Below are 113,520 nucleotides of genomic sequence, written 5' to 3' on the forward strand. Positions count from 1 at the left end.
GCGCCACCGACCTGTTGAAGGGCGGTGAGGGTGCCGGAGGCCGAGCCGGTCTCGTGCGGGTCGACGCCGGCGAGCACGATGTCGAAGTAGGGCCCCATGATCAGTCCGGCCCCCATGCCGGTGACGAGCAGGGCGGGGGCGAGCTGCCAGAAGCCTGCCTCCGAGCCCAGCAGCGGCAGGAGGATCAGAACGCCGGCCGTCATGGTCACGGCTCCGGCGTGCAGGACCTTGCGGCCGTGACGCATGACCGCCTGGACCACGCCCATGCCGACGATCATTCCGATGGACAGCGGGATGCCCGCCACCGCGGCCCGCAACGGGGAGAAGCCGAGGCCGAGCTGGAGGTAGAGGTTGAAGACCAGGCCGAACCCGGAGAAGGCGGCGAAATAGATCGTTCCGGTGGCCATGCCGCCGAGGAAGGCCCGCTTGCGGAACAGGCTCGCCAGGATCAGCGGGTCGCCGCCCGCGCGGCTCCTGTGCACCTCGTACCTGCCGAACAGGACGAACACCGCGGCGGAGCCGGCCATCATCGCGAACGTCCAGGCGGGCCAGCCGTACTCACGGCCTTGAACCAGCGGGAAGACGAGCAGCAGCGAACCGGTGGAGGCGAGGACCGCGCCGGGCAGGTCAAGCCGGACCCCCCGGGTCGGGCGGGTGGCGGGCAGGAACTTGATCGCGGCGAGTATGGCGATCAGGCCGATCGGCAGGTTGATCAGAAAGATCATGCGCCAGCCGGTGCCGAAGAAATCGGCGTCGACCAGCCACCCCGCCAGGGTCGGGCCTCCCACCGCCGACAGCCCCATGATCGGGCCCATCGCGCCGAAGGCCGCCTGCAGCTCTCTGGGCGGGAACATCTCCTTCATCATGCCGAAGCCCTGGGGGATCATGGCCGCACCGAACAAACCCTGCAGTACGCGGGCGGCGATCACCGTCTCCGGGCCGCCTGCGACGGCGCACAGCAGGGAACCGGCCACGAAACCACTCGCGCCGATGAGGAACATGCGCTTGCGGCCGACGATGTCGCCCAGCCTGCCGCCGACGAGCAGGCCGGCGGTCATGGCCAGGGTGTAGGCCACGCCCAGCCATTGGATGAGGGAGGTGCCGCCGCCGAGGTCGGCTCGGATGGTCGGGCCGGCGATGCTGGTGACGGTGGCGTCCAGCAGTTCCATCACCGAGCCGGTGAGAATCACCATCAGGGCGGGCCAGCGCCACCTGTAGGGGGCGGCAGGGGCGGGCGGCGTCGCGAGGGATGTCAGGTTGTCGGTCATCAGGTCTCCACGTTGCGGGACGAATCGACCGGACCGGGCCGTTGAGGCAGCGGCCGGCGCGGGGCAGGGAAGCGGGTGTCTCGTTCGGGGCGGAACGGGACACCCGTGTGAGAGGCGGCGGTCAGCGGAAGTCCGCGAGGTGGTCGCGGGCCCATTCGGCGTAGTCGCGCGGGGCGCGCCCGGTGACCTGTTCCACGTCCGGCCAGACGCGCATCAGCGCGGACCAGTCCTGGTCGGCGTAGCCGTCGGCGCCGGACGCCGCGCCGCCGTCGTACTCGACGAAGCCGAGCATGAGGTCGGCGGTCTCCGCGGAGAATCCGCCCTGGGCCTTCATCAGCTCCCGGGCGCGCTCGCGGGTGACCTCCTCGTAGCGGACCTGTTCTCCGAGCGCTTGGCCGATGGCCCGGACCTGCTCGCGGACGGTGACCAGTGCGGGCCCGGTCAGGGTGTAGGCCTTGCCGTGGTGGCCGTCGTGCAACAGGGCGGCCACGGCGACGGCGGCGATGTCGGCCTCGTGGATCAGATTCATCGGCTCGTCCGCGAACGGGTAGCGCACCACGCGCTCGGCCCGGATGGACGGCGCCCAGATCTGCGACATGTTCGCCATGAATCCGCAGGGCCGTACGTGGGTCCATTCCAGCCCGGATTCCTCGACCGCTCGCTCCACCGGGTTGGTGTGCAGGCCGGCGGTCACCGAGGCCGCCGACAGCACCACGACGCGCCGTACTCCGGCTTGCGCGGCCAGCGTGACGATCTCCCGAGCGGTCTGCTCCACCGAGAACAGGTACATCCGCTCCACGCCCCTCAGCGCGTCCGCCACGCTCTGCGGCGCGGTGAGATCGCCCTCGACGACCTCTACCTGCGGCGGCAGCCCGGCCGCCACCGGGTTCCTGGTCAGCGCCCGCACACTTACGCCTGCCCCCACGAGCCGGTCCACCACGTGACGGCCGACGACCCCCGTCGCCCCGGTCACCAAGATCTTCATGTGCGTTCCCTCCGTCGTGTCGTTCACGGAGGCAAAGCTAGGATTTATTCAGGTCACTATCTGGCCGGAGTGCCGAGGATTCTGGATTCATGGCGAACACGAGCGCGCGCATGCTGCGTCTGCTGTCCCTGCTGCAGAGTCACCGCTACTGGCCCGGAGTGGAGCTCGCCGAGCGGCTGGAGGTGAGCGAGCGCACCCTGCGCCGCGACATCGAGCGCCTGCGCGAGCTGGGATACCCGGTCGACGCCAGCCGCGGCGTCGCCGGCGGCTACCAACTCCAATCCGGTACGGCCATGCCCCCTCTGCTGCTCGACGACGACGAGGCCGTCGCCATCGCGGTCGGCCTGCGCACCGGCGCCGGCGGCACCGTCGAGGGCATCGAGGAGACCTCGCTGCGCGCCCTGGCCAAGGTCGTCCAGGTGATGCCGCCACGCCTGCGCCGCCGCGTCGACGCCGTGTCGGCCTACACCGTCGCCCCCGCGGCGCCCGGCCCCCGGGTCGGCGCGACCACCCTCACCGTGATCGCCCAGGCCTGCCGCGACGACGAACGGCTCACCTTCACCTATGCCACCCCCTCAGGGGAGCCGGCCACCCGGCTGGTGGAACCGCACCGGCTGGTCTCGCTCAAGCGTCGCTGGTACCTGGCCGCCTGGGACCTCGATCGCGCCGACTGGCGCGTCTTCCGCCTCGACCGCCTCACCGGCCCGGCCACCGTCGGAGCTCGTTTCCGCCGGCGGGAGTTGCCCGCGGCCGACGCCGCCGCGTTCGTCCAGGACCGGTTCGACGTCCGTCCCACCCGCTACGACATCGTGGTCCACCTCCACGCCCCGCCCGGTGACGTCGAGCAGGTCGTCGCCGTCACCGGAGGAAGGGCCGAGCCCGTCGACGAGCACTCCTGCCGACTGCACATGAGCGTCGACGCCTTCGACTGGCCGATCATGATCCTCGCGGCGGTGGGCGCCGAGTTCGACGTCGTCCAGCCCGCCGAGTTCCGCGACCACATCCACGCCATGGGCGAGCTCTTTCTGCGGGCCGGCGGATCACGTCAGGCCGCGCCTCAGCGGCGCCGGTGACGGTCGTACGGCGGGCCGCGTCGTCCTCACAGCCCGAGGACGCCGTCTACTCAGGCCAGATTCTGACCTGTAGTCCCGTTAGCGTCGATCACGTTCCCACCCAACGCCAGGAGGCAGCCAGATGACCGTCAAAGCAGTTCCCGACGGCTATGCGACCGTGACGCCGTGGCTCATCTCCACCGACACCGCCAAGCTCATGGAGTATGTGAAGGAGGCATTCGACGCCGAGGAGATCGTCCGCCTCGTCGGTGACGACGGCGGCATCGGTCACGCGGAGGTCCGCATCGGCGACTCGATGGTCATGATGTTCGACGCGAAGCCGGACTGGCCGCCGACCCCCGGCTTCCTGCGTCTTTACGTCCAGGACGCCGACACCGTTCATCGGCGGGCGGTCGCGGCCGGCGGCACCTCGGTCACCGAAGTCACCCACCTGCTCTTCGGTGACCGCGTCGGGCGCGTGCGTGACCCGCTGGGCAACCTCTGGTGGATCCAAACCCGCATCGAGGATGTGACCCCGGAGCAGATGCAGCAACGCTTCGGCGACCCGACCTTCGTCAAGGCGATGGAGTACGTCACGGGAGCCGAGTTCTTCCCCAACGCCGGCACCTGAGCACGGCCGATAGATCGGTGGCGCTCGACGCAACGCCACCGATCACAGGCATGGACCCTCACGTGGTGCGGTCGTGGCCGACGTGCGGGAGAAGGATGCGATCACATTTGGCTTGCCTACCCGAGGTGGGCGGAAATGCAGGTGCGGCGTATCAATCCGACATGTAGGGTTACACCCAGTTCATCGGGCCTGGAGTTGATGCGGGTCGAAGGGCTTCGGTTATCTTGCGATGATTCGCCGGTTTCCGCTCCCATATCCGTGCCTTCTCCAGGCCCCGGTGAACTGGTCAGGTCTGGTGTTGGCGAGGGTCGAAGCTTGTCGGTTATGCCTCTTGAGCCGGGTGCCGCTGGTTCGAGTCCAGCCACGAACTTCGGTTCGTGTAGCTCAGTTGGCAGAGCACCGTTAAGCCGGTGGGCGTCCCCATATCCGTGTCAACTCCTGGCCTGATCGTTCGTCAGTCCTGTCGGTGGTACGGGTCGAATCTCGATCGGTTATCGACTACCGATTCTGGTGCGAGTAGGCCGGGTTCGAATCCCGGCGGGCCGCTCACACATATGGCCCGTGGTGTAGTTGGCAGCACGCTAAAAAGGCCGGTCGGAACCCCCACATCCGTACCACCGACAGGGCTGACGAACAGGGGAGCGGGTCGAAGAACATCGGTTGTCGGAACAATTTGTCGCGGGTTCACGTCCCGCCACCGCAGCCTCGGCCACGGTGTGGCTCAGCGCGGTAGAGCGATTGTCAAAACCCCGGCGTCCATCAACGCATCCGCTCCCCTTTCGCATATCCGCCCACGGGCGGGTCGAACAAGGGATAGACCTCATGGCACGTGATCCCCTCGCGGCGATCTCCACGATCGCGACCCCGCAGCACCAGCGCATCCCCGGCCGCACAGACCAGGTCCTCAACAACGCCGGCGGCTACGTGTTCGCCAAGGACACGTGGACGAAGCTGGAGGACTTCCTCATACTCGGCACCACGGGCGGCACCTACTACGTGGGCGAGGACAAGCTCACTGAGCAGAACGCCGCTGTCCTGTTCGCCGCGATCAGCGAGGACGGGCCCCGGGTCGTCAACCTGATCGTTGCCGTCTCCACGGCTCGGCCGCCGCGCGCTCCGAAGCCTCGCCCGGCCGTATTCGCTCTCGCCGCCGCGTTCGCCCGCGGTGACCTGGCGACCCGGCAGGCGGTAAAGGGTGCGCTTCCGCTGGTCGTGCGGACCACGGACCACCTGGCGATGTTCGTCGGCTACCTGAAGAACCTCGGCGGCAAGGCGTCCCACAGCGGGTCCAGCCTGGTCGTCGGCCGATCGCTGCGGGCGGCTCTCGCCTCCTGGTTCCTGCGGGACGAGCCCGACAACGTGGCGTTTCGGGCGTGTAAGGCGATGCAGCGAAAGACTCCGAACGGGGAGGCGTTCTCCCTTCGGGACGCGCTGCGCATCGCCCACCCGAAGGCCGACACCGCCCAGCGCCGGATCCTGTTCGGGTGGATCGCAGGGAACGTCTCCGACGACGTCGCCCGGGACGAACTGCCTGCGGTCGACCGGTTCCTCACCGCCAAGGCCGTCACCACGCCGGCCGAAGCCGTGCGGGTCATCACCGAGGCGAAGGTGCCGTGGGAGTTCCTGCCTGACGCGATGCTGCGCGAGCCCGCTGTGTGGGAGGCGCTGGTCGACACGGTTGGCATGACCGCGCTCATCCGCAACCTGGCCCGCATGACGAGGATCGGCGCGCTCAAGCCCATGGGTGACGCCACCGCCCGAGCCGTCGCCCGCCTCACCAACGGCGACGCACTGCTCAGGGCGCGCATCCACCCGATGGACGCCTGGCTGGCCATGCGCGTCTACGCGTCCGGTCGCACCCAGCGGGACCCGCGCGCCGCCGTCCAGGAGTGGAAGCCCGTACCGGCCATCCTGGACGCGCTGGAGGAGACGTACGAGCTGTCCTTCGGCGCGGTCGAACCGTCCGGCAAGCGGCTCCTGGTCGCGGTGGACTCTTCGGGATCGATGGACGGCGGCTGGTACGGAGGTCAGGTCACCGCGGGCGGGTCGACGCTCGGTTCCCCGTACGAGGTGGGCTGCGCCATGGCCGTCATGCTCGCCCGCATCGAGAAGGGCAACGTCCACGTCGTCGACGTCGACACGTCCATCCGCGCATCCAAGGTGACCCCGCGCACGAACCTGCGGGAGATCGCCTCCTGGGAGCCCTCGGGAGGCGGCACGAACCTGGCGCTGCCGTTCGACTGGGCACGGCAGGAACAGCTCAACGTCGACGGCATCGTGGTCTTCACCGACAACGAGACCTGGGCCGGCCGCTCCCACCCCGCCCAGTCGCTCACCGCCTACCGCAAAGCGGTCAACCCCGGCGCTCGCGTCGTCGTCGCGACGATGACCGCGGCCGGCCACTCGATCGGTGACCCGAACGACCCCGGCGTGCTGAACCTGGTGGGCGTGGACGCGTCGCTGCCGATGGTCGTCAACGGCTTCATCCGAAGCTGATCCAAAGAATTCAGGTCCCGCATGCAGGTCAGATTGGAGAAGCCGCTGACCTGCATGCAATCCTAGATCGCACCGACAGGTACGCCCTCTGGAGAGAAGTCTCCGAGGGCCCTTTTTTGTGCGCCCGGGGGTGACCATGCCTCCCGAGATTCACCCGGATATCGACCCGTCCGAAATGGTTACCCCGTCGCAGGCTGCGGAGCGCTTGGGCGTCCCTGCGGGCACGATGCGGTCGTGGATCCCTCGTAGCGGCGTCAAGCCGTCAGGGAAGATCGGCCGGTACGACGTGTACGACCACCGGGATCCGGCTCGGCTTGAGTGCCGGATGCGGTACCGGCCCGATGAGGCCGAAGCAGCGTATACGCCCTTGGATTCCCGTAGACGTGCCCCCTTGAGTGGGTGCCGCTCCGCCGGCCTCTCCCCGTGGCAGGCGTTGAGCCCGTGAGGTGGGACCATCCCCGCTTGCGCCTGCGGGGATGGTCCCGCGACCGCCGGGTCCGTGACGTTGGACGTCGAGTCGGCCCCGCGCCTGCGGGATGGTCCCCGGTGATCGCGTAGGTGGAAACGAGAGCCGAGTGCCGAGCGGATTGAGGGCCGGTTGGTGATCGACGGATCGGAGACATCAACGAATTCGGGAGCCGGTTCGGTCGTCATAGGGGTCTGGAAGGTCACTGCGGGTGGGCAGACCTCAAGATCAGCGACTGTAGCTTTTGAGCTCACCTTGGAACCTCCGAAGACCATACTCTTGATGACATCAAGAGTTGGCGATATAAAGAGATGGTGCATGAAGAGACATCCGAGGACACGTTCTTCCGCGAGCTCGGCGGCGTATGCGCCGATCTGCGGCAGGCGTTCGCCCGGCACGTGGGCATGAGCCCGCACCGTGTACAGGTGCTCATCCGGCTGCGGCGTAACGGCGAGACCAGCCACAGCGATCTGCGCCAGGCGCTGGGCATCGACGGTGCGAGCGTCACCCGACTGGTCAAGGAGTTCGAGGCCGAAGGACTTGTCAGGCGTCGTCTCGACCCGACCGACAACCGCTACACCCTGGCCGCGTTGACCCCCGCCGGCGAGCGGGTGGCGGCAGACCTGGAGCGATCGCACCAGGCGTACCAGGAGCGGTTGCTCGCCGGCGCCACCGCGCAACAGCAGGAGATCGTGCTGGACGTCCTACGGCGCGTCCGCGCGAACGTGACCGAACAGGAGAGCCGATGACAGACGAAGTACGGGCCGTCGCGCGGCGCATGTACGCGGCGTTCAACGCCCACGAGTACACCGCCACGGAGGAGATCTTCACGACGGACTTCTTCAGCCATCCCCTGAGCGCCACCGGACCCGAAAACGTCACCCGGGCATGGCAGCGGTTCCACGAGGCCTTTCCTGACGCGCAGGTCATCGTCGAGGACATGGTCGTCGAGGGGAACACCGCCGCCGTCCGCACGAGCGTGCGAGGCGTTCCCGGCCGGCAGCCACCGACCATGCTGGAGATCTTCCGGGTGCGCGACGGGCGTATCGCCGAACTGTGGGCACTGTCCTCCCTGCGCCGCGACTCCTGACGTCGGCCCCGAACCACGACCGTGATCTGTCGCGGAGCTGCTCGGGCGGCTGGGACACGTTCGCCTGGCCACGGCCGTCATGCGGCTGTCGTGCCGGTTCATCGTCATGCGGTCCCGGCCGGTGCGCGCCGCCGACCCCGGCGAGGCCGACGACGGGATCCGGGCGAGATCGCCGCGCCGATCCGGACCGGAAAGCCGGCGGTCGGCGCTCACCTCCCGAGCATTCGGCAACTCGCCCGTACTGTGAAGGGGTGACCATCGTGCCTGCTCATCAGAGGTCCGCGGCTCTGGCGCCGTTCGTGGCGACACTGAGCCCCTACGAGCTCGGCCCGGGCTCGGCCGGCGTTCATCGCGGGCTGCCCTCGTCCACGATGTCGATCACGATCCCGGAGACGGACTCGTTGGAGATCGCGTGGCTCGGGCGGCCCGGCTCGCGGAAACGGTTCCGGGCCGTCGTCGCCGGGCTTCACCTGGACGCGGCCGAGTTGAGGCAGGAGGGCGGCACGCGCGGCGTGTGGCTGACACTCAGCCCGCTGGGTGCCGGCGCGCTGCTGGGGATCCCGGCGTCGGCGCTGTCCGGCCACGTCGCCGATCTCGCCGACGTGGCCCCGGCGATGGCGTACCTGCCGGAGCAGCTGGCGGCCTGCCGGTCCTGGCCGCAACGTCGAGCCCTCGTCGAAGGCGCCCTGATCGCCGGACGGGCCCGGCACGAGGAGAACACCGGCGGCCAAGAACTGCGGGCCACGCTGGCGGCACTGTCCGGGAGCACCCGGGTGCAGGAGGCGGCTCGGCTTCTCGGGTGCTCCCGGCGTCACCTGAGCGGTACGGTTCGCACCGTGTTGGGGGTGACGCCGAAGGAGTACCAGCGGCTCCTTCGGTTCGAGGCCGCACGCGGCGGGCTCGTGGCCGCCGCCCGCGCGGGGACGGCCAGCCTGGCGGCGGTGGCCGCGGCGTCGGGATTCGCCGACCAGGCGCACCTCACCCGGGAATGGCGGGCCATGGCCGGGTGCACGCCGACCGAGTGGCTACGCGCCGAAGGCCTGGCCGCGCGGGGTCCATCAGGCCGTGGGGGCGCGTCCAGATGACGGCGGACGCACGGGGCGTTCCCAAATCTTCAAGACCCCTGCCTCCGCCCGGCCCGACGATGGGTTCATGACACTTGATATTCGTCTTTCTCCCCGTCTCATCGTGCCCGACCCGGACCGTGCGTCGGCGTTCTACCAGATCGCCCTTGGCGCTGAGCAGGTGTTCAGCGCCAAGGGCGACGACGGCCGGCCCAGCGTCATTGATCACCGCTTCGGTGGGTCGTCCTTCCGGGTCTCGCCGGCCGCCTCATCGTGGGGATGGCTGTCACCCGATGATCTCGGCGGATCCGCGGTCCTCCTCGAGGTCGAGGTCGACGATCCGGACGCGGTCGGCGAACGCATGATCGCCCACGGCGCTGAGGTGGTCGTGCCGATCGAGAACCGGCCCTACGGCAAGCGCTCGGGCCGCATCCGTGACCCGTTCGGCCACCTGTGGATCATCACGGGCGAGCTGCGCTGAGCCGACTGATCAGCCGTTGACCAAGGCCGGCTCCGGCGTGGCCCAGGCTGAAATCACGGCCGGATGAGGTCGAGCCGGACGGTTGCGCCAAGGTCAGCGATGGTGGTCTTGCCGGGTCCAACAACGGACGAGCCCGGTCGACCGTGGTGGCTCGACCGGGCTCGTCGGGTGGAAACGGATCAGGCGAGGTCGAACCGGTCGAGTTCCATGACCTTGGTCCAGGCTGCGACGAAGTCGGTCACGAACCTGTCGGAGGCGTCCTGGCTGGCGTAGACCTCCGCGAGGGCTCGGAGCTGGGAGTTGGAGCCGAAGACGAGGTCGACCGCGGTGGCGGTCCACTTCACCTCATCGGTGTTCACGTCACGGATTTCGTACACGTGCTCCTCGGACTCCGATGCCTTCCACCGGGTGCCCGGGGAGAGCAGGTTGACGAAGAAGTCGTTGGTGAGCACGCCGGGCCGGTCGGTGAGGACGCCGTGCCGGGTACCGCCGACGTTGGCTCCGAGAGAGCGCAGGCCGCCGACAAGGACGGTCATCTGGGGCGGGGCCAGGTTGAGCATGTAGGCACGGTCGACGAGCAGTACCTCCGGCGGGGTCTTCTCACCGGAGGACAGGTAGTTGCGGAACCCGTCGGCGCGGGGCTCGAGGACCCGGAAGGACTCGACGTCGGTCTGCTCCTGAGTGGCGTCGGTGCGGCCCGGGCGGAACGGTACCGTCACCGTCACGCCGGCCTCGCGTGCCGCCTTCTCGACGGCGGCCGAACCGGCCAGCACGATCAGGTCGGCAAGCGAGATCTTCGCGCCGCCGGCCTCGTTGAACTCACGCTGGATGCCCTCAAGGGTGTCCAGGACCGTCGCGAGCTGCTCGGGCTGGTTGACCTTCCAGCTCCGCTGCGGCTCCAGGCGGAGCCTGGCGCCGTTGGCGCCGCCGCGCTTGTCGGTGGACCGGAAACTCGCGGCGGAGGCCCAGGCGGTGGAGACCAGCTGGGCGGTCGTGAGGCCGGACTCCAGGACCTTGGCCTTCAGGGAGGCGACGTCGTCGTCACCCACCAGTTCGTGCTCGACGGCCGGCACCGGATCCTGCCACAGCTGGGGTTCGGCGACCCACGGTCCGAGGAAGCGGCTGACCGGACCCATGTCGCGGTGCAGCAGCTTGTACCAGGCCTTGGCGAAGGCCAGCGCGAACTCGTCGGGGTGCTCCAGGAAGCGGCGGGAGATCTTCTCGTACGCCGGGTCGACGCGCAGCGACAGGTCGGTCGTGAGCATCGTCGGCTTGTGCTTCCTCGACGGGTCGTGGGCGTCGGGGATGATCGCCTCGGCGTCCTTCGCGACCCACTGCTTCGCGCCGCCGGGGCTCGTGGTGAGCTCCCACTCGTAGCCGAAGAGGATCTCGAAGAAACGGTTGCTCCACTGTGTCGGCACGTCGGTCCACGTCACCTCGAGACCGCTGGTGATCGTGTCTCCGGCCTTGCCGGTGCCGTAGCTGCTCAGCCAGCCCAGCCCCTGCGACTCCAGCGGCGCGCCCTCGGGCTCCGGGCCCACGTGGTCGTCCGCGATCCCGGCGCCGTGGGTCTTGCCGAACGTGTGGCCGCCGGCGATGAGAGCGACGGTCTCCTCGTCGTTCATCGCCATCCGTCCGAAGGTCTCGCGGATGAAATGCGCCGCCGCGACCGGGTCCGCGCTGCCGCGGGGACCCTCCGGGTTGACGTAGATGAGACCCATCTCGGTCGCGCCGACGTCCGGCGTCATCGAATTGTCGGTGACATAGCGCGCGTCGCCGAGCCATGCGTCCTCCGGGCCCCAGAAGATCTCCTCTGGCTCCCAGATGTCCTCGCGGCCGAAGCCGAAGCCGAAGGTCTTGAACCCCATGGACTCCAGGGCGACATTGCCGGCGAGCACGAGCAGGTCGGCCCAGGAGATCTTCTGGCCGTACTTCTGCTTGACCGGCCACAGCAGCCGGCGGGCCTTGTCGAGGTTGGCGTTGTCAGGCCAGCTGTTGAGCGGGGCGAAACGCTGGGAGCCGTCGCCGGCCCCGCCACGACCGTCGTGGATGCGGTAGGTGCCCGCGGCGTGCCAGCTCATCCGGATCATCAGGCCGCCGTAGTGGCCGAAGTCGGCCGGCCACCAGTCCTGCGAGGTGGTGAGCACCTCGATGATGTCCTGCTTGAGGACATCGACGTCGAGTTGCTCGAGGTTCTTGGCGTAGCTGAAGTCCTCTGCCAGCGGGTTGCCCTTGGAGGAGTGCGCGCGCAATATCGAGAGGTCGAGCTGGTTGGGCCACCAGTCCCGGTTCGTGTGCGGACGACCGCCGGTCTTCGGAGTAGGCGCGTCGATGGCCGGGTTCTCGCTCTCGCTGCCATGCGCGGTCACGGAGTCGTGCGCGATCGGACAGCCGCCTGCTTCACTCCCGCTCTTCGTGTCGGTGACGATCGCGTCGTGGTTCTCGGTCATGGAAATCCTTCCGGATTAGCTGGCGGTGGAACAGTTAAGGCATACGCCCCAGTAAATGACCTCGGCCTCGTCGATCACGAAGCCGTGATCGTTGGACGCGGTCAGGCAGGGCGCCTCACCGATCGCACAGTCGACGTCGGCGACGACGCCGCACGATCGGCACACGATGTGGTGGTGATTGTCGCCGACCCGCCCCTCGAACAGGGCCGGACTGCCCGGCGGTTCTATACGGCGGACGAGCCCCGCGGTGGTGAGCGCGTGGAGGCCTTCGTACACGGCTTGGAGGGAGACCTGGCCGATACGGTCACGCACGCCCGAGGTGAGCGCCTCGACACCGAGATGGTCACCGTTTCGGACGGTTTCGAGCAGCGCGACACGGGCCGCCGTCACCCGTAGGCCGGCACCTCGCAGCTCCTCGGCGATGGTCGGGGGCTGGGATGCGGTCATTACTCCAATATACCGCCATAAACATGAATAGTTAAATATAGTGACTTATTCAAGCCTTAGTAGATCCCCCTTTGGCGTCCGAGAACACATGCGTGTACGTGTTCATGATCAGCCCGATCCGGCGGTGACCCGGCGTCTTCATCGCGGCCCGAGGCGCCGGCAGGTGAGCGGGAACGAGGCACAGGCATGGCGCGGGTTGTGAAGCCTCGGCGAGTCGAGCCCCGCTCCATTCCGGGGAGCACCGATTCCGGGTGATCGGCCGGGTGACAACAACCTCGGACGGGACGGGGGACGTTCGTGGACCGTAAGGCCAGATCAGAGCCGGTATGCGCCGACCGCCTGGATCGCCTTACGGGCAGGTACCGGTCTCTTGCCGAAGCTAGTCGGCCTGGATTGCCGTACGAGACGATCTGCGCGTCGATGCCGTGCTCGTCCATGTCCCGTAGCCGGCCGTCGCCGAGGTCACTGCCGAGCCGTACGGCCTCGCCCATCTCGACCACGCTCGGCACTTCGCCGACCGGCTACGCCAGACCTCGGCCGCCCCCGTCGTCTACGCCGAGCTGCGTGGCGGCAATCACGCCTTCGACCTGTACCACTCGGTCCGCTTCGAGGCGGTCGTCGACGCCGTCGAGGCATTCACCGCCCGAGTGAGATCACAGAAGAGGACACCCCAGCCCTAGCGATCCCAACCTGCCCGCAGGCCACCGGCACAGACCGGTCCTGCCGGCGCGAGTCCAGGGCGCTGGGCGCGAGCCCGGGTGTGGTCACGGCGGCCAGGTAATCAAAGCCACAAACCGTGACCCTACGGACACGCCAAGCCGCCACCGATCAGTACGACCAAACCGAGATCAACGATCACTAGAGGACTCTGCTGACCTGCGATTCGGTTCTCAGCGTTGCTACCCGTCGGTAGAGCCCCCGGCCCCCGACCAGCCCCGGCCGGGTGGGCCTCACCGTCGGAACCGGTCTGCGCCGAACCCCTCAAGCAACGCAACCTCGCCCGGTACCTGTTTCCGCACCCCGCCGGTCGCGTCCAGCGTGACCAGCCGCGCCCACGTCGTCTGCTGCGCCGTCCGATCGCGAGTGCGCCCGGCTGTGGGGGAGGGCTTTACGGTGCTGATTTCTGCGGGCGCCGGAGGAGCATGCCAGGCCCGTCCACCGTGCTTGTCCTTTGGCGGGTATGGCTGATGACCGGGGCAGGAGAGCGGAAGGTGATCTGGCGATGGGGGAGTCGTCGGCGAGGGTGCGCGTGGCTGGGTTGGCGTCATCTGCGATCCGCAGGCTCTTGTTGTGGAGCGGAGGTACGCCAGCGGGTTTCCTGTGGGTGTGGTTGAACGAAGTCCACTTATTAATCTACATTGTAAAGGCGTCCGGACACATCGGCTGAATCGTTCAAGAAAATTCTGGTGATCTCCCGCGTCAGTGTCGGGCGTTCTGATCACCACCGTTACGGTTCGTACCGTTCGCCTGGTACGTCGTGGAGGTGGTCGGTGTCGACGCGGTTGTTCTCCGAGGATCAGCTGGAGCAGCTGCGGTCGTTCCCCGACATCGGCCGGGATGATCTGATCCGGTTCTTCACGCTGACACCGGCTGATGTCGCGTTTGTCGACCCGGGGGCATGGGCGGGGCGCAACGGACCGCTTGGGGCTTGCTGTTCAGCTGTGTACGTTGCCGTGGCTTGGGCTCGTCCCGGATGAGGTGAGCTCGGCGCCGCCGGTGGCGGTGGCCCGGCTGGCCGAGCGGCTGGGGTCGCGGGCCAAGATCCAAGACCGATGAGGCGCTGGTCGAGCGGGCGAAGAAGGGTGAGACCCGCCGGCTGCTGATGGACGTGATCCTTCCGGTGCTGGCCGACCCGTCGATTCCCGACGAACAGGTCGGTGGCCTGCTGCGGGAGAGGCGGCTGGCGCCCCTTGCTCCCGGCCGAACGCCGAGCCTGCGCCCATGACGGGTTCTTGGGGGCTGGATAAGGTTCCGGGTCCGGCCGAACGCCGAGCCGCCATGTGCGTGGGCTTGGAGGAGCGAGGCGGGGAGAGGAGTGGGCCCGCATTCAACTGCCGAGGGCGCGCTTTTGCGGGTGGATCGCCTCGCCGCGGGCGAGCATGTCAACGAACTGGGTGATACGGCGGGCTCGGGTCTCGGCGCGTTTGGCGTTCGCGATCCGATAGAGAACGGCGTAGCGGTTTTGGGAGGTGAGGATGTCGAACATCGCTTGTGCCTGGGGTTTCGCGGCCAATGCGGCGGCCAGGTCGGCTGGTACCTCGATGCCGGCTTGTCCCGCGTAGGCCGTGTCCCAGCGGCCGTCGGCCTTGGCGCGTTCGACCTCGGTCATTCCGGCCGGATGCATCCGGCCCTCGCTGATCAGACGGGTGACGATGGAAACGTTCCGCGCTGACCAGGGACTTTGCCTTCCGCGAGGGGTGAAGCGCCGGCAGAGGGTGATGTCATCCCGCCGTCGTAGCCGACCATCGATCCAGCCGTGGCACAGGGCTTCGTCGAGCGCCTGGTCATAGGTCAGACTGGTGGGCCGGGTCGTGTTCTGCTTGGCGAGGACCAGCCACACCCCTGCCGAGCTGTCGTGGTGCCTGCTGAGCCACTCCCGCCAGGCTCGGGCATCGGTAACGGTCAGTTCCAGTGGTTCGTCGCTCATCGTCATGTGCCCCTGATGATCATCGAAGGGATGGTTGGCGGCGGTCACCCGAAGGTGGGATCCCAGGACGGGGCCTGCCGGACGTGGCGCTGGATCGGTCAGCGGTGGAGCCGGCCGATCCAGCGCCACGTCGCCACCGCGGCCTCTGGACGGATGACGCCCGCCCGCCTTCACCAGGTCTTGCCGGCCTGCTCCCGGATCGTGTGGTTGATCCGGTTGAAGAAGTTGGTGATTGCGATGTTCAGGATGATCGCGTGCGCCCATCCGGCCCGTCATCTACCGCACCTTGGCGGAGGTCATCGTCGTCGGAATGGACTTTTCGGATGGGTGCGCCTGCCCGTACGAGGGTGAAGTCGAGATCCGGTGGGTAGTGCTCAAGCCCAGCCGAGTACGCCGTGCCGAGTCCGGAACGCGAGGACTACCTGCGGACGCAGATCGCGCACCGATTAGGTTTCCGCGCCGTGCCCGTCTGTACGTGTGAGATCGACTCACGAGAGGCTGACACGATGCGGAAACTGATCTTCGGCATGAACCTGAGCCTGGACGGCTACATCGCCGCGCCCGGCGACGACCTCGGCTGGAGCGTACCGAGCGACGAGCTGTTCCAGTGGTGGTCCGACCGGGTGGGGGCGACCGGCCTGACGCTGTACGGGCGCAAACTGTGGGAGGCGATGAGCTCCCACTGGCCGACCGCCGACCAGCAGCCCGGCGCCACACCGGCGGAGATCGAGTACGCCCGCCGCTGGCGGGACATGCCGAAGGTGGTGTTCTCCTCGACGACCAGCACGGTCGACTGGAACACCCGCCTGGTCACCGGCGACGCGGTCGCCGAGATCACCCGGCTCAAGGCCGAAGACGGCGGCCCCATGGACATCGTCGGCGCCACACTTGCCGCAGCGGCCATGCGGGCCGGGCTGATCGACGAGTACGTGCTGGTCGCCCACCCGGTCCTGGTGGGCGGCGGCACGCCGTTCTTCACGGCCCTGGACAGCTGGGTGAACCTGAACCTGGTGGAGACGCGGACGTTTCCCAACGGCGTGGTGCTGACCCGATACGAGACGAAGTGATGAGCACGGGCCAGATGCTCGGCTCGTGAGGCCAGGTCCTGGGCTCGTGAGGCCGGGTCGAAATCCTTCCTGGCGTGCTCACCGTGACCCTCGGCTATGAGGGAACCTTCCCCGGGCCCTTCCTCGCGTTCCGAGTGAGCTGTTGACCGACGTGCTGGAGATGAGGGCGACGGCGTCGTTGATCGTGACGATGTTCTTCGGGCATGAAGACGCCCCGCCGGCAACGCCGGCGGGGCGGTGGTGTTCGCGTTGCCGCGTTGGTGTTCAGCTGGTCGGGGTGCTCATTCCGCGGTGACTTCGGTGACGGCGGCCCGTGCGCTGGACTCGTCGACGATGGGGCCTTTGTCTGATGACAGTGTCGGGGGCAGGCCCAGCCATGGTTTGTCGGTGGCGTCGAATCCGGTGAGCTCGGCGATCTTCCCGTCGACGATGTGCAGGACCGCGATGTTGAATAGCCGGTACTCCGGGTCGTCGGGGGTGCGGAGGTACAGCACGGCGGCAGGCATGCGGTTGACCGTCGTGGTGATACAGCGCCAGTCGTCGTGGCCGCGCTGGAAGAGCCCACCGGAGACCCAGCCGTCCACCGCGTCCTTGGCCGTGATGACCGAGGTGCCCGGCTCGGGCAGCATCGCGAAGCGCAGGTCGTCGCGCAGCAGGGACATCAGCCCGTCCAGGTCGTTGCGCTCATGGGCGTCGATATACGACTTCACCACGCCGCGCTCGTCATTCGACAGCTCGTGGGTGGCGGGGCTCCGCCAGTCGAGGCGGCGGTCGGGCAGCTGCTCGCGCATCGTCACACGGGCTCGCTGCAGTGCGCTGGTCACCGATGCGACGGTCAGCTCGAGGGCGTCGGCGGCCTTCGACGCCGGCCAGCCGAGGACGTCGCGCAGGATGAACACCGCCCGCTGCCGCGGCGGCAGGTGCTGGACGGCGACGATGAACGCCAGCTCGATCGTCTCCCGTGCCACCACCGATTCCTGCGGGTCCTCGGGGAGCATCCGGTCGGGGTAGGGCTGCAGGTACAGCACCTCGGAGCCGGGGTCCGGCAGCTCGGACGGTACGGGTGTGCGGTCGTTGCGCTTCTCCAGGAAGTCGAGGCAGGCGTTCGTCGCGATTCGGTACAGCCAGGTCCGCAGGGCCGCGTGGCCCTTGAACGACTCCCGCTTGTTCCACGCTCGCAGGAACGTCTCCTGCGTCATGTCCTGGGCATCCTCGTAGTTCGCGAGCATCCGGTAGCAGTGCACCTGCAGCTCACGCCGGTGGCGCTCCGTGATGAGTGCGAACCGCGCCGTGTCGCCTGAGCGGGCCGCCGCGAGGAACGTGGCCTCGTCGGCGCCCGGCGGTCTGGTGTCGGTCATGGTCATCAATCCTTCCACCGGTGCGAGGGCTAACAGAACTGACGATGTGGCGGAGGATTTCTGATCGGTGAAGCCGCTGACACCGGGCCGTTCGCCAGGCCGGATGGGTCGGGGTCGATCCAGGGGACGTGCTCAGGGTCGGGCACACCCTCGATGTCGAGGTGGGGCCGGCACGGCTAAGCGTTGTTTCTCGGCGCCTGCTACTTAGGGGCCGCATCGGCGCGCCTCCGACCGCGATGCCAAACCAGACGCCGCCTTGGCGAGGTCAGTCACCCGCGCGGCCTCGCCGAGGTCGGACAGGACGCCTAACCGACGGTTCAGACCGGCGGTGGCGCGCCGCGTTTCGGCGGCTAGTCGAGGGCCAAGCATCTGGCGGGCGGCGCCAAGGAGCTGTGCCTCGACGACATCGACTCGGTCAGGCGCGACGTCGAGGCCCCCGACGACCTACGCGCGGCTGTCCTTCTTGGCGTCGGCGTCCACACGGCCGTCGTCGTCCGTGATTTTGAGCTTTCGTATGGCGGGAGCCAGCACGTAGGGTAGGTGGGCCGCCGCGGTGCCGAGGCAGGCGATCCACAGGAGCTGGTGAACGGTGATGGCCTCGCCCAGCAGCCCGCCGACGAGACCGCCGAGCGGCAGCGAACCCCACATGAGGAAGCGGAGGCTGGCGTTCATCCTGCCGCGCAGGGCTTCTGGGCAGATCGCCTGGCGGTAACTGCCCTGGGCGATGTCGTTCATGACCGCGACCAGGAAGACGAGCGCCAGGCCGATCGGGTACAGGGCGAGCCGCCAGCCGGGTCCGGTGAAGGCGACGAGCCCGTAGAGCGGCAGCATGAGGACGGCTGTGCCGAACATCGTGGGGCCGTGACCGAAGCGGGCGATCACGCGTGACGCGAGGAGCGCGCCGAGCAGGCCGCCCGCCCCCGCGCCCGAGATCATCAGGCCGTAGACCGCCGCGCTCACGCCCAGCTCGTTGATCAGGTACAACGGCTGGACGATGCCCCAGATGCCGGTGACGAACATGTTCATGGCGCCGACGAGGCCGATCAGGCGCAGGATGGGGTGGCCGAGCACGTAGCGCAGGCCCTCCATCAGGCTCACGCGCCCCCCGGAGGGGGTCTCCTTGGCCTTGACGGTCGCCAGCAGGGCGGCGGAGACCATGTAGCTGACCGCGTCGACCACGATGGCGATGGGCGCCGTGAGCACCTGCACGAGCCAGCCGCCGAGCCCGGGGCCGAAGAGCATGGAGAGGCTGCGCACGGACTCCAGGGTTCCCATGCTCTTGGGCAGCTGCTCCTTGGTCACGATGGAGGGCAGAAAGCTCATGTGGGCGACGTCGAAGAAGGCCGTGCCGATGCTGACGATCACGGCGACCGCGTAGAGCTGCGCCAGCGTGAGCGCGTCGAACAGCGCGGCGATCGGGATGGAGGCCAGGGACACCGCGCGCAGCACGTCGGCCGTCACCAGGATGGGCTTCCTGCGCAACCGGTCCACCCACACGCCGGCGGGCAACCCGAAGAGGAGGAAGCCGATCATCTGGGCCGCGCCGAGCAGGCCGATCTCTAACGGGCCCGCGCCGAGCACCAGCAGCGCGACCAGCGGGAGGGCCACGCGCGTGACCTGGGTGCCGGACTGGCTGAAGCCGTCGGCGATGACGTAACGAAGGAAAACGGGGGGCATTCGATCTACCCTAGGGGTGGGTTGGCGCTCTGCGATATTTCAGCGAGCGGCATCAGCGGGGTGGGGGCTCTGACGCTTTCTCTGTGGAGCAATCACTCGCTGTTGCGCAGGCTCCTTGTGGCTTGACGTACGTGATCTCGTAGCTATCCGCACATGAGTGCGGTCGTCCCGTAATGATCCGTTCTGCCATGAACTGATCATGCGAAACGACCGCGAGGCCCATCATGCGCCACACGTGCGCCTGCGGGGACGCGTGCTGCCTGCCGCTCCTCTTCCCCTCCCTGACCAACCTCGAGATCGTGCACGTCGCCGTGACGGAGAAATGCGTGCTGATCAGCGCACGCGACGCCGTGTCCCAGCCGTGCTGCCGTTCATGTGGAACTGAGGGGACTCGTCGCCATGGCAGCTACCTACGGCGCGTTCACCACGGCGCGGCCGAGGACCGCTCGGTGGTCATCGAGATCGAGGTCACCCGGTACCAGTGCGACAATCCCGGCTGTCAGCTGGCCACCTTCACCCACGACATCCCCGCGCTGGCGCCGCGACGAGCGCGGCGGACCCCCGCGATGCGCACCACACCGGAACTGCTGGCCCGCGCCGCAGGTGGCCGGACAGCCGCACGGTTGCGCGGCAAGCTCACCGCCCGTCAGCAAGCCGAGCTGGTGCGGATGCACGCCACCGGCGACTGCACCATCGCCGATCTCATGGAGGTCTTCTCCGTCGGTCGCGTCACCGTCTACCGCGTCCTCGACCGCACCAAGACGACGGGTACGACGGATGCGGAGGTTCCGCGTTAGCGCAGGTCATGGCTATATGTGTTGGATTCTTCGACAGGACTGCCGGGGTCCCGGGAGGTGTCGGTCTTATTAATCTACAACGTAAAGGCCATCCTTCGAAAGATCAAGATCATTTACAATGGACTGAAGACCTCCACCAAAAACACGGGCCGGTCGTCGGTCTCGTCAGGGGGTGCGGGGGCGCAGGGCGCCGGCAGAGGCCGCCATGAACGCCGCGAGGAGGGCGGGGATGCCGAGGGCCGTCGGAAGGCTGGTGAGTTCGGCGGCGCCGCCGATGATGGCGGGGCCGGCGACGAGTCCGGCGTAGCCGATGGTGGCGACCTGGGCGATGGCTTCTCCGGCGCGGGCGGGGTCGTGGTTTCCGGCGGCGGAGAAGACCTGGGGGACGATGGTGGCCAGGCCGAGGCCGAACAGGGCGAAGCCGATGATGGCGACGGGGACGGTGCCGATGAGCAGTGCGGTGCTGAGGCCGAGGGCGGCGAGGATGCCGGAGTAGCGGACCAGGCGTACGGGGCCCAGGCGTAGGGCGAGGTGGTCGCCGGCGAAGCGGCCGATGGTCATGGCGGTGGAGAAGACGGCGAAGCCGAGGGCGGCGAGGCCTTGGGAGGCGTCGAGGTCTTCGAAGAGGTAGACGGCGGTCCAGTCGTTGGCGGCGCCTTCGCCGACGAGTCCGGCGAAGGCGACGATGCCCATGAGGGCGATCCAGCCGGTCCAGCGGGCTCGGGTGGGGGTGGTGGTGCCGGTGGCGGGTGGGGTGTGGGGGAGGAGGTGGCGTCGGGCGTAGAGGGAGGCGAGGGCGAGGGGGATGCCGACGGCGGCGAGGGTGGTGCCGGCGCTGAGGCCGAGCCAGGCGAATGCTCCGCCGATGCCTGCGCCGAGGAGGCCTCCGATGCTGAACATGCCGTGGAAGGAGGACATGATCGGGCGGCCGTGGGCGCGTTCGACTTCGACGCCGTGGGCGTTCATGGAGACGTCGAGGGAGGCGTTGACGAGGCCGTAGAGGAAGAGGGTGGTGATGAGGGCGGGCAGGTTGGGGGCGTAGCCGGGGGGGATGGCGGTGAGGGCGGTGAGGATGGCGGCGGGGGTGATGAGGCGGGCGCTGCCGAGGCGGTCGGTGAGGCGTCCGGCGAAGCGCATGCCGATGACGAGTCCGGCGGCGACGGCGAAGAGGCCGTAGCTGAGTTGTCCGGCGCTGAGGTCGAGGTTGTGTTTGACCGCTGGGATGCGTGCGGCCCAGGTGCCGGAGACGGCGCCGAGGAGGAGGAAGAAGTAGGACACGGCTCGGCGGGCGTTGGTGGCTTGCCGGGTCGTGGGGTTGCTCATGGGCGTCCCCTGGGGTTTGTGGTTCGGGGGCGATATTCAATCATGTCCGGTGCCGGTGGACGGGTGCCGTTTGACGGGTGTCAGTGGGGGCCTGCCGGGATACGAGCGAAAGGGGCAATGGGCTCCCGAATCTGCTGGTCGGGGGAAGATGTACTCCGAGGTTGTCGGCCAGCAGGGTGGTCAGCTCGGTGTAGCAAAACCCGCGCGGCATCGGACTGCGCGTGCTGGATAGGCTGCGCTGCGTTACATCGGTTTTCTGCTCGGGGTCTGGGTTGTGACGGCGATCGATCGCACCGCGTATCCGCGGTTCAAGAGGGTGGTTCCCGCGCGGGAGCTGGTTGAGGCGTTCACGCCGACGGTTGCCGAGGTCGCGTGGGCGCGGGAGAAGACGCAGAGCGATCAGCATGTGCTGGCCTTGGTGGTGTGGCTGAAGTCGTATCAGCGGCTGGGGTATTTCCTGAAGCTGGACGAGGTTCCCGCGGTGGTGGTCGAGCACGTGCGCGATCTGCTGGATCTGTCCGGCGAGGTGACGGCCGAGCATGACGCGGACCGGACCGCGAAGTGGCATCGCGGGCTGGTCCGGGCGTTGATGGGCGTGAAGTACGACGCGGGCAAGGCCCATGCGATCGCCGAGGAGGCGATCCGCAGGGCGGTTACGACGAAGGACAATCCGGCCGATCTGATCAACGTGGCGCTGGAGGAGTTGGTGCGGGCGCGGTGCGAGCTGCCCGGGTTCTCCACGCTGGACCGGTTGGTCGCGGCGATCCGGGCGGAGACGAACACCGCGCTGTACGCGATGGTCGCGGCACGGATCGACCTGGCCGCCAAGGCCCGGCTGACGCGGCTGTTGTGGCTGGACCCGACATCGGGGCGCAGCGAGTTCGACCGGCTGAAGACACCGGCGAAGGCGGCAACGCTGGGCAAGTTCAAGCTGCGCCTGGCCCACCTGCAGGCGCTCGACGAGCTCGGCGCGACCGAGCAGTGGCTCGACGGCATCCCAGCCACGAAGATCGCGCATTTCGCCGGGGAGGCCCGGGTGACCGACGTGGGCGACATGCGGGACATCGGTGACGCGAAGCGGTGGACGCTGCTGGCGAGCCTGATCCACGAGTGCCGGACCGCGGCTCGGGACGAGGTCGCGACGATGTTCTGCAAGCGGATGGCCGTGATCCACAAGAAGGGCAAGGAGCGGCTGCAAGAGCTGCACGAGCAGCATCGCGCCGAGTCCGAGCGACTGCTGGACGTGTTCGGCGACATCCTCGCCGGCGCCCGGGAAGCCACCGCACCGGCCGACGACGGCGCGGCCGCGGTCGCCGAGCGGACCGGTCGGTTGCTGCTCAAGACGCTGGCCGACGCGGGCGGGGTGGAGCAGTTGTCGGCGGCGCACGAGGTGGTGTCGGCGCACCACGGCAACAACTACCTGCCGCTGCTGGAGAAGTTCTACAAGAGCCACCGCTCGGCGCTGTTCACCCTGCTCGACACGCTGGAGCTGGAGTCGACCAGCGCGGATCACAGTGTGCTGGACGCGGTGGAGTTCCTGCGCGCGATCCGGGGCCGCACCGGCGAGTACGTCTCGCAGAAGGCCACCGTCGGGCACGGGGCCGACGCGGTGACCGTGGCGATCGACGTCGACCGACGTCGACTTCGTCACCGAGGCGTGGCGCAAGATCCTGCTGGTGAAGGACCGGCCGGGCAAGTTGGTGCGCCGTCACTTGGAGGTGTGCGTGTTCTCCTACCTCGCCTCCGAGCTGCGCTCCGGGGACATCGCGGTGGTCGGCGCCGACTCCTACGCCAGCCTGCACGCCCAGCTGATGTCGTGGGACGAGTGCGTGCCGCTGGCTGAGCAGTTCTGCGGCCAGGCCGGGATCCCGTCGGACCCGACGGCGCTCACGGCGCACTACCGGGCGGTGCTGGGCGATATCGCCGCGGTGGTGGACGCCGGGTTCCCGCACAACACCGAGTTGTCCTTCGAGGACGGGCGCCCGGTCCTGCGCCGCCGCAAGGGCGCCGACCGGCGCCCGTCGGCGCTGGCGCTGGAGGAGGCGATCCACCAGCGGCTGAACGAGTTCGCGAAGCTCGACGTCGCCGGGATGTGGGGCGACGGGCGGGTGGTCTCGGTGGACGGGACGCAGGTGGACACGTGGGAGAACAACATCCTGGCCGAGTCCCATATCCGCTACGGCGGGTACGGCGGGATCGCCTACCGGCATCTCTCCGACACCTACATCGCGCTCTTCAGCCACTTCATCCCGTGCGGGGTGTGGGAGGTGGTCTACATCATCGAAGGGTTGCTGCGCAACGACTCCGACATCCAGCCCGACACCATCCACGTCGACACCCAAGGCCAATCCCTGCCGGTATTCGGGCTGGCCGCGCTGCTCGGGTTCGACCTGCTCCCGCGCATCCGCAACTGGGCCGACCTGAACTTCTACCGGCCCAACGCGGACACCGGCTTCGAGCACATCGACTCGCTGTTCGGCGACAACGTGATCGACTGGGGCCTGATCGAGACGCACTGGACGGATCTGCTGCGCATCGCGATCTCGATCGGCGAGGGCCGCCTGTCGTCGGTGACGCTGCTGCGCCGGCTGGGCAACAACTCCCGCAAGAACCGGCTCTATTGGGTGCTCGATCTGTCCCCGCCGGACGCGGTGCCGGTCACCACGCTGGACCTGGTGACGGGGGCGCTGTTTCCCGGCGACATCACCGCGGACGCGGCGCCGGCCGCCCCCGCGCCGCGCCGGACGAGGCAGCGTGTTACCTCGAAGAAGGGTTCCTGATGGCCACCACCCGCTGGGTCCGTTACGTGGTCCCGGTCGTGGTCGAGATCGACTGCGACAACGACGCGATCGACCACGGCCAGTTCTGCATCTACGACGAGAAGTTCGTCCGCCGTCACGCCGACGGGCAGATGGAGACGCACGCGCTGTGGGTGGCTAACCCGCCGAACGGGCGGATCCCGCCCGGCCCGCCGGGGTCCCAGTAGTACTGGCGCCAAAATCAACGGATATGCGCTCTGGCGTCTGTGACGTCCCGGAATGAGCCTTCGGCGGACGGAGCCCGAGACGGGCCGTCCGGGACCGGTGACCTGGGGAACGCCGTCCAGATAGGCCGTCCGGTGACTTGGCCGGTGGCAGAGAGCTATCCATAGAGTCTTCGTTCAACGCTTCGCGTTTGCCCAGGTCAGCCAAATCCGTTGGAAATTTCCCCCGTACTACCGGGACCCCGTAAGAGACCAACCCTGTTCGGCAAGCACACACCCGATATCGGACCGCTCCCAGCCCTTCAGGTCGATCGCCGAGAACCGGCGGATCAGGTCACGTAGTTGATCATCGGTCAGACGGGAGGCAACGATCATGGCGCAAACCCTACCTTTGCCCTGACCCTCGCCGTTCCGGAACTCTGAACCACCGGATTCGGCCAGATGGGCTTGGTACACAAGTAGCAAGCGATGCGGAAACTCGGACGCGGCACGCAGGGTCTCCCAACGATCCGTCCCCCGTCACACTCATGCTGCCAGCGGCTGACCGAACCAGGGCCGGACTTCGCCAGCTCTTCAAAGGCCGTCAGCGGCGGAGAGGTCCAGGCGGGCCCTCGCGCCAAGCTGCCCACCGGCTGACCGCAACGATCCCTACCTTGCCCTTCGCTGGAACTTCGGAAGTTCCGGGCCGTCGCCGACGCGCTCGACCGCTTCCGCTAACACGGCGCCGATCTCCGGACGAGGTCTGACGCCGCTGTTCTGGACCCATGTCGCGCCTTACGGCGAAGTCCGCTTAAATCACAATCTTAGCCTGGCAACGAACTGACGCTTTGAAGTGTTCTACGAACGAGGGCCGACGGGGGCGCGGTAGCTGGTGAGCATCTCGGTGGTCCAGGTCGGCTGGTGGCAACGCCTCGGGGCCCGAACTCGCTGAACCACGGTTTGATGTCGATCACCGGGGTTCCGTTGACGGCGTCGAGGTCTTCCACATGAAGGTCGAGGCCGTCGACCTTGAGAAGGCGGCAGCGGGGCGCGGTGGCAGCACCCGGCTGAGCGCCAGCTGGCTGCGAGGTGTTGTTCGAGGCGACCGAGTTCGGCGAGAACATCACCGTCGAGCAGTTGTGGGAATCGATCGAGGCGGTGGCCGCGGTCGGAGCTCCACGCCGCGGTGGACAAGATCTCCGATGTCGCGCCGCCGCCGGGCGCGGATCCGGACGGGGAGGTGCTGTAGGTGTCTGCGGGCAGCCGCGGGGCTCGGCGGTCACGGACGCTGTGACCGCGTCCTGAACGACCGGGCGGACAGCTCGCCGGCTCCGAGCACGAGCGCGGACGTCAGGACGACCACGAGGGGCAGGCCACCGAGGGCGATCGCCGGGATCGCGCGGTCCCCGTTGCTCAGCGCGTACACCAGCCCGGAGGCGCCGGGAACCGCTGCCGCTATGCCGACGACGCACGCCGTCACCGCGACGAACGCCGCCTCCCACCGGCCCACCCGTTGTCGCTGCGCCGGCGTCGCTCCCACCGCGTGCAGAAGCGTCAGCTCGGCCCGTCGGGCGAGGTTGCCGACCACGAGCGAGCTCACCACCGCGATCGCGATGTAGCCCCACAGGATCACCAGCAGGACCACCTGGAACGACGCCGGGTCGCCCACCGACGCCTCGGGATCGGACACGACCGGCGACCGCACGATCTCCACGCCCGGGTGGTCCCGAAGCCGCTCGGCGACGCGACTCGCGCCCTGCTGCTCCGTCGTGTCGCGCGACAGGGTCATCACCATGGCGGTCGCCTGCCCGGACGCCGTGGCGCTCCGGACATCCGCGAGTGGGAGCACCACCTCGCCGAAGCCCAGCCCGCGCCGATAGATAGTCGCGACCCGACGGTCGATCGTGCGGCCGTCGCCCAGCACCACGGTGACCTGATCACCGATCTCGGCATAGAGCATGTCCGCGCCTTGCACGCCCAGGGCGATCTCGTCAGGCGCGAGGACCAGCGGGCCACCTCCCCGAGGGTCGAGGTCGGCATATCGCGCGAGGCCGTCGCCGTCGGCCCCGAGGACCGGCAGCACCTGCCACGCGCTGTCGTCAGCCGGTCCGCGCACGACGACGGTGCCGGCCGCGACCTGGTCGACCGAGCGGATCCCGGGAGTCTCGGCGACCTTCTCCGCCGTCGAGCGGTCGATCCCGCTGGGACCGGCCATCACAACGAGATCTGCTCGTCGGCCGGCATCGACCTGGTCGCTCGCGACGGCTCCCGCCGACGCGTTGGCGAAGAGCTGGGTGCAGCTGAGCGTGACGCCGAGGACTGCCGGAGCCAGCACACCGCCCACCCGCGCCGCTCGCAGCCGGACGTTGCTCAACGCGAGGTACTGCGTCGCGCCACGCGTCGCCGGTCCCTGCACGATCCGCGCCGCCGAACGTACGACCCACGGGCTCAGCGGCCCGATCGACAAGGCGATCACCAGGCTCGACAGACCACTGAGCCCTGTGGCCCCGTCACCCGAGAACGCCCAGGGTGCGGCTGCCATCGCGATCCCGAGCGCCAGGACCGCCAGCCCGGCGGCGAGCCGGGTCCGGCTGCTGGACGGACCCGATGCCTCGTCGCCACCCCGCAGGCCCGACAGCGGGCTGCCGCGCCCGACCACCCGGCGGGCCGCGATCCGCACCGACGCCTCGGCGGCCAGCACGGCCACCACGACCGGGATGACGACGGGCAGCAAGCCCACGACCGGATCGAGGCCTGCGGGCAGCGTCCCGCTCCAGCGACCGACACCGACCATGCACGCCCCCAGGAGGGGGCCACCCACACTGCCGATGATCCCCGCCACGAGCGCGACGCGCCGGATCTCGCCGACCAGCAGCTGGCGGACCTGCCTGGACGTGGCACCGATCACGCGCAGCATCGCGAGCTCGCGGGAACGCTCCCGCACCTGGAGCGACGTCAGGGCCATCACGGTGAAGAGCGTCACGATGACTGTGAGTCCACCGAACGCGCCGGCGGCAGAGGTGAGCGTCGCCTTGGCCTGGCCCTGGCGCACGACCTCGAGTTCTCCTCGCCGCCCCTCGTCCCAGACCACGGCGCCGTGACGATCGACCAGCTCCCGCAATCCGCGAGTGCCCTCACTGCCGGGCCACACCCCGATCGCCGCGACCTGGTCGTCGCGCGCGCTGTTGCGGCCGATGTCGGCGCCGGTGAGGTAGATGTCGGCGGCGTCGACGCCGGTGTCGTCGGCGGAGGTCAGGCCCACGACCGTGAACCGGCGGGCCTCACCCCCGAAGGCGATGTCGACCGCGTCGCCAAGGTCGACGGACCGGTCGGCGGCCAGGCCACGGGGGAGCACGACCTCACCGGCCGACTGGGGCGTCGTCCCCGCCACGACGGTCCTGTCGCCGAGGGCCAGGGCTTCGCCAGGATGAGCCGTGACCGGGAGGGGGTCCCGACCGGCCAGCACCGCCGGCAGGACCTGGTCGACGACGACTCGCGCATCCGGCACCGTCCGGGTGACCTCGTCGACCAGCGACTCCGGGAGCAGCGCGCGGCCGGGCACGGCGATGTCGACATCCTCCTTCACAGGCACCGACTGCGGAGCCCCGATCAGGACCGGCGCCTTGGCGTACTCTCCCGTGCTGACCTGCCCCCGCAGTCCGGTCTCGAACAGCAGGCCGAGCGCGCCCAGCAGGATCGCCGAGAACAGGACGGTCGTGAAGACGGCGGCGACCTGTCCTCGCCGGCCCCGCCGGGTCAGCCGTGCGATGTCTTTCATGCCCGGCGCCCCAGCCGCGCCAGATGAGCCGCGATGTCAGCCGCGGACCCCCCGGACACCTCGTCGTGCCAGCGGCCGTCGGCCAGGAAGATGACCCGATCCGCCACCGCGGCAGCGGACGGGTCGTGGGTGACCAGCAGCACCTGCTGGCCGAGCTCGTCCACGATCGACCGCAACAACGTCAGGACCGCCTCGGCCGACGCGGTGTCCAGCGAGCCGGTCGGCTCGTCGGCCACGACCAGCTCGGGGCGGGTGATGAGGGCTCGGGCGATGGCCACGCGCTGTTGCTGACCGCCCGAGAGCGCTGCCGGGCGGCGCGCCAGAGTGTCGCCGACGCCGACCGCCGTGGCGAGCTCCTGCACGACCCGGGGATCGATCGGCTCTCCCGCGAGCCGCAGTGGCAGCGAGATGTTGTCGGCGGCCGACAACGCCGGGATCAGGTTGAAGGCCTGGAACACGACGCCGATGCGCGAGCGACGCAGCACGGCCAGTTCGGTCTCGCTCAGGCGGCTGATCTCCTGCCCGCCGAGGTGGATCGTGCCGGAGTCGGGCCGCTCCAGCCCGAGCAGGCAGTTCAGCAGCGTCGTCTTGCCTGAGCCGGACGGTCCCATGATCGCCGTGAACGTCCCCGGCTCCACGGTCAGGTCGATCGCGCTGAGCGCCGAGACCTTCGCCCGGCCACTGCCGTACGTCTTGCTCACGCCTCGGACGACGACGGGGCGAGGCGGCGCGTCCGCGGGCGCCGTGGACCGTGGTGTTCTCTGCTTCATTATGACAACTCTGGGCTCGCCGCGTGGCCCGCACCATCCCGTGGACGCTCCGTTGGGAGGTAGCGCTGCCGCTACCCCGGCGAGGCGTTGCGGGCCCACGGCGACGGGTGCCCGAGACTGTACGATGGTCGGCGTGAGCAGGGGCCATGGCAGCCGCGACAACCGGCCCGTCAACGCGATGAGCCGGCAGGTGCGCGCCGTCCGGCACCTGGCCGGGGATGCCGTCAGCAGCCTCACCGCCCTTGTGACGCTGGTGGTCGTCGTGGCGACCGCCCTGCTGTCGGTCGTCGGGATCGGGCTGGTCCTCGCCGGGCCCGCGTCCTCGGCCGTACGCCGCTGGGCCGATCACGAACGCTCGCGCGCCGGACACCTGCTCCGTAGGCCGGTCGCCTCCCCGTACCCACCGGCCGGCACCCCCGGACGCTCGGCCGTCCGGGCCCATGCCGACGGGGGCGCGCTGCTGCGCGACCTGCTCGCGGCGGCGCTGCGGGTGGTCTCAGGGGTCCCGCTCGCCCTGTTCGCCGTGGTCCTGCCCCTGATCTCGATCAACTCGGCACTGATCGCCCTCTTCTGGTGGGCGTTCCCCGCCGGCAAGCCGGCCGAATCCTTCTTCGCCGTGACGTCGTGGTGGGGCGCGCTGGCCTCGCTCGCCATCGCCCTGGTCGGCCTGGGGGTGTGGCTGATGGCGCCCGTCGTGGCCCGCATCGACGCCGTCTCGACGGCTCGCCTCCTGTCCCCGACCCGGCAGCAGGAGCTGGTGCTGCGCGCGCAGCTGGAGCAGGTCCGTCGTCGGTCAGCTGTCTCGGCCCACACCGCAGAGCTGCGACGCATCGAGCGCGATCTGCACGATGCGGCCCAGAACCGCCTCGTGGCCGTGACGATGTACGTCGGCATGGCCCAGCGCCAGCTCGAGACCGGCCGCGATGACCCCGGCCCGTCCTTGGCGAAGGCCCAGTCGGCCGCGTCGGACGCCCTCACCGAGATGCGCAGAGTCATCCGCGGCATCTACCCGCCGGTGCTCGCTGAGGAGGGGCTTGTCCCGGCCATCGGTGCGCTGGCGGACCTGTCCCCCGTCCCCACCCGCCTGCACGTCGACCGCCCGGCCCCGACGGCTGCCGCCGTCGATGCCGCGCTCTACTTCTCGATCGCCGAGGCCCTGACCAACGTCGTCAAGCACAGCGGGGCGACGGAGGCCGACGTGCAGCTCCGCTGGGAGGACGGCGATCGTGGTCCTGAGGTGCTGGTCGTCGTGACCGACAACGGTCGTGGCGGGGCAGCACCGTCCGGCGGGAGCGGGTTGTCGGGCATGGCGGCCCGGCTCCAGGCGCTGGGTGGTTGGCTGGACCTGTCGAGCCCGAGTGGCGGACCGACGACGATACGGATGGGACTGCCGTGCGAGCCGTGATCGCCGAGGACGACACGCTCCTGCGCGAGGGGCTGGTGTCCCTGCTCGGCCCTGAGGGGATCGAGGTCGTCGCGGCGAGCGCCGACGTCGTGGGCTTCTCCGCCACAGTGCTCGATCAGCGGGCGGACCTGGCGATCGTGGACGTGCGCATGCCGCCGACCTGGACGAACGAAGGCATCCAGGCCGCGGTCGACCTCCGGCGACGCCGGCCCGGGTTTCCGGTGGTCGTGCTCTCGGCGCACGTGGAGACCCGCTTCGTCGGCGATCTGCTCGCCGACGACGCCGGTGGCATCGGCTATCTGCTCAAGGAGCGAGTCGGCGCAGTGGCGGACTTCGTCGAGAGCCTGCGGCGGGTGGCGGCGGGGGGGACCGTGCTCGACCCGGAGGTCGTGACGGCGCTGATTCGGCGACGCAAGAGCCCTCTGGAGGCGCTGACGGAGCGCGAGCGGGAAGTGCTCGAGCTGATCGCCCGCGGAGACGGCAACCGTGAGATCGCCGCCGCCCTGCACGTGACCGAGGCGGCAGTGCTCAAACACGTGCGGAACATCTTCCTCAAGCTGGGCCTCCTCGCGGACGACACCCGGCACCGTCGGGTCGTCGCCGCGCTGACATACCTCAACCAGCAATGACCGCTGCTGCAGCACGCGTTCGCGTTCCAGGTCCACGACGCCGGGCACCCGCACCACCTCAACCGGCACGGCCGCGCGGACATCGGATGGGAGGCGACGACCAATGGCTGAATCCAGTACTCCATAGACCGCGTTCGACTACGCCATGGTCGACGTCGAGGGCAACGGCCAGCAACCACCCGATCTGGTGGAGATCTCGATCGTCGCGATCGAGAGCGGCACGATCGGCCGCCCGAGGAACTGGCTGATCAGGCCACCGCGGCCGATCACCGCGATGGCGCGGCGCTTCCATAAGATCACCGACGACCAGGTCGCCGGCGCTCCCAGGGGTCCCGGTAGTGCTGGCGCCAAAATCAACGGATATGCGCTCTGGCGTCTGTGACGTCCAGGGATGAGCCTTCGGCGGACGGAGCCCGAGACGGGCCGTCCGGGACCGATGACCTGCCGAGGACCGCACGGTTCCGCCGACCCTCGAGGAGTTCAAGCAGCGGCTGCGGGACGTGGAGCTGAAGCGGGGTCGCCTCTACGAGCTGATGCACGGCGGCCGCGGACTGCTGCTCGACCAGACCGGCCGGCTTTCGGTGGGGGCTGGGAAGAGCGGGTCGACCACGTCGTCGACGTCAGCGAGGAACTGGACGTGCCCGCGGCGCTGCTGCGGCCTGACGGCCACGTGGCGTGGGTCGGTGAAGACCAGCAGGATCTGATCAGCCAGCTGCCCAAGTGGTTCGGCGCTGCCGTCAGCTGAGCGCGCAGTTGTGGCTCGAAAGGGCAAGACCTATCTCCGGCCGAGTTCGGCGCGATCCGGTGCCGTACCCCGCCAGCTCGAAGCCCCCCCCCGCGAAGTACGCCGACCCCAGCAAGATCAACCTCATCGGGATTCCCGATCCGTAGGTAAGGACGTTCCGAGGTAGCGGGTGCTTCCCGGGATGTTCGAGTACCGGATCGTGACATCTGGTCCTGGTGCTTGGGGTGGTGGCGGCCGCGTGGGCGCCGGGCGGATTCCTTGATACTTCTGGGGACATCGATCTCTCGGTACAGGGCGGCGGCGCTCGGCGTCTTCGTGGCCCGCCACCACCTGTCGCTCACATCACCGGGCGACCTCCGGCCACGGCTGTCACGTTCCGCGATTCTCACAAATAAGCAGTTGTGACAGTTCTGCGAACAGCCCGATCCGAGTCGAAGATCCGCAGGCGCGATTCGCACAACACCTCTCACAACTACCCTTGGTTTTGACAGAGTTCTGCGAGATTGTCGGCATACAACTCGGACCCGACGACGCCGCGGCCGCGGTCGAACGCCACCCCTGCCCGCAATGCGACCTCCCCGCCGGCAGCGCCTGCCGCACCCGCGCTGGGAAGACCGCCGCGAAGTACCACACCGCACGGTTCATCCTCGTGCCCTCGCTACGGGACGAACATCACCGTGGCCGTCCCGGCCGACCGGGGACCGGGCAAGAAATGGACACAAGGCCCCGAGGTCGCCGCGGCGAAGCCGGAGACGAACGGGACGCCGATCCGGATCGGCTACGTCCGCTGCACCACCGCCACCCAGGAACTGCAAAGCCAGCTCGATGCCCTGGCGGCCGCGCACTGCACGCGGGTGTTCTCCGAAAAGATCAGCACCCGCATCAAGATCCGACCCGAACTGGAAAAGGCACTCACCCTCGCCCACGAGATCAAGACCGCCGCGCCGGACCAGCCGGTGATCCTCACCGTGCACGAGATGAAACGCCTCGCCCGCAACGCCGCCGAGCTGATGACCCTCTCCGCCCAACTGCAAGGCGGTGGGGTACAGCTGGAGCTGCTGACCGGGCCACTGACCGGGATCTACGACCCGCACGGCATGGGCTCCATGCTCTTCGCTGTCCTCGCCGTCGCCGCCCAGCTCGACCGCGACTACATCCGCGGGAAGACCCTCGAAGGCCAGCAGGCCGCCGCCGCACGCGGCAACCACGGCGGCCGACCTAAGGTGCTCGATGAGGACGACGTGCTCTTCGCCCGCGCGCTCCGCGACAGGGGAACCCCGATGCCCGACATCGTGAAGAAGCTGACCATCAAGACCGGCAAGAACACCGGCCAGCACCCCTCAGTCGCCTCGCTCTACCGCGCCCTCGCCGACAACGACGCCTGGCCAGGGCCTACAGCAACTCGTGGCACCGAGCCGGACCTCCCGCAGCGCTGACCAGCAGCGTTACGGACCCATTGCCCCTTTCGCTCGTATCCCGGCGGCCCCCCTCAGTGGACGGAGAGTCCTCCGTCCACGCAGATGGTCTGGCCGGTGAGGTAGGCGCCGGCGTGGCTTGCGAGGAGGACGGCGATGCCGGCGAAGTCGGTGGGGGTGCCGTTGCGGCCGGTCATGGTGCGGGCGGCGAGGGCTTCGGTGCGGCCGGGGATGGCTTGTGCGGGTTGGGTGAGGGGGGTGAGGACGAAGCCGGGGACGATGGTGTTGGCGCAGACGCCGTGGGGTGACCAGGCTTCGGCTTGGGAGCGGGTGAGGCCGGTGATGGCGGCTTTGGAGATGCCGTAGGCGCCGCTGTTTCCGAAGGCGCTGATGGATTGCTGGGAGCCGATGTTGATGATGCGGCCCCAGCCGCGCCTGGCCATGCGGGGGCCGAAGTGTTGTCCGAGGAGGTAGGGGGCGGTGATGTTGACGGCCATGGTCTGTTCGTAGTCGTCGGGGGTGAGGTCGTTCATGGGGTGGCGGATGTTGTTGGCGGCGTTGTTGACGAGGATGTCGATGTCGCCGAAGGGGGTGGTGGCTTGGTGGCAGAGGCGGGTGATGTCGTCGCGGTTGGCGAGGTCGGCGCTGATGGGTGCGGCTTGGATGCCGAGGTTGTGGAGGTTTTGGGTGGCTTCGTGAAGTTCTTTGGGGCGGCGGGCGGCGAGGATGACGGAGGCGCCGGCGCGGCCGAGGGCTTGGGCGATGGCGTGTCCGATGCCGGAGCTCGCGCCGGTGACGAGGGCGACGCGGCCGGTGAGGGAGAAGAGGTCGTCGAGGTACCCAGACATGCCAATGGAACCTATCATCCCACCTTTGGGCGGTGCTGGTTCATGGGGAGGTGGCGTGGTCCTGGATCGTTTCCATCTGCAGGGCGATGGCGGTGTCCTGGAGTTTGTCCATGACGGTGAAGAGGTCGTGCAGGGTGGCGGTGTCGAGGCGCTGGAGGAGGCGCCGGAAGTCGGCGAGGCCGGTGTCGGCGATCTGCTCGGTGAGGGTGCGCCCGGCGGGGGTGAGTTCGACGCGGCGGACGCGGCGGTCGTGGGCGTCCTCGCGGCGGGCGACGAGGCCGTGGCCGACGAGGCGGTCGACGATGCCGGTGACGGTGCCGAGTCCGACGCCGAGGTGATGGGCGAGATCCTGTCCGGAGGCGGAGTCGCGGTGGGAGAGGATCATGACGACTTTGAGCTGGCGCATGGTCAGGTTGGAGTCGAAGAGGGGCGAGGAGGAGCGGTTCTGGGCGATGAGTCGTCCCAGGTCGCGTTGCATTTCACCGATCTGGTCGATCAGCCGGTCCCGTTCGTCGTCCACACTCACCTCTCGCTTCCTGAGAAGGTTATCAGGATCACACGGCAACGTTAAATATTCGTATAAAGCGAAGTGTTAGTCTGGGGCGAATCTTATGATGACGTCCCCCTAGGAGCCCGCCCCCATGACCGCCCTGGCCAGGTTGAGCCTTGCCAACCGCAGCCTCGTCATAATGATCGCGCTGGTGTTGAGCGCGTTCGGCGCCTTCGCGATCCCCTCGCTGAAACAACAGCTGCTGCCATCGCTTTCGTTCCCGGGGGCGTTCGTGGTCGCCCCCTATCAGGGGGCCTCACCCGAGATCGTCGAGGAGCAGGTCACCAAGCCGATCGAGAGCAGCTTCCAGGGCATCGGCGGGGTCACCGAGCTGACCTCGACCTCCAGGGAGGGCATGGCGCAGGTTCAGGTGGCGTTCGAGTACGGCACCGACATCGACGCGGCGGTCGCCGAGATGCAGCAGGCGGTGTCGCGGATCGAGGCCCAGCTGCCGGCGGGGGTGGAGCCGCAGGTCGTGACCGGCGGCACGGACGACATCCCGGTTCTGGTGCTGGCGGTGAGCGACGGCGGTGACCAGCGGGAGAGGGCCGACACCCTTGAGCGGGTCCTGGTGCCGGAGCTGCAGGGCATCGACGGTGTCAGCGAGGCGACGGTGACCGGCACCCGGGACGAGAACGTGGTGATCGTCCCGGACGCCAAGGAGCTCGCCGCGCGCCGGTTGGCGCCGACCGCGGTGGCCGACGCGCTGCGCGCCAACGGCCAGTCGGTCGCGGCGGGCAACCTGACCGAGGACAAGACGTCGCTGACGGTTCAGGTCGGCAGCCGGATCACCTCGTTGCAGGAGCTGAAGGACCTCTATCTCCTGCCGGCCGCCGCGCCGCAGGCCGGTCAGCAGGCGCCGCCGCAGGGCCGTACGGCGGCCGGGGGGCAGCTCGGGCAGGTGCAGCGTCCCGCGGCGGCGCCCAAGCCGGTGAAGCTGAGCGATGTGGCCGAGGTGAGGTGGGAGCAGGCCGCGAGCACCTCTTTGACGCGGACCAAGGGTGAGCCGAGCCTGGGTGTGTCGGTGACGATGGCGCCGGACGGCAACGCGGTGGCGATCTCCCACGCGGTGCGTGAGAGGCTGGCCGATCCGGCGATCACGCAGGCGATCGGCGGTGCCTCGGCGGTGACGGTGGTCTTCGACCAGGCGCCGTATGTGGAACGTTCGATCGAGGACCTGGCGACCGAGGGCCTGCTGGGTTTGATCTTCGCGGTGCTGGTCATTCTGGTCTTCCTGCTGTCGGTGCGTTCCACGCTGGTGACGGCGGCGTCGATCCCGCTGTCGGTGGTCATCGCGCTGATCGCGTTGTGGCTGGGTGACTACTCCCTCAACCTGCTCACCCTGGGTGCGATGACCATCGCGGTCGGGCGGGTGGTCGACGACTCGATCGTGGTCTTGGAGAACATCAAACGGCACCTGGGGTACGGCGAGGCCAAACGCAAGGCGGTGCTGGACGGGGTGCGTGAGGTCAGCGGCGCGGTGACGGCCTCGACGCTGACCACGGTGGCGGTGTTCCTGCCGATCGCGGTGGTCGGCGGCATGGTCGGGCAGCTGTTCGCGCCGTTCGCGATCACGGTGACGGTGGCGCTGCTGGCCTCGCTGCTGGTGTCGCTGACGGTGATCCCGGTGCTGGCCTACTGGTTCTTGAAGGCGCCGGTGCTGACGGCCGAGGAGGCGCGGGCGGTTCGCGAGGCGGCCGAGGCCAAGGAGCTGCGCAGCCCGCTGCAGCGCGCCTATCTGCCGGTGCTGCGGTTCGCGACGAAGAGGCGGCTGGTCACCCTGCTGGTCGGTGTGGTGATCTTCGCGGGGACGATGGGCCTGGCCGGACGGCTGGAGACCAACTTCATCGACTCCACGGGGCAGGACACCGTCTCCCTCAGCCAGAAGATGCCGCCCGGCACCGATCTGGCCACGACGGACGCGGCGGCCAAGAAGGTCGAGCAGGTGCTGGCCTCCCTGAAGGACGTGAAGGCCTATCAGGTCAACGTGGGCGGCGGCGGCGGATTCCTGGGCGGGTCCGGTGGGGGCGGCGATCGTGCCTCCTACTCGGTGACGGTCGCCGAGGGCGCCGACTCCTCGGCGCTGGAGGAGACGCTGCGTGAGCGGCTGAAGGCCGTGACCGACGCCGGTGAGATCACCGTGGGCGGTGGCGGCGGTCCGGGCGGGTCGACCAACCAGCTCCAGGTGATCGTGCAGGCGCCGGACACCGAGACGCTGAACAGCGCGGCCGAGACGGTGCGCGCGGCGATGGCGGGTGTGGGCGGGCTGCGGGACGTGGCCTCGAACCTGGCGGCCAGCGCGCAGCGCATCGAGGTTCAGGTCGACCGGGAGAAGGCGGCGGCCCGGGGGCTGAGCGAGACGCAGATCGGGCAGTTGGTGGCGCAGCAGTTCCGCGGCGCGCCGCTGGGCCAGGTCACCCTGGACGGGCGGACCGGTGATCTGATCATGCGTGGCGGGGACGCGCCGGAGAGCCTGAAGGCGGTCGCCGCGCTGAAGCTGCCGACCGCGACCGGCGTGGTGAAGCTGTCGGATGTGGCGAAGGTGGCGAAGGTCGACGGGCCGACGCAGGTGACCCGGATCGACGGCGAGCGCAGTGCGACGGTGTCGGGTACGGCCACCGGCAGTGACCTGGGCGCGGCGACGACGGCGCTGACCACCAAGTTGGACGCCCTGTCGCTTCCGGCGGGGGCGACGTACACCATCGGCGGGGTGAGCGCGCAGCAGGACGAGGCGTTCGGGCAGCTGGGCGTGGCGATGCTGGCGGCCATCGCGATCGTCTTCATGATCATGGTGGCGACGTTCCGGAGCTTCGTGCAGCCGCTGATCCTGCTGGTGTCGGTGCCGTTCGCGGCGACCGGCGCGATCGGCATGCTGCTGGCGACCGGCACGCCGCTGGGGATCCCGGCGTTGATCGGCATGCTGATGCTGATCGGCATCGTGGTGACCAACGCGATCGTGTTGATCGACCTGATCAACCAGTACCGCGAGCAGGGGCTGGGCGTCGTGGAGGCGGTCATCGAGGGTGGCCGGCGCCGCCTGCGGCCGATCCTGATGACCGCGGTCGCGACGATCTTCGCGTTGATCCCGATGGCGCTGGGCCTGACCGGGTCGGGCGGGTTCATCTCCCAGCCGCTGGCGATCGTGGTGATCGGCGGCCTGCTGTCGTCGACGCTGCTGACGCTGGTGCTGGTGCCGACCCTGTATGTGATGCTGGAGCGGACGAAGGATCGTCTGCGCCGCACGCCGAAGGCCGGCCGGCACGAGGCCGAGGTGAAGGTCTACGACGCCGACGAGCTGGCGCCGGCCCGTTAGGACCTGTCCTCACCGTTTCACCGTTTGACCGATCGCCGTGCGGCTCGCGCCGTGCGGCGATCGGCCGTTTCGGCGGTGGCGGCCCCGGCGTGGGTTCGCCTTCGCGGGGCGCAATACAATGAGGGAACGTGACTGCCAAGCCGCGTATCCCCAATGTCCTGGCCGCCCGCTATGCCTCGGCGGAGCTGGCCCGTCTGTGGTCTCCCGAGTACAAGGTGGTGGCCGAGCGCCGCCTGTGGCTGGCCGTGCTGGCCGCGCAGGCGCAGCTGGGGGTGGAGGTTCCCGAGGCGGCGGTGGCCGACTACGAGAAGGTCGTCGACCAGGTCGACCTGGCCTCGATCGCCGAGCGCGAACGCCTCACCCGCCATGATGTGAAGGCCCGCATCGAGGAGTTCAACGCCCTGGCCGGGCACGAGCACGTGCACAAGGGCATGACCTCGCGGGATTTGACCGAGAACGTCGAGCAGCTGCAGATCCGCGACAGCCTGATCGTGGTGCGCGGGCGGTGTGTGGCGCTGCTGGCGCGGCTGGGGGCCCTGGCGGCCGAGCATTCGGGCACGGTGATGGCCGGCCGGTCGCACAACGTGGCCGCGCAGTCGACGACGCTGGGCAAGCGGTTCGCCTCGGCGGCCGATGAGCTGCTGGTGGCGTTCGCCCGGCTGGAGGAGCTGATCGCCCGTTATCCGCTGCGCGGCGTCAAGGGGCCGGTCGGCACCGCCCAGGACATGCTGGACCTGCTGGGCGGGGACCGGGCGAAACTGGCGGAGCTGGAGGACCGGGTGGCGGCGCACCTGGGGTTCGCGCACCGTCTCACCAGCGTCGGGCAGGTCTACCCGCGCTCGCTGGACTACGAGGCGGTGACGGCGCTGGTCCAGCTGGCCGCCGCCCCGTCCTCGCTGGCCAAGACGATCCGGCTGATGGCCGGGCACGAGCTGGTCACCGAGGGGTTCCAGAAGGGTCAGGTGGGCTCCTCGGCGATGCCGCACAAGATGAACACCCGCTCGTGCGAGCGGGTCAACGGACTGACGGTGATCTTGCGAGGGTATGCCTCCATGGTCGGGGAGCTGGCCGGAGACCAGTGGAACGAGGGCGACGTGTCGTGCTCGGTGGTGCGGCGGGTGGCGCTGCCGGACGCGTTCTTCGCCTTCGACGGGCTGGTGGAGACCATGCTGACCGTGCTGGCGGAGTTCGGCGCGTTCCCGGCGGTCATCGCCGCCGAACTTGACCGTTACCTGCCGTTCCTGGCGACGACGAAGATGCTGATGGCCGCGGTGCGGGCCGGGGTGGGCCGTGAGGCCGCCCACGAGCTGATCAAGGAGCACGCGGTCGCCGCGGCGCTGGCGATGCGTGAGCGGGGCGCGGGCAACGAGCTGGTGGAGCGGCTGGCGGCCGACGAGCGTTTCCCGCTGGACGCCGCGGCGCTGGAGCGGCTGCTGGGTGAGCGCATCGCGTTCACCGGCGCGGCGTCGGAGCAGGTCGAGGCGGTCGTGGCGCGAATCGGTGAGGTCACCGCCCGTTATCGGGACGCCGCGGGCTACGTTCCCGCCGCGATTTTGTGAGAAAGACGGTTGGTGAGAAAGGCAGTTCGTCGTTGAAAGACCGTGCAGTGGAACTGACCTCGGCCGGCGACGTGGTCGCCGCCTGCGGTGACGACACGCTGACCGTGTGGGCCGCGCAGGGGATGGGCCCCGGGGTGCGGGCGTGGTCGATGGGGGAGGCGGTGGTGGTGGCCAGCCCGGATCTCAACCGCCGCGACCGGCTGGCGGTGCACGGCCCCGCACCGCAGGTGGCCCGGCTGGTGGAGCTGGTATGGCCCAAGCTCGGCCCCTCCTACCGGTTGCTGGGCGATCGGGACCTGCTGGGTGAGCTCGTCGGGTTGGTGCCGGGAATGCGGCCCCTGGCGTCGTTCGAGTGGATGGACGCCGCCGGCCCGCCGCCGCCCGGTCGCGCTCAGCCGGGGACGGGCGGGTGGCTGCGGGACGCGGACGCGGAGGTGAGCGCCTTGCTGGCCGAGGCCTCCCCCTCGGCGTGGGCGACCCCCGGGGTGACGGGCATCCGCCGATGGGCGGGGATACGCGCCGACGACGGGACGCTGGTGGCCACGGCCGCCGACGCCTGGTCCTGCCCGCAGGTCGGGTTCGTCGCCGGGGTGGCCACCGCGCCCTCCCACCGGGGCAGAGGCCACGGCGAGAGGCTGTGCCGGTTCGTCTTCGAGGCGCTGGCCGCCGCCCACGGCCGGGTCGCGCTGATGGTCGACAGTGACAACCGCACCGCGATCGGCCTGTATGAGCGGCTGGGCCTGCGGATCCGCCCGGTCGCCGCCGTGGCCCTGGAGGGCGTCTGAGAGGGCGTCCTCAGGCGGTGGCGCGGGCGCCGGGGGAGCGGGAGAAAAACCGGGTGCGAGGCGCGGTCGCTCCAGGCAGAGTGGATGAAATGATGTCCAGTTTCATACCTGGTCTGGAGCTTTCGCGCACCTTCTACGCACAGGTCGTGCGGCCGCTCCTGACCGGTGTTCCCCATAGTGCCGCACTGATCGGCGCCGGGTCGGAGGTCCTGGCGTTCGACACCGAACGCTCCACCGACCACGACTGGGGACCGCGCGTGGTGCTGTTCACCGCCCCCCATCTGACCGGGCAGGTCCGGCAGGCCGTCATCGACGGCCTGCCGGAGGTCTTCTGCGGCTACCGCACCGTCGTCGGCGCCACCGGTGGCGTGCAGGTGAGCGACGCGGCCACCTGGTTCACCGACCGGCTCGGGTTCGACCCGCTGCGGGGCGTGAGCACCCTGGACTGGTTGTCGACCCCCTGGCAGCGACTGGCGGAGGTCACCTCCGGGGAGGTCTTCCACGACGGCCTGAACGTGTTGGAGCCTGCCCGTAGCGCGCTGCGCTGGTACCCGCCCGACCTGGAACGCTACGTACTGGCCGCGCAGTGGAGACGCCTGGCCCAGATGGAGGCCTTCCCCGGCCGGTGCGGGGAGGTGGGCGACGACCTCGGCTCGGCGCTGCTCACCGCCGGCCTGGCCCGTGACCTGATGCGGCTGGTGCTGCTGATGCGCCGCCGCTACCCGCCGTACGCGAAGTGGCTCGGCAGCGGGTTCGCCCGCCTGTCGGGTACGGCCGAGCTGGGCGAGGAGTTGTCGGCGGCGGTGGCCGACGACGACTGGCGGGCGCGCCAGGAGCACCTGGGCCGCGCCTACCGGCGGGTGGCCGCCTTACACAACCGGCTGGTTCCCCAGCCGGCGCTCGACACCTCGATGCGGAACTTCCACGACCGGCCGTTCCAGGTCATCGGCGCCCAGCGGTTCGCCGACGCCCTGAGCGCCGCCATCGGCGATCCGGTGATCCGGGCGCTGCCCCCGGCCGGGTCGATCGACCAGTTCGGCGACTCCACCGACCTGCTCACCCATCCGCGGCGGTGCCGCGCGGCGACACAGGCCGTACTGGACCTCCCGCCGGATCTCTAGGCCGCGACCGGCTGACGGTGGCGGGCCAGCATGCGCCGCTCGAACCACAGCGAGGTGAAGGGAGGCACCGAGCACGCCAGTCCCAGCACGATCACCTTCGGGCTCCAGCGCTCCACCCGGGCCGCGGCGAACACCCCGGCCACGTACAGCACGAACATCGCACCGTGGATCGGGCCGAAGATCTTCACTCCGAGGTCGCCGGTGTCGGCGATGTATTTGAAGAACATGCCGATGAGCAGTCCCGCCCATGAGCATGCCTCAGCGATCGCCACGTAACGGAACAGACGGAGTGCGGTCGGCACAGCGAGGCACCTTTCCTTCAAGGTCATCGGGGAACGGTTCCCCAGCCTAGAGGGGGGTGGGGGCGGTCCCGGTTCCGGGCCTTCGGCGAGGAGTGCCGGCCGGCCCGTCTGTCGCGAACGCCTCAGCGCCACGTCCCGCAGCGGTCCTGGGTCGCATCAGTCGAGGGCGTGGCCGCGCCCGGTCTTCAGGATCTCGTCGGAGAGCCCGGGTTCGACGTGGCGTACGGCGCGGGCGAGCATCAGCGCGCCGACCATTTCGCACGGTGCGCGGGGGACAGGTACCCCGCCACGACCCGCTCCAGCGGAGAGCCGTCCTGGCCCGGACCGTCCTCGATCATCTCGGCCAGGACGGCGAGCGAGGCGGCGAAGGAGGCGCCGCACACCTCCACGGCATCTACACCGACACGCAGACCGCCGGCTGGGCGAAGGTCACCGAAGCCGTCCACGAGGCGGGCGGGCGGATCGTCTCCCAGCTCGGCCACGTCGGCGCGGCCTCCCACCCCGACCACCACGGGGGCCGCCTGCCCGCCGGACCCTCGGCCGTCAACCCCGGCGAGGGTGTCCTTCACCGCCTCCGGCCCGAAGGACACCCTCACCCCTCGCGCCTACACCGCCGCTGAGATCGCCGACACCGTCGCCGACTACCGCCATGCGGCCGAGAACGCCCGCCGCGCCGGCTTCGACGGCGTGGAAATCCACGCCCAGGGACCCTACTTGATCCCGCAGTTCCTCAACCCCCGCCTCAACCGGCGCACCGACGCCTACGGAGGCAGCGGCGAGAAGCGGGCCCGGTTCCTCCTCGACGTCCTCGACGCCGTCGGTGACGTGTGGGGCAGCGACCGCATCAGCGTGAAGATGTCCCCGAGCTGGACCAGCGGAACCGCGTTCACCGCGGACGAGGAGACACTCGCCGACTACGACCGGCTGCTCGAGAAGCTCAACGACGGCAACCTGGCCTACCTGCACCTTCGGGGCGCCCCCGGCACCGTTGAGGAGCGCCTCGCCCTCTTCTCCCGCTACCGCGCCCACTACCGGGGCAACATCGTCGCCAACCTCGGCTTCACCCAGGCCCTCGGCAACGAGATCCTCGACCGGCGAAAAGCCGACGTCCAGCGGCCCTCAGCCAAGAAGCTGGAACAACAGATCAGGTCCCGGATGCCGGAGCGGTCCCTGCTGGGGATTTTGGCCCGGACCGCGTACTGGATCGAGTGGTGGCGCCGCTTCGGCCCGGCGTCGGGCAACGACCCGAAGCTGAAGGATCCCTTCGGCCGGTACGTCATCACCACGTTTGTCAATGGCACCAACATGGGTTCCTACGAGGCGGCCCGTCACATCGCCGGGGTGAGCGGTCACGAGCTGTCGATGGCGGCCAACCGGCACTTTTCTCTCGCCAAGCTGAACGAGGCCATCACTGACATCGTCAACGCGCACGCCAAGCTCGATCTGTCGCGGGCGTGGGGTGATGGGACGACTGTGGCGGCCGACGGCACCCACATGGACACCTATCTGAACAACCTCCTCGCTGAGACCTCCGTGCGGTACGGCAAGCCCGGCGGCATCGCCTACCACCACATCGCCGACACCTACATCGCGCTGTTCACGCACTTCATCCCGTGCGGGGTGTGGGAGGCGGTCTACATCATCGAAGGGTTGTTGAAGAACGCCTCCGAGGTGCAGCCCACCACCATCCACGCCGACACCCAAGGCCAGAGCCTGCCCGTTTTCAGCTTGGCCCATCTGCTGGGCTTTGAGCTGATGCCCAGGATCCGCAACTGGAAGGACCTGAACTTCTACCGCCCCGGCAAGCAGAGCAGCTACGTCCACATCGACGCCCTGTTCGGCGAGCCGGGCGCCAACGTCATCGACTGGGACCTGATCGAAAACCACTTTGAGGACCTGATGCGGGTGGCGGTCTCGGTGCGCGAGGGCGCTATCTCCTCCACGCTGTTGCTGCGTCGGCTTCGCTCCGGCTCCAAGCGCAACGCCCACTACACCTGAACCCCACCTGGACGTCGACTTCACCAAGCTCGGCGAAGCCGACACCGAGCAGGCCGCGTGATGCCGGCCGGTGCTATCGGCAGGTTGCCGCCCTCTGGAACCCGGAACGTAAGCGGGAGCCTAAGGTCGAAAGGGCTTGATCTTGAGTTACCGAGAACAGGACGGGCGGCGCGATCCTCTGCGGCCAAGGCCGGGTAAGGCGCGCTATAGCAGCTGACCAGCAAATACTGCCGGACTCCCTGCAAAGTTATGTGATGGTGAAGGATCCCTCGGGAACTCTCTTGGATATACGGACATAGGCCGGGTGTGGATACAGATCTCGAGTTGTGGTCGCGCGCGGCCGACGGCGACGGTGGGGCCTTCGGGACCTTGTTCGACCGGCATGCCCGCAGCGTCTACAACCACTGCTTTCGGCGCACCGCGAACTGGTCGGCCGCTGAAGACCTGACCTCGGTGGTGTTCTTGGAGGCGTGGCGACGCCGCCGCCAGGTGCGGATCAGCAGTGATTCTCTGCTGCCCTGGCTGCTCGGGGTGGCCAACAACGCCTTGCGTAACCGGTCTCGGTCGCTGCGCCGTCACCAGGCGGCCATCGGCCGGCTCCCGCCTCTGACCTCGGTCATCGATCCGGCGGAGGAAGTCGCAGGGCGGATCGACGACGAACAGCGGATGCGCGAAATCCTGGCGGTGGTGAATCGGCTACCGCGCGCCGACCAGGAAGTTCTGACGTTGTGTGTCTGGTCCGGGCTGAGTTACGAGGATGCCGCCGTGGCACTGAACATTCCCGTGGGAACCGTACGGTCCCGGCTTTCCCGTGCGCGCGCCCGAATGAAAAAGCTCTCAGGAGCGGAACTCGAACCCCGGTCAGGACACAGACGGAGTGAGCGCCATACGGCGCTTCGGAAGAGGGAGGAACTGTGACCAACTACAGAATCCCGCCAGAGCGTGATCTTCCCGCCGACCATCACTCGCTTCGAAGGACTCACCTGATCATGGAAGTCAACCGGGATGAATCGCACCCGTTCATGCGCTTCTTCCACGAGCGCCGGTGGGTGGGCCTGGCCGTCGCCGCCACGGGGATCGCTCTTTTGCTGGCGGTGGGCATCCCGGTGCTGTCGGGGCAGGGCGGCGTCGCGGCGAACGCGGTCGAACGCGAACCCGACGGCTCGATCAGGATCTACCCTCGGGACTACAAACATCCCGAGGTGATCGAAGGCAAGTTGCGTGACTTCGGCGTGGAATCGGTGGTGCTCTTCCTGCCGATCGGCAAGGAGTGCAAGGAACCCCGCGCCGAATACGCGCCCGACAACCCGAAGCTGTTCACCAGCGAACCACCCACCGAGGGTGAGCATGCGTTCTGGAGGCTGCATCCGGAGCAGATCAAGCCCGGCCAGACCCTGGTCTACAGCCTGTGGTACCAGGACGACGGGCACGGCATGATGGTCGGCGGCAGAATCCAGGTCGCGACCGGCCCGGTGGCACCCTGTCAGATCGTCCCCGGCGGTCTCAGGAGAGAAACCGGTCCCGAGGGCGGGGACGGCGGCTGATCCCGCTCCTCTGCGCAATCACGATCTTGAATCTGTGAGCTGCGGGCTGACCACCCGATGGAGTTTCGGACCAATAGCGAAGTAAGCGGGATCAGGGATTAAGGAGGGGGTGGACAGTCGTTGGCGCCAACGACTGTCCACCCCCTCCTCACTTCCGAAGCCAGCCGTCGCATGCTCGTGTGCAGGCATTCGTCATGCCAACGGACCGCTCCGGTCCTGGAGATCCCTGCTGGCAGTCCTTACTCCGACGGCCGCCCACATGCGATCGCGTAACATAAACGTTCGTTCGCTTTACACAAAGATCAACTTGGTGTTCCCGCAGGTCGCCTCTGTAACGCATGCCGTGTACGCGCCTATGTAACGCACAACCCCCTTCACGTTACACTTCGATCACGAGAATCGGGGTAGCGCGCGTATCCACCCGAGACCAGCGCCCAGAAGCCCAGCAGGCCGAAGAATTCGGCGTCACCCGCCCCACCATCTACCGCCACCTCACCAAGGCCTGACGCCACGCAGGCCGCGCCCGAGCCGCAACATTGTTGATCTTGTATTGCGGCTTTTGGGCTTACCTTGGCTGGACCCCTTGTCCCGTGTGGCGGCCGGATCGTCACCCGGCAGGTCGCCCTCAAAACGTGAGGGCGAGAATTCGCGACCGTCGCCGGGCGGCCACCCAGCGCTACCGGCCGCCTGGCCGTCGCCGCCGGAGAAGGGGAGGGCGGGGGAGCGGCGAGAGACGGCTTGACCTCACCTTTAGTTGAGGTTTTAGGGTTGTCTCATACCGCCGGACGAGGCGTGTGGCCCGGCGAAAATGTCGGTCGGCCACCGTATAAAAGTCTGGGCCGGTGCTTTTTCTGAGGCTTTTCTGCCCGCCCCCGCAATGACGACCCCAGGACCCGGTGATGTGCGATGAACATGGAAATGACCGCGTGGAACTCGCTGTACCACGCGATGAACGCCCAGCAGGACCGGCGGCCCTTCTCCAAGGCCACGCTGCGGCGCATCATGGTCTTCGCCCGGCCACACCGGCGGCGCCTGGAATGGTTCCTGCTGACGAGCGTGGTGACCGCGGTGCTGGCGGTGGCGACACCGGTCCTGGCGGGCCAGGTGATCAACGCGATCGACAAGGGCGCCGAGCTGGGCGTCGTCGTCCGGCTCGCGGTGCTCATCGCGCTCATCGCGCTCGCCGAGGCCGCGCTCGGACTGCTGACCCGGTGGCTGTCGGCGAGCATCGGCGAGGGATTGATCCTGCACCTGCGCACCATGGTGTTCGACCACGTGCAGCGCATGCCGATCGCTTTCTTCACCCGCACCCGCACCGGCGCGCTGGTCAGCCGGTTGAACAACGACGTCATCGGCGCGCAGCGAGCCTTCAGCGACACCCTGTCGGGGGTGGCCGGCAATCTCGTGACGCTCGCGCTGACACTCGTGGTGATGATCGGGATCTCCTGGCAGATCACCCTGCTCTCGCTGGTGCTGCTGCCGGTGTTCGTGCTGCCCGCCCGGCGGATGGGCGCCCGGCTGGCGCGGCTGGAGCGCGAGTCGGCCAACCACAACGCGACGATGAGCACCCAGATGACCGAGCGCTTCTCCGCGCCCGGCGCGACACTGGTGAAGCTCTTCGGCCGGCCCTCACACGAGTCGGCCGAGTTCCTGGCGCGGGCCCGGCGGGTGCGTGACATCGGGGTGCGCACCGCGATGGTGCAGTCGGTCTTCATCACCGCCCTGACCCTGGTCTCGGCCCTGGCGCTGGCCCTGGTCTACGGCCTGGGCGGGTTCTACGCCCTGCGCGACCAGCTCGACCCGGGCGCCGTCGTGGCGCTGGCCCTGCTGCTCACCCGCCTGTACGCGCCGCTGACGGCCCTGGCCAGCGCCCGGGTGGAGGTGATGAGCGCGCTGGTGAGCTTCGAGCGGGTCTTCGAGGTGCTCGACCTCAAGCCTCTGATCACCGACAAGCCCGACACCGTGCCGGTGCCCGAGGGGCCGGTGTCGGTGGAGTTCGACCGGGTGCGCTTCGCCTACCCCTCGGCCGAGAAGGTGTCGCTGGCGTCACTGGAGGAGGTCGCCACACTGGATGCGCGAAGCGGCGTCGAGGTGCTGCACGAGGTGTCCTTCCGCGTCGAACCGGGACAGATGGTGGCCCTGGTGGGATCCTCCGGCGCGGGCAAGTCGACGATCGCCCAGCTGCTGCCCCGGCTCTACGACGTCGACAGCGGCGCGGTGCGGCTCTCGGGGGTGGACGTGCGGGATCTGTCGGCCGAATCCATCCGCGAGACGCTCGGCATGGTGACCCAGGACGGTCACCTGTTCCACGAGTCGATCCGCGCCAACCTGCTGCTGGCACGACCCCAGGCGCCGGAGGAGGAACTGTGGGAGGTGCTGGAGCGCGCCCGGCTGTCCGAGCTGGTCTCCTCGCTGCCCGACGGGCTGGACACCGTCGTCGGCGAGCGCGGCTACCGGCTGTCGGGGGGTGAGCGCCAGCGGCTGACCATCGCCCGCCTGCTGCTGGCCCGCCCGCAGGTGGTGATCCTCGACGAGGCCACCGCACACCTGGACTCCACCTCCGAAGCCGCGGTGCAGGACGCGCTGAGCGAGGCGCTGGCCGGGCGGACCGCGGTGGTGATCGCCCACCGGCTGTCCACCGTCCGGGCCGCCGACCTGATCCTGGTGATCGAGGACGGGCACATCGTGGAGCGCGGCACGCACAGCGCCCTGCTGGAGGCCCAGGGCCGCTACGAGGAGCTGTATCGCACCCAGTTCGACCAGCGCGCCGAGGCCGAGGCCGTGCTGCGCTGAGACGACACCGTTTCCGGCGGTGGCGCGACGCCGGAGTCTTCGAAGCCCTGCTGGAGGGGCGGAACGGAAAGAGCGACGACGTATCCGGCGCCGGCGCAAACTCCGGTTGAAAGCCGCCCTGCTCGGACGTTCGAGGGGCGGGCAGAGGAGCAAGGTCCACATCACTGCCGACCGCAGGTGCCGACCATCCCGAGGACCACGCTGGCCACCGCGATCGGGTGCGAGGGTCGGATCTTGCTCACCGGGTCAGGGTAATCGCCGGTTCGCAGGCGCCATCACCTACCAAAGTAGGACCCGTACCCCATCGGGGGAGAACACAGTGGGCGGCGCTGACCGTGAGCGGCGTTTTCCTGGTGCGGGCTCGGCGGGCGCGCTCATCGAATGACAGGCGCAGCGGCGGGATTTCAGGCGAGCTGCAGGCGACACCGCAGCAGCCGGCCAACCGGCGCGAAGGAGGCCAGGCGCATCGGCAGGTCACGCAATCACAGCCGGACAGGTCGGCCGCGGGCCACCGTAGCGGCTGCTCCAACGTGAGCATGACTCTTAGGCGATCCTCCTGGGAAGCAGCAGCCCGCCGACCAGCACCGCGCAGGCCGCGACGGTCACCAGCCCGCCGGCGAGGAAGGTACCCCGCACGTCGACGAGAGGCAGGACCAGGCCCCCGAGCGCGGCGCCCGCCGCGATGCCGGCGTTGTAGGCACCGGAGTTCGCCGCGAGTGCGATATCCGTGCGGCCCGGTGCGCAGCGCAGCATCTCGTTCTGAGTGGTCATGAACACCGGACCGAGCGCACCGCCCATCAGCATCAGGAACACCACCGCCACCGTGGGATGCGTGCCGGCCGCGTACAGGCCGAGCATGCCCACCGCTTGCGTGGCCACGGCAGTGGTCAGCGCGGCGCGCGGAAATCGGCCAAGAAACGCTCCGGTGATGCTCACCCCGGTCAGACACGCCACACCGAAGGTCACGAACAAGACGTTGACCGTGTTCGGAGGGAAGCCGCTCACGTCGCCCAGGAACTTCACGATGTAGGTATAGCCCGCGAACGCGCCGGTGGCGGACAAGGTCCCGGCCGCCAGCACGGTCCCGAACCAACGGCTGTCAGGACTGGTTCCGTAGGCCGCGGGTTCTTCTTCCGGCCGTGAGGTCGGCAGCAAACCGGCGATCGTCACCAGGGAGATGAGCCCCAGACCCGCGAGCACGGCGAGGGGTACCTGCCAGTCGCTCTGCTGTCCCAGCCAGGTCCCGGCGGGAACACCGAGAACGAGGGCGAGCGAACCGGCGACGGACAGCGCCCCGACCACACGCCCGCGGGCCTCGGGCGCGAACAGGCCCACCGCGACCGGTCCCATCACGGCCCAGAACAGCGCCTGGGCGAGCGCGGTCAACAGTCGCGCTACGAGGAGCAGCCAATAGGAGGCGGCCAGGGCGGCAACCAGACTGGACACGACGAGAGCGGCCAGCAGTCCGATGAGCACATAACGTCGGGGCACGGCCCGCGTGGCATGGGTGAGCGGCAAAGACGCCACAGCCACCGTCACCCTGGGCCACCCCGAGTTAGTTGGAGGCTCCGATACCTGGAAGGGTGAGGAGTTATGGCACCACCGAGGAAGTATGCCCCTGAGCTGCGGGAACGCGCTGTCCGTATGGTTTTCGAGCTGCGTGCGGCCGGTGAGGGGGCGGGCGTGCTGGCCCGGGTCGCAGACCAGCTCGGGGTGCACCGCGAGGCGCTACGGACCTGGGTGCGCCAGGCCGAGGTCGATGGCGGGAAGCGCCCGGGGACATCGACTTCTGACGCCCAGCGGATCACCGAACTCGAGCGTGAGAATCGCGAGTTGCGGCGGGCGAACGAGATCCTGAAGGCCGCCTCGGCGTATTTCGCCCGGGAACTCGATCCCAGACTGCCGCGCTAGTCGAGTTCATCGATACCCATCGCGAACGGTTCGGTGTGGAGCCGATCTGTGCCGTGCTGGAGTTCGCGCCGTCCACGTACTGGGCGGCGAAGAAACGGGAGTCGAATCCGTCGGCTCGTGCGGTCCGGGACGAAGAGGTGAAAAAGGAGATCCTGAAAGTGTGGAACGGCCCGGGACGTGGCCTATATGGGGCGCGGAAGGTGTGGGGCCAGCTCAACCGCCAGGGCGTCACGGTCGCCCGGTGCACGGTCGAGCGGCTGATGCGCGAGCTGGGCCTGTGCGGGGCGACCTGGTCGCGCAAACGGCCCCGGACCACCGTCCCCGGCGCCGATCGACCCGGTGACCTGCTGGAACGCAACTTCACCGCGGGCCGGCCGGACCTGCGATGGGTCGCGGACATCACCTATGTCGCCACCGCCTCCGGCTGGGTGTACACCGCGTTCGTCCAGGACCTGTACTCCCGTCGGATCGTCGGCTGGCAGGTCGCCGACCACCTGGGCACCGATCTGGCACTCGACGCCCTGGAAATGGCGATCTGGGCGCGTGGAGGCGTCATCGATGACCTTGTTCACCATTCCGATAGAGGCGTTCAATATACTTCTATCCGCTACGCCGAACGGCTCGACCAGGTCGGTGCGGCTCGTTCTGTGGGCAGCAAAGGCGATTCGTATGACAATGCCGCTGCGGAGTCGCTCAACAGTCTCTACAAGAAGGAGCTAATCGAGTTCCATGGCGGCTGGAAAGGCGTCATGGATGTGACGATTTCCACCATGGAATGGGTTGCCTGGTATAATTCTGAAAGGCTACATTCTTACTGCGGGAACGTTCCTCCGGCCGAGTACGAGGAGACGTTCCACCGATCAACCGCCGACGGCGGCCTGGCGATCGAGAACCAAGCGATCTAGCCTCCAACTTCACCGGGGCGGCCCACCCCATAGCCGGTGACCAGGAGGCCGACCGCTGACACCGACACCTGGAGGCTTTCCGAGATGAGTCCCAGGAGGCCGATCGGCAGGTTCTCCGCCGTGTTGAAGGTGAAGGCAGCCAGCATCAGGGCTACCACCACCGCCATCCCGCGCCATGGAGCCGGTTGCGTCGTGACCATAAAGTCGGTTTCTGTCCTCGCCTCTTGCGCCTGCTCCCTGCCCCCGCTCATAGCGGTTACCTCACCAGGCTCGCCTGTCCCATTACAACCGAATTTCGCATATCGGTCAGCTTAAAAGATCAAGTGTGGGCTCGGGGATTGCTCTTCACTCGCGGAGCGTGCGTCGAATCACCTCAATGGGCAGCGGCGGTGGATGGCCACCGTCGGCTTCTCCGGCGCAGCAAGGCCGCGCCGGACTCGGTCAGCGAGGCACCGGCGATGGAGGGTCGAGGGGTTCGGCATCAAGGTCACCATCGTGCAGATGGGCGGGTACGGGCGTATTACGCGCGGCCTGCCCCGTGCCGAGACCGAGCGCCAGGTACCGGTTGCCGCCGTCCGGGCCGCTCCCTTACTCACCCGGCCGGTTCGCGGCGTTCGGCGGGGGGAGGGTCACGTCGATGCCCGTCGCGGCGGCCGGTGGGCGAGCCCCTGCCCCGACTCGCGCAAGGTGATGTTGAGCCGCCCCTTCAGCAGCCCCTGAGGGCCGGTGCCCGGCAGGATCCGGCACACCCCGTGAAAAGCCCGCCGCGACGGCCCGCCGAACACGAACAGGTCACCCGACTCCAGCCTGACGTCCCGCCACGGCCTGGCGCGGGTCTGGCTGTTGCCGAACCGGAACACGCACGCGTCTCCCAGACTCAACGACACCACCGGGGCCGCACTGCGCTCGTCCCTGTCCTGGTGCATGCCCATCTTCGCGGCGTCGTCGTAGAAGTTGACCAGCGCGACGTCGGGGTCGATGGAACCGCCGAGCGTGTCGGCCACCGCCGTACGGCCCAGCTCGGCCAGCCAGTCCGGCAGCGGCTGGACCGGTTCGCCGGTGTAGCGGTAGGGCCTCCACCGCAGGCCCAGGCACAGGGTCCGTACCGACAACAGCCCGCCGCCGGGCAGCCGCACCCGCTCCATCTCCCCGGTGCGCGCCCAGTCCCGGCACGCCTGCACCAGCTGATGCTGGCGGGGCGAATCCAGCCAGCCGGGCACGTGAACCGCACCGGGCGCGATCTCGGCCCGCGGGCGGGGCAGCAGGGAGTCCACACCGAGGATTTTACGGCAGCCGGGCCTTCCCACCGGGAAAGAGCCCCTCACCCCCGGCGGGCGCGAACGGCGATCCGCCGCCTCTCGGGGGCCTATCACGAGCCTTGTCGCTCACCGTGCCGGTGGATGAAGGTGTCCGTCTGCCGCAGCCGCCGCTCGACTGCCCACGCCCGGTTGACCGAGGTTCCCCGACCCAGGATCCCGCCCCTGTCCTGTACGGCAGGGGCAGGGTGTAACGGCGTTTGGCGGTCGACGTGCCACCGAGCCGGTCATGGAAACCGATCGCCTGGCTGTTCCAGTGCGGGGTCTGCCACTGCAGTTCGTCAGAATTCGTTGTTCGGCCTGCGGGCAGCGACACTGCGAGACGTCGGGTGGCCTGTGACGCCTCGACCCGTGTGGGCCCCTATGAGACCGCTGCCAGGTCGAGCAGCGGCTTCTCCAAGGTTCCAGCGACCTCGGAATCGGTTTCGCGCAGCTCACGTAGAAAGGCTCGAGTCGCTGCTCCAAGGGCGCGGGAGAGCTCGCCGGCGTCGAGGCTGCGTACGAGCGCTTCTTGGACGGGCCCGGTGACGTCAGGAGGCAGCTGGTCCGCGCCCTTGGCATGAGCTACGGGGTGACCCAGCCGAAGGCAGGCAAGGGCCAGGGTGTGGTCGCGGACGCCGCTGATCCAATGTTCCGCCTGCCACAGGGCGCCACGCTCGACGGAGATCCGGGCGTGGAGAACGTGGTGCCAGGCAAGGCCGATCAGATGTCCTGGATCGACGGATCCCGGTTGCCGCTCCACCGCGTCACCGAAGACGACCCGAAAGCCTCCGCCACCGATCGGACCGAACGCGGCGGCGGGGGTAAACCCCAGATCGATCTCGAGCAACTCCCCAAGAAGGAAGGCGCGATAGACCGCAGAGCCGGCACGAAGGTCGAAGTGGTGTATCGCGCCGAGCTCGTGGTAGACGAAGGCGCTCCAGTCGCTCAAAGTCTCCTCTACCGCGATGCCGTCCACCACTCCGAAGAAGAGATCGACATCGGACCAGCGGTCCTCGGCGTCCCGTGCGGCGGAGCCGGTGATCGCGGCACCGACGATCCGCTTGTCCTCGCGAGCCCGCTCGAGCAGCTGCGTCCGCACGTACTGGCGTCGGTCCACTGTGAACATGAATGTGACCCTATCGGGTGATGTCTCGTGCCCGTTGTGGTGTGCCGCGCGCCATGCGGTACGCGCAGGGTGGGCTGACCGCCGGGACCGGACTGACTCTCACATCACCGTAACTTCACGCATTGAAGATCAGCGGTGAGCGTTCCGGCCTCACAGGCAACTCAGCCACACAACGCATCCTGGGCTGTCGGCAGTCGCCGGGTCGCAGCCTTGACCGGAACCCGCCGGCGGCGTTTTCGCGCCCCACATTGATTGAGCTCCCTCCCCGAAGCGGGGAGGGAGCTCAATGGCGATCGGTGACCACCTCGGTGTTTACAAGGTGCCGGAGCCCGGGCCGTAGTAGCCGCCGAGCTTGTCGCGGTAGTCGGGCTCCCTGTAGGTCGCCTCGTCGAACTCCGGGGCGTCCTTGATCTCCTGCTTGGTGCGCGAGACGTAGACCTTGCGCTCCTGCGGGTCGATCTGATGCACGGTCCCGGCCGGCAGCACGACCTTCTTACCGAAGATCCAGAAACCGGTGTCGACGACGATGTAGCTGTCGCCCACCGTGTTGCTCTCCTCGTCCACCGAGCCGATCTTGCCGTCGGTGGCCTCCACATCGAACCCGACCAGGTCCAGCGCCTGCTCGCCGCGGGCCTCGGGACGGTAGTTCCACACGTTCTCGGTCACGGCGTTTCTCCTCGTCAATGAAGGTAGGGCACTCGCTGCTCTACCCAGGGCACCGCCGGTAAACAAGTAACGGGAACTTGCCTTCACATTTTTTGATCTTGCTTGGGAGAACGACGACGACCTCAAGGGGTCCCGGTAGCAATGCTGACGTGGCGTTCGTGGATCCGGGTTGTCGTTTTACGGGCAGCGGGCCCAGACCCGGTCGGACCACCTGGGGAAGATCGCCGCATACCTTGAGTGGAAGACCGCCCCGGCCGGCAGCGAGGCGATGAAGGAGCTAGAGCAGTTCCTCATCGACCGGGCGATGGAGCACGACTCGCCCACCCTGTTGTTCAACCTGGCGCGCGAGTATCTGAGTCCAAGACCGACGAGCCGAGCTGCCGAAGAGAGCGTCGAGTCCCTCGTTGGGCCGTCCAAGACCCCCAACGCGCTATGGTCCGCGCGGTGACGGGTCTACCAGAATTTCACCTCGGGATAGTCCGCTGACGGCTTGTCCAGAAGAGGTTGACGCTTGCCCTTGAGGTGCAGGTTGAGGAAGGCGGTGACGTACGCGCGGGTGATCTCGATGGAGCGCTCACCGTCGATCGGGGCCTTGGGCAGCCCGAGCTGCGGCTGGAGCACCGCATAGTCGATGAAGCTCATGTGCTCGGCACCGGTCACGGTTAGCCAGCGCTTCCAGTCGCCGGTCACGTGCGGCCAGAACGCGTCCCACGAGCCGTCCTGGCCACTGGATTCCGGCTGGTGCCCGGGATTGCCGATCATCATGAAGGGCTTGTCCAGCGGCTTGGCCGGCGTGTTGGGGTTGTAGGTGCCGTCGAGATTGACCACGGCTTTGATCCGCTCGGAGGTGGGTAGTAAGTGCGCGGCGCTCTGACCGCCGACCGAGTGTCCCACTATCGCGATCCTCCTCTCGTCGACCAGCCGGTTCCAGCGCTTGCTCTTGTCCAGCCGGTCCAGGACGAACTCGGTGTCGGCGGCCCTCACCCGAGCCACCTTGGCCCCGGTCTCAGGAGTCTGGCCGGCCTTTCCGGCCTCGAAGGTGACGGTCCGGCCGTCGGGGAACGTGGTTGCCAACGACTCGTAGGTGTGCTCGATCCCCGCCACCAGATAGCCGCGGCCGGCGAACTCCTCGGCCAGCGAGGTCATCGTCGCGCGAGGCAGCGTCATGCCGGGTGACAGGACCACCAGGGGCCATCCGCCTTTCCGCTTCAACGCGGGAGCGTCGGCGCGGGCGTGCGTCGTGGTCTTGGCGAGCGCGTCCGCCGGAACGTCCTTGAGCTGCGGCACGCTTCTGATGATCAATTCTGATTCCTGCGGCGTGAGGTACGGCGCGGGCTTACCCGCAGCCTTGCGCGCCGGGTACCAGATCGAGACCATCAGCTCGCGTGCGTTCCGGTCGGTGACCCAAGGGTCAGGGCGGCTGGAATCGATCAGGTGCAGGTCCGTCCTGCCGACCGGGTGGTCGCCGGTCGGCGCCGGCAGGACGGTCACGGGCACGGCGGCCTCAGCCGGGGTCACGCCCAGGGCGGTCAGTGATACGGAGAGCGCGAGAACACTCGCAGTCACGGTCTTCTTCATGCGCTCAACCGTGCCACGCAGTCCCGCTGAACCGTACCCGGCGAAAGTCACACGGCATCCGCAACTTTCGTAGGGAATGTCCATACCGTCGCGCCTTGTAGCCTCTGGCCATGATTGACCGGGCCTCGAGGATCGCCGACCGGATCACGCCCTGGGCGCTCGGCACGACGGTGTACGGCTGGCGTGGCCGGAGCAGGGCTGGATGAGAGCGTCGTCGATGCCTGCGGATGAGCGAGCGCGCCCGCCGGGCCCGCACCAGGGAAACGCCGCCCAAGGTCAGCACCGACCGGCGAGGCAGCCGGCCCCCCGCCCGGGTAGCGGCAGCGTCTGTGGCGGTGACGTCAGCGGACCCCGTCCAAGCTCGCTGACGCCTGGTGCGCAGGTTGGAGGCGACTCGGCCGGCGGCTTCCTCGGCCAGTAGCACTCTGACGATCTCGGCCGGATCCCAGTGCTGTGCCTTGGCGGTCGGGATGACCTCGCTCATCGCCCGGCGGATGTGCGGCAGTTTCAGCGCCTTGGTCAAGGCGACCGCCTCGTCAAAGGCTGAGCCCAGCGCGGTGGCGGTTGCCCGGCCGGGGCCTTCAGCCGCGGCGGAGCAGGGGTTTCGACCGTCATCGGGTCCTCATCTCTGTGTTGGGGTCGGGGTTGGGGTTGGTGATTCGGTGTTGCGGTGGGTGGAGGCAGGCCGTTGTCAGTGGCCGGCCGTAGCCTGGCGCGATGATCCATAATCCGTTGGAGCAGCGCTCGTTGGACGCTGCCGTCTTCGATGCCCGGTCCGCGACGCTGGAGTTCGATCAGGCCCGTTCCTGGCTGCGCTCGGCGCCGGCCGGGCCGATGGAGCCGTTGGCCGCCGAGGTATGGGTGCTGGATCCCGCGCTGGAGCAGATCGTGCTGATCCGGCATCGCTGGCGCGGCCTGGTGCCGCCGGGCGGCAAGGTCGAACCGGGCGAGAGCCCGCGCCAGGGCGCGGCGCGGGAACTGGCCGAGGAGAGCGGGTTGCGCCCGCGGCTGCTGGAGCGGCCCGCCGCGGTGGCGGTGCGGTCCTTCCACCCGGACTGGCCGAGGACGCTGTCGTTGTCCTACGCCGCGATCGCCGACCCGGCCCAGCCGCTGACTGCAGAAGTCGGACAACCGGCGCTGTGGCGGCGGCTGGATGAGGACTGGGGCACCTTCTTTCCGCAAGATCCAGACCGGGTCCGGCAGTATGTGAAGACCCTGAGGACCGGCGCGGTGGGCTGAGCGGCCGTTCACGATGGCGGCCGCCGGCCGAAGCCGGACCAGCCGCCGGTGCCGGGCTGGAGGCTGTGCTCCTCCCCGGCGCGAGAGGCGGTGGCGGGTCCGTCGTGGAAGAGCTGGTGGTCCAGGATCGAGCGCAGGTCGCCGCCGTTGAACCGGCCGGCCATCGCCGCCGTTCCCAGGGCCCGGTCGTGGGGAGGTCAGATGTCCGTCAACGGGGAGGCTTCATGTCCACTGTTGGGGACGTTTCAGGGCCGCGATCGGGGACCTTGCCGCGTCCGCCGGCAGTTATGCCTGGAAGTCAACGATGCCGGCCTCGCGGACGACGCTGGGGTCGTGCAGTGGCCCTGCCACGGCGGCGACCAGCAACAGTGGAGCCTGGGGTGAGTGCGGAGAGGCTGCCCCGATCAGTGGTTGTTCTTTGACATAATCGACATCGGCTGCCACTGTCAACGCCCGGCTCAACGCGCTGGCCTCAGCTGGTGGCTGGTGGCTGGTGGCTGGTGGCGGGATCAGGGCTGGATCACCGAGGACCCGCTGCGCCGGCTCAAGCGCCGACCGGTCGAGGCCGACCGCACCCAGTCCCTGGATCGCGGCGAGGTCGCCGAGTTGCTTGGCAGGGAGGGGATCGCGCTGCGCGAGCGGACGCTGTGGCGGCTGTTGTATGAATCCGCAGCGCGGTCCTCCGAAGTCCTGGGCCTGGACGCCGAGGAGTTGGATCTGCGTAACCGGCGGGCCAAGGTCCGGCGCAAGGGCGGTGCGGTCGACGTGATCGTGTGGCGTACCGGAACCGCCCGTCTGCTGCCCCGCCTGTTGGTGGGGCGTCGGACGGGGCCGGTGTTCGCCACCGACCGGCGGGCCCGGGTAGCGCTGCCGCCGGCCGACATCGACGCGGGCAGCGGGAAGGCGCGGCTGTCCTACCGGCGGGCGGCCGAGCTGTTCGAGGCTGCCACCGGCGGCTGGACGCTGCACCAACTGCGGCACTCGGCGCTGACCCACGCGGCCGAGGACGGGGCCAACACCTCCACCCTGCCGGCCTACTCCGGGCACACCTCGGTCGCCTCGCTGGCCCGCTACGCCCGGGTCTCCGGGGAAGCGCTCGCGCGCTGGCAAGCCGGACGCGATCCCGCCGCCCGCAGGCGCTGACAGACTGTATCCCGACATGGTCGGTGGTAAGCCGGGCCGTAGTCTCGTCTGCCGATTCACCAAAGGAAGGAAGGTGGTGAGCGCGCCTGCCCGGGGCGGCCCGTCACGGGAGCGGACGGTCGCTGAGCCGGCAGCCGCGTGGCCGCTCGGGGCGTTCGCTGGTCCAGCCGGCCTCAGGTGCCCATGCCTGATAGTGCATGAACGTCCCCTTGGCGAGCCCCTCCGTGCTCTCGGCCGCGATCTCGACGTTTGTCGCCAAGACGGTGCCGGTGTGCGGGTCGAGGATGGTGGTGTACCGCTGCGCCACCACGTCATCGGTACCGAACTCGGCGGTGAAGCTCTCGCTCTTGATGAAGATGACCTCGATTCCCGTACGTCCCAGAGGGTCGGTGATCGAGCCGCGCACCTTGGTCGTTGGCAGTCCGGCGAGGAGACGCAGGGTGGCTGCCCTGACCGAGGGCTTGACCGGGAGCTCCAGAAGGGCAGCGGAGGAGGTGGTGAGGAACTTTTCGAAGCTGTCCTTGGGCTGGCTGTCCTTTCGGGTGTTCCAGTAGGTTCGTAGTTTCTCCCGGAGTTGTTCGGCGTCGCTGGGCAGCGCCGCGAGGTCGGCGAGCGTGAGTTCGCCCAGCCGTGAATCACCGAGCACGCCGCCCGGCTCGGCCGCGCGCGTGTACACGCATTGAGAGGGCTTAGACCGCAGCTGGACCTTCGCGCAGTCGCCCGTGCGGGTGCCAGGCGTGCACACTCGCTGGACCGTGACCGGAGAACCCGCCGCCCGCCATGCACGCTCGTCGGCCTCGGTGGCGGGACGGACGAATTGCTGCCGCTGCTCCGCCTGAACGGGGTCGCCGGGGTCGCGCGGTTGCCAGAGGTCGATTCGTGACGAGGAGAGGACGTTGAACGTTTCGCCGTCCGCCCGGACCCTGATCAGCCCATTGTTGAGCAGCGGCCTCCGCCAATAGTCGCCGCGCTCGTCCGGCAGTTTCGCGATCTGGTCCGCCAGGCGGAGCAGGGCATCGTTGCCGCCTGGGGGCGCGAGCATCGGTGCGGGAACAGTGGTCATGTTCGACGCCAGCGTGACGACGGCCATGACGACGGCGACCGTGGCTGCGGCCGCTCCCAAGGCCCATCCCCAGACGAGGCCACGCCGATCCGCCCTACCTGGCCGTACCGGCTTATGCTGGGCGGCGGCCAGCCGGAGGCGGGCCTTCTCGACCACCTCCGCCGAGGGTGGCGGAGCGTCAGGCAGTTCTCTCGCCAGGAGGCTCAGCTCATCCATGGGTCTCCTCCAAAGGGTTGACGTCGCCGAGTGCCTTGCGGAGCTGCTTGCGGGCCCGGTTGAGCCGGGAGGCGACCGTCCCCGCTGGGATCTGAAGGGCGGCGGCGACCTCGGCGTGGCTGAGGTCGCCCAGCATGCTCAGCAGCACGACGTCGCGGTCCCCACGGTTGAGCCCGGCCAGCGCCCCCGCCAGCTTGCCGGTCAGCTGACCCGCGGCCACGCGGGCCAGGGCTGCGTCCTCGGGACTGTGCTCGGCGCGCTCGGCCGTCCGGCTGAGTGCCTTCCATCTGCGGATCTCGGTACGGCGATGCCGTGCGATGAGATGGGTGGCGATGCCGTACAGCCACGGACGCACCCCGCCGCGCGAGGCGTCGTAGCCGCCCCGATAGGCCGCCAGGAACACCTCGGCGGCCAGGTCGTCAGCGACGTCGTCGGACAATCGCCTGACGATGTAGCGGTGGATCTCGGTGAAGTGCGCATTGAAGATCTGCTCGAAGTCCACCCGGAGATCGGGTGGGTCGGCCAGGTCAGGTGAAACGGCCATGCAGGCGTCTCCGCTGGGTCAAGTGAACGATGGTCGCCCTTTCTTGCCCGAAGTGCCGTGATGCTTTCACGGACCGTCGCTGAGCCTCTCGCCTATGTCTGCCTGAGGTTATCCGGATCCGTTCAGGTCACCGCCTGATCAGGGGAACAGTCCTTAGGAGCGTGGGAGGCTTGAAACGGATTCTGCAATCAGCCCATGGCTGATGCTCAGGTGTCGCTGTCCTCAGGGTGGGTGTCGGCGGGCTTGCCCAACGGGCGAAACCCTCCGGGCAGGTCGGGAAGGGCGAAGGAGTAGCGGCCCAGCATGTTCACGTGGCCGTGGATGAGGGGCGAAAGGCGGGCTACATCCTCCTCCTCATGCACAGGGAACCCCTGGGAGCGCAGCTTGGTCAGGGCGGCGTCCATGTAGCGGGTGTTGAACAGCCGGCACTGAGAACCTCCACCAGGTCTGCGACAAAACCCCCGAAGGTTCTGGTAATGATCACTGGCGGTCAAACCGGGAATCACCAGGACAAACGCTTAGCGCACGATCCGGTTCCGATGTTCCTCAGACCCCATCCCGCGCACGGCCGCCGACACTTTTCCGGCCCTGACACACTTCTGGCGAACCGGGGTCATTCACCCCCCGGAAGGCTTGCGCAGCAACGGGTGCGCACGCATCGCCACCTCCAGCTCACCCGGCAACTCATCACGGTAACGGCCCAGCGTCGCCAGATCGCTGTGACCCAGCACCCGCCGCACCGCGTCCATGTCGACCGCGTCGGCCAGCAGGTGAGTGGCGGTGGTATGCCGCAACCCGTGCGGGGTCACCGAACGCCGCCGATCGGGATCCACCAGCCGCTGCACCCGGTCGATCACCGCCTGCACATCACCCCGCGCCAGCCGCCTGCCCCGCCACGACAACAACAACGCCTTGTCCTGCGTCGCCATCCTGCCCCGCGCCAGATACGCCTCTAGCGCACGGGCCACATCACCCGGCAACGGCACATCACGCGTCTTGCCGCCCTTGCCGAAGATCCGCCAATAACGCACCCCGTCATTGGTGTAGAAATCCTCCACGTTCGCGCGCACCAGCTCCGACACCCGAGGCCCCATCGTCGACAACAACAGCACGATCAGCCCGTCACGCAACTCCGTATGCTGATCACGCCGCTGGGAGCGCTTCACCGGCGCCGCCGCGCCACCGTCACCGCCGCTCTCCGCGCTCCCCGCGAGCTCACGGCCACCCGAACCACCACCGGGGCCACCGAGATCGACCGCCGCACCGATCAGCCCCTGAGCCTGCTCACGCGTCAGCGCCCGCCGCTCCGCCCGCAGCCCCCCACGCTCCTTGGCCGTCACCGTCGTCAGCGTCATCGGATTGATCTGTATCCAGCCCGTCAGCATCGCGTGCTTGAACAACGCGGAGATCGACCGCCGAAAGCGCGACTGCGAGGAAGCCGACTGCAGCCCGCCGTCCGGCACGGCCCGCCGACCGTCCGGCTTGCGCGCGAACGCCAGCAAGATGGCGTCCACGTCCTCACCCGTCAGGTCGTCCAAAACCGTCTCCTCGCCGGCGAGCCCCACGAAGGTGGCGACATCCCGGGCGTAGACCTCCGCCGTCGCCATGGACAGAGCACCCGTCAGTGTCTTGGCCCGCACCAGTTCCACATAACGATCGGCCGACTCCTGCACGGTGAGACGATTCAGATCCGCTGGCCGCATGATCTCAAAAACACCCTTCCTCGAACGTCCCGGCCACACCGGCCGGCACCACAACCATCCCGCCACCCGACAGCGGCGCCGAGCACAGCGGCGAGCACAGCGGCGAGCACAGCGACCACAACACCACCGCGCCGCCCGCCACGCCACCGCAACCCAACGCGTACACCACCGATCATCCGGGCAGCCGCACCGTACTCGGGCTCACCCCGCGCACCCGCTTGAACGCCGCGCTGAAACCGAACGCGTCCGCATAACCCACCTGACGAGCCGCCGCCGCCACCGTCGTCTCCGGCCGCGCCAGCAGATCCGCCGCCAACGCCATCCGCCACTCGGTCACATACGCCAGCGGAGGCTGCTCCACCAGCGCGGTGAACCTGCGGGCGAAGGCCGCCCGCGACATCCCCACCGCCTCGGCCAGCGCGGCCACCGTCCACCCCGCCGCCGGAGCCGCATGGATCATCCGCAGCGCCCGGCCGATCAGCGGATCACTCAACGCCACATACCACCTGGGCGCATCGGCCTCATCCCGGGCGAACCACGCCCGCAACGCCACCACCAGCAGCACATCCAGCAACCGATCCAGCACCACCTGCCGCCCCGGAGCCGAACCGGTCACCTCCGCGCGCACCAACTCCAACGCCGGCCCCAGCCCCACCTCACCGTCCGGCACCACGAGCACCTCCGGCAGTACGGCCAGCAGCCGCCCGGACAGATCACCCCCCAGCCGGTAGGCACCCGTCACCAGACACCCGCCGCCGGCCCGCACGCAGGCGTCCCCACCCAGCTCGCCGAACTCACCCGCGTGCTCCTCGCCATAAACGACCGTCTGCGGGGGAGTACCCGGCGAGTCGGCGACCACGAACGCCCTCTCACCGCGCACCAGCGCCACATCACCCGGCCGCAGCAGCCGCGCCTCACCGGTGGCCGGCACCACCCACGCCTCACCGTGAACCATCGTCGCCAGCGACAACGGAGCCGGTGCCACGAACCGCAGCGACCACGGGGGAGAGGCCGGCGGCCTGCAGAACACCCCGCCGCGCGCCCGCACCCCGTCCAGCAGATCACCGATCACGTCCACCCACCCAACGTAGACGATCACACATGCCCGCACGCGCAACACCTATAGGAGAGTCTCACCCGCGTTCGGCCACACCGGCGAACCACCCGAAAACCCGAAAACCGACGGAACCACGACCTGCGATCCGGCGCGACCGAAAGCGAGTGACCGCCGCCTGCGCGAACCACGAGACACCGCGAGACACCGCGAGCCCCGGCCGGCCCACCACCTGAGTGACCGACCTCACCCATTCCCCTGAGCCCGCACCAAGACCTCACCGGCATCCGTCCGGCAGTAGAGCACCGACCGCCCGGCACGCCGGCGCCAAACCAGACGAGCCTCAAGCAGCACCCTGAGATGACGCCCCACCGACCCCAGCCCCTGACCGGTCAGCGCCACCAACTGCGTCGTGCTCTTCGGAGTATCGAGAAGCACCAGGACACTCGCCCGCGCAGACCCGAGCAACGCCCCCAACGTCTCAGGCGCCGACACCCGATCCGCCGCGGCCAGCACCCCCGAACAGGGATACACCACCGCGTACCGATGCGAGGCCTCCCACGAAACCCACCCCTGACGCGGCGTGACCGGAACAAACATCAACCGCGCCCCGGACAGATCCAACGGCGGGTAATCATGGGCGTTGATCTGCAACCGGCCCTCTCCCAGCCAGCGCATCCCCAGACGCATGTCCTCCAGCGTCGCGACCCAGCCACCCTGACCCAACTGCCCCGTCCGCGCGACCACATCGGCCTCGATGATCCGCCGGCGCCGCGACCAGTACGGCAGCACTGCCTCCCGCCACACCCACTCCAGCAGACCGGCGGCGCGCTCCGGCAGATCGGACCGGCGAAGCCCGGCCGGAAGCGAACCCCCCAGCGACACGGCCAGATCCGCCCGAGCGACCTCGGCCGGCGTCTCACGCACCCGCGCCAATTCCTCCTCGAACCCCTGCTCACCCTCACCCACCGGCGTCGGGGTCAGAAAGTCCGCGTTCCAGCCCCGCCCCAGCCCGGCCCGCACCAGCAACGCCGTGACCGGATCATCGGCCAGCCGCTCCCGGTAGGCGGGCAGATGAACGTCAAGCCACCCACGCTCACCCGGATGCGCGGCCGTACCCCGCTCCAAGGTCTTCAAGCTCGAGGTGACCTCGGCCAAGGGGGAGACGACGAACCGGCTCCCCGCGAGCGTATCCGCGTTGACCAGCCACCAGCCCATCGTTCCGCCTCCCCGCGAAACAGTAACGCCCCCGCGGCAGGCCGCCGAAACCCCGACCGACCGGCAGGGCGAGACCACCCGGCGAGCGGGGGAGCGGGACTCCGCCGAGCCTCATCCGGCCCGAGAACGAACACGAAGACACGCGAGACGAAAACCGCTCAGGCGCTGGGCCCGGGCAGACCACTGACGGAGACGGGATCACGCTCGACCCACGCCGCGGACTCAGGATCGGTCAGAATCCAGTCGGCGATCTGATCCTTACAGGCCCACCACACACCGTCGTACTCACGCAACTGGGTGAGCACACGATCAAGCACCCGAACCCGCGAGGCATGCCCGGACAGCCGATCGTGCAAAGCGATGACCATCATCCGCCGCCTGCGCGCACCCTCCTCGTAAAGCTGCTCGAACTCGTCGATGAGCTGCCGTTCATACGCGGCGGGGGAGAACCCGGCGAAATCGTAGCTGACGATGTCGTTCAGATGCACCGTGTACGGGACGGTGGCGAACGGCTCGCCATCAGCTCGGCACACGTTTCTTCCTCACCCTCCCATTCCCGGGCGTCCCAGGGGAGCTCGTCTCCCAGCAGGTCGTACTCCCCGTGCGCTATCGCTTCGGCCAGGCGCTGGTCGGCCATGGTGCCGGTCAGGGCTTCCCAGGTGTCCAGCCACGGGCTGAGCGTGCCGGCCCCGGACTCCTATCCCTGACCCCAGCCGCAAGGTAGCTACGCGGCCCCCGTTTCCCGGGCCCCGGTGCCTCGTTGGGCCGGACGGGTGAGCTAAGGCCTCGGCGAGAAAGGGGCGGGCATGCGGCAGGAGTGGGCGTCTGAAGACGTGGTGGCGTGCTGGACGCTGGTGGACAGCGACTGGGACCTGGTGGCCAACAAGACTGGCCCGACGCGCCTCGGCTTCTCTCTGACCTTGAAATTCTTCGAGCTGGAGGGCAGGTTCCCCGAGTTCGTCGAGGAGTTCCCGCCGGCTGCGGTGGACTATGTGGCGGGCTTGGTGAAGGTGCCGGCGGCGGAGTTCGCGAAGTACGCGCTCACCGGACGGACAGCCGAGTATCACCGCAAGCAGATCCGCGAGGCTCTCGGATTCCGGCCCGCGACGCGGGCGGATGAGGAACGCCTCATGGCATGGCTGGCTGTGGAGGTCTGCCCGGTTGAGTTGGTGGAGGCCCGGCTGCGCGAGGCCCTGCTGGTGCAGTGCCGAGCTGACCGTATCGAGCCGCCCGGCCGCGTCGACCGCATCATTTCGGCGGCTCAGACGCGGGCGGAGAAGACGTTCTGCACGCGCGCCGCTGAGCGCCTGGGCGACGCGGGGACGTCCCGGCTGCTGACGCTGGCGGCCGAGGGCAATGAGGACGGCACCGCGCTGTTGGCCTCGCTCAAGCGGGATCCGGGCGCGGTGGGGCTGGACTCGCTGCTGACCGAGATCGCCAAGCTAACCGCCGTGCGCACGCTGGGCCTGCCGGAGGGCCTGTTCGCGGGCTGCTCGGAGAAGCTGGTGGCCGCGTGGCGGGCGCGGGCGATCAAGATGTATCCCTCGGACCTGCGGGACACCGGCGAGGACGTGCGGGCCGCGCTGCTGGCCGCGCTGTGCTCCTCCCGTCTGGCGGAGATCACGGACGCTCTGGTGGAACTACTGGTCGCGCTGGTCCACAAGATCAACGCTCGTGCTGAGCGGCGGGTGGAGAAGCAGCTCACCGCCGAGTTGAAGAGGGTCCGGGGCAAGGAGGGCATCCTGTTCCGTCTGGCGGAGGCCGCGGTGGGCAAGCCCGATGAGATCGTACGACGTGCCCTAAGCGCTCAAGGAGGAGGTCATATGCCGCTGGGGCGTGCTCGATCTCCTGGACGTGCTGAAGAACGCCGACTTCGACACCGGTTTCACCGACGAATTCGCCTCGGTCGCCGCGTACGAGCGCATCGACCGCGCCACCCTCCAGCGCCGCCTTCTCTTGGCCCTGTTCGCGCTGGGGACGAACATGGGTATCCGCGCGATCGTGGCGACTGGCGAGCACGGGGAGACCGAGGCCGCGCTGCGGCATGTGCGCCGGTACTTCATCACCGTCGACAACCTGCGGGCCGCAGTGACCAGGCTGGTGAACGCGACCTTCGCGGCCCGTGACAGCGCATGGTGGGGCCGGGATACGGCGTGCGCCTCGGACTCGAAGAAGTTCGGGTCCTGGTCCTCGAACTTCATGACCGAGTACCACGCTCGCTACGGCGGCAACGGCGTGATGATCTACTGGCACGTAGAGCGGAAGAACGTCTGCATTTGCTCCCAGCTCAAGAGCTGTTCCTCGTCCGAGGTCGCGGCGATGATCGAGGGCCTGCTGCGGCACTGCACCGATGCCGAGATCGAGTCGAACTACGTCGACACCCACGGTGCGAGCGTTGTCGGGTTCGCCTTCACCGAGCTGCTCAACTTCCGCCTGCTGCCGAGGCTGAAGAACATCGGCAGCATCCGCCTGTACCGGCCCAACGACGACCCGCCCGGCTGGCCGGCCCTCGGCGGCTCCCTCACGCGATCGATCCGCTGGGACCTGATCGAGCAGCAGTACGACCAGATGGTCAAGTACGCCACCGCCCTACGGCTGGGCACCGCGGAGGCCGAGCAGGTCCTCCGCCGCTTCACCCGCGGCGGCCCCAAGCACCCCACCTACGCCGCGCTCGAAGAACTCGGCCGCGCCGTACGCACGATCTTCGCCTGCGACTACCTCGCCAGCCCCGACCTGCGCCGCGAGATCCACGGCGGGCTGCAGGTCGTGGAGAACTGGAACAGCGCGAACACCGTGCTGCACTACGGCAAGGACGGCGCCCTGACCGGCCCGGACAAGGAGCACGCCGAGACCTCGATGCTTGCCCTGCACCTCCTCCAGTCGAGTCTCGTGCACATCAATACGCTGCTGCTTCAGCACGTGCTCGCCGAACCGGCCTGGGCGAAGAAGCTCTCGGACGAGGACCGGCGCGGGCTGACCGCGCTGTTCTGGTCGAACATCAACCCGTACGGAACCTTCCGCCTCGACATGGACAAGCGGCTCGACCTGCTGCCGGTCACCATGCCCGGCCCGCGCCCTGCGGCCGACGACATCGTCAGTACGGCGGGATCGGCATCTTGAGCCGCTGGGAATGCGCTGCTCGCAGGCTCGGGGCTGCAGGCGGAAGCCGGTACGAACGCCTTAGCTGTTGCGGGGCAGGACGTTCGTGACGGATGCGACTATGACACTGAGTCGTTGACGTCGAATGCCGATGAGTCTCGACGTCGTTCATGTGTCTGCATGCTTGGCCTGTTGATGGGTTCCGGAGGCGGCTCCTGGCGTGGCTGGCCTGGTTCTGATGTGGGCTCGTTCGCCTTGTCCACCGAAGAGGCTGAGTACCTCGACGCTGCCACGTCCGGTTGAGCCGAACCAATGTGGATGTTGGGTGTCGAATTCGGCGACCTCCCCTGGGCCGAGGAGCAGGTCATAGTCACCGAGAATGAGGCGTAGCCGTCCGCTGAGCACGTAGAGCCACTCGTATCCGGCGTGAGTGCGCGGAAACGGCTCGGACTCACTCGCGGGGATCGTTAGCTTGTATGCCTTGGGCTCACCTTGTGTCCTCGACAGCGGAATGATGACGCGGCCGTCTGTTCGCCTCGGTTCCTGCGGCATCCGCGGGTCGACGATGCGCGGGGCGGCGACGATCTCATCGAGAGGCACCGCCAAGGCGGCAGCGATCGGCAACAGTAGCTCCAGGCTTGGCTTGCGGTGCCCTGATTCGAGCCGCGACAGGGTGCTCTTAGAGACGCCGGTTGTGCGGCTGAGCTCCGCGAGGGAAAGGTTCTTCTTCTCTCTGACCCGGCGCAGGCGGTGCCCGATCTGGCTGAGGGTCGCGTCGATCGCGGGGTGAGACTGCATTGGTCCAGAACACCAGATCGTTCCTATTTCAGCAACGCTAGTTGCTGTCCTCGGGGGTGATGGATCACGGTCGTCTATCGGAGGTGACAGTGGTGGAGAACCATCGCGATGTTGTGATCATTGGCGCCGGATCGGCCGGCCTGACTGCTGGGATCATCCTGGCTCGCGCTCAGGCCGATGTGTTGGTGGTCGATGACGGCAAGCCCAGGAACGCGCCGGCCGCGCACATGCACGGATTCGTTTCCCGGGACGGAGTGGACCCTGCGGAGTTCCTGGCGACTGGACGAGAGGAGGTTGCCAGGTATGGAGGCGAATTGATTCAAGCACGCGTCGTCGACGCGACCCGAAGCGGCGTAGACGATGGATTCATCGTCGCGCTGGACACCGGGGCGGTGGTACATACGCGCGCCGCGCTGGTCGCCACGGGGCTGACCGACGAGTTGCCCGAGATCGCGGGGGTCCGCGAGCTGTGGGGGTCAGCGGTTCACCATTGCCCGCACTGCCATGGGTATGAAGTGCGCGGCCAGGAGCTGGTCATCATCGGTGGCCCGGTAGCACCGATGACTCTTCATCAGGCGGCATTGCTGCGGCGCTACAGCGACCGGGTGACCCTGTGCCCCAACGGCATGGACGTCTCGGACGTCGACCGCGGTCGGCTGCGCGCGTTCGGCGTCCGGATCGTCGACGGCGCCGTCGCTCGCCTCATCGGCGACAATGGCAGGTTGGCCGGTGTTGAGTTCACCGACGGCAGCGTGCAGAACTGTGAGTCGGTGTTCATCGCACCCCTGCCCCGTCCGAACGACGCGGTCCTGCGTTCACTTGGCTGCGAGTCCGATCGCACCACAGGATGGGTGGCAGTCGATGCCGCCGGAGCGACCAGCGTGCCCGGCGTCTGGGCATCCGGCAACGTGATCAACCCGCGTGCACAGGTCATCACGGCTGCCGGTGAAGCATCTGCCGCCGCGATCGCGGTGACGGCCTGGCTCCTGGACAACGACATCGCCACCGCCGTGGAGCAGGCCGACACGAGGACGCGGGGTGAGGACCGATGAACGTCGACACCGCCACCCGGCCCGCCGGCGCGCGAGGGCGTCTCCTGCCGCTCGGGGTGTATCTCCTGGCGTTCAGCCTGTTCGCCATGGGCAGCGCGGAGTTCCTCCTCGCCGGGGTTCTTCCTGCGGTAGCCGCCGATATCGAGGTCAGCCTGGCCACTGCGGGTGGGCTGATCACCGCGTTCGCGATCGGGGTCGTCATCGGTGGCCCACCCTTCGCGGTCATCAGCCTGCGGTGGCCACGTCGGACTGCGCTTGTGCTGACGCAACTGGTATTCGCTGCCTGCATCGCCGCCGGGCTGATCATGGGCAGCTACACCGCGCTGCTGATCACCCGCTTCGTTGCCGGATTCGCCTACGCGGGGTTCTTCGCCGTCGCAGCCGCTACCGCCGTCAGCCTGGTCACCCCCGACCGCGCAGCCCGCGCATCGGGCGTCGTGGTCAGCGGCCTTAGCCTGGCCATGATCCTTGGCGGTCCAGCCGGAACACTGATCGGTTACCACACCAGCTGGGAAGGCGGGTTCTGGCTCGTGGTCGCCCTCACCCTCGCCGCTGCCGCCGCCGTGACTGTCGCAATGCCCCGAACGACCGCTGGGCGAGACCCCAGCATCAAACGCGAGCTCCGGACGATGCGGCAGCCACGCCTGTGGCTCGTTTACGCTGCCACGCTGCTGAGCACGGCGGCGTACATGATCACGTTCAACTACCTCGCCGAGCTTCTTGACCGCGTCACCGGAATCCCGGACGGGTGGATCGCGGTCGTCCTCATGCTGTTCGGCGTCGGCGCGTACCTCGGCTTGGCGATCGGTGGCCGCATCTCCGACAGGCGGCCCCACCACGCCCTTGTCGCAGGATCGACCGGGATCATCGTGTGCTCGGTGCTGATCGCCACACTGGCCGAACACGCTCTCGCAGTCGTCCCACTCGTGCTGCTCCTTGGCGTGGCCGGATTCGTGCTCAACCCCGCCATCTACGGCCGAGTGTTCACCATCGCCTCCGATGCCCCCACCCTCGCCGGGGCGACCACGGTGTCCGCCTTCCAACTCGGTATCAGCCTCGTTCCCCTAATGGCCGGCATCGCGCTCAATGCCGACGCGCCCATCACCACCGTCGCGTGGATCGGCGCCGGCCTGGCCGCAATCACCATCCCTGTCGCCCTCTTCGAGCGTGCCACCGCCCAGCCGAAGAAGACCGCGGTCACGAAGCCCTGACCGCTACTTTGCGGCTGGGGTCAGAGATAGGAGTCCGGGGCCGTGCCGGACGCCTCGGTGACCAGAGTGAGAACCTCGTACGCGGCCACGGCGGGATCCGGATCGGTAAGCGTATGGGCCCACCAGGCGTGCAGAAATTCCCACACCGTTGCGGCCTGCCCGGCAGGCCACCGCTGCCACTGGCCGCGCGAGGTCTTCCGCACCGAACCCCAGCCGCCATCCATACAGCTGCAACCCGCTCCGCGAACGCTTGCGACCGCCGGGGGAGTGCGGCCGGTACCCGGTAGAAGGTCACTCGTCTCCACCGGCCTCGGTCAGGGCCGCCCGGAGACGTTCGGCGAGATCGAAGGCCTGCTGCGCAGACCAGGGGATCGTCAGGGGCGAAGACAACCGATGCCGACACTACGGCGAGACTCCCATGCCGGACCGGCCGTACAACAACGCCCGGGACGTCGCGGACCTGATGGACCTGTTGCTGCGCTTCCGGCCTCCACGGTCTGAGCGGGTGATGGCACTCGGCGCATCACCCGCTCAGACCGTGCCCGTGCTTCACCCAGCCGCGATCACAGAGCGGCCGAGGTCTTTTCCAGGATGACTGCGAGCTCCTTGTAGTCGACTTCCTGCTCTTCCTTGATGTCGACGGTCTTGCGATCACCGTTGCCCATCGCCCGGATGAATCCGGCCACCGCGGGAATGTCCGTCGCATTGAACACCATGAACGAGACCTTGTCCTTGGAGACCGCGATGACCGCCGCGTAGTGCCCGTTCTTGAGATAGTGCGGCTTGCCGTACTGCAACCGTTCCTCGACGGTGGGAACGGTTTCCATGATCATCGTGCGCAGTTTCTCGAAAACGGCGATCTGCCAGGGCTTCTTGTCGTTTATATATTGCGTTACTTCGTCGCTCATATCATCCCCATGCGTCTGCGGACTCCCAATATAAGGCTCTGCGGACCGGGCCGCCCAGCCGACAGATACAGTGGCCCGTCACCCCATGCCGACGGGATAATCAGCGTTGTTGCCGGTGAGGTTTTTCAGGCTGTCTCCAGAACTCTTGCTGGGTGTGGCGCGTCGACCGGAGGTGTCCGTCCGGCCGTCATGACACTCATGTACGGCGTCCCCCTCCCGAACGTGTCCCCAGCCCCAAGATGAGCCGATCCGTCCAAAACGGCCCGGCGTCCTCCTGGCGCAACGGCGCGAGAGGCGAACGCAAGACCGCGCGGGCGCTCGCGCCACTGGCGGCCGCCGGCTACATCGTGCTGCACGATCGAGCCATCTCGAACAGCTCGGCGAATGGGGTCCCAAAGCAACGGAAACGCTGGTCAGAACCTCAGCGAAGGGTCTCCCAGGGCGAACTTTGGAAGGGCGCCTGACCTGAATCCGGACATTCGTTAGATTGACGCCATGCGCTACGACCGCCTCGGCAACACCGACCTCGGCGTCCCCGCCCTCATCCTCGGCTGCGGCAACTTCGGCGGAATCGGATCCACCCCCGAACTGTTCGGTCACGGCGACGACGAGAACGCAGCCTTCGCCCTCCTGGACCACGCCCTCACCCTCGGCGTCACCATGTTCGACACCGCCAACTCCTACGGCGGCGGCCGCTCGGAAGAATGGCTCGGACGATGGATCGCCGACCGCGGCGTCCGCGACGAAACAATCCTGACGACCAAGGTCGGAAACCCCGTCGGACCACGCCGGGAGGACTCCGGACTGTCCCGCAGGCACATCCACCAACAGATCGACGCCAGCCTGCGACGCCTGCGCACCGACCGCATCGACCTCTACCTCACCCACGCCCCCGACCCGGCGACACCGATCGAGGAGACCGCAAGCGCCTTCGACGAACTCATCCAGGCAGGCAAAATCCTCCACTACGGCCTGAGCAACGTCAGCGCCGACGACATCGAGAAAACAGCGGCAGCCGCCGGCCACCTCGGCACAGCCCAGCCCGCGAACCTGCAGTGCGGCTACAACCTGCTCGACCGCACCGCCGCCACCGACGTCTTCGACGCCTGCTCCCGGCACGACATCGGCCTCACCGCCTACAGCCCCCTCGCCGGCGGCTGGCTGACCGGCAAATACCGCGCCGACCGGCCGTTTCCAGAAGGCTCACGGATGACCTTGCGACCGGACTGGTACGGCCACCTGGCCAACGACGCGACCTTCGAGATCCTGGAAAACCTCACCGCCACCGCCGCCGAACGCGGTCTGTCGCTGGCGACGATGGCACTGGCCTGGGCTTTGACCGACCCGGCCGTCACCGCCGTGGTCATCGGCCCACGCTCACCGGAGCAACTCACCGCGATGTGCGCCGCCCTCGACGTCCCTCTCACCGCACCCGAACGCGCCGTGATCACACGAACGGCCGCCGGTGGGACCGGCTGAAGCGACGCAGGGGAGTGGCAGACATTCCGGCCACTAACAAAAAGGACAAAACCGAATATCCATCCTTACGGCCGACGACCGCCGGGGGAGCGGGGCAACGACCTCCCACCGGGAAAGGCACCACCACACATCATCACCCGGCCGGGAAAGCCGCTTCGGCAACCCGCTTGACATAATCATTCCGGATCCGGATCAGCCTCGGCATATAGCGGCCGAGAGCCAGAACCTCAGCGAGGGTCCCCAGAAAACCGAACGGCGCGGCGAAGTCGACAACGTCACTCATCACCGTGCCACCACGACCGTCGGGCTGGAAACAGTGAGCGTGATGCCAATGCCCGAAAGGACCGGACACCTGCTCGTCGACGAAATACCCCGGCCGGTCGTAGACGCTGATCACAGAAGTCATCCGCCAGCGGACGCCGAAGTGCCGCGCCCGCCAGGTGACGCTCTCACCGAGCTTCAGGCCGCCGGCGGTCACTCCGCCGACCGCCTCTTCAGAGGATCCCGCCATCGACGCGGTATGGACACCCACATCCAGCGAGATGTCGAAGACGCGATCCGGCGGTGCGACGACATGCGTGACGATTTCAAAGCGCGGCATTCACGAAGCCTAAAGCGTACATACCTGGCTCAACGAGACACATGAACGGTCGTGAACCCGCAAAAGCGGAAAGAGCCACAAGCCGGGCTCAGCGAGACAGAACCCGCGGATCGAACCGGTTACGCGAGACGCGGATCAGGTTCAACGAGGCGGGGCGAGACGGCATGCGGTTTCGCGGCGTTCACCCCGGGTGGTGCCGTCAGGGCACGCGAATCCAGCACCAAGAGGACAATCCCGAGTGATGCATAAGTGCGATTATGCATCAAACGAGCGAGCGGGCAGCTCAAGAAGAGGGGCGCCGCGGCGCCCGTCCGGACCGGTACACCACCGCCACAGCCCGCTCATCGCACGCCCGGACGCTCCAGCCGCACCCCGGAGCCCGCCCAGCCCGGCGCCCATGATCAACTCCGGGACGGCAGGCCACGACGAGATCCTGATGAAATGCCCGAAAAACGATCCAGGTTGACCATTTGGGCGATCTAGCGGGGTTCCCCGCACCCCAACACAAAAAGGCCCACGGAGGGACCCACCTCAGACACGACTTACGCCACCGGAACCGCCGCCCCGAGCGCCTGCCCGACGGCCACCTCGTTGAACGTCCGGATCGCCTCCGTCTCCGCCGCCCTCACCCAAGCCAGACCGAGGACCGAAGGAGGCAACCCCGTAACGGGAACGAAACTGACATCCGGACGCCCGTGATGAGCCGCCGTAGGGGTACAGAACAACATGCCACCCCGACCGAGCGCCACCTGGGTCAAACCCTCCTGGCTGGTGGCCACCGTACCGGCCCGGGGAATGGGACGGCCACAAGGAGTCACCGACGGCGCCACCCGCTCGCGCCACACACGCGGAGCCGGACCGTCCAGACCGATCAGGGACACCTCGGCCAGCTCCTCCACCCCGATGCTCGCACGAGCGGCCAACGGATGACGCGAGGAGACACCGAGCTGGTACGCCACCCGGTTCAACCCCTCACCCGTCACCAGATCGGGCTCATCCACCGGCAGCAGCGTGAACGCGATGTCCACCTGCTCGGCCCGCAACTTACCGAAAGGGTCGGAGAGCGGGATCTCCACCAACTCCGCCTCACACCCCGGATACCGGCCCTCAAAAGCACGCACACTGCCGGTGACGACATCCGTCGGCGTGGCCAGGAAACCGATCCTGATCACACCTGTCACCTCACGAGCGGCCGCCCTGGCCCGGCCGACCGCGTTCGCGAGACCGTCGTAAGAAGGACGCAGATCAGCCAGGAAACATTCACCCAAAGGCGTGAGGCGCACACGCCTGCTGGTCCGATGAAAGAGCCGGCCGCCGATCCTGGTCTCCAGCGACCGCATGAGCTGACTCACCCGGCCGGGCGACAGGTAGAGGCGCTCGGCCGTACGCGCGAAGTGCAACTCCTCACTGAGCACGACAAAACACTCCAGCTCCCTGAACTCCATCCCCGCCTCCACCCGATCGCTTAGCCCACCTAAACCAAGCCTTCGACCTTCGCCGTTGTTCCCCCAGGCGACCGGCGAAAGGCTGACCGGCATGACCATGACTGACGTTTCCGCCGCCACTCGGGCACGCTGGCTCGCCGTGTCCTCGGTCGCGATGGGCACCTTCACCATCGTGACCAGCGAGATGCTCCCCGTTGGCCTGCTGACCTCGATCGCCGCCACCCTCGGCGTCTCCGACGGGACAGCCGGACTGATGATGTCGGCACCCGGACTGGTCGCCGCCGTCTCCGCGCCCATGCTGGCGATCACCACGCGACGGCTCGACCGGCGCACCCTGCTGCTGGGACTGATGGCACTGCTGGCAGCGGCCAACCTGGCGGGCGCATTCGCGCCGAACTACCCCGTCATGCTGGCCGCTCGAGTACTCACCGGAGTGAGCATCGGTGGGTTCTGGGCCTTCGCGGCCGGCCTCGGCCCACGACTGGTGCCCGAAAGGTCCGTCGGACAGGCCACGTCGATCATCTTGGCGGGGGTGTCGGTGGCGTCGGTACTGGGGGTGCCCGCGGCGACGTTCATCTCGTCGTTCGCGGGGTGGCGGACCGCGTTCATCGCCATGGGGGCCCTGGCCCTGGCCCTGCTCGCGCTGCTGGCCACCACCCTGCCGTCGCTACCGGGCGAACCCCGAGCCCGCACCTGCGAACCGTTGCCCCACAAGGCCCCGGCCCGCGCGCCGGAAGGACGCCTCACCTGGCTCTCCGGCCCGCTCAAGGTCGTCCTCGTCCTGACCGTCCTGATCGTCTCCGGCCACTTCGCGGCCTACACCTACGTCCGGCCGTTCCTGGAACAGGTCTCGCACGCCGGTCCCGCCCTCATCAGCACCGCCCTCCTCCTGTACGGCGCCGCGGGCGTGGCCGGCAACTTCACGGCAGGCGCCTGGGCGGCCAGAAACCCCAAACCGGTCCTGGTCACGCTGGCCGTCCTCATGGCACTCTCCACGGCGGCGCTACCCCTGATCGGCCTGCCCCTGATCATGCTCGTGGTGTGGGGCCTGGGCTACGGAGGCGTGGGAGTGACCCTACAGCTGTGGATCATGCGATCGGGCGCCGGCGAAATGGGCACGGCGCTCTTCGTCGGCGCCTTCAACATCTCCATCGCACTCGGCTCGTTCGCCGGCGGCCGGGTCGTGGACAGCGTGTCGATCTCCGCGGTGATGTGGGTGGGAGCCACGCTCGCCGCAGCCGGAGCGGCCGTCGCCGGCATCTCGGGCAGGAGCAGGACGACCGGTTCATAGATGCGCCAGCCGCCGTGGAAGGGCGTGGTGCTGCGGTCGATCATGAGCCGGTTGACCTCCGCCCCCGAGTACGGGGCCACCCATCAAACGACTTCCTCGGCGATCCGCCGCGTGGACACGAACCGTCACCTACGTAGCGACATCGCCGGGCAACGGAGCGGTTCGCCGAGAACGGACAGGCGCCGGCCCTCCAGGGCATGTTCCGGCAAAGAGATCCTTAACAGTACAGAAGGGTAATTCTGTCTGGTTAAAGATTTATGAGTATGGAGGCCATCGAAGGGGCATTTGTCCCGCATCCCGCGCTCCGCTGTCCCGTCTCAAGCAACCCGCCCGGCGTATCCCTTGATCTGCTCGGCGAAGGTCATCTCGTGAGCGTGAGTCGGGTCTCGCGTCTCACTTGATCCGCTCTATGATCATGGTTCCCTCGGGCGATCTTCTCGGCCGTACAGGCGTCCTCCTCCCGGACGTGTCCCCAGCCCCAAGATGAGCCGATCCGTGCAGGTCACGGTACTTCCGACTTGATCGTATTTCGGAAGCGGAGACGGCCATGACTTTCGAAACACGCACGGCTGATAGGCGAAACCCCAGCTCGGCACTTCCGAGAACGGGACCGCACCGCTAGTTGACGGCTGGGGACACCGTTCAGGAGGAGGACGCCGTTTTGGCCGCGTTTGAGTGCGGCAACCATGATCGATGTTCGCGAGAAATAACCGCACCTGGCGTAGGCGTTTGCCGGTGCGCCGGGCTCTGCTGCGTCTCACCTGAGCTGACGCGGTCTCGGCGAACTTGACGCATCCGGCGTTCTGTGTCAGGTTCGCCGACATGCATACCCGTGACATGCGGGTCGTGCTCTGGAGATCTACGTCTGCAGATACCCGTACGGACTATCAGGCTGGTTCGAGGTGATCGGCGAGGCGGCGGAGGGTGACCGCGAACCGGCCGCGGAGGCGCGGAAGAACACGCCGGCGCGAGCGCGGCGGGATCATGCGTAACCGTGCGGCCTCGGCTCGCTGCTCAGCGAGGTAGGCGCGGCCCCACTCCTCACGCATGGCATACATGGAAGGCTCCTCAGGGTTCTTCGGGGAATGTGTGGTGGAAGATGAAGATCGGGCGTGTATCCGGCGGAGCCTCGTTCGATTCGACACGCGACTTGGTCAGCTCGCGCCACGGCTGCAACACGGCATTGAGCTGGTCGTCGAGCTGCGCCAACTCATCCTTGGTGAGCCGTAGGTGGCGGCTGCTCCCGAAGGCCGCACCGCGCCGGTCCTCGGGAAGCGTCATGTGAGTGCGTTCGAAGTCGCGCAGCCGTTCGAACTGATCGATCACCCACTGTGAATTCCACATCCGGTGCATCGTCCCAGTCCGCGGTGTCCTTCTGGCGTACTCCGGCCGCTCTCGTCCATGGCGGTCCTGGCCTGCCTCCAGGCCACGCCCGCGCCCTCATGACCGCTGTTCGTCAATGGCACAGGCGGGCCATGTCGTCGTCCGAGAGCCGCACCGTACCCGCGGCCACGTTGGCGGCCAGGTGATCCGGGTTGCCGGTTCCTGGGATGGCGAGCACATGTGGCCCCTGCTGCAGGGTCCACGCCAGCCGGACCTGCGCGGGCGTCACGTTGTGTGCGCGTGCGACGGCGAGTACTGTCTCGCTGTCGGTCTGGCTCGCGCCCGCCTCGCGCCCGGCACCGGCGATCGCGAAGAACGGCACAAAGGCGACGCCCTGCTCGCCACAGGCTCGCAGGAATTCCCGTTCCTCGGTCGACGCGCCGACACCGTAGGAGTTCTGCACGCAGACCACCGGCGCGGTGGCCTGGGCCTCAGCCAGATGCTCGGGCGTGGCGTTGGATATGCCCAGGTGGCGGATGAGCCCGGCATCGCGCAGGTCGGCCAGTGCGCCGAAATGCTCGGCGATCGAGCCGGTTTTCCGGCTCGGGGGGATACGGAGGTTCACGACGTCCAGGTGGTCACGGCCCAACTGGCGCAGGTTCTCCTCGACCTGGCCGCGCAACTGCTCTGGCGTGTCCCACCACCACTCCCCCGACGGGTCCCGGCGTGGCCAGACCTTAGTAGCGATCACCAGGTCGTCCGGGTACGGCGCCAGCGCCCGGTTGATCAGCTCATTGGCGGAGCGTGTCGACGAGAAGTAGAACGCGGCCGTGTCGATGTGGTTGACGCCCAGCTCGACGGCGCGCCGGAGCACGGTGATCGATCGTTCGCGGTCACTCGGCGCGCCAAGGCTGAAGGCGGCGCTACCGGTGAGGCGCATCGCGCCGAACCCGACGCGATTGACCGTCAGGTCACCGAGCTTCCAGGTGCCCGCGGCCGCCGCGGCGGCGGTGTGCGAGGTCGTGACCCGCCGTGGTCCCTCCGGGAGGGCGAACGAGATCCAGATGTCGGGCGGTAGCTCCGGCCGGCCCGGTACCGGCCTGCGGTCCTCGGTCCAGGCGCGGTCGGCGACCTCGGTCGCGACTCGGCGCCAGAAACGCACTGCGGTCAGGTTGTCATCCTGGAAGGCGACTCCCCACGGGCCTGGGTGCTGAGCGAGGACCGCTTGGACGGCACGCAGGCCGATGCCCGTTCTGCGCGCCCCGCGTGCGACGAAGAAGCTGTTCAGTACGCGGGTCGGGCCGTTCAGTCCGCGGACGAACGCGAAACCGACCGGTTGCTCGCCGCTGGTCACCAGGTAGGGCGCCCAGTCGGCATCGGTGAATGCCGCGTGCAGCCGGTCGCTCCTGAAGGTTCCGTCCGAGTTTGGCAGGACACCCTGGAATTCGGACATGTCGTGGCGGAACATCAGCCATAGACGCTCCACGACGGGGCGATCGGCGGCCTGCGCGAGGCGCACACGGATGTCTGGCATGAATCTCCTTGGCGAGAACGGTGGATGGTGGGGACCGAAGGTCCAGGTCACGCTGTTGGCAGGGAGCCACCTGCTTGGGGGTGCGGTGGCCCCGGACATGAAAAAAGCCTCCTCGGCGGATGGGATCCGCGCCGAGGAGGCTTGAACGATGAGGATATTTTATCACTCTGTGCCCGGGAGTGGCACCCTGCCGCGTGCGACCGCAGCGGCGTCGGTGGCCTGCCCGTCCAGGGGGGTCCAGTGGTATCGCCGAAATTTCCAACGGATGTGTTGGTGTGGGTGTGCGCCGGGGTCACTGTCAGGCGCGGGCGTCTTCGGTGGTGGCTCGCGCGCCGCGGCGGACGTTCGTACGGTGGTCCGGGTGTCGCGGAGTTCGGACACTCGCGGGTATGCATAACGTAGGCTGATCGTATGACGAATCGCATCAGTGTCGCGATGCCCGAAGATCTCGAGGCTCAGGTCCGCGAGCTCGCCGGCGGCAACATGTCCGCGTACATCCTGGATGCCGTGCGGGCCCGGGTGGACAGGGATCGGAAGATCCGCGCCTATCACGCCAGTATCGGTGGCGCCCCCGAGTTGGGTGACACCGCCGAGGACCGGGCGGCGCTGGAGCGTATCCGCGGTTTCCTGCAGTTGCCCGAATCGGCGTGAGTGCCCCGGAGCCGGTGCTGGGCCGGGGGCTGGTGCTGGATGTCAGCACGGTGCGGCTGCATCTGTCGGGGGATGTCTACACGGCCGCGATGATCGGGGCCGCGCTGGAGTACGAGCGGCCGATCGTCATTCCCGCGCTGGTGCTGGTGCAGGCCTATCGCGAGGCGGTGCCCGGTCCGGCCCGGATGCGTCTGGTGGGTCTGGTCTCCGTCGCCACCGAGCCGGATCTGCACGATGAGGTCAGCCGGGTCACCGCGCGCGACATCGGTACGGTGTGTCAGTTGGCGGGGGTGGAGGATCTGTCGATCGGGCATGCCCTGTGGGCTGCTCTTGAGCGGCGTAATCAGCCTGATCCGCTGTATGACTGGGCGATCGTGACCGAGCATCCCGAGGTGTATCGCAAGGTGGCTCCGGCGGTGCCGACGGGCTGGCGTTGACGTCGCGGCGAGGGTGCGCGCGCAGGGGGCGCGGGTGGTGACGTCGAGGTGGTCTTCGGGGGGTTCTTCCGCGGACGCGTCCGGGTTCGGGTGTGTATCTGAGGGATCGGCGGGTGTCGAGCAACTACGGTGAGGCGGGACGGTTTCGTTTGTCCTGCCGTGGCTCGTCGGGAGCAGGCCGACTCGGATGGGGCGTGCTCATGGGTGATCGTGACCCGCTGGTGCCGATGTTCCTGCCGGAGGCGGTTGAGGAGTTCCTCTCCTGCCTGCGGGCCAGGAAGCTCTCCGCGCACACCGTCTTGGGGTATGAGAGCGATCTGCGGCTCGTCGGGGAGATCGCGGCGGAGCTGGCGGGGGTGTCGCCGGCCGGCCTCGAGGTTCGTCATCTCAACGGGCGTCTCATCAGGGGGGCGTTCGCGGCTTTCTCCGATCCGAGGTCGGCCGCGAGCGTCAACCGGGCCTGGTCGGCGTGGAACCGGCTGTTCACCTTCTGTGTGTCGGAGGGCATGGTCGAGGGCAATCCGATGGCGGCGGTGCCTCGTCCCAAGCAGCCGGCCAAGGCGCCCAAGCCTCTTTTGGGTGATGGGACGGCGTCGGCGACGTTGCTGGAGCGGATCGCCGAGGGGGCGCGCGAGGCTCGTGATCCGTGGGTCGAGCGTGATCTGGTGGTGCTGGGGCTGGCGCTGGTGACGGGGATGCGGTCGGCGGAGTTGCTGGGGATGACGCTGGGTTCGATCGGGGGTGCTGCCGGTGATCGGCGGGTCCAGGTGGTCGGCAAGGGCGGTAAGACCCGTTCGCTGCCGATCGAGCCGCCGATCGAGTTTCTCATCGAGCGGTATCTGGACAGTCGCCTGCGCCGGTTCGCCCTTGCCGCGCTCCCCCGGTCGGCCGCGTTGCTCGTCGACACCGCGAACGAGCCGTTGCGGCGTGGTGGTCTGCAGTATCTGGTGCGTCAGTGTTATCGGTACGCGGGTATCCACGACCGGGTGCAGAAGGGCACTTTGGTGCATGCGTTGCGTCATGAGTTCGCCACCCGGCTGGCCGAGCGGGGGGCGTCGGCGCACGAGTTGATGGAGTTGCTCGGGCACTCCTCCATCGTGACCGGGCAGGCGTATGTCGCCTCGACGGCGCGGGAGGTGCGTCAGGCGGCGCGGGGCAATCCGGCCTACGGCGTGCTGGACCGGCTGGGCGCCGGTGGGGGTGGGCGCGGGGAGGCGCTTTCGTCGTGAGCCGCCGCCGGGCCGGGGACGTGGTCGGGTTGTGGTCGGGTTTCAGCGGGGTGGGCGGGCGCTGGTGCTCTCGCGGACGACGAGTTCGGGTTCGATCAGGTGGTGGGCGCGGCTGGCGCGGCCGTCGATCCGGTCGAGCAGCAGTTGGAAGGACAGGCGGCCGACCTCGGTGAAGTTCTGTCGGACGGTGCTCAGCGGTGGCCACAGGTAGGGGGCTTCGGGGACGTCGTCGAAGCCGACGACGCTGACGTCCTGGGGTACTCGGCGGCCGGCCTCGCGTAGTGCTCGCAGTACTCCGGTGGCCATGTGGTCGTTGGCGGCGAAGATCGCTGTGACGTCGGGGTCGCGGGCCAGGAGTTTGCCGTGTTCGAATCCGGAGCGGGCGCTCCAGTCGCCGAGCAGGGGTTCGGGGATGGGGCGGCCCTCGGCGTGCAGGACGGAGCGCCAGCCTTCGACGCGGGCGCTGGCGTCGGTCCAGTCCTGTGGTCCTGAGACGTGCCAGACGGTTTCGTGGCCGAGGCTGAGCAGGTGTCTGGTCGCTCGTACGGCTCCGGTGGCCTGGTCGACGGAGGCGACGGGGACGGGGAGGTTGTCGCGGGCGCCGACGACGACCACGGGCAGGTCGGGGGGAAGGTGACGCAGGCCGTCGGCGGCCGATTCGTGGGGGGCGACGATGATGACGCCGTCGACGGACTGGAAGCGCAGGCGGTTGACGGCTTCGCCGATGGAGCGGCGGTTGAGGGCGCCGACGCTGACGATCGTGATGAGGTAGTCGTCGGCGCGGGCGGCCTGCTCGATGCCGTGAAGGGTCGAGGCGGGTCCGTACAGGGTGGTGTCGAAGCTGACGACGCCGAGTGCTCCGGAGCGGCCGGTGACCAGGGAGCGGGCGGCGAAGTTGGGTCGGTAGCCGAGTGCGCGTACGGCGTCCAGGACGCGGGCGCGGGTGTCGGGGCGCACCTTGTCGGGGGTGTTGAGGACGCGGGAGACGGTCATCGCTGAGACGCCTGCTCGTTCGGCGACGTCTTCCATGACAGCGGCTTTTGGTCGGTTGGTGGGGTCCTGTCCGGATACGTGCTGGGTCAACCTGTCCGCCTCGTTGAAGTTGTCCTTAGGATATCCGAGTGTTTGCGCTAACAGATTTTATGTCAACGCGCGCCGGAGTCCGGCCCCGCTGAAACGCCGCTATCTGGGAAAACAGAGAAGAATTCGGCTGACGTCTTGACACCGGCCCGGTGGTAGCGCTAACAGCACGGTCGGAGACGAGCCGGCCGCCCGCGCACCACGGGGCCGAAAGACGGGGCCGGGCTCCCCCACCCGCGAGAGGGCCGCCCGCGACCGGGAGGGCCGCGCCGGACACCGTCGCTCGATCGCCGGGAGAGCGGATCGGCGGCGGGTGTGACGCGGGCGTGATTCGTGAAGGCGTTGAGGCGTTCGTGAAGGCCGGGTCCCGCCCCCTTCAGGAACGCTCGTGGAGCAGGAGCAGCGTGTAGGCGGCGATCGAACCGCTGTCGGTGACGGCGCCTCGCCGGATCATCCGCTCGAACTCGGCCCGGGTGACCCAGTCTTGGCGCATGTCCTGCTCGGTGTGCTCACGATCGGGGGCGCCGGGGGTGAGCTCGGTGGCCAGGAAGGCGTCGAAGCGCTGGTCGCTGGTGCCGTGGGAGTTGTCCAGGCGGCCGAGATGGATCATCGACGCCGCCCGCAGGCCCGTCTCCTCGGCGAGCTCGGTGTGGGCGGTGGCCTTCGGGGAGGGGCTGCCGGCGACGCTGCCCTGAGGAAAGCTCCAGGCGCGGCGGCCGATCGGGTAGCGGTACTCCTCCACCAGGTGGAAGCCGTCGTTCTCCATGGGGATGACCAGGGCGAAGTCGCGCTGTTGCAGGACCCCGTAGATGCCGTGCGAGCCGTCGGGGCGCTGGATGCGGTCTTCTCGCACGGTCATCCACGCGTTCGTGTAGACCACCGTCGAGTCGAGGGTGCGGATCGTCGGTGACTGGGTGTCGGTCATGGCGCAGGAGCCTACTGCCGGCGCGACCACCGCAGGAGGGGATCCGGGGAGCTCACGGCCCTGCCGCCCGGGTGCGCGACGGCCGGCCGCGGGGCCTAAATCGTTTGCGTGACTGTCGGGGGGCTCTGTTACGGTCCAGGGCGTGCCTGAAGAACCTCTCATCCGTGCCCGTGCTCTGGTCAAGCGCTTCGGTGACTTCACGGCGGTCGACGGGATCGACCTGGACGTGGAGCCGGGTGAGGCGTTCGGGTTCCTGGGGCCCAACGGGGCCGGTAAGTCCTCCACGATGCGCATGATCAGTTGTGTGTCGATGCCGACCTCCGGGGAGCTGCGCATCCTGGGCATGGATCCGGTGCGCGAGGGGTCGAAGATCCGCGCCCGGCTGGGGGTCTGCCCGCAGCTGGACAACCTGGATCTGGATCTGAGCGTGCGTGAGAACCTGACGACGTACGCGCGGTATTTCGGGTTGTCGAAGGCGGAGTCGCGGCGCCGGGCCGATGAGCTGCTGGAGTTCGTCCAGTTGCAGGACAAGGCGCGCAGTCAGGTGGAGCCGCTGTCGGGGGGCATGAAGCGGCGGCTGACGATCGCGCGGTCGCTGGTCAACGAGCCGGATCTGGTGCTGCTGGACGAGCCGACGACGGGGCTGGATCCGCAGGCGCGGCATCTGCTGTGGGAGCGGTTGTTCCGGCTCAAGCAGCGGGGCACGACGCTGGTGCTGACCACCCATTACATGGACGAGGCCGAGCAGTTGTGCGACCGGCTGGTGGTGATGGACGGCGGGCGGATCGTGGCGGAGGGCTCCCCCCGGTCGTTGATCCAGACTTATTCCACGCCCGAGGTGGTGGAGTTGCGTTTCACCGAGGAGGCCGACCACGCCGGGAAGCTGGAGGGCATCGGGCGGGTCGATCCGCTGCCGGACCGGATCCTGCTGTACGCCGGCGACGGGGACGCCGCGGTGGCGGAGGTGCACCGGCGGGGGCTCCGGCCCTCCAGTGTTCTGGTGCGCCGCTCCTCGCTGGAGGACGTCTTCCTGCAGTTGACCGGCCGGACGTTGGTGGACTGATGGTTCATCCGACGGTGGCGGTGCTGGAGCGCAACCTCGCCCTGTACCGGCGGTTGTGGCGGGCCTCGGCGTTCTCGACCTTCGTGCTGCCGGTGTTGTTCCTGGTCAGCATCGGGGTCGGGGTCGGGGGGTACGTCGGGGAGATCGGCGGTGTCGATTATCTGGCGTGGATCGTGCCCGGGGTGATGGCCTCGACGGCGTTTCAGATGGCCATCGGTGAGTCGACCTATTCGGTGCTGGGCGACTTCAAGTGGGTGCGGGCCTATCACGCGATGCGCGCGACCCCGGTCGAGGTCGGTGACATGGTGTGGGGCTGGCTGCTCTACATCCTGATCCGGGTGGAGATCGCGGCGGTCGTGTTCTTGGGGATCACGGCGTTGTTCGGTGCGCTGCACTCCCCCTGGGCGGTGCTGACCCCGGTGGTCGCGGCGTTGGTGGCCCTGTCGGCGGCGGCTCCGGTGATGGCGTTCGCGGCGAGCATCGAGCACGACAGTTACTTCGCGTTGCTGTTTCGGTTCGTGATGATTCCGTCCACGTTGTTCGCCGGGGTGTTCTTCCCGGTGGATCAGTTGCCGCAGCTGGTGCGCCCGCTGGCGTACCTCTCCCCGCTGTGGCACGGGGTGGAGCTGAGCCGGGCCGCGACGCTGGGGACCTCTCCCCCGTGGCCGGTCTGGGTGCACGCGGGATATCTGCTGCTGTGCTGTGCGGCCGGGCTGGCCTGGGCGGTTGCCGCCTTCCGCAAGCGACTTCAGGACTGAGACATGGTTTCCCTGCTGCTGGCCGCCCGCATCTCCCCTTCCCGGGTGGGTGCGGTGATCAACCGTAATGTGGGGGCGTTGCGTTCGGGCCCCTCGTACTGGCTGGTTCTGCTGTCGGGTTTCTTCGAGCCGGTGCTGTATCTGTTGTCGATCGGGGTCGGGGTGGGGGCGCTGGTCGGTGACCTGACGCTGCCCGGTGGCCGTGTGGTGGAGTACGCCGTGTTCGTGGCCCCGGCGATGCTGGCGGTCTCGGCGATGTCGGGGGCGCTGTCGGAGACGACGTTCAATTTCTTCTTCAAGATGAAGTATTCCAAGACTTTCGACGCGGTGCTCGCGACGCCGGTCAAGCCGTTCGAGATCGCGCTGGGCGAGCTGGCCTGGGCGATGGTGCGCAGTTCGGTCTACACGGGTGCGTTCCTGGTGGTGATGGTCGCGCTGGGGCTGACCGGCCCGGGGTGGGCGCTGGCGGCGTTTCCCGCGACGATGCTGGTGGGATTGGCGTTCGGCGCCGTCGGGATGGCGATCAGCACGTTCATGCGGGGCTGGCAGGACTTCGATCTGCTGACCACGGGTCAGTTCGCGTTGTTCCTGTTCTCCGGGACGTTCTCCCCCGTGCAGGACTATCCGGCGGTGGTGGAGGTCCTGGTGCGGCTCACCCCGCTGTATCACGCCGTGGAGCTGGTGCGGGGGCTGGTGATCGGTGAGCTGGGCTGGGGGTTGCTGGGCAACGCGGCGTATCTGCTGGCCATGGTGGCCGCGGGGCTGACGCTCGCGGCCCGGCGAATCCACAGGACGCTCTGCGCGTAGGAAGGACGCTGTGCGTGCGGGTGGTCATGCCCGTGCGGGCCGGAGCGAGGGGTCAGGAGGTCGCGACGGGGTTCGCGAAGGGGGTCGCGGAGATCACCGCGGTGAGCGGGAGCGGCCCGTAGATGTGCGGGAAGGCCTCCGGTGAGTCGCCGGGGGTCTCCAGGCGCACGTCCAGTCCCGCGGGGTCGACGGTGAGGAGCACGAGGGGGTCGGTGACGTCGCGGTAGAAGCGCTGGACGACTCCGCGGAGCTGGGCGTCGTCGGCGCAGGCGTGGATGAAGCCCTCCTGTTCGAGGGTGCGGCCCAGGGTGGAGACGCGGTACTCCCCCGCTTGGCGGGCGGCGTCCCAGTCGGCGGCCAGGGCCAGGTGAAGAATGGTCATCGTGGGTTGCGGGGCACGGTCGGCGGGGGTTGGCCGCTTCTCGCTGTGCCTCTCCTCCTGTTTTCTGTGGAGACGGATCGAATGGGGTGGTCAGTGGCGGGCGCGCCACTCCCGTTGCAGGATCGCGTAGACCAGCTCGTCCGTCCACTCGCCCTTGACCACCTCGTTTTCCACCAGGTGGGCTTCGCGGCGCATTCCCAGGCGTTCCAGCACCCGGGCCGAGGCTTCGTTGCGGCCGTCCAGGCGGCCGGTGATCCGGTGCAGGTCCAGGCCGTCGAAGCCCAGTTCCAGCAGGGCCCGGCCCACCTCGGTGGCGTACCCCTTGCCGTGGTGGTCGGGGTGGAAGACGTAGCCGATCTCCCCGCTGCGGTGCAGGCTGCTGTGCCAGAACAGTGTGCCGTCGCCGATCAGTTCGCCGGTGGCGGCCAGTTCCACCGCCAGGCGCAGGCACTGGCCCTCCTCCAGCAGCGCCGACTCGCCGATCCTGGCCTCCAGGGCCTCGCGGACCTGTTCGAGGTCGCGGGTGTCCCAGTACAGGTAACGGGTCACCTCCGGCAGTGACTGGATGGCGTGCAGGGCCTCCAGGTCCGCGGGGGTGAAGGGGCGCAAAATCAGGCGGGGGGTGCGAATGGGGTAGGAAGGTTTCAGCATCCGCCCAGGGTAGATCAACGCGAAGGCGCCGGGCCATCCGTTATCGCCCGCCCGGGGTGTGGTCAGTGGGCGCCGCCGGCCAGGTTGAGCACCATGACCCCGGCGATGATGAGGACGATGCCGGCGATCTTGGCCAGGTTGATCGTCTCACCGAGGAACAATACGCCGATCGTGGCGATGACGGCGGTGCCGGCGCCTGCCCACACCGCGTAGGCCGTGCCGACCTCCATCTGCAGTTTGAGGGCGCGGGCCAGCAGGATGAACGCCGCGATGTAGCCGGCCACGACGACGATCGACCATCCTTTGTGGGCGAAGCCGTCGCTCAGCTTCAGTGCGGTGGTCGCCAGGATCTCGGCGAGGATCGCCCCTGCCAGAACCAGCCAAGCCATGAACATTCTCCGAAACCGGTAGGGGGACGGCAGTTTATCGGGTGGGGTTTTTCGGGGTTCGGGGGGCTCCGCCGTGCCGGGGTTCCGACTTGCGGGGGGCATCGAAAGCGTGTTCCACTGATCCGTATGCGATGGGATGCGCCTCCCCTGCTCGCCGCGCCGCCCGACGCCAGGCCGCGGATCGAGCGCTCCGCGGTGACCCGGGTTCACGGCGCGCTGACCTGTTACGAGGTTCAGGCGCGCACCGCGCTGGAGCGCACCGCCGGGGGCTGGGCCGTCAGCCCCTACCGGGGATGCGCCCAGGCCTGCCGTTACTGTGCGGTCCGTCGCGGGCACCGTTACCTGGGGTTGAACGCCGAGGGTGACTTCGACTCGCGGATCGTGGTGCGCACCAACATCGTGCGGCGGTTGCGGGCGGAGCTGGTTTCCAGGTGGGACGGCGAGCCCGTCGTGGTGGGTGCGGGCGGTGACTGCTACCAGGGGGTCGAGGACGTCTACCGGCTGATGCCCGGGGTCATCGCGGCTCTGCGTGAGGTGGGTGCGCCGTTCACCGTGCACACCAAGAGCCGGCTGATCCTGCGTGACGCCGCTCTGCTGGCCGGTGCTCCCGGTGCGGGGGCGGTGGTGTCGATCGCGTTCGTGGACGAGAGGATCCGGCGCACCGTGGAGCCGGGCGCGCCGAGCGCGCAGAAGCGGCTGGAGCTGGTGGCGGAGCTCAATGAGCGTGGGGTGCCGTGCGGGGTGGCGATGGCGCCGATCCTGCCGTTGCTCACCGACTCCCCCGACCAGCTGGCCGCCACCGTGCGCCGGGTGGCCGACGCCGGAGCGGTCAGCCTCACCCCGCACGTGCTGCGTCTTCCGCCCGGGGCCCGGGAGTGGTATCTCGCCTGGGTCGGTGAGCATCATCCGGCTCTGTCCGCCCGCTACCTGGAGCTGTACGGCAGGGGCGTTGACGCCGACGCCGCCTATGTGGGCGGTGTCACCGGGCAGGTGCTGCGGTTGGCGGCCCGTTATGGGCTGAGTCCGACGCGGCCCGAGCAGCCGTTGCCGCTGGCGTTGCCCTCGCAGGCGCAGCTCACCCTCCTGTGAGGCGGGCGGCCCGGTGGGGTGTGGGCCGCCCGGCGCCGGTCACGCCAGGGCGCTGCCCTTCTTCCACTGGCTGAACGACATCTGCCAGTAGCCCCAGCCGTTGTTCCACTCCATCTTGCGGTCGGTGCCCGTGATGGTGATGACGTCGCCGCGCTGGACCTGGTTGTAGAACCATTTGGCCTGGTCGGGGCGGGAGTTGATGCATCCGTGGCTGACGTTCTGGCGGCCCTGGGCCCAGACGTTGTCCAGGGCGTGCACGTATTCGCCGCTGTTGGAGAAGCGGACCGCGTGGTTGATCATCAGGTCGTAGTAGCCGGGGTCGCCCTTCTTGCGGCCGGGGGAGATCATGCGCTCGGGGTTGGCCTTGCCCATCGCCAGGTGGACGCCGCTGGTGGTGGTGTACTCCCGGGTGGTGGCGTTGCCGGCGCTGATCAGCATGGTCTGCACGACCTTGCCGTCCCGTTTGACGATCATCTTGTGTTTGCGGGTGTCGACGGTGGAGATCTGGGCCGCGCCGATCTGGATGACCTTCGTGAAGTCGTTCAGCCCGTACATGTCCTTGCCGCCCTGCACGCCGTCGAGGTGGGCGGTGAAGGTCACCTTCTGGTGGGGCTGCCAGTACTTGGCGGTCCGGTAGATGACGGTCGTGTCGTTGATCCACCGCCACGCCCCCTGGGCGGGTTTCTCGGAGGTGACCTCCAGGGCTTTTTCCACCGTGGCCTTCTCGTCGATCGGCTGGTTGAAGGTGACGATGATCGGCGCCCCCACGCCGACCTTCTCGCCCTTGATCGCCGGGGTCACGTCCGCGACCTTGAGCTCAAGTTTGGGCTTCAGCGTCTTGAATGAGCTGCTGGCGGTCGTTCCGTCCACCGTGGTCGCCGAGACGGTGTAGTCGCTGGCGGGTTTCAAGGGGGCCTTGGAGACCCATTTGGTTCGCAGGGCGTCGAAGTCGCCGTCCACCGCCTGGCCGTCGCTTTCGACGGTGACCTCTTCAAGGGCTCCGCTGGCCGCGGTGACGACGACCTTCTTGTCCGGGCGCACGGTCTTGCTGCCCTCGGCGGGGCTGATCTTTATCACCGGTGCGGCCGGTGTGCTCTGAGCCTGTGCCCCCGAATCGGTGTCCTGACCGGCGGGCGCCGTCGCGGACGTTCCTCCTGAGCAGGCTGTGGCCAATGCAGCGACGACCGCCATGGTCGCGGCGGCCAGCGGTGCCCTCAAGCCTCGGCTTTCCACGTTTAGCACAACCCTCTCCCCCTACAGCAAAGCGCATTTAAAACACTAATAGGAGATGCGTAGTGGGCGAACATGGTTGCGACCGGTTTGGTAACGTTTCGGACACTTCGCAGGGCCGTTTCGGACACTGCGTAAGGTGAGGGTCAATAGCGTGCCATCCAGGGGTCAAAGCCGGGAGCCGAGGTTCGGGCCGGCGGCCTGAACAGGGCGTTCGCCGCCGCGCGGGGCAGACGGGGAGCGCGCGTTCCCCGCGGTGAGCCGGGAGATTCTCCGGACCGTATACCGGGGCCGGGGGGGGCGGGACGGCGCACATCGCCGGTGCCGTTTCGGAGAACTGACAGCGAATACTCAGAATCAGACCGGCCCGCAAGGGACACTTCGGTGCCGGCCGAAACATCCGCGGCCCGTCATGGACGGATGACCTCCGATGGACCGCTTCCGCTGGCCGCGCTGGCGGCCCTGCTCGCCGACGGCACCCGGGCCCGGTTCTGCCTGGCGCTGCTGGACGGGCGGGCCTGGACCGCCGGGGAGCTGGCCAGGCACGCGGGGGTGGCGGCCTCGACCGCCAGCGCGCACCTGTCGCAGCTCGTCGAGGGAGGGCTGCTGGTCGAGGAACGTCAGGGACGTCACCGGTACGTGCGCCTGGCCGGACCGCAGGTGGCCCAGCTGATCGAGGACCTCGCCGCCCACGCGGACGCCCCCGCCGCCCGGCCCGCGACGTTGCGCGCGGCGAGCACCGCCAGGGCGATGGCCGAGGCCCGGACCTGCTACGACCACCTGGCCGGACGGCTCGGGGTGACGATCGCCGACGCGCTCACCGCGCGGGGCCTGCTCCGCCAGGACGCCGGCTTCGCGCTCAGCGACGAGGGGGTGGCCTGGTTCGCCTCCGAGCTGGGCGTACGGCTGGCGCGCACCGGCAGGCGCCCGCTGGCCCGGCCATGCCTGGACTGGACCGAGCGGCGCCACCACCTGGGAGGCGCGGCGGGGGCCGCCCTGTGCGCGACCCTGCTGGAGCGCCGATGGGTGAGCAGGATCGGCTCGGGGCGCGCGCTGCGCGTGACCGCACCCGGGCGGGAGGCCCTGGACGGGCTGCTCGGCCTCGGCGCCCCCGGCGAGACCCGCGACGAGACCTCCGGGGAAGCTCCCGGGGAGGTCTCGCGCACGGCGGCTCTCAGGGAGAGCGCAGCCGGTGGGTGAGGCTGGTGTGGCGGCGCCCGGTGCTGCGGGTGCGCACCGCCTGCGCCAGCGCCCGGCGTGAGCCGACGATCACGACGAGTTTCTTGGCCCGGGTGATCGCGGTGTAGAGCAGGTTGCGCTGCAGCATCATCCACGCGCTGGTGGCCAGCGGGATGACCACCGCCGGATACTCGCTGCCCTGGGAGCGGTGGATGGACACCGCGTAGGCGTGCGAGAGCTCGTCCAGCTCGTCGAAGGCGTAGTCGACGTTCTCGTCCTCGTCGGTCAGCACGGTCAGCTTGTGGTCGTCGGGCTTGATGTCGACCACCATGCCCACGGTGCCGTTGAAGACCCCGGCCGCGCCCTTCTCGTAGTTGTTGCGCAGCTGGGTGACCTTGTCGCCGACCCGGAAGACCCGCCCGCCGTAGCGGCGCTCGGGCATCCCCTCCCTGGAAGGGGTCAGCGCCTCCTGCAGCGCGTTGTTGAGGTTGCCCGCCCCCGCGGCGCCCCGGTGCATCGGGGCCAGCACCTGCACGTCCCGGCGCGGGTTGAGGCCGAACTTGCGCGGGATGCGGTTGGCGACCACGTCCACGGTCAGCGCCGCGATCTCCTCGGGCTCCTCGCACGGGAACAGGAAGAAGTCGGTCATGCCCTCCAGGGCCGGGGGCAGGCCGGTGTTGACCCGGTGGGCGTTGACGACCACCCCCGACTGCTGCGCCTGGCGGAAGATGTGGGTCAGCCGCACCCGGGGGATCTCCTCCTCGGCGGCCAGCAGGTCGCGCAATACCTCGCCCGCGCCGACCGAGGGCAGCTGGTCGACGTCTCCCACGAACAACAGATGCGTGCCCGGGGCGACGGCCTTGACCAGCTTGTTGGCCAGCAGCAGGTCCAGCATCGAGGACTCGTCGACCACGACCAGATCGGCGTCCAGGGGGTTGTCGCGGTCGAAGGTGGCGTCCCCGCCGGGGCGCAGCTGCAGCAGCCGGTGCACGGTGGTGGCCTCGTGGCCGGTCAGCTCCGACAGGCGCTTGGCCGCCCGGCCGGTGGGCGCGGCCAGGATCACCTTGGCCTTCTTCGCACGGGCCAGGGTGACGATGGAGCGCACGGTGAAGCTCTTGCCGCAGCCGGGGCCGCCGGTCAGCACCGCGACCTTCTCGGTCAGCGCCAGCCGTACGGCATGGGCCTGTTCCTCGGCGAGCTCGGCGTTGGTCTGCCCGTGAAGCCACGTCAGGGCCACCTGCCAGTCCACGGACGCGAAGGCGCCCAGCCGGTCGTGCCCGGAGTTCAGCAGGCCGCGCAACGCCCCCGCCAGCGACAGCTCGGCGCGGTGGAAGGGGACCAGGTAGACCGCCGGGACGACGGTGTCGCCGGCCGGGATCTCCTCGCGGACCACGCCCTCCTCGGCGATGAGCTCCTCCAGGCACTGGGCGGTCAGCTCGGCGGGAACCTCCAAGATCTTCACCGCGTCGCCGATGAGGTTGGGCGCGGGCAGGTAGCAGTGGCCGTCGTCGGCGGCCTGCGACAGGGTGTAGCGCAGGCCCGCCTTGACGCGCTCGGGGCTGTCGTGGGGGATGCCGACGGCCTGGGCGATGGTGTCGGCGGTCTTGAAACCGATGCCCCACACGTCGTCGGCCAGCCGGTACGGCTCGTTCCTGACGACCGTGATGGAGGTGTCGCCGTACTGCTTGAAGATCCGCACCGCGATCGAGGTGGACACCCCGACCCCCTGCAGGAAGATCATCACCTCTTTGATGATCTTCTGTTCCTCCCAGGCGATGCCGATCATCTTGGTGCGCTTGGGACCGAGCCCGGGGACCTCGACCAGCCGTTCGGGGGCGGTCTCGATGATCTCCAGGGTGTCGACGCCGAAATGGTCGACGATCCGCTCGGCCATCTTCGGCCCGATGCCCTTGATCAGCCCGGAGCCGAGATAGCGCTGGATGCCCTGGACGGTGGCCGGCAGCACGGTGGCGTAGGACCACACCTCGAACTGCTTGCCGTAGCGGGGATGGGAGGTCCACCGGCCGGTCAGCCGCAGCGACTCCCCCGGCTGGGCGCCCAGCAGCGGCCCGACCACGGTCAGCAGGTCGCTGCCGGAGCGATCGACGGCCACCCGGGCGATGGTGTAGCCGGTCTCCTCGTTGGCGTAGGTGATGCGTTCAAGCGTTGCGCTCAAATAAGTAGCAACATTTTCTGCACCCGCATTCGGGCTCACCTCGGGCCTCCCCACGCTGTTGAGACTAGGGCAGATCTACAACACCTCGATACTTTCCGCGAGCTGCTGAAAGGTCGATCTATCATGAACACGTGACCGTTCCTCCCATTTCTGAACCCGTTCCTGCCCGAGCTACGCGAGCTAAAGCGCTTGCATCAGCGGGCCAGCTTCTCGCCCACGCTCGTGCTGCACGTGACGCCCTCTCCCCCGCCGAAGCGGCCAGACTTGCCCATCGGCCTGGAGGCATCTCCCTGGAGGACCTGGAGGCGCAGATTCGCGAGCAGCGTGAACGAGCACGGGCTACCAGGTCTGTCTCTGCGGCTTGATGCAAGCAATTGTGCTTGCGTCAGCTCACGACGAGCACGTCCCGCAGTAGCACCGCGCTGGCGCGCAATAACGGCCAGCGTCAGGTTCCGCCACTCCAGCTATCGCGGCCGGAGTGTGGTCGGTGCAACGCCGACCCTGCAAATACTGCCTCGCAGGGTCGGCGTTGCACCGGTGCTGCTCAGCGGCGATCCAGAATGTGCACGGCTTCACCACGCGATCCTATTCGTGCAAGCTGAACCGCTAGCGTTTGTGGCAATCGAGGCACGCGCACCAATCGTGTCGGCAGCCGGAGCAACGCCCCTCGGCGCACGGGACCGACAGCTCGTTCTCTTGAGGCGTCGACTCGTCATGCACCAGTTTGAGCTTCATCTGGATCAGTCCTCTCCTGAGGTCGAACCGGTTGAAACGATGGGCAGGGGAAGCATCGCCAAAGCAGCGAGGGTGGACGAGAGCAGGACCAGGCCGCCGACCTCGCCCCACGTGAACATCGCGAGCAGCCCCACGTGGAGCACCACCAGGGCCGTCCCGACCAGACGGCCGACCAGCATCACCACCGCCGACGACACAGCGACGACGACCGGCACGACCAGCTCAGTGCCCGACGCCGGATGGCACACCGCCGCCGTCACCCCCGCGACCGTCGCCCAGGCCGCCGTCACGGCGGCCACGCGCAGAGCACCGCTGAACCGCTCGGCAGCGAGCCCCGCAGACACAACGCTCATCACTAGACCTCCTTCACGAGCTGATACACATCGCCGTTCTTCCGCACCCGTCCCGACCTTCCCAGGACCCGCAGCGCAGCCGGAACCTCACCGAGCGGCACATCGCCCAGCCGATGCCGGACCGCGACGCAGATCGGGCCGAGCTCCTTTTTCCCGGAGGCCAGCGCACGCTCAACCGCGGCCTCCACATCGCCTGACGACCACTTCGGCATCGAGGCCTTCGCCGCCGCCTTGATCGGCGTCGGCGCGTGCTCGTCACGTGGGTTGATGCCACGCCGCACCATGTCGAAGTACTCGTCGCGGAAACCCGCCGTGATGGGGTCGATCTGCGCAGCCGCGGGGCTGATCGCGATGCCGTACAGGTCGCGAGAGATCGAGGACCGCCACTTGCCGCCAGGCCGGTTGTCGATGCCCTTGATGTAGCCGAGACCGACCGTCTTGTCTTCGGTGCCGTCCCAGAACTCAGGCAGGTTGGACGGGTCGCCCTTCAGACCGACCATGTTGTGATCGACGCTGGAGCCGTTCCGGAACGCGGCGACGCTGCCACCGCCGGCGAGGTTCGACCGCAGCGTGTTGCTGATGGTCCTGCCGCCGAAATTCTCGAGGCCGAGGTTCTGCAGGTACGCGTCGATCGCGCCGCCTGGCTTGCGCCACGTCTTCGCGGCCTTGGCCAGCATCTCAGTCGCCTCGGGGCCGACATCCGGATCCTGCAGGAGGAGAGACAGCTCCTCAAGCATGAAGTACATCAGCTTGAGCCCGCCCATATCCGGGTCACCGGGCAGGAAGAAGTCCTTGCCGTTCCGCTCTCGCCCGTGATCGTCGACCCACGGGACGTGCGCGATGTAGTTGGCGCGGCGATCCATGACGTAGTCGAACGCCTGCAGCTCCTCCCAGCACGCCGCCACACCCTCACGGCTGATCGCGGTTCGGCCGTTCCACGTCGGCTGTGAGCTGCCGTCCTGGTTGTCGAGCAGCACCGCCACGGCGAGGGGGCATTGGTGCACGAGCGCCAGCTTCGAGCCGCCGAACCCGGACTTGCCGCCGCCGGTCGACCCGGAGTTGATGCCCATCTGCGCGCCGGTCAACGTCGTCCAGAACGCCCAGCGGGTCGGCTTGAGGTCAAAGAAGTTACCGACGCGGGCGATGCCGGTCTTCAGGTCAATCGCTGCTCCTTCGTCCTCCAGGTAGCGGACCTGGCGCAGGTTGTCGCCGCGCTCAATGATCGTGATCCTTGCGCCGGAGTAGCTGCGGCCGGGCGGCGGCCCGACCTCTACCTGGTCCAGGGGGACCCCACGGGCCGAGGCGAGGACGCCGATCTGCTTTTCGATGTTCCCGGTCTGTGTCTTGCCGGGGACGCCGACGATGACGCCGGTGAACCCACCGGGCACCTGCTCCGCGTCGGTCAGGCTGGTGCCCGTGAACGCCGGGTTGGCGGGGACGACGGTCTCGGCGTACCAGCGCGGCAGGCCAGCCAGGGCGTCCGTCTTCGGCATGTCCATCTTTGGTAGAGCCTTCCTGTTCGAGCGGGTGAGTCCCTGGTAAGCGGCGAACCAGTAGTTCACGGCCCCGCCCAGGCCGACGATCCACAGCACGAACGCGATCAGGCCGTACGGCCCGGCGAACACGGCGATGAGCAGCCACAGCGACCCGCTGGCGGGCCGGGCGAGCCGCGCCTTTGCACCGCGGCGCTTGGCGCGGACCGCGATCGTCGCGGTAACGACGGTGATGGCCGGCGCGGCGACCATCAGGCCGAGACCGGTCTCATGAGCGATCACGCCGGTCGTCTGGATGGCGGCCAGCCACGCCACCGGCCGGACGAACGCGAGCTTGCCGCGCTGCCGGTTCTTGATACGCCGGAAGGCCCGGCGCATGTCGACAGGGGCGGGCGCGGACTTCACGGGTTCGAGCTGCTTGCCGGGGACGATGGCGGCCACGAGGTTGCTCCCTTCGGGGGTTGAGCAGGTCAGGCGAGGGTCAGTGGTTCCGGTCCCAGACGGGGAAGTTCTCCGCGGCGGCGTACTCGCGTTCCGCAGCGCCGAGTCGGTCTGCGGCCTGGTTCATCGCGTCGCCAGCGGCGTCCTTCTGCGGTCCAGGCGCGTACCGCTCGTACTGCCTCTTGGCTTCGGCGTGCTCACTTCGCGCTGCGCGGAGACTCTTGACGGCATCTCTGAAGTCTTGCCTCCACCTGCCCTCTCTCTCGCGCTGGGCAGCTCTCCGTTCTTCTTCCGGATCTACCTGCGGCTCCTCGACGACATCCGCGGGCCTTTTGCCGAACAGGCGCATGACGGCCTCCTTCTCTGCGTTGGGATCCTGTAGAGCTGGCGCTCTGGGCACTCGCCACGCCGGTTGGCCATGGCGAGCACCCGCAGCAACAGCGATCAGGAGGTAGCGAGAGCAGCGGCTTCGTCAGCGATCTGCTGAGCGATGCTCGCGGCCTGGTTCAGCAGGTCCTGAAGGATCGCGGTGGTCGCGATGATCGAGGCGTGCGGGGCGATGGTGTTGGTCATGCTGTTGGCCAGGCTGTTGTTCTCCACGCTGAGGGCCTGGAGTTGCCCGGCGAGCTGCGCGTGAGCCTGCGCGTAGGTGAGCAGACCATTGGCTTCTGCGGCCATGTTCGTGGTTCCTTCCGATGGCGGCCCCTCGACGGGGCCGGGCTGAGTTACTGCTTGCGGTTCTGCTTGCGTGTTGGTGCCGGGCGTCCCATCGGGGCGCGCCCGAACGAAGCGGAGCTGCTGACCGCATCCGCACGTGGCTTCGGCGGCGGTCTCGCCTGCGTTGATCGTGACGGTGTGCTCGGCTCCGCACTTCTGGCACTGGTCGGTCGCGATGATGACCGTGTTCGTGATGAGCCGGGGGTTGCCCGGCTCGGCCGGTGCGTCGCCGCTGGGCTTCTCCTCGGGCTCGTGGACGATGTCCTCGTCGTCGGTCTCCTCGTCGGAGTCCTTCACGATCTCCGCCTCGACGACCGTTGCGGCCTTTACTGCCGCTCGGCCACCGCGCGTGGCTTCGGTCACGATGCGCCGGGTCGCGCCGACCGTCTTGGCCGCGCCGTACACGGCGCCGCCGGCCGTCACCACAGTCACGCCCAGGACCTCAAGGACGAACGACGCGGTGCGGGCACGCCTGGTGCCGCGCCGCTGCAGCGTTTTCTGTGCCCGGTCGTACGCCGCCCGGGTGGCCTTGTAGCCGTCGCGGAACTCAGCGACGGCCTGCTGCCGTCCCGACTTCCACGCACCACCAGCGGCGGCCGCGGTGACCTTACGGGCGTCCGGCTTCCGCCACAGGAAGACACCCGCGATGAGCGCGGCGACCACCAGGGCCAGGAGGAGCATGGTCATTGCGACCTCTCAACCTGCGTCTTGAGGGTGTCGACGTTGGAGCCGAACTGCTCGGCGAAGTAGCTGAACGTCGCCCCGGACGTCATGACCACGATCGTGATCAGGGCGGGCAGGGTGAACAGGCCCCACTGCTCCGGCCTGCCGATGTCCCAGTCGGACACGCCGATGATGACCGCGATGACGACCACGATCAGCGCGATGACCGCGATGACGCCGATCCACACGGTCAGCCCCCAGGCCATGCCGACGCTGACCAGCCACGCGACGATGCCGATGAGACCGACACCAGCGCAGATCATGGCGATGGCGACGAGGAAATGGATCTTCCTGAACAGCTTCTGGTGCTTCATGACCACGATCGCGGGGGTCAGGCATATGGCGCACACCACGACGCCGCCGAGGACCAGCCCGAAGTTGATTTCCATGAGGGGACCTACTCTCAAGCGAGGATGAACGAAACGAGATAGACAACCCCGGCGATGACCACCGTGGCGGCCAGCAGCGACGGGTAACGAATGATCAGCAGGAGCGTCTGCGCGGTGACGTTCGCCACCACGACCGGCACCCCGTACAGGCCGTAGAAGATCCGAAGGGCGATGGACTCGCGGACGAACGGCGGCGGGTCGATGAAGTACTGCCGCGCCAGCGTCGCGATCGACGCGGGCCGCTGCCCGAACACGCCGTCGCCCACCACGACGTCATCGACCAGCTTCTCCAGCCGGGGCAGAACCTCGGCCTTCGCGACGACGACCAGCCAACCCGCCGGGGCGTCGTCCTCGTCCGGGTCGTCGGGCGCGGCCGGCACCGGCTCGGGGCCGCCGAACTTCGCGACTACGACGTTGTCCGGCTGCTCGTCGTCGTCGGGCAGGCTCAGCTCATACACGGCTGTGTCCTCCCTTCTGGGTCTTGAGGTGGTCGAGGTGCTGTTGGTTGAGGTCGGCGGCGATGGTCCGCATCTGCTTGGCCAGGTGCAGGCCGGTTGCGTGGGCCTTCGCCGGGTCGCGCTTGGCGAGGTGTTTCAGCTCCGCGGCGACCCAGCACGCGGCCAACCAGAACCGACGCACGCCGTTCTTCTCGGCGTCGATCCGGCTGGTGTGGAAGAGTTTCCGCTCCTCCGGGCCGGTGCGATCCCTGGCCACGCGAACTCCTTCTGCTTACGGGCTGTGATATTTGGTAGGCTGCGCCTCGCGCGGGTGCATGCGCGGGCGCGCGCGCTGCGCAACGCGGGCGCGCGTTGGACCGTCCGCAGAGCCGCTGGTCAGAGCGGCACAGGCAACGGGCAGGCCCGGAAGCCTCATCACGGAACGTCACCTTCTGAGGTTTCCTCGACCATCGCTTCGGCCAGGGCGTCCCAGTCGACGCGGTCCCCTTCCTCGCCGTCCGGCACGAGCCGGTACGTCTCGGCCGCGAACGCCTGGACGTTGGCGCGGGGGACGCGGAACGTCAGCGGGTCCTCGGGGTTCCACCGCAGCGTCCACAGCAGCCACTCGTCGCCGTCCGAGCGGACCTGCAGGTCCTCGCACAGGCCCTGCAGGAGGACATCGCGGGGCACGTCCAGCGAGACGACGCCACCGGAGACGACGATCCGCACGAACCACGGGTCGGTCTTGGGGTTGTAGTGCAGCCATGCGGCGAGGGGGTTGGCGTTGCTGTCGGCGTGCCAGATCGGCACGCACGTGCTGAGCCGGACGAGGTCCATGTCATCCAGGTCCATGTCGTGTTCGGGGGGCATGTCGTGTCCTTCGTCGTGTCGTGTCATGTCGGGTTGGTTGGGGTGTCGTGTCACGTCGCGTCCGGCGCCGCGCCGGACGTCGTGGTGTCACTGTTGCGTCGTGTCACCCCTGCTGTGGTGTCACCCTCGGTGGCTTCGGCGGGTGACAGGAGACCGGCCTGCACCGCCTTGGCGATGTCCCGGTAGACAGTCCGCTTCGCGACACCAACCTGCTCGGCGACTTCCTCCCGCGTCGGCTTCGGCTTGCGCTGGAGGAGCTGGACAACCTTGGTGACACGCTCATCGGTGTCACCGTTGCTCTTCGTCTGCCGCGTGCGCGCTGTCGCTGTCACCCGCGTCCTACGACCAGCAGCGACAGGCTGACGTGTCCGCCGCTGGCGCGGCTTGTCGCCCCGCCCGGTGTCACCCTTGCTGTCCTGCGCCGTGTCACCCTTCCGACCCGGCTGGGTGTCACCCTTGTCACCGTTGTCGTCCTGCGCCGTGTCACCCGTGTCACCCCGTCCGGTGTCACCTCCCACGAGCCTGCCCCCGACCACGCGGCGGCCGGTCGCGAGTGACACCAGCGGCACCAGGTTCGCCATCGCCTCGCGGATCTCCGAGCGCATCTCGTTCATCTCGTCGAGGGCCGCGCGCGCCTCGCCCTTCGCCTCCAGCCCCTCGGCCAGGCGGCCGGTCTCCAGGGCGAGCCGGTCGAAGCCGGTCAGCTCCTTCGGCTCCTCCCAGAACGAGGGTCGCTCCACCTTCGTCAGGGCGGCCGTGTTGTACAGCGCGCCGATCTGGGCGAGCAACTGCCCCTGCTTGTCCTTGTCCTGCGCGAGGCCGGTGTGCTCGACAGCGCGGTCCATCGCCCTGTCGAGCTTGACCAGAGCGGCGCGCTGCTTGCGGTCGGACGCGCCGGCCTCGCGCAGCGCCTTGGCCTTCTTCGCCGTAAGGGCGACGCGGGTCAGCCTGCGATACGCATCCACCTCGGACGCGGTGCGGTCGTTCGACTCGGCCAGGCCGACCCGGACGAGGATGCGCTCAGGGGTGATCCGCCAGTTGATGCGGGCCTTCCCCGTGAGTCGCTGCCGCTCGATCGCCATGCTGCGCTCCCACAGCCACGCCGCGACCAGCGGAGCAGCCATGCGGAACACGGCCTCGGCGAAGCTGTGCGCGTCCATCGCCGACAGCACCGCAGACAGGGCGGTCAGCGCCCACACGGCCAGGCCGTCGAGACCCGCCTTGCCGTTTTCCCTCATGTTCCGGCGAGCCCGCACCGCGCTGGTCACCATGGCGACCTCAATGAACGCGAACAGCATGACCTGCAGGAAGCCCTCGAAGCCAAGCACGTCACCGGAGAAGCGCCACATGCCCTGCGCCGAGACGCCGGTCGCGATGCTCGCGGCCACGACGGTTAGAACGTCCTCGGCGGGCCGGGGTGCAACCCATCGGCGCCACGCACGGGAGATCCCACCAAAGAGCTTCCGGCCGATCAAGTACCCCACCCCCAGCACCACCACCGCGGCGGCGGCGATGACGGCTGAGCTGATCGGGTTGTCGGTGACGTACTCGAACACGGGGGTGATGTCCATCAGGCTGCGGCTTCCTCGTTCTCGCTAGCGAAATCGATAGCATCTTTGATGATCACGTTGGCGCGGGCCCAGGGCGCGAGTCCGCCCCGAATGCCGTACGGCTTGAGGCCCTTCTCTATGACGAGGGGGGTCTCCTCGATCAGGGCCACCTCCAGGCATTCGACCTTGGCCTTGCAGCCGAAGCAGCGAGCCTTGGCTTCCTGTTCGTAGTCGAGGCGCTGGTTCTTGCCGATCGGCTCCTCGGGGAACCAGCGGTCCGGGTCGGCCCCGGGCCGGGTGCACAGACCCTTCGCTGCAATCCAGTCGGCGGGGGCGTGGAGCCGGGGAGCGAGACTCAACGCGGGCCGGTTCTTTCGTGTCATACTTCTCACAGACCTTTCGCGGTCCAAATCTCCTGATTGATATGGGTTGGTTGGGAGCTGGCGGCCTCCGGTGCGGGATGGGTACCCGCAGTAATCCGGGGGCCGCATTTGTGCGGCTGTCACGTTCAGTTATTTAAATAACTGGCTTGTTCGCGAGTAGCATGCAACGGATCACAAGCGTTTGTCAATCCGACTTGTGAGAGCATGCGATCTCACAACGACAAGCGACAGGAGGAGTGGCCCGTGGCATCCGCGCGCTACCGCCAAATCGCGGACGAGCTCCGCGAGCTCATCGCAACCGGTGTCTACCCGCCCGGATCCACCCTCCCTGGACAGGCCGAACTGCTGACCATGTACGGCACGTCGACCGCCACCTTGGCGGCGGCCACCCGAATCCTCACCGACGCGGGAGTGATCAGCCGCAACGTCGAGCGAGGACGCCTCGTCGTCCAAGACCCCCGGCCGGTCTACATCGACCTGACCCTGGCCATCCCGCCCGGCAACGGCCGCGGCCCCTGGGAAACGGCGTGCCATCGCGCCGGGCGAACCGGCACCATGCAGCCCATCTCCGTCACCCAAGTCCCGGCCGAACCGGACGTCGCCCAAGCCCTGCAGGTCAGCGTCGGCACGATCGTCGTCCGCCGCGCCCGCCACGCCGCGCTCGACGACCAGATGGTCATGCTCGACACGGCGTACTACCCCCTCGCCATCGTGGAAGACACCCCCGTGGCCGGCACCGGCAAAGTCGTCGGCGGTATCTGGGCCGCGCTCATCGCCGCGGGCATCCTCGATCCGGTGACAGCGCGGGTCCGGGAACTGATCAGCTCCCGGACCGCGACGAAGGACGAGGCGAAGTCGCTGCGACTACGGGAAGGCGCGTCGGTGCTGACCGCCGAGCGCGTCACCCGCGACGGCGAGGCCCGGCCAGTGGAACTGCTGCACCGGGTGGCGAACGAGCGGCGGGTGCGGTTCGAGTCGGACAGTATGCCCCTCACTCAGCTCGCGTAAAAGCCAGCGCTCCCCCTTGCACCGGGCCATCCCCGCACACGCGGGGAACACAGGCAACGGCATCTCTCGCGTGGGGCGTCATGGACGAAACGCGAACTCGCCTTCTACCCGCTCGTGAGCCAGGATCAAGGGCATGCGAACCCTCATTCTCGGCGGTACGAAGTTCCTCGGGCGCGTCTTGGCGGAAGAGGCTCTGCGCCGTGGCCACAACGTGACGACGTTCAACCGCGGCACGTCCGGCGATGACGTGCTTGGAGTCGACGCAGTCCGTGGAGACCGCACCAGCGAGAACGACCTGGCGGCGCTCGCCGCGCGCGGCCCGTGGGATGCGGTGGTCGACACCAGCGGTATGACGACCCCCATGGTGGAGGGCTCCACCCGCGCCCTGGCCGACGCCGTCGACCGCTACGTCTTCGTCTCCACGGTGAACGTCTACGAGGGATGGCCCACTGACCCGCTCGACGACGAGTCGTCCGTCCGCGAGTACACCCCGGTCGGTCCGGCTGGCGAGAGCGACGCCGACGAGTACGGCCGACTCAAGGCCGGATCCGAGCAGGCCGTCAGAACCACCTATGGGGAACAGGCCACCCTGCTGCGTCCCAGCGTCATCCTCGGCCCGCACGAGTATGTCGGTCGCATCCCCTGGTGGCTGTCGCGGATCCAGGCCGGCGGCCGTGTCCTGGCCCCTGGCCGCCCGGAGTGGCCCATCCAACCGATCGACGTTCGCGACGTCGCCGCGTTCGCCCTGGACACCGCTGAACGGAACCTCGCGGGGTCCTACAACCTGGCCGCGCCGATCGGCCATTCCACGTTCGGCGCGTTCCTGGGCGCGTGCCGCGACGTGACCGGCGCCGACGCCGAACTCGTCTGGGTCGACGACGTGTTCCTTCGCGAGCACGGTGTCCCCGAGTGGGTCGGGCTGCCCCTGTGGCGCGACTACCAGGGCACATGGCACATGGAAACTACCCGTGCCCGCGCCGCAGGTCTGACGTGTCGACCGCTGGAAGAGACCGTCGCTGACACCTACGCGTGGCTACGCGGCGGAGCTGTGGTCTCCTCCGAACGGTCCGCTGAACTCGGCATCACCCGCGAGCGCGAAGCGGAGCTCCTCGCCGCGTGGGGCACCCGCGAGGAGGCCGCCAGCTAAGACGACCCAGGGGGAAGCGCCCGGATGGTCGATCCGGAGGCGAACCCCACGAGGTCATCGGCGAGTTCATGCACCGCGCGCGTCGCCTGGATCCTGCTGAGCGGAACCCGCATGCCTCTCAGGCGGCGCAGGATCGGCACAGTCCTCATGTCCTCTTGCAAAGTCAGCACCGGGCGGAGCGTGTCGTGGGCGCCGGACACGTCGCCGAGCAGCAGCCGGGCGGTGCTCATGTCCAACAGGATGGTTGCGTCCACGATCGCGGAACGCTCCTCAAGGGGCGCAGCCTGTGAGATGGCCAGAGCTCGCTCGGCATGGCCGAGGATCAGGTCCGTGAAGCGCCGTAACGCTGCCGGGTCGAGCTCGGAATGGCGCCTCTGCACCACCTCCAAGAAGGCGCTGGAAGCACACCGCTCCTCCCGCACCAGGTCCCACACGAACATGCCGCCGACATACTCCAGATCGTCTTCGCCGCTTTGGGCGGCGGCTCGTGCGTCCTGAGCCTCTCGCACCGCCTGTAGCGTCTGCTCTGGATTGCCAAGATGTGACCAGGTGCGGGCTTTGATGCTGCTCAGCCGGGCGGCTGCCACCCCGGTCGGGTGATGCTCCTCACCACGGCGGACCGCGATCAACGCGTCGTTGGGGCAGTCGTTCCAGTACGAGCTCGTCGCTTGCATGCCGCGGGCCCACACCGCGAGGGGGACGTTACCGATGTTGTTGCCGTGGACCCAGGCCGCGCGAGCGTGGTCAGTGGCCATTCGGTGCTCGCCCAGGTCGATACTCGCTTCGGAGAGCATCGCGCACAACAGCCCATTCATCAGCGACAGGTCGCGGAGCTGATCCGGGTTCCGGGTCTGCCGGGTCTTGGCCTCCACGCGATCCCGTAACTGCTTGATCATGGGAAACATGATCACAGGCGACCTATTCAGATAGGTCCGAGCGAGCGCAGTCACGTCGGTCTCAAGCTCTTCTAAGGCAGACCGGCCGAGCGCCGTTTCGGCGTGGGCGGCGGACTCGCGGGATTCTTCAGCAGCAGACATCATCAACTCGTGCAAACTCGAAGGAATCGGCTGTTCAGCCGAGGGATGAGATTCATGTGCTGTCCGTATGGCGCCGGACGTTGGTGAAACGTCGATCACGTCAGAGCCGGGAACGGGCATCACAACGACAGGAACTTTGGTAAATAGCTCCTTGGGCGGGAGACCGAATATCTTCTCCAGCACCTGGCACGCATCGACCTGCGGAAGCCCTTTGAGCTCACCAGCAAGCCACCGCTGATACTGCCTTCGCTCCACGGTCAGCCCACGCTGGCCAGCCTCCTTGGCGGCCTGTTCATAAACGCGGACAAACACTTTGTACGGCAGCAGATTACGGGCGCGAACGAGCTGCTTCAGGCAAGTCTCCTCGACCTGTTCCATCGCGGGTCAGCCCTTCACCGTGGGTCCTGTCGATCGCAGAGTAAGCGGCAACGCCCAACCATGGAAGCCGCGCGCGCCCTACATGCCACAAATGTCCCACCCGCGTCACATAGATGTCCCGCACATGTCCCAACTGGACTCCAGAAGGCACCATCGAGGCCCTCCCAAAGTCACCGAGTGGACCTTCATGCTCAACCCACTCGCCCCACTTCCAAGTGTTTGAGGGTTCCCATGAGACCTTGTGAACAGTCTCCTGTCGTCAGTCGTGCTGAAGCTTTAGACATCGAGCATGCAGCCGAAGAGGATGAAGGAAAAGGGATAAGCGAAGCCAGAGTGGAAGAATTCAACAGAGCGCTGGCCAATGTGCAGCGGCTGTTGAAGGACGCAGGAATTCACTCCTACTCCGTTCGCACCGTCGGCCTGAAATTGCTGGGCAGCGGCGGACCATACCCCATAGGGCACATTCGGTGGCACGTTCCTGAGCTGTTCGTCCGCAGCGACGCCGGATGGTTGATCGCCACGGTGACCATGGGGACGCGCTCCGGCTGCTACCTGGTTTCCGTCCCAGGCGGTACCGGCCTGCAGACAGCGCGGGAGCCGGAACAGGTCGCGCACCTGATCCTCACACCTCCACCGGGCGGCACGTCATGACTGCGGCTGTGGCGACACAGCTCCGCGCCCCCGCCGTCGTAGCCCATGAAGGCGAAGCAGTTCCGCAGCACGTGATCTTCGCGGCGGGTCCCAATGGGCCACGGCTCCGGCATGCGCGACCTCGTCCAGGCGACTGGGGCCATGGGTTCCTGCGCGCCCGGCAGAAGACCAACAAGCGCGGACGCCCCATCTTCCCGGCGGTCCACACCCGCCGACAGTGGCAGTACATCGACCTCGGGCTCTGCCAGATATGCACCAGGCCGGCCCGCGACCCCGAGTCCGGCCGGTGGTGGTGGCTACTCTCCGACGACGGCCAGTCATCTGCTCAGGGATACACCAACGCGCCGCCCACCTGCCGGAGCTGCATCCCCGAGGCGATCACCCAGTGCCCGCACCTTCGCAAGGCCGCGGCCGTCTACACCGTGGGCAGCTTCGAGCCGTACGGCGTCATCGCGAACCTGTATCGACCTCTTGGGGAGCTGGCCATCCCCGTGATGGAGGGAGTCGAGCTGGCCCTGGCCAACCCCCTTCGTGGGCAGGCGTTGGCCACTCAGCTCCTCGTGCGCCTCCACGAACTCCAGCCCGAGCCACTTCCGGCTGGCTAAGACTCCGGCAGGGGCACAGACGGCCGCCCGTCTGTTTCCGGCTCTCAACTCCGAGCCCCTGTCGGCCACTACCCCCGGTAGGGCCAGCCTTCCCCGGCCGGTCCCCCCACGGACCGAGCCCTACCGGGGCACCACCCCCCCAGTCACAACTTTCCGGGAAGGAAAAATCATGACGTCACGACACGTCCTGATCACCGGAGGCGCCGGATTCATCGGCACCCACCTATGCGCGGTGCTGCTCGATCGAGGTGACCGCGTCACCGCGCTCGACGACCTGTCGGCCGGCCGCCTGCCCGCAGTCGATGACCTGCTCACGGTCGACGGGTTCACGCTGCTGCGCCACGACGTCACCGAGCCGTTCCTGGTGTCCGACCGCGTGGATGCCGTCGTGCACATGGCCACGCCCAACGGGCCGGACGCGATCCGGAAGCGCCCCATCGACACGCTCCGCGCGAACTCGGTCGGCGCGATCAACGCGCTGGAGGTGGCCAGACACCACGGCGCGCGGTTCGTGCTGGTCTCCACCGGAGACGTCTACGGCGACCCGCTCGTGCATCCCCAGCACGAGACCTACCGAGGCAACGTCGACCCCGGAGGGCCGTTCTCGGCCTACACCGAGGGAAAGCGGTTCGCCGAGGCCGCCGTGACCGCTTATGTGAGCCAGCACGGGCTGAACGCCGGAGTGGTTCGCCCGGCCAACATCTACGGCCCCGGCATGGGCGCTACTCCGGGAGTGGTCGGCACCTTCATCACCAAGGCCCTGGCCGGGCAGACGCTGAAGCTGCAAGGCGGCACACAAACCCGGACGTTCTGCTACGTCGACGACTTCGTCAGCGGGCTGGTCGCGATGATCGACACCACCGAGATCGGCCCCATCAACCTCGGCACGACCGAGGAAATCAGCATCGCCGAGCTGGCCGAACTGATCGTTAAGACGGTCGGCACCGGCGCCATCGAGATCACCCCGGGGCGCGACCAAGACTCCGCTCGACGCTGCCCGGACATCACCCGCGCAGACGAACTCCTGGGCTGGAAACCGCAGATGCCGCTGGCCGAGGGCATCGAGCGCACCGTCGCCTGGGCCCGCGCCGCGCACACCGGCTGACTCCGTATGCCTACCATCGTGATCCCGGCCGGCTGGCGCACCGCCTCCGGGATCAAACCCGAGGAACTGCAATGCGCCGCGCAGACCGTGGGCCAAGCCGTCGACTGGCTCGTGGAAACCTGGCCCGAGCTCCGCCCACGGGTCCTCAGCGACTCGGGCAGACTCGCGAGCTGGATCAACGTCTACGTCGACGAGGCCGACATTCGCGGCCTGGATGGGCTGGACACCCCGGCTTCGCCCAACAGCGAGATCATGTTTCTACCAGCGATGGCAGGGGGCTGACATGACCTCCTACAACCCGCCGCCGGGCATGGTGGCCATCCCCGCCGGGAAGGTGCTCATCGGAGCACCAGCGGAGCACCTGGACTGGCTGGTCGATGCTCAGTCCTACCCGCGCCCGTGGTTCGCCGACGAAACCCCGCAGCATCTTCAGGACGTGCGGTCGTTCCTCCTGGATCGCCACCCCGTCACCAACGCCGCGTTCGCCCAGTTCGTCCAAGCCAGCGGGTATCTCACCGCAGCCGAGCACCGCGGCTTCGGCCTGGTGTACGGCGGCGGCTACTGGGAGGAACGCGCTGGCGCGAGCTGGCGCCACCCGACCGGCCCCGCCAGCGACCTCACCGGCCGCTGGCAGCACCCGGTGATCCACGTCGCGCGCCGCGACGCCGAGGCGTACTGCGCGTGGGCAGGCAAACGCCTGCCCACCGAGACCGAATGGGAGTACGCGGCGCACGGCCCCCACTGGCGGCCCTGGCCCTGGGGCGAGGTATTCGACGCCTCGCGCGTCAACTGCGCTGAGCACTGGGCTGGCCGGCCGATCGCCGACCTGGACGACTGGCGGCGGTGGTGGAAGGACTACCGCGACCGCCACGGTGAACAACCAGGCACCACCCCCGTGGGGGCCTTCTCCCCCGGTGGCGACTCACCGTTCGGTATCTCCGACATGGCTGGAAACGTCGCCGAGTGGACCGCCAGCACCTACCAGCCGTACGCGGCCGGGGTGGACTGCGATCCGATCCTGCAGCGCGCCCACGGGCGCTCTACCACTGTCCGAGGAGGCGGGTGGATGCACCTGCGGTTCCAGATCCGCACCACTGAGCGCATCGCGGGCGATGCCGCCTACAGCACCTGGTCGGGCGGTTTCCGCTGCGCCGCTGACCTGCCCACCATCTGATCCGATTCCCTCTGCTGTCCCCTTCGATCACTCTAGGCTGCCATCCATGCATGTAATCGTCACCGGCGGTGCCGGGTTCATCGGCTCCCATATCGTCGACGCCCTCATCGAGCGCGGCGACACCGTCACCGTCGTAGACAACCTGTCCAGCGGGCGCATCGCCCGGCTGCCCGCAGACGTCGACCTGCGGCAGGTGGACATCACCGACCCCGACGCGATCACGTCCGTGGTCGCTGACACCCGACCCGAGGTGATCGTCCACCTGGCTGCGCAGATCGACGTCCGCACGTCGGTGACCGACCCGGCCCACGACGCCGCCGTGAACATCGGCGGCACCATCAACCTGCTGGAAGCTGCCCGCGGGGTCGGCGCCAAGCTGGTCTACGCCTCCACCGGAGGCGCCCTGTACGGCCAGCACGCACCCCTGCCGACGCCCGAGCACACCCTGCCGGAACCCGAGGCCCCTTACGGAACCGCGAAACATTGCGCCGAGCAGTACCTCGGCCTGTTCAACCGCCTGTACGGCACCCAGCATGCCGCGCTGCGGATGGGCAACATCTACGGTCCCCGACAGGACCCCGGAGGCGAAGCCGGCGTCATCGGCATTTTCTGCGGACGCATCGTCGCCACCGAGCCACCCACGATATTCGGGGACGGCAAGGCGACCCGCGACTACGTGTATGTGGCCGACGCGGTCGAGGCATTTCTCGCCGCGGCGGACAGCGAGCGTGGCGGGGTGTGGAACATCGGCACCGGCCGCGAGACGAGCGTCCTGGAGCTGGTCGAGCACGTCTGCCGCAGCGCCGGGTACGACATCGCGCCTGTTTTCGCTCCCGCGCGGGCCGGAGAACTGCAGCACAGCGCCCTGGACGTCGCAGCCGCCGAGCGGGATCTCGGCTGGAAAGCTACGATGCCGATCAAGGACGGGATTCCTCGCGTGTACGAGTGGGTTGCCAATGGGCAGCCCGATCGAGCACGCCGATAAATCAGCGTCTCAGGACGCGTAACGAAGGCCCCCGGCACTCCAGTCGAGGGCCTTCGCTATGTCCTATATGCGGCCGAAACCGTCATCTCTGCCATCGCGTCAGCGGGAAGAGCAGGGACTGGCCAGGAGGGATCCGCCCGCCAGTTGGGCCAGTCGGCCCCGAATACCCCGCGGCGGTCCTCGATCATCGCTACTACCTCATCGCGGGCTTCCTGCACGCCGTGGTGTTCGGCGTCGGTGATGATGCCCATCCTCCTGCTCTGTTCGTATTCGTCCTCGTCCTTCCACTCCCACTGCGACAGGTCGGGGTCCGCGACCAGATCGAGGGCCAGGTCGAACGTGTCGATTCCCTCGGGAGTGCGCTCGTAGGGACGCTGGAAGTTGACGTACCAGCGGTTCAGGCTGTGATCCGGGCTGAAGTACAAGTTGACGCTGAAGAACGCGTCCCGGCCGGTGATCGCAAGCCAGATGGTGTCTCGCCACGTCCAGTGGCCCAGCTCCCACCGCCGCGCGGCGTAAGCGCGTAGCGCCTCATCACGTGCTGCGGGATTACGGGTTTGCAGCCAGTCGATCCACGTGGTGGGCACGAGGCTCTGGATGCCGGGCCAGCAGGCCAAGGCGATTTCGTCGCCTGTGTCATGGATGACCCGGTGGGGCGCGGCCGTCAACACTCTGCCGCCGTAGGTCTCGCGCCGGATCGCTGTGGTGCCGCTGGAAAACAGGGCGGTTGTGGAGATCGTCATGGGCGCATGGTGCCACGGAGGTAGGCGCTACCAGATTCTAAAGAGCACGGGCTTTCGGAGCTTGGTAAAGCTTTTGACCTGTGGTGATGTCGTAAATGAGACCCAAAAATCCGCAGATAACGGCCCGATGCTCCCGAAGCTTCGGCTAATTGTGTGGGCCGTGAGTTGTTGATGTGCAGTGACACGAAGAAAGGCCCCGCCAGCTTGCTGGGGCCTTTCGCGGCGCGTCTAGGGCAGTTGCGTGGCGGTGTCGAGAAACGTGCGGCCTTAGGTCAGGGGGCCGATCTGGTGCCAGGGGTCACTCGTCTGGACCATCGAGCCTGTTCTTGAGCCGCTCGCGCTTGGACACTGCCCTCTGTGCCGTTTCTTCATTGACCATCGCTTCCCACAACTTGTCATCCCCGAACAGCATGTCTTGACCGATCGCCCACTTCGTCGCGTTCCCAGTCCAGGCGGTGTTATAGATGACGAAACGATCCCCTACTGCTGTGATCGCGATATTGTCCACGCCAAGCGTGTTAAGAGTGGCCATAAAATGCTGGAAGTCGTGCCCGGCGTTCACCAGGTAGGGTTCACCGCCTTCAACCATGCGGAGAAGGGCGACGCGCTGCTCCTGAGACATGGTGCTGATCAGTTTGCGAGCCATCCTCGACAGATTGAGCTGGTTTGACAGCAACCGTTCGATGAAGCTGAATTCATGAAACTCCGACTGCTTCTGGACTGATCCGGCCTGCTCGATAGTCGATTCGCTGACGTGGGTACGCAGGTATTTTCCGGCGTGGAACAGGAACGACTTCACGTTCATCAGGTGGAAGGTCTGTCCGGTCCTGGCGAGCATCTCATTGACCAGTTCGATCCGAGGGCCTCGCGTGTAGCTGCCCTCCTTCCGGACCCAGTCCTCCTTATTCTCGTTAGTGACGAGCAACACAGGCAGGCCGCGCCGTTCGGCCTCTATGAGGGTCTGCTCCCACATGAAGTAGTCCCCGAGGGCGCCCTCCACACCCTTGTCCCGGACGTCGCTGTAGCCGGGCGGAATCTTGTCGTTGATTCGCTGAGTACCGATCTTCTTAGCCTCAACCTCATCTGGCCTGGAGAACGGAGGGCCGACCTTCCCCGCGGTGATCAGCTCGATCTCCTTGAAGATGGGGTCATCGTTAACCGCTATAGCAGGGTCGACCTCGAAGGCGTACAGATCGGCATGGACGTCGAGGATGCCTGTAATGGCGTCGTCGATCGCCTTCTTGATCCCATTGACCTCGTCATCCTTCAGACCGCGATGCTCTTTAAGCCGTTGGACTTCCTTGTGCAGGTCGCCAGCGGCCTCGCGGAACTTGTCGGAAAAGCCGCTGCCATGGCCGATGACCGTGGCCCGGTTACGCATGAACTCCAAGCCCACCTGATCTGGGATCCACAACCGGTCGCCCAGAGCACGCAGCGCGTCGAGAAACTCCGTTCGGGCAGTCCCGGTCAGTTTGTAGGTATCCAGAAGCGGGTTTGTGTCGAAGACGACCAAGCCACTGGTCAAGAGGATCCGCAAGTCGGCGTCGACCGGGGGGAAGTATCCCGGAAATGCAGTACGGAGAGATCTGCCGGCCTGCTTCTCGCTGGGGGGTTCGGTCGTGTTCTGACTCATAACAGACCAGGGTAGGGCTCGACTGGGGACGAGTGCTTCCATTTACCTCAGCCAAGGGCGCCGCCCCTGGGCATCGTCAGCGCGGACCTGTGCAAGGACTCTCGGCCCGGCGCATCGCACAACATTCGAGGCGCCCCCATTAACGCTAGCACCAGTGCTTGCGGCAAGATGGGAAGTGATCACACCTTGGGGAGAGTCATGAAGCAGATCGACAAGCAACTTCACGCCGAGATCGTCCGCCTGTACGGCGAGGGCAACAGCATCCGCGCCGTCGCGAAGGATGTCGAGCGCAGCTACGGATACGTCTACAAGACCCTCACCGAAGCCGGGGTGGCCCTCCGCCCGCGTGGCGGCAGCAAGAAGAAGGACATCCCCGCCGAAGTGCAATGAGCAGGTGAAACACAAAGAACGCCCCGTCATCCCGATGTCCGGGATGACGGGGCGTTCTTCATGCGATCAGCGACTACCGCTGAGAGTCCGGCAGATCCGGGCGCGGCGTGTGCCGCGCCTTCCAGCCGGCCAAGGCCGTCAGCGCGGTCGGCAGCAAGGGCAGGGTGATCATCTCCACCCAGTCAGGAAGGAACGAGATCAGCGACGCATCTGCAGCGACGGCCTGCAGGGCGGCAATACCGGCGATACCGGTCAGGTAGCTGACCAGCGTCATGGCCTTGACCTTGGCCTCGACCGGCTGCGTGTACGTGGGCTCGGGATCAGCGTGCATGTGCCCCTCCTCAAGGGACAGGCCCGCCACTGTGGCGGGACGAATCAGAAGACGCCAGCGGTATTGCTAGCATTAGGTGAGCGCGGCCTCCCAGCATGCGGCGTCCCAGATCAGGTCGTCGGCGCCCTTCGGGATCTTCTTGGCGGCCTTGAACGCCTCGATCTTGGCGATCAGGTCCGTGTCCTTCGGGTCGTACTTCGTGCTGTGCAGGTTCGCGGGCTCGTAGCCGCGAGCGAACAGCAGGCCGCGCAGGGTCTTGACGTGCCGGTGCTCGTCACCGGGCTTGAGGACGGGCAAGTTCTTCACCAGGGCCTCCGTGGTCAGAATCTTGGTCGGGATAGGCGGAACAGGCTTCGGGGTCGGAGAGGGCGGGCGAGGCGCGCCCTTCTTGATCCAGGCGTACAGAGGGCCGCCGGGACAATTCGTAGCGAATCCGTCCTTGTGTCCCTTGATCTCGTTGCCTGCGTTGCCCTCGGCGCGCAGGTACTCGATCGCGTCCCTGATGCCGTGCAGCAGGAGATCGTTCGGCTCGGTGAACCCCAGCGACCCGACGAGCGCGAGCACCGCGTAATGCCCCGTGTTCAGGCCCGCGCCGTTCGCGGCCGGCAGCGCGTGCAGTCCGCGGCCGACGAACACCTGTCGGTGCGGACAACAGATCAGGCTGTAGCCGATGTCGATGTACGGCTGCTCCCGCGCGCCCGCCATGTGCATGGTTTGGACCTGCCGGACGAGCTTGCCGCACTCCTCGTGGTCACGCTCGATCGCCGGGGGCACGTGACCGCCCGTGTAGTGGATCTTCACGCCCTCGGTGCCGGGAATTCTGGTGTAGGACGCCGTGGGGGTCTTCGCTCCCCACGTGCGGCGACTGACGAGCTTGATGCTCATGCTGGTATCCGCCCTCCTTGCTTGATGTCCGATGTCCACTCAGCCCTGGCTGTCGGCACCACTGCCTCCGGTACCGTCTGCGGTCATGGCAGTGACGCCAGCGCTACCGCTGGCATCGGTGGAGTTGTTGATGATCGAGATGGTTCCGGCGAGCTGGTGCTGATCCAGGTGAGCGGCCAGGCCGTCCTCCACCCGGCGCACGCCGCGCTCCAGCCGGTCCACCGCATCCCTGAGCGACGTCCCGTGGTTGGGACGCAACTGCTCCTCTATCGTCGTGATCCGCTGAGGGAAGCCCGGCCGCGCCGCGACCCCGGGCCGCGCCGCCTCGCCCTGCCAGTCGTCGAGGAAGTTCTTCAAGCTGGCGAACGTCCGCCACAGCCAGGTCACGCCCCGGCTGAGCATCGCCAGCAAGCCCAGACCGCCGGCCACCATCCCCGCGATCACGAACACGTCTAGTGCCGGGTTCCCGGTCATCGGGCCCCTTCCAAGGTCTGGCCGACGAACGTGGCTGCGGGCTTCTCCTCGAACGTCGGCCTCATGGGCTGCTGGAGACTGGTCCGGTACCAGGCCACGGCCAGGCTGCGGGCCTTGATCCGCAGCGGATCCAAGCGGGTCAGCTCCTTGATCGGTTCCAGCGGGTCAGGGGGCGCGACCCGGTTGGAGCCGACGTACAGCAGCGCGTCCTGCCTCATCTGCCGCTGCTCCGGCTGCATACAGACCCGGTGTGTCTTGACGGACTCGATCCGGGCCAGGTGCGCGGCCAGCCGTTCGGCGTCCGGCACGTCCGGGGTCCAGCAGGTCGGCAGACCATGCGTGTCCTGCAGCACCGCGACCGCCGCCGGGTTCGTCAGCGACAGGGAGTCCTGCGGGTCCGGGATCCACGGCTCGTGCAAGATCACGTCTAGCAGCGTGTCCAGGTCTTCGGGGTCGATGGCGTACTCGGCCGCCCGCCACTCCATCGTGGAGTGCGGGAAAATGTGCATGTATACGCCGCCGTCCGGCCGGACTCGCGACACTCCCCATATCGGCTCGGCGCCGTCGTGGCTGCTGCGTTGCTCGGGGTGTTCCCCTCCGGACTGGGTGAGGCTGG

At 68.2% G+C, this 113,520-nt stretch carries 110 protein-coding genes, 6 pseudogenes and 1 other annotated feature (2 of these 117 only partly in view); of the genes and pseudogenes, 54 read left to right on the plus strand and 62 right to left on the minus strand.

Annotation, left to right across the window (positions count from 1 at the left end):
* Both J2853_RS11390 and J2853_RS11395 read right to left on the minus strand, forming a co-directional pair.
* Nucleotides 1-1,268: the 5' portion of an MFS transporter gene (locus tag J2853_RS11390; RefSeq protein ID WP_307557115.1), read on the minus strand. The gene continues 169 nt to the left of window position 1, outside the view; the window shows 1,268 of its 1,437 coding nt (coding positions 1-1,268); it begins with the start codon at nt 1,266-1,268; its stop codon lies off the left edge, out of view.
* A gap of 121 nt (nt 1,269-1,389) precedes the next feature.
* Nucleotides 1,390-2,280 (minus strand): SDR family oxidoreductase, encoded by an 891-nt coding sequence (locus J2853_RS11395; protein WP_307557117.1) that lies wholly within the window; start codon nt 2,278-2,280, stop codon nt 1,390-1,392.
* Between the two features lie 62 nt (nt 2,281-2,342).
* Here J2853_RS11395 and J2853_RS11400 point away from each other — a divergent pair, with 62 nt between their 5' ends.
* The 7 genes from J2853_RS11400 to J2853_RS11430 all read left to right on the plus strand — a co-directional run bounded on the left by J2853_RS11400 (nt 2,343) and on the right by J2853_RS11430 (nt 9,533).
* Nucleotides 2,343-3,326 carry a helix-turn-helix transcriptional regulator gene (locus J2853_RS11400; RefSeq protein WP_307557119.1) on the plus strand — a complete coding sequence of 328 codons (984 nt, stop codon included), beginning with the start codon at nt 2,343-2,345 and terminating at the stop codon, nt 3,324-3,326.
* 121 nt (nt 3,327-3,447) lie between these two features.
* Nucleotides 3,448-3,936, plus strand: a complete 489-nt coding sequence (locus J2853_RS11405; RefSeq protein ID WP_307557121.1) for a VOC family protein — start codon at nt 3,448-3,450, stop codon at nt 3,934-3,936.
* Between the two features lie 822 nt (nt 3,937-4,758).
* Nucleotides 4,759-6,432: a TROVE domain-containing protein gene (locus J2853_RS11410; RefSeq protein ID WP_307557122.1), complete on the plus strand. Its 1,674-nt coding sequence runs from the start codon at nt 4,759-4,761 to the stop codon at nt 6,430-6,432.
* A 780-nt stretch (nt 6,433-7,212) separates the two neighbouring features.
* Nucleotides 7,213-7,647 (plus strand): MarR family winged helix-turn-helix transcriptional regulator, encoded by a 435-nt coding sequence (locus J2853_RS11415; RefSeq protein WP_307557124.1) that lies wholly within the window; start codon nt 7,213-7,215, stop codon nt 7,645-7,647.
* A complete protein-coding gene (locus J2853_RS11420) occupies nt 7,644-7,988 on the plus strand; it encodes an ester cyclase (RefSeq protein ID WP_307557126.1) in 345 nt (114 codons plus the stop codon). The genes J2853_RS11415 and J2853_RS11420 overlap by 4 nt, the downstream gene beginning before the upstream one ends.
* A gap of 260 nt (nt 7,989-8,248) precedes the next feature.
* Entirely contained in the window at nt 8,249-9,073 is an 825-nt protein-coding gene (locus J2853_RS11425; RefSeq protein WP_307557128.1) for a helix-turn-helix domain-containing protein, read from the plus strand.
* 67 nt (nt 9,074-9,140) lie between these two features.
* Nucleotides 9,141-9,533 (plus strand): VOC family protein, encoded by a 393-nt coding sequence (locus tag J2853_RS11430; protein WP_307557129.1) that lies wholly within the window; start codon nt 9,141-9,143, stop codon nt 9,531-9,533.
* Nucleotides 9,534-9,712: 179 nt separating this feature from the next.
* Here J2853_RS11430 and katG read toward each other — a convergent pair whose 3' ends face one another.
* Both katG and J2853_RS11440 read right to left on the minus strand, forming a co-directional pair.
* Nucleotides 9,713-11,983, minus strand: a complete 2,271-nt coding sequence (gene katG, locus J2853_RS11435; RefSeq protein WP_307557131.1) for a catalase/peroxidase HPI — start codon at nt 11,981-11,983, stop codon at nt 9,713-9,715.
* Between the two features lie 15 nt (nt 11,984-11,998).
* Nucleotides 11,999-12,430, minus strand: a complete 432-nt coding sequence (locus J2853_RS11440; RefSeq protein ID WP_307557133.1) for a Fur family transcriptional regulator — start codon at nt 12,428-12,430, stop codon at nt 11,999-12,001.
* A gap of 1,593 nt (nt 12,431-14,023) precedes the next feature.
* Here J2853_RS11440 and J2853_RS47805 point away from each other — a divergent pair.
* Nucleotides 14,024-14,206, plus strand: a complete 183-nt coding sequence (locus J2853_RS47805) for a DUF4158 domain-containing protein (RefSeq protein WP_370879224.1) — start codon at nt 14,024-14,026, stop codon at nt 14,204-14,206.
* Nucleotides 14,207-14,477: 271 nt separating this feature from the next.
* Here J2853_RS47805 and J2853_RS11445 read toward each other — a convergent pair whose 3' ends face one another.
* Nucleotides 14,478-15,353: a YdeI/OmpD-associated family protein gene (locus tag J2853_RS11445; RefSeq protein WP_307557135.1), complete on the minus strand. Its 876-nt coding sequence runs from the start codon at nt 15,351-15,353 to the stop codon at nt 14,478-14,480.
* 230 nt (nt 15,354-15,583) lie between these two features.
* Here J2853_RS11445 and J2853_RS11450 point away from each other — a divergent pair, with 230 nt between their 5' ends.
* The gene (locus J2853_RS11450) at nt 15,584-16,144 is read left to right on the plus strand and encodes a dihydrofolate reductase family protein (protein ID WP_307557137.1); all 561 of its coding nucleotides are present in this window, start codon (nt 15,584-15,586) and stop codon (nt 16,142-16,144) included.
* Between the two features lie 281 nt (nt 16,145-16,425).
* Here J2853_RS11450 and J2853_RS11455 read toward each other — a convergent pair whose 3' ends face one another.
* Nucleotides 16,426-17,502, minus strand: coding sequence for an RNA polymerase subunit sigma-70 (locus J2853_RS11455; protein ID WP_307557139.1), 1,077 nt, complete (start codon nt 17,500-17,502; stop codon nt 16,426-16,428).
* Nucleotides 17,503-17,946: 444 nt separating this feature from the next.
* Nucleotides 17,947-19,179 carry an MFS transporter gene (locus J2853_RS11460; RefSeq protein WP_307557141.1) on the minus strand — a complete coding sequence of 411 codons (1,233 nt, stop codon included), beginning with the start codon at nt 19,177-19,179 and terminating at the stop codon, nt 17,947-17,949.
* Between the two features lie 224 nt (nt 19,180-19,403).
* On the opposite strand from J2853_RS11460, the gene J2853_RS11465 reads away from it, so the two are divergent.
* Entirely contained in the window at nt 19,404-19,976 is a 573-nt protein-coding gene (locus tag J2853_RS11465) for a helix-turn-helix domain-containing protein (protein WP_307557143.1), read from the plus strand.
* Nucleotides 19,977-20,141: 165 nt separating this feature from the next.
* Here J2853_RS11465 and J2853_RS11470 read toward each other — a convergent pair whose 3' ends face one another.
* Complete coding sequence (locus tag J2853_RS11470; RefSeq protein ID WP_307557145.1) at nt 20,142-21,299, minus strand: MFS transporter; 1,158 nt, start codon at nt 21,297-21,299, stop codon at nt 20,142-20,144.
* Nucleotides 21,300-21,573: 274 nt separating this feature from the next.
* Between J2853_RS11470 and J2853_RS11475 the strand changes: the two genes are divergently transcribed.
* The 3 genes and pseudogenes from J2853_RS11475 (at nt 21,574) to J2853_RS11485 (ending at nt 24,285) form a co-directional block, all read left to right on the plus strand.
* Nucleotides 21,574-23,142, plus strand: a complete 1,569-nt coding sequence (locus tag J2853_RS11475) for a DUF4158 domain-containing protein (protein WP_307557147.1) — start codon at nt 21,574-21,576, stop codon at nt 23,140-23,142.
* Between the two features lie 169 nt (nt 23,143-23,311).
* Nucleotides 23,312-23,920 (plus strand): annotated as a pseudogene (locus J2853_RS48125) (Tn3 family transposase); the annotation flags it as partial.
* Nucleotides 23,921-24,078: 158 nt separating this feature from the next.
* Entirely contained in the window at nt 24,079-24,285 is a 207-nt protein-coding gene (locus J2853_RS11485) for a hypothetical protein (RefSeq protein WP_307557151.1), read from the plus strand.
* An 800-nt stretch (nt 24,286-25,085) separates the two neighbouring features.
* Here J2853_RS11485 and J2853_RS47810 read toward each other — a convergent pair.
* The 3 genes from J2853_RS47810 to J2853_RS11495 form a co-directional block, all read right to left on the minus strand.
* Nucleotides 25,086-25,385, minus strand: a complete 300-nt coding sequence (locus J2853_RS47810; protein WP_370879225.1) for a TrmO family methyltransferase domain-containing protein — start codon at nt 25,383-25,385, stop codon at nt 25,086-25,088.
* Nucleotides 25,386-25,540: 155 nt separating this feature from the next.
* Nucleotides 25,541-28,039, minus strand: a complete 2,499-nt coding sequence (locus J2853_RS11490) for an ABC transporter permease (RefSeq protein ID WP_307557152.1) — start codon at nt 28,037-28,039, stop codon at nt 25,541-25,543.
* Nucleotides 28,036-28,809 carry an ABC transporter ATP-binding protein gene (locus J2853_RS11495; protein WP_370879226.1) on the minus strand — a complete coding sequence of 258 codons (774 nt, stop codon included), beginning with the start codon at nt 28,807-28,809 and terminating at the stop codon, nt 28,036-28,038. The genes J2853_RS11490 and J2853_RS11495 overlap by 4 nt, the downstream gene beginning before the upstream one ends.
* 133 nt (nt 28,810-28,942) lie before the next feature.
* Here J2853_RS11495 and J2853_RS11500 point away from each other — a divergent pair, with 133 nt between their 5' ends.
* The 6 genes and pseudogenes from J2853_RS11500 to J2853_RS11520 all read left to right on the plus strand — a co-directional run bounded on the left by J2853_RS11500 (nt 28,943) and on the right by J2853_RS11520 (nt 33,024).
* A complete protein-coding gene (locus J2853_RS11500) occupies nt 28,943-30,214 on the plus strand; it encodes a sensor histidine kinase (protein WP_307557156.1) in 1,272 nt (423 codons plus the stop codon).
* Entirely contained in the window at nt 30,202-30,843 is a 642-nt protein-coding gene (locus J2853_RS11505) for a response regulator (RefSeq protein ID WP_307557158.1), read from the plus strand. The genes J2853_RS11500 and J2853_RS11505 overlap by 13 nt, the downstream gene beginning before the upstream one ends.
* Nucleotides 30,844-30,988: 145 nt before the next feature.
* On the plus strand, nt 30,989-31,225 hold the full coding sequence (locus J2853_RS11510) for a 3'-5' exonuclease (RefSeq protein ID WP_307557160.1): 237 nt from the start codon (nt 30,989-30,991) through the stop codon (nt 31,223-31,225).
* A gap of 103 nt (nt 31,226-31,328) precedes the next feature.
* Nucleotides 31,329-31,588, plus strand: a pseudogene (locus tag J2853_RS11515) (aromatic-ring hydroxylase C-terminal domain-containing protein); the annotation flags it as partial.
* 484 nt (nt 31,589-32,072) lie between these two features.
* Nucleotides 32,073-32,213, plus strand: a pseudogene (locus J2853_RS48130) (zinc finger domain-containing protein); the annotation flags it as partial.
* Nucleotides 32,214-32,265: 52 nt separating this feature from the next.
* A complete protein-coding gene (locus J2853_RS11520) occupies nt 32,266-33,024 on the plus strand; it encodes a recombinase family protein (protein WP_307557162.1) in 759 nt (252 codons plus the stop codon).
* A gap of 53 nt (nt 33,025-33,077) precedes the next feature.
* On the opposite strand, the gene J2853_RS11525 is transcribed toward J2853_RS11520, so the two are convergent.
* Together J2853_RS11525 and J2853_RS11530 are read right to left on the minus strand one after the other, a co-directional pair.
* On the minus strand, nt 33,078-33,851 hold the full coding sequence (locus tag J2853_RS11525) for an SDR family NAD(P)-dependent oxidoreductase (protein WP_307557164.1): 774 nt from the start codon (nt 33,849-33,851) through the stop codon (nt 33,078-33,080).
* 40 nt (nt 33,852-33,891) lie between these two features.
* Nucleotides 33,892-34,377 carry a MarR family winged helix-turn-helix transcriptional regulator gene (locus tag J2853_RS11530; protein WP_307557166.1) on the minus strand — a complete coding sequence of 162 codons (486 nt, stop codon included), beginning with the start codon at nt 34,375-34,377 and terminating at the stop codon, nt 33,892-33,894.
* Between the two features lie 115 nt (nt 34,378-34,492).
* Between J2853_RS11530 and J2853_RS11535 the strand changes: the two genes are divergently transcribed.
* The 4 genes from J2853_RS11535 (at nt 34,493) to J2853_RS11550 (ending at nt 41,179) form a co-directional block, all read left to right on the plus strand.
* Nucleotides 34,493-37,714, plus strand: a complete 3,222-nt coding sequence (locus J2853_RS11535) for an efflux RND transporter permease subunit (protein ID WP_307557168.1) — start codon at nt 34,493-34,495, stop codon at nt 37,712-37,714.
* 128 nt (nt 37,715-37,842) lie between these two features.
* Nucleotides 37,843-39,273, plus strand: a complete 1,431-nt coding sequence (gene purB, locus J2853_RS11540) for an adenylosuccinate lyase (RefSeq protein ID WP_307557170.1) — start codon at nt 37,843-37,845, stop codon at nt 39,271-39,273.
* Nucleotides 39,274-39,305: 32 nt separating this feature from the next.
* Complete coding sequence (locus tag J2853_RS11545; RefSeq protein WP_307557172.1) at nt 39,306-40,058, plus strand: GNAT family N-acetyltransferase; 753 nt, start codon at nt 39,306-39,308, stop codon at nt 40,056-40,058.
* 92 nt (nt 40,059-40,150) lie between these two features.
* Nucleotides 40,151-41,179 (plus strand): DUF4037 domain-containing protein, encoded by a 1,029-nt coding sequence (locus J2853_RS11550; protein ID WP_307557174.1) that lies wholly within the window; start codon nt 40,151-40,153, stop codon nt 41,177-41,179.
* On the opposite strand, the gene J2853_RS11555 is transcribed toward J2853_RS11550, so the two are convergent.
* Both J2853_RS11555 and J2853_RS11560 read right to left on the minus strand, forming a co-directional pair.
* A complete protein-coding gene (locus J2853_RS11555; RefSeq protein WP_307557176.1) occupies nt 41,176-41,481 on the minus strand; it encodes a DUF3817 domain-containing protein in 306 nt (101 codons plus the stop codon). The two genes, J2853_RS11550 and J2853_RS11555, sit on opposite strands and share 4 nt — an antisense overlap.
* 239 nt (nt 41,482-41,720) lie before the next feature.
* Nucleotides 41,721-42,071 carry a hypothetical protein gene (locus J2853_RS11560; protein ID WP_307557178.1) on the minus strand — a complete coding sequence of 117 codons (351 nt, stop codon included), beginning with the start codon at nt 42,069-42,071 and terminating at the stop codon, nt 41,721-41,723.
* Between J2853_RS11560 and J2853_RS11565 the strand changes: the two genes are divergently transcribed.
* From J2853_RS11565 to J2853_RS11580, 4 genes are all read left to right on the plus strand, one after another.
* Nucleotides 42,040-43,479, plus strand: a complete 1,440-nt coding sequence (locus J2853_RS11565) for a Tn3 family transposase (RefSeq protein WP_307557180.1) — start codon at nt 42,040-42,042, stop codon at nt 43,477-43,479. The genes J2853_RS11560 and J2853_RS11565 overlap by 32 nt on opposite strands.
* Before the next feature lie 306 nt (nt 43,480-43,785).
* The gene (locus tag J2853_RS11570) at nt 43,786-44,397 is read left to right on the plus strand and encodes an RNA polymerase sigma factor (RefSeq protein WP_307557182.1); all 612 of its coding nucleotides are present in this window, start codon (nt 43,786-43,788) and stop codon (nt 44,395-44,397) included.
* A 71-nt stretch (nt 44,398-44,468) separates the two neighbouring features.
* Entirely contained in the window at nt 44,469-45,023 is a 555-nt protein-coding gene (locus tag J2853_RS11575) for a hypothetical protein (RefSeq protein ID WP_307557184.1), read from the plus strand.
* Nucleotides 45,024-45,929: 906 nt separating this feature from the next.
* A complete protein-coding gene (locus tag J2853_RS11580; RefSeq protein ID WP_307557186.1) occupies nt 45,930-47,816 on the plus strand; it encodes an ABC transporter ATP-binding protein in 1,887 nt (628 codons plus the stop codon).
* 543 nt (nt 47,817-48,359) lie between these two features.
* Here the strand turns inward: J2853_RS11580 and J2853_RS11585 are convergent.
* Nucleotides 48,360-49,355 carry an MFS transporter gene (locus tag J2853_RS11585; protein WP_307557187.1) on the minus strand — a complete coding sequence of 332 codons (996 nt, stop codon included), beginning with the start codon at nt 49,353-49,355 and terminating at the stop codon, nt 48,360-48,362.
* Between the two features lie 54 nt (nt 49,356-49,409).
* On the opposite strand from J2853_RS11585, the gene J2853_RS11590 reads away from it, so the two are divergent.
* Nucleotides 49,410-50,632 (plus strand): IS3 family transposase gene (locus J2853_RS11590; RefSeq protein WP_307556111.1). Its coding sequence is split into 2 segments (ribosomal slippage): nt 49,410-49,692 and nt 49,692-50,632, totalling 1,224 coding nucleotides; the frame shifts between segments, so codons are not numbered across the junction.
* Nucleotides 49,685-49,798 (plus strand) — a sequence feature (AL1L pseudoknot). (Overlaps the previous gene by 114 nt.)
* Here the strand turns inward: J2853_RS11590 and J2853_RS11595 are convergent.
* From J2853_RS11595 to J2853_RS11610, 4 genes are all read right to left on the minus strand, one after another.
* Nucleotides 50,629-50,883 carry a hypothetical protein gene (locus J2853_RS11595; protein WP_307557189.1) on the minus strand — a complete coding sequence of 85 codons (255 nt, stop codon included), beginning with the start codon at nt 50,881-50,883 and terminating at the stop codon, nt 50,629-50,631. The two genes, J2853_RS11590 and J2853_RS11595, sit on opposite strands and share 4 nt — an antisense overlap.
* A gap of 378 nt (nt 50,884-51,261) precedes the next feature.
* Entirely contained in the window at nt 51,262-51,915 is a 654-nt protein-coding gene (locus tag J2853_RS11600) for an alpha-ketoglutarate-dependent dioxygenase AlkB family protein (RefSeq protein WP_307568660.1), read from the minus strand.
* Between the two features lie 394 nt (nt 51,916-52,309).
* Nucleotides 52,310-53,056, minus strand: a complete 747-nt coding sequence (locus tag J2853_RS11605) for a hypothetical protein (RefSeq protein ID WP_307557191.1) — start codon at nt 53,054-53,056, stop codon at nt 52,310-52,312.
* A 312-nt stretch (nt 53,057-53,368) separates the two neighbouring features.
* Nucleotides 53,369-53,722: a PRC-barrel domain-containing protein gene (locus J2853_RS11610; protein WP_307557192.1), complete on the minus strand. Its 354-nt coding sequence runs from the start codon at nt 53,720-53,722 to the stop codon at nt 53,369-53,371.
* A 169-nt stretch (nt 53,723-53,891) separates the two neighbouring features.
* On the opposite strand from J2853_RS11610, the gene J2853_RS11615 reads away from it, so the two are divergent.
* Nucleotides 53,892-54,170: a DUF4158 domain-containing protein gene (locus tag J2853_RS11615; RefSeq protein ID WP_307557194.1), complete on the plus strand. Its 279-nt coding sequence runs from the start codon at nt 53,892-53,894 to the stop codon at nt 54,168-54,170.
* Nucleotides 54,171-54,175: 5 nt separating this feature from the next.
* Here J2853_RS11615 and J2853_RS11620 read toward each other — a convergent pair whose 3' ends face one another.
* Nucleotides 54,176-55,300 (minus strand): alpha/beta hydrolase family protein, encoded by a 1,125-nt coding sequence (locus J2853_RS11620; protein WP_307557196.1) that lies wholly within the window; start codon nt 55,298-55,300, stop codon nt 54,176-54,178.
* A gap of 717 nt (nt 55,301-56,017) precedes the next feature.
* Between J2853_RS11620 and J2853_RS11625 the strand changes: the two genes are divergently transcribed.
* Complete coding sequence (locus J2853_RS11625) at nt 56,018-56,539, plus strand: NUDIX hydrolase (protein ID WP_307557198.1); 522 nt, start codon at nt 56,018-56,020, stop codon at nt 56,537-56,539.
* An 8-nt stretch (nt 56,540-56,547) separates the two neighbouring features.
* On the opposite strand, the pseudogene J2853_RS11630 reads toward J2853_RS11625, so the two are convergent.
* Nucleotides 56,548-56,727 (minus strand): annotated as a pseudogene (locus J2853_RS11630) (IS21 family transposase); the annotation flags it as partial.
* A 298-nt stretch (nt 56,728-57,025) separates the two neighbouring features.
* On the opposite strand from J2853_RS11630, the gene J2853_RS11635 reads away from it, so the two are divergent.
* On the plus strand, nt 57,026-57,682 hold the full coding sequence (locus J2853_RS11635; protein WP_307557199.1) for a tyrosine-type recombinase/integrase: 657 nt from the start codon (nt 57,026-57,028) through the stop codon (nt 57,680-57,682).
* A 103-nt stretch (nt 57,683-57,785) separates the two neighbouring features.
* Here J2853_RS11635 and J2853_RS11640 read toward each other — a convergent pair whose 3' ends face one another.
* From J2853_RS11640 to J2853_RS11675, 8 genes and pseudogenes are all read right to left on the minus strand, one after another.
* Nucleotides 57,786-58,961 (minus strand): CU044_5270 family protein, encoded by a 1,176-nt coding sequence (locus J2853_RS11640; RefSeq protein WP_307557201.1) that lies wholly within the window; start codon nt 58,959-58,961, stop codon nt 57,786-57,788.
* Entirely contained in the window at nt 58,954-59,505 is a 552-nt protein-coding gene (locus J2853_RS11645) for an RNA polymerase sigma factor (protein ID WP_307557203.1), read from the minus strand. Before J2853_RS11645 ends, J2853_RS11640 begins: the two co-directional genes overlap by 8 nt.
* 206 nt (nt 59,506-59,711) lie before the next feature.
* Nucleotides 59,712-59,927: pseudogene (locus tag J2853_RS11650) on the minus strand (Tn3 family transposase); the annotation flags it as partial.
* 195 nt (nt 59,928-60,122) lie between these two features.
* Complete coding sequence (locus tag J2853_RS11655; RefSeq protein WP_370879230.1) at nt 60,123-61,208, minus strand: tyrosine-type recombinase/integrase; 1,086 nt, start codon at nt 61,206-61,208, stop codon at nt 60,123-60,125.
* Between the two features lie 4 nt (nt 61,209-61,212).
* The gene (locus J2853_RS11660) at nt 61,213-61,377 is read right to left on the minus strand and encodes a hypothetical protein (protein WP_307557206.1); all 165 of its coding nucleotides are present in this window, start codon (nt 61,375-61,377) and stop codon (nt 61,213-61,215) included.
* Between the two features lie 3 nt (nt 61,378-61,380).
* On the minus strand, nt 61,381-62,286 hold the full coding sequence (locus tag J2853_RS11665) for an AraC family transcriptional regulator (RefSeq protein ID WP_307557207.1): 906 nt from the start codon (nt 62,284-62,286) through the stop codon (nt 61,381-61,383).
* Between the two features lie 222 nt (nt 62,287-62,508).
* Nucleotides 62,509-63,480, minus strand: a complete 972-nt coding sequence (locus tag J2853_RS11670) for an ArsR/SmtB family transcription factor (protein ID WP_307557208.1) — start codon at nt 63,478-63,480, stop codon at nt 62,509-62,511.
* Between the two features lie 158 nt (nt 63,481-63,638).
* Nucleotides 63,639-63,968, minus strand: coding sequence for a polysaccharide deacetylase family protein (locus tag J2853_RS11675; protein WP_307557209.1), 330 nt, complete (start codon nt 63,966-63,968; stop codon nt 63,639-63,641).
* 318 nt (nt 63,969-64,286) lie between these two features.
* On the opposite strand from J2853_RS11675, the pseudogene J2853_RS11680 reads away from it, so the two are divergent.
* Both J2853_RS11680 and J2853_RS11685 read left to right on the plus strand, forming a co-directional pair.
* Nucleotides 64,287-64,703: pseudogene (locus J2853_RS11680) on the plus strand (DUF4158 domain-containing protein); the annotation flags it as partial.
* Between the two features lie 631 nt (nt 64,704-65,334).
* A complete protein-coding gene (locus J2853_RS11685) occupies nt 65,335-66,600 on the plus strand; it encodes a Tn3 family transposase (protein ID WP_307557211.1) in 1,266 nt (421 codons plus the stop codon).
* A gap of 147 nt (nt 66,601-66,747) precedes the next feature.
* Here J2853_RS11685 and J2853_RS11690 read toward each other — a convergent pair whose 3' ends face one another.
* Complete coding sequence (locus tag J2853_RS11690; protein ID WP_307557213.1) at nt 66,748-67,377, minus strand: helix-turn-helix domain-containing protein; 630 nt, start codon at nt 67,375-67,377, stop codon at nt 66,748-66,750.
* 92 nt (nt 67,378-67,469) lie between these two features.
* Here J2853_RS11690 and J2853_RS11695 point away from each other — a divergent pair, with 92 nt between their 5' ends.
* Both J2853_RS11695 and J2853_RS11700 read left to right on the plus strand, forming a co-directional pair.
* Nucleotides 67,470-68,429, plus strand: coding sequence for an NAD(P)/FAD-dependent oxidoreductase (locus J2853_RS11695; RefSeq protein WP_307557215.1), 960 nt, complete (start codon nt 67,470-67,472; stop codon nt 68,427-68,429).
* Entirely contained in the window at nt 68,426-69,640 is a 1,215-nt protein-coding gene (locus tag J2853_RS11700) for an MFS transporter (protein ID WP_307557217.1), read from the plus strand. Before J2853_RS11695 ends, J2853_RS11700 begins: the two co-directional genes overlap by 4 nt.
* Nucleotides 69,641-69,660: 20 nt before the next feature.
* Here the strand turns inward: J2853_RS11700 and J2853_RS11705 are convergent, their stop codons facing one another.
* Nucleotides 69,661-69,864 (minus strand): hypothetical protein, encoded by a 204-nt coding sequence (locus J2853_RS11705; protein WP_307557218.1) that lies wholly within the window; start codon nt 69,862-69,864, stop codon nt 69,661-69,663.
* A gap of 339 nt (nt 69,865-70,203) precedes the next feature.
* Nucleotides 70,204-70,548, minus strand: a complete 345-nt coding sequence (locus J2853_RS11710) for a DUF1801 domain-containing protein (protein WP_307557220.1) — start codon at nt 70,546-70,548, stop codon at nt 70,204-70,206.
* Nucleotides 70,549-71,043: 495 nt separating this feature from the next.
* On the opposite strand from J2853_RS11710, the gene J2853_RS11715 reads away from it, so the two are divergent.
* Entirely contained in the window at nt 71,044-72,027 is a 984-nt protein-coding gene (locus J2853_RS11715; protein ID WP_307557222.1) for an aldo/keto reductase, read from the plus strand.
* Between the two features lie 133 nt (nt 72,028-72,160).
* Here the strand turns inward: J2853_RS11715 and J2853_RS11720 are convergent, their stop codons facing one another.
* The gene (locus J2853_RS11720; RefSeq protein ID WP_307557224.1) at nt 72,161-72,628 is read right to left on the minus strand and encodes an SRPBCC family protein; all 468 of its coding nucleotides are present in this window, start codon (nt 72,626-72,628) and stop codon (nt 72,161-72,163) included.
* A gap of 542 nt (nt 72,629-73,170) precedes the next feature.
* On the minus strand, nt 73,171-74,073 hold the full coding sequence (locus J2853_RS11725) for a LysR family transcriptional regulator (protein ID WP_307557226.1): 903 nt from the start codon (nt 74,071-74,073) through the stop codon (nt 73,171-73,173).
* Between the two features lie 91 nt (nt 74,074-74,164).
* Here J2853_RS11725 and J2853_RS11730 point away from each other — a divergent pair, with 91 nt between their 5' ends.
* The gene (locus J2853_RS11730; protein ID WP_307557228.1) at nt 74,165-75,364 is read left to right on the plus strand and encodes an MFS transporter; all 1,200 of its coding nucleotides are present in this window, start codon (nt 74,165-74,167) and stop codon (nt 75,362-75,364) included.
* A gap of 887 nt (nt 75,365-76,251) precedes the next feature.
* On the opposite strand, the gene J2853_RS11735 is transcribed toward J2853_RS11730, so the two are convergent.
* From J2853_RS11735 to J2853_RS11745, 3 genes are all read right to left on the minus strand, one after another.
* Entirely contained in the window at nt 76,252-76,422 is a 171-nt protein-coding gene (locus J2853_RS11735) for a hypothetical protein (RefSeq protein WP_307557229.1), read from the minus strand.
* A gap of 10 nt (nt 76,423-76,432) precedes the next feature.
* Nucleotides 76,433-76,690, minus strand: a complete 258-nt coding sequence (locus tag J2853_RS11740; protein ID WP_307557232.1) for a hypothetical protein — start codon at nt 76,688-76,690, stop codon at nt 76,433-76,435.
* A 130-nt stretch (nt 76,691-76,820) separates the two neighbouring features.
* Complete coding sequence (locus tag J2853_RS11745; protein ID WP_307557234.1) at nt 76,821-78,272, minus strand: aldo/keto reductase; 1,452 nt, start codon at nt 78,270-78,272, stop codon at nt 76,821-76,823.
* Nucleotides 78,273-78,632: 360 nt separating this feature from the next.
* Between J2853_RS11745 and J2853_RS11750 the strand changes: the two genes are divergently transcribed.
* From J2853_RS11750 to J2853_RS11760, 3 genes are all read left to right on the plus strand, one after another.
* Complete coding sequence (locus tag J2853_RS11750) at nt 78,633-78,872, plus strand: hypothetical protein (protein WP_089211749.1); 240 nt, start codon at nt 78,633-78,635, stop codon at nt 78,870-78,872.
* Complete coding sequence (locus J2853_RS11755; protein ID WP_307557237.1) at nt 78,869-79,309, plus strand: hypothetical protein; 441 nt, start codon at nt 78,869-78,871, stop codon at nt 79,307-79,309. The genes J2853_RS11750 and J2853_RS11755 overlap by 4 nt, the downstream gene beginning before the upstream one ends.
* Before the next feature lie 200 nt (nt 79,310-79,509).
* Nucleotides 79,510-80,538, plus strand: coding sequence for a tyrosine-type recombinase/integrase (locus J2853_RS11760; RefSeq protein WP_307557239.1), 1,029 nt, complete (start codon nt 79,510-79,512; stop codon nt 80,536-80,538).
* 42 nt (nt 80,539-80,580) lie between these two features.
* On the opposite strand, the gene J2853_RS11765 is transcribed toward J2853_RS11760, so the two are convergent.
* Together J2853_RS11765 and J2853_RS11770 are read right to left on the minus strand one after the other, a co-directional pair.
* A complete protein-coding gene (locus J2853_RS11765; RefSeq protein WP_307557241.1) occupies nt 80,581-81,567 on the minus strand; it encodes a LacI family DNA-binding transcriptional regulator in 987 nt (328 codons plus the stop codon).
* A gap of 427 nt (nt 81,568-81,994) precedes the next feature.
* Entirely contained in the window at nt 81,995-82,543 is a 549-nt protein-coding gene (locus J2853_RS11770) for an NUDIX domain-containing protein (protein ID WP_307557243.1), read from the minus strand.
* 142 nt (nt 82,544-82,685) lie between these two features.
* Here J2853_RS11770 and J2853_RS11775 point away from each other — a divergent pair, with 142 nt between their 5' ends.
* Genes J2853_RS11775 through J2853_RS11785 form a run of 3 tightly spaced genes read left to right on the plus strand, consistent with a single transcriptional unit; the run spans nt 82,686 to nt 85,171 of the window.
* Nucleotides 82,686-83,606, plus strand: coding sequence for an ABC transporter ATP-binding protein (locus tag J2853_RS11775; protein WP_307557246.1), 921 nt, complete (start codon nt 82,686-82,688; stop codon nt 83,604-83,606).
* Nucleotides 83,606-84,364: an ABC transporter permease gene (locus tag J2853_RS11780; RefSeq protein ID WP_307557247.1), complete on the plus strand. Its 759-nt coding sequence runs from the start codon at nt 83,606-83,608 to the stop codon at nt 84,362-84,364. The genes J2853_RS11775 and J2853_RS11780 overlap by 1 nt, the downstream gene beginning before the upstream one ends.
* A gap of 3 nt (nt 84,365-84,367) precedes the next feature.
* Complete coding sequence (locus J2853_RS11785) at nt 84,368-85,171, plus strand: ABC transporter permease (RefSeq protein WP_307557249.1); 804 nt, start codon at nt 84,368-84,370, stop codon at nt 85,169-85,171.
* 52 nt (nt 85,172-85,223) lie between these two features.
* Here the strand turns inward: J2853_RS11785 and J2853_RS11790 are convergent, their stop codons facing one another.
* The 3 genes from J2853_RS11790 to J2853_RS11800 form a co-directional block, all read right to left on the minus strand.
* Entirely contained in the window at nt 85,224-85,553 is a 330-nt protein-coding gene (locus J2853_RS11790; protein WP_307557251.1) for a DUF952 domain-containing protein, read from the minus strand.
* Nucleotides 85,554-85,643: 90 nt separating this feature from the next.
* Nucleotides 85,644-86,204: a GNAT family N-acetyltransferase gene (locus J2853_RS11795; protein WP_307557253.1), complete on the minus strand. Its 561-nt coding sequence runs from the start codon at nt 86,202-86,204 to the stop codon at nt 85,644-85,646.
* Between the two features lie 62 nt (nt 86,205-86,266).
* Complete coding sequence (locus J2853_RS11800) at nt 86,267-86,593, minus strand: DMT family transporter (RefSeq protein ID WP_307557255.1); 327 nt, start codon at nt 86,591-86,593, stop codon at nt 86,267-86,269.
* 126 nt (nt 86,594-86,719) lie between these two features.
* Between J2853_RS11800 and J2853_RS11805 the strand changes: the two genes are divergently transcribed.
* A complete protein-coding gene (locus J2853_RS11805; protein WP_307557257.1) occupies nt 86,720-87,682 on the plus strand; it encodes a radical SAM protein in 963 nt (320 codons plus the stop codon).
* Between the two features lie 39 nt (nt 87,683-87,721).
* Here J2853_RS11805 and J2853_RS11810 read toward each other — a convergent pair whose 3' ends face one another.
* Entirely contained in the window at nt 87,722-88,924 is a 1,203-nt protein-coding gene (locus J2853_RS11810; protein WP_307557259.1) for a L,D-transpeptidase, read from the minus strand.
* A 408-nt stretch (nt 88,925-89,332) separates the two neighbouring features.
* Between J2853_RS11810 and J2853_RS11815 the strand changes: the two genes are divergently transcribed.
* A complete protein-coding gene (locus J2853_RS11815; protein WP_307557261.1) occupies nt 89,333-90,112 on the plus strand; it encodes an ArsR/SmtB family transcription factor in 780 nt (259 codons plus the stop codon).
* Here J2853_RS11815 and recD2 read toward each other — a convergent pair.
* The 11 genes from recD2 to J2853_RS11870 all read right to left on the minus strand — a co-directional run bounded on the left by recD2 (nt 90,087) and on the right by J2853_RS11870 (nt 100,358).
* Nucleotides 90,087-92,267 carry an SF1B family DNA helicase RecD2 gene (gene recD2 / locus J2853_RS11820; RefSeq protein WP_307557262.1) on the minus strand — a complete coding sequence of 727 codons (2,181 nt, stop codon included), beginning with the start codon at nt 92,265-92,267 and terminating at the stop codon, nt 90,087-90,089. The two genes, J2853_RS11815 and recD2, sit on opposite strands and share 26 nt — an antisense overlap.
* A gap of 740 nt (nt 92,268-93,007) precedes the next feature.
* Nucleotides 93,008-93,355 (minus strand): hypothetical protein, encoded by a 348-nt coding sequence (locus tag J2853_RS11825; RefSeq protein ID WP_307557264.1) that lies wholly within the window; start codon nt 93,353-93,355, stop codon nt 93,008-93,010.
* 2 nt (nt 93,356-93,357) lie between these two features.
* Entirely contained in the window at nt 93,358-95,289 is a 1,932-nt protein-coding gene (locus tag J2853_RS11830) for a hypothetical protein (protein WP_307557265.1), read from the minus strand.
* A gap of 40 nt (nt 95,290-95,329) precedes the next feature.
* The gene (locus tag J2853_RS11835) at nt 95,330-95,638 is read right to left on the minus strand and encodes a hypothetical protein (RefSeq protein WP_307557267.1); all 309 of its coding nucleotides are present in this window, start codon (nt 95,636-95,638) and stop codon (nt 95,330-95,332) included.
* Between the two features lie 95 nt (nt 95,639-95,733).
* The gene (locus tag J2853_RS11840; RefSeq protein ID WP_307557269.1) at nt 95,734-96,693 is read right to left on the minus strand and encodes a hypothetical protein; all 960 of its coding nucleotides are present in this window, start codon (nt 96,691-96,693) and stop codon (nt 95,734-95,736) included.
* Nucleotides 96,690-97,118: a hypothetical protein gene (locus tag J2853_RS11845; protein WP_307557270.1), complete on the minus strand. Its 429-nt coding sequence runs from the start codon at nt 97,116-97,118 to the stop codon at nt 96,690-96,692. Before J2853_RS11845 ends, J2853_RS11840 begins: the two co-directional genes overlap by 4 nt.
* A gap of 14 nt (nt 97,119-97,132) precedes the next feature.
* The gene (locus J2853_RS11850; protein ID WP_307557272.1) at nt 97,133-97,576 is read right to left on the minus strand and encodes a hypothetical protein; all 444 of its coding nucleotides are present in this window, start codon (nt 97,574-97,576) and stop codon (nt 97,133-97,135) included.
* Nucleotides 97,569-97,832: a hypothetical protein gene (locus J2853_RS11855; protein WP_307557274.1), complete on the minus strand. Its 264-nt coding sequence runs from the start codon at nt 97,830-97,832 to the stop codon at nt 97,569-97,571. Before J2853_RS11855 ends, J2853_RS11850 begins: the two co-directional genes overlap by 8 nt.
* 158 nt (nt 97,833-97,990) lie before the next feature.
* Nucleotides 97,991-98,425, minus strand: coding sequence for an SsgA family sporulation/cell division regulator (locus J2853_RS11860; protein WP_307557276.1), 435 nt, complete (start codon nt 98,423-98,425; stop codon nt 97,991-97,993).
* Nucleotides 98,426-98,475: 50 nt separating this feature from the next.
* Entirely contained in the window at nt 98,476-99,996 is a 1,521-nt protein-coding gene (locus J2853_RS11865; protein WP_307557277.1) for a Fic family protein, read from the minus strand.
* A complete protein-coding gene (locus tag J2853_RS11870; protein WP_307557279.1) occupies nt 99,996-100,358 on the minus strand; it encodes a WhiB family transcriptional regulator in 363 nt (120 codons plus the stop codon). Before J2853_RS11870 ends, J2853_RS11865 begins: the two co-directional genes overlap by 1 nt.
* A gap of 243 nt (nt 100,359-100,601) precedes the next feature.
* On the opposite strand from J2853_RS11870, the gene J2853_RS11875 reads away from it, so the two are divergent.
* Together J2853_RS11875 and J2853_RS11880 are read left to right on the plus strand one after the other, a co-directional pair.
* Nucleotides 100,602-101,366: a GntR family transcriptional regulator gene (locus tag J2853_RS11875; RefSeq protein ID WP_307557281.1), complete on the plus strand. Its 765-nt coding sequence runs from the start codon at nt 100,602-100,604 to the stop codon at nt 101,364-101,366.
* A 133-nt stretch (nt 101,367-101,499) separates the two neighbouring features.
* Nucleotides 101,500-102,513: an NAD-dependent epimerase/dehydratase family protein gene (locus tag J2853_RS11880; RefSeq protein WP_307557282.1), complete on the plus strand. Its 1,014-nt coding sequence runs from the start codon at nt 101,500-101,502 to the stop codon at nt 102,511-102,513.
* Here J2853_RS11880 and J2853_RS11885 read toward each other — a convergent pair.
* A complete protein-coding gene (locus J2853_RS11885) occupies nt 102,510-103,928 on the minus strand; it encodes an NsdA family TPR-like regulatory protein (RefSeq protein ID WP_307557284.1) in 1,419 nt (472 codons plus the stop codon). The two genes, J2853_RS11880 and J2853_RS11885, sit on opposite strands and share 4 nt — an antisense overlap.
* Before the next feature lie 333 nt (nt 103,929-104,261).
* On the opposite strand from J2853_RS11885, the gene J2853_RS11890 reads away from it, so the two are divergent.
* From J2853_RS11890 to J2853_RS11915, 6 genes are all read left to right on the plus strand, one after another.
* On the plus strand, nt 104,262-104,579 hold the full coding sequence (locus J2853_RS11890) for a hypothetical protein (protein ID WP_307557286.1): 318 nt from the start codon (nt 104,262-104,264) through the stop codon (nt 104,577-104,579).
* A gap of 8 nt (nt 104,580-104,587) precedes the next feature.
* A complete protein-coding gene (locus J2853_RS11895) occupies nt 104,588-105,184 on the plus strand; it encodes a hypothetical protein (protein WP_307557288.1) in 597 nt (198 codons plus the stop codon).
* A gap of 169 nt (nt 105,185-105,353) precedes the next feature.
* Complete coding sequence (locus J2853_RS11900; protein ID WP_307557290.1) at nt 105,354-106,289, plus strand: NAD-dependent epimerase/dehydratase family protein; 936 nt, start codon at nt 105,354-105,356, stop codon at nt 106,287-106,289.
* Between the two features lie 6 nt (nt 106,290-106,295).
* Nucleotides 106,296-106,571, plus strand: coding sequence for a MoaD/ThiS family protein (locus J2853_RS11905; RefSeq protein ID WP_307557291.1), 276 nt, complete (start codon nt 106,296-106,298; stop codon nt 106,569-106,571).
* A gap of 1 nt (nt 106,572) precedes the next feature.
* On the plus strand, nt 106,573-107,463 hold the full coding sequence (locus J2853_RS11910; RefSeq protein ID WP_307557293.1) for a formylglycine-generating enzyme family protein: 891 nt from the start codon (nt 106,573-106,575) through the stop codon (nt 107,461-107,463).
* 46 nt (nt 107,464-107,509) lie between these two features.
* Nucleotides 107,510-108,448, plus strand: coding sequence for an NAD-dependent epimerase/dehydratase family protein (locus J2853_RS11915; RefSeq protein WP_307557295.1), 939 nt, complete (start codon nt 107,510-107,512; stop codon nt 108,446-108,448).
* 56 nt (nt 108,449-108,504) lie between these two features.
* On the opposite strand, the gene J2853_RS11920 is transcribed toward J2853_RS11915, so the two are convergent.
* Nucleotides 108,505-109,191, minus strand: a complete 687-nt coding sequence (locus J2853_RS11920; RefSeq protein ID WP_307557297.1) for a ribonuclease FAU-1 family protein — start codon at nt 109,189-109,191, stop codon at nt 108,505-108,507.
* A 298-nt stretch (nt 109,192-109,489) separates the two neighbouring features.
* A complete protein-coding gene (locus J2853_RS11925) occupies nt 109,490-110,824 on the minus strand; it encodes a PIN-like domain-containing protein (RefSeq protein WP_307557299.1) in 1,335 nt (444 codons plus the stop codon).
* A gap of 198 nt (nt 110,825-111,022) precedes the next feature.
* On the opposite strand from J2853_RS11925, the gene J2853_RS11930 reads away from it, so the two are divergent.
* The gene (locus J2853_RS11930; RefSeq protein WP_307557301.1) at nt 111,023-111,214 is read left to right on the plus strand and encodes a helix-turn-helix domain-containing protein; all 192 of its coding nucleotides are present in this window, start codon (nt 111,023-111,025) and stop codon (nt 111,212-111,214) included.
* 73 nt (nt 111,215-111,287) lie between these two features.
* Here J2853_RS11930 and J2853_RS11935 read toward each other — a convergent pair whose 3' ends face one another.
* The 4 genes from J2853_RS11935 to J2853_RS11950 all read right to left on the minus strand — a co-directional run.
* Entirely contained in the window at nt 111,288-111,545 is a 258-nt protein-coding gene (locus J2853_RS11935) for a hypothetical protein (protein ID WP_307557303.1), read from the minus strand.
* A gap of 72 nt (nt 111,546-111,617) precedes the next feature.
* Nucleotides 111,618-112,430 carry an N-acetylmuramoyl-L-alanine amidase gene (locus J2853_RS11940; protein WP_307557305.1) on the minus strand — a complete coding sequence of 271 codons (813 nt, stop codon included), beginning with the start codon at nt 112,428-112,430 and terminating at the stop codon, nt 111,618-111,620.
* Nucleotides 112,431-112,469: 39 nt separating this feature from the next.
* Entirely contained in the window at nt 112,470-112,904 is a 435-nt protein-coding gene (locus tag J2853_RS11945; RefSeq protein ID WP_307557307.1) for a hypothetical protein, read from the minus strand.
* Nucleotides 112,901-113,520 carry the 3' portion of a hypothetical protein gene (locus tag J2853_RS11950; RefSeq protein ID WP_307557309.1) on the minus strand. 49 nt of this gene lie beyond the right edge of the window, so the window shows 620 of its 669 coding nt (coding positions 50-669); the start codon falls outside the window, past its right edge; the stop codon is at nt 112,901-112,903. The genes J2853_RS11945 and J2853_RS11950 overlap by 4 nt, the downstream gene beginning before the upstream one ends.

It is taken from the genome of Streptosporangium lutulentum (assembly GCF_030811455.1).
Lineage (GTDB): Bacteria > Actinomycetota > Actinomycetes > Streptosporangiales > Streptosporangiaceae > Streptosporangium > Streptosporangium lutulentum.

Coding starts and splice junctions, on each gene's coding strand:
- J2853_RS11880 (WP_307557282.1), top strand. CDS start 101,500: ATGCGAACCCTCATTCTCGGCGGTACGAAGTTCCTCGGGCGCGTCTTG.
- katG (WP_307557131.1), bottom strand. CDS start 11,983: ATGACCGAGAACCACGACGCGATCGTCACCGACACGAAGAGCGGGAGT.
- J2853_RS11865 (WP_307557277.1), bottom strand. CDS start 99,996: ATGGACATCACCCCCGTGTTCGAGTACGTCACCGACAACCCGATCAGC.
- J2853_RS11440 (WP_307557133.1), bottom strand. CDS start 12,430: ATGACCGCATCCCAGCCCCCGACCATCGCCGAGGAGCTGCGAGGTGCC.
- J2853_RS11420 (WP_307557126.1), top strand. CDS start 7,644: ATGACAGACGAAGTACGGGCCGTCGCGCGGCGCATGTACGCGGCGTTC.
- J2853_RS11825 (WP_307557264.1), bottom strand. CDS start 93,355: ATGAGCGTTGTGTCTGCGGGGCTCGCTGCCGAGCGGTTCAGCGGTGCT.
- J2853_RS11690 (WP_307557213.1), bottom strand. CDS start 67,377: ATGCAGTCTCACCCCGCGATCGACGCGACCCTCAGCCAGATCGGGCAC.
- J2853_RS11575 (WP_307557184.1), top strand. CDS start 44,469: ATGGAAGTCAACCGGGATGAATCGCACCCGTTCATGCGCTTCTTCCAC.
- J2853_RS11495 (WP_370879226.1), bottom strand. CDS start 28,809: ATGAAGCAGAGAACACCACGGTCCACGGCGCCCGCGGACGCGCCGCCT.
- J2853_RS11535 (WP_307557168.1), top strand. CDS start 34,493: ATGACCGCCCTGGCCAGGTTGAGCCTTGCCAACCGCAGCCTCGTCATA.
- J2853_RS11900 (WP_307557290.1), top strand. CDS start 105,354: ATGACGTCACGACACGTCCTGATCACCGGAGGCGCCGGATTCATCGGC.
- J2853_RS11910 (WP_307557293.1), top strand. CDS start 106,573: ATGACCTCCTACAACCCGCCGCCGGGCATGGTGGCCATCCCCGCCGGG.
- J2853_RS11765 (WP_307557241.1), bottom strand. CDS start 81,567: ATGGAAGACGTCGCCGAACGAGCAGGCGTCTCAGCGATGACCGTCTCC.
- J2853_RS11670 (WP_307557208.1), bottom strand. CDS start 63,480: ATGGGCTGGTGGCTGGTCAACGCGGATACGCTCGCGGGGAGCCGGTTC.
- J2853_RS11700 (WP_307557217.1), top strand. CDS start 68,426: ATGAACGTCGACACCGCCACCCGGCCCGCCGGCGCGCGAGGGCGTCTC.
- J2853_RS11915 (WP_307557295.1), top strand. CDS start 107,510: ATGCATGTAATCGTCACCGGCGGTGCCGGGTTCATCGGCTCCCATATC.
- J2853_RS11815 (WP_307557261.1), top strand. CDS start 89,333: ATGACCTCCGATGGACCGCTTCCGCTGGCCGCGCTGGCGGCCCTGCTC.
- J2853_RS11780 (WP_307557247.1), top strand. CDS start 83,606: ATGGTTCATCCGACGGTGGCGGTGCTGGAGCGCAACCTCGCCCTGTAC.
- J2853_RS11490 (WP_307557152.1), bottom strand. CDS start 28,039: ATGAAAGACATCGCACGGCTGACCCGGCGGGGCCGGCGAGGACAGGTC.
- J2853_RS11430 (WP_307557129.1), top strand. CDS start 9,141: ATGACACTTGATATTCGTCTTTCTCCCCGTCTCATCGTGCCCGACCCG.
- J2853_RS11730 (WP_307557228.1), top strand. CDS start 74,165: ATGACCATGACTGACGTTTCCGCCGCCACTCGGGCACGCTGGCTCGCC.
- J2853_RS11620 (WP_307557196.1), bottom strand. CDS start 55,300: ATGAAGAAGACCGTGACTGCGAGTGTTCTCGCGCTCTCCGTATCACTG.
- J2853_RS11640 (WP_307557201.1), bottom strand. CDS start 58,961: ATGGATGAGCTGAGCCTCCTGGCGAGAGAACTGCCTGACGCTCCGCCA.
- J2853_RS11645 (WP_307557203.1), bottom strand. CDS start 59,505: ATGGCCGTTTCACCTGACCTGGCCGACCCACCCGATCTCCGGGTGGAC.
- J2853_RS11705 (WP_307557218.1), bottom strand. CDS start 69,864: ATGGATGGCGGCTGGGGTTCGGTGCGGAAGACCTCGCGCGGCCAGTGG.
- J2853_RS11760 (WP_307557239.1), top strand. CDS start 79,510: ATGGGTGATCGTGACCCGCTGGTGCCGATGTTCCTGCCGGAGGCGGTT.
- J2853_RS11460 (WP_307557141.1), bottom strand. CDS start 19,179: ATGCCCCCCGTTTTCCTTCGTTACGTCATCGCCGACGGCTTCAGCCAG.
- J2853_RS11450 (WP_307557137.1), top strand. CDS start 15,584: ATGCGGAAACTGATCTTCGGCATGAACCTGAGCCTGGACGGCTACATC.
- J2853_RS11720 (WP_307557224.1), bottom strand. CDS start 72,628: ATGCCGCGCTTTGAAATCGTCACGCATGTCGTCGCACCGCCGGATCGC.
- J2853_RS11455 (WP_307557139.1), bottom strand. CDS start 17,502: ATGACCGACACCAGACCGCCGGGCGCCGACGAGGCCACGTTCCTCGCG.
- J2853_RS11905 (WP_307557291.1), top strand. CDS start 106,296: ATGCCTACCATCGTGATCCCGGCCGGCTGGCGCACCGCCTCCGGGATC.
- J2853_RS11470 (WP_307557145.1), bottom strand. CDS start 21,299: ATGAGCAACCCCACGACCCGGCAAGCCACCAACGCCCGCCGAGCCGTG.
- J2853_RS11595 (WP_307557189.1), bottom strand. CDS start 50,883: ATGAGCGGGGGCAGGGAGCAGGCGCAAGAGGCGAGGACAGAAACCGAC.
- J2853_RS11770 (WP_307557243.1), bottom strand. CDS start 82,543: ATGACCGACACCCAGTCACCGACGATCCGCACCCTCGACTCGACGGTG.
- J2853_RS11935 (WP_307557303.1), bottom strand. CDS start 111,545: ATGCACGCTGATCCCGAGCCCACGTACACGCAGCCGGTCGAGGCCAAG.
- J2853_RS11550 (WP_307557174.1), top strand. CDS start 40,151: ATGTCCAGTTTCATACCTGGTCTGGAGCTTTCGCGCACCTTCTACGCA.
- J2853_RS11870 (WP_307557279.1), bottom strand. CDS start 100,358: ATGACACGAAAGAACCGGCCCGCGTTGAGTCTCGCTCCCCGGCTCCAC.
- J2853_RS11400 (WP_307557119.1), top strand. CDS start 2,343: ATGGCGAACACGAGCGCGCGCATGCTGCGTCTGCTGTCCCTGCTGCAG.
- J2853_RS11580 (WP_307557186.1), top strand. CDS start 45,930: ATGAACATGGAAATGACCGCGTGGAACTCGCTGTACCACGCGATGAAC.
- J2853_RS11840 (WP_307557269.1), bottom strand. CDS start 96,693: ATGACCATGCTCCTCCTGGCCCTGGTGGTCGCCGCGCTCATCGCGGGT.
- J2853_RS11835 (WP_307557267.1), bottom strand. CDS start 95,638: ATGCGCCTGTTCGGCAAAAGGCCCGCGGATGTCGTCGAGGAGCCGCAG.
- J2853_RS11710 (WP_307557220.1), bottom strand. CDS start 70,548: ATGAGCGACGAAGTAACGCAATATATAAACGACAAGAAGCCCTGGCAG.
- J2853_RS11655 (WP_370879230.1), bottom strand. CDS start 61,208: ATGCGGCCAGCGGATCTGAATCGTCTCACCGTGCAGGAGTCGGCCGAT.
- J2853_RS11940 (WP_307557305.1), bottom strand. CDS start 112,430: ATGAGCATCAAGCTCGTCAGTCGCCGCACGTGGGGAGCGAAGACCCCC.
- J2853_RS47805 (WP_370879224.1), top strand. CDS start 14,024: ATGTCGCGTTTGTCGACCCGGGGGCATGGGCGGGGCGCAACGGACCGC.
- J2853_RS11445 (WP_307557135.1), bottom strand. CDS start 15,353: ATGACGGGCCGGATGGGCGCACGCGATCATCCTGAACATCGCAATCAC.
- J2853_RS11725 (WP_307557226.1), bottom strand. CDS start 74,073: ATGGAGTTCAGGGAGCTGGAGTGTTTTGTCGTGCTCAGTGAGGAGTTG.
- J2853_RS11715 (WP_307557222.1), top strand. CDS start 71,044: ATGCGCTACGACCGCCTCGGCAACACCGACCTCGGCGTCCCCGCCCTC.
- J2853_RS11510 (WP_307557160.1), top strand. CDS start 30,989: ATGGTCGACGTCGAGGGCAACGGCCAGCAACCACCCGATCTGGTGGAG.
- J2853_RS11885 (WP_307557284.1), bottom strand. CDS start 103,928: ATGGAACAGGTCGAGGAGACTTGCCTGAAGCAGCTCGTTCGCGCCCGT.
- J2853_RS11860 (WP_307557276.1), bottom strand. CDS start 98,425: ATGCCCCCCGAACACGACATGGACCTGGATGACATGGACCTCGTCCGG.
- J2853_RS11465 (WP_307557143.1), top strand. CDS start 19,404: ATGCGCCACACGTGCGCCTGCGGGGACGCGTGCTGCCTGCCGCTCCTC.
- J2853_RS11605 (WP_307557191.1), bottom strand. CDS start 53,056: ATGTTCACAGTGGACCGACGCCAGTACGTGCGGACGCAGCTGCTCGAG.
- J2853_RS47810 (WP_370879225.1), bottom strand. CDS start 25,385: ATGTTCTCGCCGAACTCGGTCGCCTCGAACAACACCTCGCAGCCAGCT.
- J2853_RS11625 (WP_307557198.1), top strand. CDS start 56,018: ATGATCCATAATCCGTTGGAGCAGCGCTCGTTGGACGCTGCCGTCTTC.
- J2853_RS11795 (WP_307557253.1), bottom strand. CDS start 86,204: ATGCTGAAACCTTCCTACCCCATTCGCACCCCCCGCCTGATTTTGCGC.
- J2853_RS11405 (WP_307557121.1), top strand. CDS start 3,448: ATGACCGTCAAAGCAGTTCCCGACGGCTATGCGACCGTGACGCCGTGG.
- J2853_RS11735 (WP_307557229.1), bottom strand. CDS start 76,422: ATGTATGCCATGCGTGAGGAGTGGGGCCGCGCCTACCTCGCTGAGCAG.
- J2853_RS11945 (WP_307557307.1), bottom strand. CDS start 112,904: ATGACCGGGAACCCGGCACTAGACGTGTTCGTGATCGCGGGGATGGTG.
- J2853_RS11805 (WP_307557257.1), top strand. CDS start 86,720: ATGCGATGGGATGCGCCTCCCCTGCTCGCCGCGCCGCCCGACGCCAGG.
- J2853_RS11410 (WP_307557122.1), top strand. CDS start 4,759: ATGGCACGTGATCCCCTCGCGGCGATCTCCACGATCGCGACCCCGCAG.
- J2853_RS11925 (WP_307557299.1), bottom strand. CDS start 110,824: ATGAGTCAGAACACGACCGAACCCCCCAGCGAGAAGCAGGCCGGCAGA.
- J2853_RS11485 (WP_307557151.1), top strand. CDS start 24,079: ATGGCCACCACCCGCTGGGTCCGTTACGTGGTCCCGGTCGTGGTCGAG.
- J2853_RS11800 (WP_307557255.1), bottom strand. CDS start 86,593: ATGGCTTGGCTGGTTCTGGCAGGGGCGATCCTCGCCGAGATCCTGGCG.
- J2853_RS11920 (WP_307557297.1), bottom strand. CDS start 109,191: ATGACGATCTCCACAACCGCCCTGTTTTCCAGCGGCACCACAGCGATC.
- J2853_RS11930 (WP_307557301.1), top strand. CDS start 111,023: ATGAAGCAGATCGACAAGCAACTTCACGCCGAGATCGTCCGCCTGTAC.
- J2853_RS11790 (WP_307557251.1), bottom strand. CDS start 85,553: ATGACCATTCTTCACCTGGCCCTGGCCGCCGACTGGGACGCCGCCCGC.
- J2853_RS11845 (WP_307557270.1), bottom strand. CDS start 97,118: ATGGAAATCAACTTCGGGCTGGTCCTCGGCGGCGTCGTGGTGTGCGCC.
- J2853_RS11750 (WP_089211749.1), top strand. CDS start 78,633: ATGACGAATCGCATCAGTGTCGCGATGCCCGAAGATCTCGAGGCTCAG.
- J2853_RS11525 (WP_307557164.1), bottom strand. CDS start 33,851: ATGTCTGGGTACCTCGACGACCTCTTCTCCCTCACCGGCCGCGTCGCC.
- J2853_RS11785 (WP_307557249.1), top strand. CDS start 84,368: ATGGTTTCCCTGCTGCTGGCCGCCCGCATCTCCCCTTCCCGGGTGGGT.